Origin of the sequence: Alcaligenes sp. SORT26 (genome assembly GCF_017377875.1) — a bacterium.
Taxonomy (GTDB): Bacteria; Pseudomonadota; Gammaproteobacteria; order Burkholderiales; family Burkholderiaceae_B; genus Alcaligenes; species Alcaligenes parafaecalis.
The window spans coordinates 3783907-3899249 of record NZ_CP070975.1; the positions used below are offsets into that span (position 1 = coordinate 3783907).

Annotated in this window: 96 protein-coding genes, 1 tRNA gene and 1 other RNA gene (1 of these 98 running past the window's edge); 60 read left to right on the forward strand and 38 right to left on the reverse strand. The window is 57.1% G+C overall.

Annotated features, from left to right (window positions below):
- Nucleotides 1-1000, forward strand: the 3' portion of a protein-coding gene (locus JYG33_RS17295) for an L-threonylcarbamoyladenylate synthase (protein WP_207873373.1). 26 nt of this gene lie to the left of the window's left edge; the window shows 1000 of its 1026 coding nt (coding positions 27-1026); its start codon lies off the left edge, out of view; the stop codon is at nucleotides 998-1000.
- A gap of 63 nt (nucleotides 1001-1063) precedes the next feature.
- On the opposite strand, the gene JYG33_RS17300 is transcribed toward JYG33_RS17295, so the two are convergent.
- Nucleotides 1064-1879 carry an alpha/beta hydrolase gene (locus JYG33_RS17300; RefSeq protein ID WP_207873374.1) on the reverse strand — a complete coding sequence of 272 codons (816 nt, stop codon included), beginning with the start codon at nucleotides 1877-1879 and terminating at the stop codon, nucleotides 1064-1066.
- 308 nt (nucleotides 1880-2187) lie between these two features.
- Here JYG33_RS17300 and JYG33_RS17305 point away from each other — a divergent pair, with 308 nt between their 5' ends.
- Nucleotides 2188-2634, forward strand: a complete 447-nt coding sequence (locus JYG33_RS17305) for a MaoC family dehydratase (protein WP_207873375.1) — start codon at nucleotides 2188-2190, stop codon at nucleotides 2632-2634.
- Nucleotides 2635-2797: 163 nt separating this feature from the next.
- On the opposite strand, the gene JYG33_RS17310 is transcribed toward JYG33_RS17305, so the two are convergent.
- Nucleotides 2798-3991, reverse strand: coding sequence for an acyl-CoA dehydrogenase (locus JYG33_RS17310; RefSeq protein ID WP_207873376.1), 1194 nt, complete (start codon nucleotides 3989-3991; stop codon nucleotides 2798-2800).
- 291 nt (nucleotides 3992-4282) lie between these two features.
- On the opposite strand from JYG33_RS17310, the gene JYG33_RS17315 reads away from it, so the two are divergent.
- Together JYG33_RS17315 and ggt are read left to right on the forward strand one after the other, a co-directional pair.
- Nucleotides 4283-5164 carry a LysR substrate-binding domain-containing protein gene (locus JYG33_RS17315; RefSeq protein WP_207873377.1) on the forward strand — a complete coding sequence of 294 codons (882 nt, stop codon included), beginning with the start codon at nucleotides 4283-4285 and terminating at the stop codon, nucleotides 5162-5164.
- Entirely contained in the window at nucleotides 5161-6906 is a 1746-nt protein-coding gene (gene ggt, locus JYG33_RS17320; protein WP_207873378.1) for a gamma-glutamyltransferase, read from the forward strand. The genes JYG33_RS17315 and ggt overlap by 4 nt, the downstream gene beginning before the upstream one ends.
- 103 nt (nucleotides 6907-7009) lie before the next feature.
- Here ggt and purU read toward each other — a convergent pair whose 3' ends face one another.
- From purU to JYG33_RS17345, 5 genes are all read right to left on the reverse strand, one after another.
- Nucleotides 7010-7864 carry a formyltetrahydrofolate deformylase gene (purU, locus tag JYG33_RS17325; RefSeq protein ID WP_207875924.1) on the reverse strand — a complete coding sequence of 285 codons (855 nt, stop codon included), beginning with the start codon at nucleotides 7862-7864 and terminating at the stop codon, nucleotides 7010-7012.
- Nucleotides 7865-7889: 25 nt separating this feature from the next.
- Nucleotides 7890-9005: an NAD(P)/FAD-dependent oxidoreductase gene (locus JYG33_RS17330; protein WP_243430218.1), complete on the reverse strand. Its 1116-nt coding sequence runs from the start codon at nucleotides 9003-9005 to the stop codon at nucleotides 7890-7892.
- A gap of 87 nt (nucleotides 9006-9092) precedes the next feature.
- The gene (locus tag JYG33_RS17335) at nucleotides 9093-9605 is read right to left on the reverse strand and encodes a flavin reductase family protein (RefSeq protein ID WP_207873379.1); all 513 of its coding nucleotides are present in this window, start codon (nucleotides 9603-9605) and stop codon (nucleotides 9093-9095) included.
- A 39-nt stretch (nucleotides 9606-9644) separates the two neighbouring features.
- Complete coding sequence (gene pdxH, locus JYG33_RS17340; protein ID WP_207873380.1) at nucleotides 9645-10277, reverse strand: pyridoxamine 5'-phosphate oxidase; 633 nt, start codon at nucleotides 10275-10277, stop codon at nucleotides 9645-9647.
- A gap of 9 nt (nucleotides 10278-10286) precedes the next feature.
- Nucleotides 10287-10958 carry a gamma-glutamylcyclotransferase gene (locus JYG33_RS17345; protein WP_207873381.1) on the reverse strand — a complete coding sequence of 224 codons (672 nt, stop codon included), beginning with the start codon at nucleotides 10956-10958 and terminating at the stop codon, nucleotides 10287-10289.
- Nucleotides 10959-11209: 251 nt separating this feature from the next.
- On the opposite strand from JYG33_RS17345, the gene JYG33_RS17350 reads away from it, so the two are divergent.
- The gene (locus tag JYG33_RS17350; protein ID WP_207873382.1) at nucleotides 11210-12010 is read left to right on the forward strand and encodes a tRNA threonylcarbamoyladenosine dehydratase; all 801 of its coding nucleotides are present in this window, start codon (nucleotides 11210-11212) and stop codon (nucleotides 12008-12010) included.
- On the opposite strand, the gene JYG33_RS17355 is transcribed toward JYG33_RS17350, so the two are convergent.
- The 3 genes from JYG33_RS17355 to uvrA are packed head-to-tail and all read right to left on the reverse strand — an operon-like array spanning nucleotide 11987 to nucleotide 19447.
- Nucleotides 11987-12637, reverse strand: a complete 651-nt coding sequence (locus JYG33_RS17355; RefSeq protein ID WP_207873383.1) for an aminotransferase class IV — start codon at nucleotides 12635-12637, stop codon at nucleotides 11987-11989. The two genes, JYG33_RS17350 and JYG33_RS17355, sit on opposite strands and share 24 nt — an antisense overlap.
- A 10-nt stretch (nucleotides 12638-12647) precedes the next feature.
- Nucleotides 12648-13760, reverse strand: coding sequence for an aminodeoxychorismate synthase component I (gene pabB, locus JYG33_RS17360; protein ID WP_207873384.1), 1113 nt, complete (start codon nucleotides 13758-13760; stop codon nucleotides 12648-12650).
- Nucleotides 13733-19447, reverse strand: a complete 5715-nt coding sequence (gene uvrA / locus JYG33_RS17365; protein WP_207873385.1) for an excinuclease ABC subunit UvrA — start codon at nucleotides 19445-19447, stop codon at nucleotides 13733-13735. Before uvrA ends, pabB begins: the two co-directional genes overlap by 28 nt.
- A gap of 225 nt (nucleotides 19448-19672) precedes the next feature.
- Between uvrA and JYG33_RS18740 the strand changes: the two genes are divergently transcribed.
- Entirely contained in the window at nucleotides 19673-19801 is a 129-nt protein-coding gene (locus tag JYG33_RS18740) for a hypothetical protein (protein ID WP_003803595.1), read from the forward strand.
- A 250-nt stretch (nucleotides 19802-20051) separates the two neighbouring features.
- Entirely contained in the window at nucleotides 20052-20975 is a 924-nt protein-coding gene (locus JYG33_RS17370; RefSeq protein ID WP_207873386.1) for a glycosyltransferase family A protein, read from the forward strand.
- A 29-nt stretch (nucleotides 20976-21004) separates the two neighbouring features.
- Here JYG33_RS17370 and JYG33_RS17375 read toward each other — a convergent pair whose 3' ends face one another.
- Entirely contained in the window at nucleotides 21005-21505 is a 501-nt protein-coding gene (locus tag JYG33_RS17375) for a hypothetical protein (protein WP_207873387.1), read from the reverse strand.
- A gap of 163 nt (nucleotides 21506-21668) precedes the next feature.
- Between JYG33_RS17375 and ettA the strand changes: the two genes are divergently transcribed.
- From ettA to JYG33_RS17390, 3 genes are all read left to right on the forward strand, one after another.
- Complete coding sequence (gene ettA, locus JYG33_RS17380; protein ID WP_207873388.1) at nucleotides 21669-23342, forward strand: energy-dependent translational throttle protein EttA; 1674 nt, start codon at nucleotides 21669-21671, stop codon at nucleotides 23340-23342.
- A gap of 10 nt (nucleotides 23343-23352) precedes the next feature.
- Entirely contained in the window at nucleotides 23353-23889 is a 537-nt protein-coding gene (locus JYG33_RS17385; RefSeq protein WP_207873389.1) for an isochorismatase family protein, read from the forward strand.
- Between the two features lie 125 nt (nucleotides 23890-24014).
- Nucleotides 24015-24242, forward strand: a complete 228-nt coding sequence (locus JYG33_RS17390; RefSeq protein ID WP_153229215.1) for a glycine zipper 2TM domain-containing protein — start codon at nucleotides 24015-24017, stop codon at nucleotides 24240-24242.
- A 266-nt stretch (nucleotides 24243-24508) separates the two neighbouring features.
- On the opposite strand, the gene minE is transcribed toward JYG33_RS17390, so the two are convergent.
- The 4 genes from minE to JYG33_RS17410 all read right to left on the reverse strand — a co-directional run bounded on the left by minE (nucleotide 24509) and on the right by JYG33_RS17410 (nucleotide 28367).
- The gene (gene minE / locus JYG33_RS17395) at nucleotides 24509-24787 is read right to left on the reverse strand and encodes a cell division topological specificity factor MinE (RefSeq protein WP_042483380.1); all 279 of its coding nucleotides are present in this window, start codon (nucleotides 24785-24787) and stop codon (nucleotides 24509-24511) included.
- Between the two features lies 1 nt (nucleotide 24788).
- On the reverse strand, nucleotides 24789-25604 hold the full coding sequence (gene minD / locus JYG33_RS17400; RefSeq protein ID WP_207873390.1) for a septum site-determining protein MinD: 816 nt from the start codon (nucleotides 25602-25604) through the stop codon (nucleotides 24789-24791).
- A gap of 224 nt (nucleotides 25605-25828) precedes the next feature.
- Nucleotides 25829-26599 (reverse strand): septum site-determining protein MinC, encoded by a 771-nt coding sequence (gene minC, locus JYG33_RS17405; RefSeq protein ID WP_207873391.1) that lies wholly within the window; start codon nucleotides 26597-26599, stop codon nucleotides 25829-25831.
- A gap of 10 nt (nucleotides 26600-26609) precedes the next feature.
- Nucleotides 26610-28367 carry a glutamine--tRNA ligase/YqeY domain fusion protein gene (locus tag JYG33_RS17410; protein ID WP_207873392.1) on the reverse strand — a complete coding sequence of 586 codons (1758 nt, stop codon included), beginning with the start codon at nucleotides 28365-28367 and terminating at the stop codon, nucleotides 26610-26612.
- 160 nt (nucleotides 28368-28527) lie between these two features.
- Between JYG33_RS17410 and JYG33_RS17415 the strand changes: the two genes are divergently transcribed.
- From JYG33_RS17415 to yfaE, 8 genes are all read left to right on the forward strand, one after another.
- Entirely contained in the window at nucleotides 28528-29868 is a 1341-nt protein-coding gene (locus JYG33_RS17415) for a cytochrome ubiquinol oxidase subunit I (RefSeq protein ID WP_207873393.1), read from the forward strand.
- Entirely contained in the window at nucleotides 29865-30914 is a 1050-nt protein-coding gene (locus tag JYG33_RS17420; RefSeq protein ID WP_207873394.1) for a cytochrome d ubiquinol oxidase subunit II, read from the forward strand. Before JYG33_RS17415 ends, JYG33_RS17420 begins: the two co-directional genes overlap by 4 nt.
- Nucleotides 30915-30922: 8 nt before the next feature.
- Entirely contained in the window at nucleotides 30923-32695 is a 1773-nt protein-coding gene (locus tag JYG33_RS17425; protein WP_207873395.1) for a ClcB-like voltage-gated chloride channel protein, read from the forward strand.
- Nucleotides 32696-32716: 21 nt separating this feature from the next.
- Nucleotides 32717-33853, forward strand: coding sequence for a hypothetical protein (locus tag JYG33_RS17430; RefSeq protein ID WP_207873396.1), 1137 nt, complete (start codon nucleotides 32717-32719; stop codon nucleotides 33851-33853).
- 9 nt (nucleotides 33854-33862) lie between these two features.
- Nucleotides 33863-35689 carry a DNA helicase RecQ gene (recQ, locus tag JYG33_RS17435; protein ID WP_207873397.1) on the forward strand — a complete coding sequence of 609 codons (1827 nt, stop codon included), beginning with the start codon at nucleotides 33863-33865 and terminating at the stop codon, nucleotides 35687-35689.
- A 161-nt stretch (nucleotides 35690-35850) separates the two neighbouring features.
- Nucleotides 35851-38130, forward strand: coding sequence for a class 1a ribonucleoside-diphosphate reductase subunit alpha (nrdA, locus tag JYG33_RS17440; protein ID WP_207873398.1), 2280 nt, complete (start codon nucleotides 35851-35853; stop codon nucleotides 38128-38130).
- 18 nt (nucleotides 38131-38148) lie between these two features.
- A complete protein-coding gene (gene nrdB, locus JYG33_RS17445; protein ID WP_207873399.1) occupies nucleotides 38149-39285 on the forward strand; it encodes a class Ia ribonucleoside-diphosphate reductase subunit beta in 1137 nt (378 codons plus the stop codon).
- Nucleotides 39282-39590, forward strand: a complete 309-nt coding sequence (gene yfaE / locus JYG33_RS17450) for a class I ribonucleotide reductase maintenance protein YfaE (RefSeq protein ID WP_207873400.1) — start codon at nucleotides 39282-39284, stop codon at nucleotides 39588-39590. The genes nrdB and yfaE overlap by 4 nt, the downstream gene beginning before the upstream one ends.
- 15 nt (nucleotides 39591-39605) lie before the next feature.
- Here yfaE and JYG33_RS17455 read toward each other — a convergent pair whose 3' ends face one another.
- Nucleotides 39606-41429 (reverse strand): ATP-binding cassette domain-containing protein, encoded by a 1824-nt coding sequence (locus tag JYG33_RS17455; protein WP_207873401.1) that lies wholly within the window; start codon nucleotides 41427-41429, stop codon nucleotides 39606-39608.
- A gap of 65 nt (nucleotides 41430-41494) precedes the next feature.
- On the opposite strand from JYG33_RS17455, the gene rnpB reads away from it, so the two are divergent.
- From rnpB to lpxC, 16 genes are all read left to right on the forward strand, one after another.
- Nucleotides 41495-41901, forward strand: an RNA gene (rnpB, locus tag JYG33_RS17460) — RNase P RNA component class A.
- Nucleotides 41902-42190: 289 nt separating this feature from the next.
- Nucleotides 42191-42619, forward strand: coding sequence for a division/cell wall cluster transcriptional repressor MraZ (gene mraZ / locus JYG33_RS17465; RefSeq protein WP_207873402.1), 429 nt, complete (start codon nucleotides 42191-42193; stop codon nucleotides 42617-42619).
- A gap of 7 nt (nucleotides 42620-42626) precedes the next feature.
- On the forward strand, nucleotides 42627-43697 hold the full coding sequence (gene rsmH / locus JYG33_RS17470; protein ID WP_207873403.1) for a 16S rRNA (cytosine(1402)-N(4))-methyltransferase RsmH: 1071 nt from the start codon (nucleotides 42627-42629) through the stop codon (nucleotides 43695-43697).
- The gene (ftsL, locus tag JYG33_RS17475; protein ID WP_207873404.1) at nucleotides 43694-43996 is read left to right on the forward strand and encodes a cell division protein FtsL; all 303 of its coding nucleotides are present in this window, start codon (nucleotides 43694-43696) and stop codon (nucleotides 43994-43996) included. Before rsmH ends, ftsL begins: the two co-directional genes overlap by 4 nt.
- Complete coding sequence (locus tag JYG33_RS17480) at nucleotides 43993-45732, forward strand: penicillin-binding protein 2 (protein ID WP_207873405.1); 1740 nt, start codon at nucleotides 43993-43995, stop codon at nucleotides 45730-45732. Before ftsL ends, JYG33_RS17480 begins: the two co-directional genes overlap by 4 nt.
- Nucleotides 45729-48509 carry a bifunctional UDP-N-acetylmuramoyl-L-alanyl-D-glutamate--2,6-diaminopimelate ligase MurE/UDP-N-acetylmuramoyl-tripeptide--D-alanyl-D-alanine ligase MurF gene (murF, locus tag JYG33_RS17485; protein ID WP_207873406.1) on the forward strand — a complete coding sequence of 927 codons (2781 nt, stop codon included), beginning with the start codon at nucleotides 45729-45731 and terminating at the stop codon, nucleotides 48507-48509. Before JYG33_RS17480 ends, murF begins: the two co-directional genes overlap by 4 nt.
- On the forward strand, nucleotides 48499-49671 hold the full coding sequence (mraY, locus tag JYG33_RS17490) for a phospho-N-acetylmuramoyl-pentapeptide-transferase (RefSeq protein WP_207873407.1): 1173 nt from the start codon (nucleotides 48499-48501) through the stop codon (nucleotides 49669-49671). Before murF ends, mraY begins: the two co-directional genes overlap by 11 nt.
- Complete coding sequence (gene murD, locus JYG33_RS17495; protein WP_207873408.1) at nucleotides 49668-51197, forward strand: UDP-N-acetylmuramoyl-L-alanine--D-glutamate ligase; 1530 nt, start codon at nucleotides 49668-49670, stop codon at nucleotides 51195-51197. The genes mraY and murD overlap by 4 nt, the downstream gene beginning before the upstream one ends.
- On the forward strand, nucleotides 51194-52387 hold the full coding sequence (gene ftsW, locus JYG33_RS17500; RefSeq protein WP_207873409.1) for a putative lipid II flippase FtsW: 1194 nt from the start codon (nucleotides 51194-51196) through the stop codon (nucleotides 52385-52387). The genes murD and ftsW overlap by 4 nt, the downstream gene beginning before the upstream one ends.
- Nucleotides 52384-53457: an undecaprenyldiphospho-muramoylpentapeptide beta-N-acetylglucosaminyltransferase gene (murG, locus tag JYG33_RS17505; RefSeq protein ID WP_207873410.1), complete on the forward strand. Its 1074-nt coding sequence runs from the start codon at nucleotides 52384-52386 to the stop codon at nucleotides 53455-53457. Before ftsW ends, murG begins: the two co-directional genes overlap by 4 nt.
- Nucleotides 53454-54860: a UDP-N-acetylmuramate--L-alanine ligase gene (murC, locus tag JYG33_RS17510; RefSeq protein ID WP_207873411.1), complete on the forward strand. Its 1407-nt coding sequence runs from the start codon at nucleotides 53454-53456 to the stop codon at nucleotides 54858-54860. The genes murG and murC overlap by 4 nt, the downstream gene beginning before the upstream one ends.
- The gene (locus JYG33_RS17515) at nucleotides 54857-55807 is read left to right on the forward strand and encodes a D-alanine--D-alanine ligase (protein WP_207873412.1); all 951 of its coding nucleotides are present in this window, start codon (nucleotides 54857-54859) and stop codon (nucleotides 55805-55807) included. Before murC ends, JYG33_RS17515 begins: the two co-directional genes overlap by 4 nt.
- 17 nt (nucleotides 55808-55824) lie before the next feature.
- Nucleotides 55825-56616 (forward strand): cell division protein FtsQ/DivIB, encoded by a 792-nt coding sequence (locus JYG33_RS17520; protein WP_207873413.1) that lies wholly within the window; start codon nucleotides 55825-55827, stop codon nucleotides 56614-56616.
- 7 nt (nucleotides 56617-56623) lie between these two features.
- The gene (ftsA, locus tag JYG33_RS17525; RefSeq protein ID WP_189391907.1) at nucleotides 56624-57850 is read left to right on the forward strand and encodes a cell division protein FtsA; all 1227 of its coding nucleotides are present in this window, start codon (nucleotides 56624-56626) and stop codon (nucleotides 57848-57850) included.
- A gap of 171 nt (nucleotides 57851-58021) precedes the next feature.
- Complete coding sequence (gene ftsZ / locus JYG33_RS17530) at nucleotides 58022-59188, forward strand: cell division protein FtsZ (RefSeq protein ID WP_207873414.1); 1167 nt, start codon at nucleotides 58022-58024, stop codon at nucleotides 59186-59188.
- Nucleotides 59189-59398: 210 nt separating this feature from the next.
- The gene (lpxC, locus tag JYG33_RS17535) at nucleotides 59399-60322 is read left to right on the forward strand and encodes a UDP-3-O-acyl-N-acetylglucosamine deacetylase (RefSeq protein ID WP_207873415.1); all 924 of its coding nucleotides are present in this window, start codon (nucleotides 59399-59401) and stop codon (nucleotides 60320-60322) included.
- Nucleotides 60323-60355: 33 nt separating this feature from the next.
- Here the strand turns inward: lpxC and JYG33_RS17540 are convergent, their stop codons facing one another.
- Complete coding sequence (locus tag JYG33_RS17540; protein ID WP_243430219.1) at nucleotides 60356-60838, reverse strand: DciA family protein; 483 nt, start codon at nucleotides 60836-60838, stop codon at nucleotides 60356-60358.
- Between the two features lie 18 nt (nucleotides 60839-60856).
- On the opposite strand from JYG33_RS17540, the gene JYG33_RS17545 reads away from it, so the two are divergent.
- From JYG33_RS17545 to JYG33_RS17555, 3 genes are all read left to right on the forward strand, one after another.
- On the forward strand, nucleotides 60857-61789 hold the full coding sequence (locus JYG33_RS17545; protein WP_207873417.1) for a M23 family metallopeptidase: 933 nt from the start codon (nucleotides 60857-60859) through the stop codon (nucleotides 61787-61789).
- Between the two features lie 119 nt (nucleotides 61790-61908).
- A complete protein-coding gene (secA, locus tag JYG33_RS17550) occupies nucleotides 61909-64635 on the forward strand; it encodes a preprotein translocase subunit SecA (RefSeq protein ID WP_207873418.1) in 2727 nt (908 codons plus the stop codon).
- A 354-nt stretch (nucleotides 64636-64989) separates the two neighbouring features.
- The gene (locus JYG33_RS17555) at nucleotides 64990-65883 is read left to right on the forward strand and encodes a DUF1932 domain-containing protein (RefSeq protein WP_207873419.1); all 894 of its coding nucleotides are present in this window, start codon (nucleotides 64990-64992) and stop codon (nucleotides 65881-65883) included.
- 285 nt (nucleotides 65884-66168) lie between these two features.
- On the opposite strand, the gene mgtE is transcribed toward JYG33_RS17555, so the two are convergent.
- The 3 genes from mgtE to JYG33_RS17570 all read right to left on the reverse strand — a co-directional run bounded on the left by mgtE (nucleotide 66169) and on the right by JYG33_RS17570 (nucleotide 69401).
- The gene (gene mgtE, locus JYG33_RS17560) at nucleotides 66169-67650 is read right to left on the reverse strand and encodes a magnesium transporter (RefSeq protein ID WP_207873420.1); all 1482 of its coding nucleotides are present in this window, start codon (nucleotides 67648-67650) and stop codon (nucleotides 66169-66171) included.
- 21 nt (nucleotides 67651-67671) lie between these two features.
- Nucleotides 67672-68016 carry an acyl-CoA thioesterase gene (locus JYG33_RS17565; protein ID WP_222667978.1) on the reverse strand — a complete coding sequence of 115 codons (345 nt, stop codon included), beginning with the start codon at nucleotides 68014-68016 and terminating at the stop codon, nucleotides 67672-67674.
- Nucleotides 68017-68201: 185 nt separating this feature from the next.
- On the reverse strand, nucleotides 68202-69401 hold the full coding sequence (locus tag JYG33_RS17570; RefSeq protein WP_207873422.1) for a M20 aminoacylase family protein: 1200 nt from the start codon (nucleotides 69399-69401) through the stop codon (nucleotides 68202-68204).
- 80 nt (nucleotides 69402-69481) lie between these two features.
- Here JYG33_RS17570 and JYG33_RS17575 point away from each other — a divergent pair, with 80 nt between their 5' ends.
- Complete coding sequence (locus JYG33_RS17575) at nucleotides 69482-71179, forward strand: AMP-binding protein (RefSeq protein ID WP_207873423.1); 1698 nt, start codon at nucleotides 69482-69484, stop codon at nucleotides 71177-71179.
- Nucleotides 71180-71340: 161 nt separating this feature from the next.
- Here the strand turns inward: JYG33_RS17575 and JYG33_RS17580 are convergent, their stop codons facing one another.
- Nucleotides 71341-72204 carry an inositol monophosphatase family protein gene (locus JYG33_RS17580; protein ID WP_207873424.1) on the reverse strand — a complete coding sequence of 288 codons (864 nt, stop codon included), beginning with the start codon at nucleotides 72202-72204 and terminating at the stop codon, nucleotides 71341-71343.
- Nucleotides 72205-72337: 133 nt separating this feature from the next.
- Between JYG33_RS17580 and mnmC the strand changes: the two genes are divergently transcribed.
- The 9 genes from mnmC to glnQ all read left to right on the forward strand — a co-directional run bounded on the left by mnmC (nucleotide 72338) and on the right by glnQ (nucleotide 82252).
- On the forward strand, nucleotides 72338-74200 hold the full coding sequence (gene mnmC / locus JYG33_RS17585; RefSeq protein ID WP_207873425.1) for an FAD-dependent 5-carboxymethylaminomethyl-2-thiouridine(34) oxidoreductase MnmC: 1863 nt from the start codon (nucleotides 72338-72340) through the stop codon (nucleotides 74198-74200).
- Between the two features lie 151 nt (nucleotides 74201-74351).
- Complete coding sequence (locus tag JYG33_RS17590; RefSeq protein ID WP_207873426.1) at nucleotides 74352-76520, forward strand: glycoside hydrolase family 31 protein; 2169 nt, start codon at nucleotides 74352-74354, stop codon at nucleotides 76518-76520.
- A 265-nt stretch (nucleotides 76521-76785) separates the two neighbouring features.
- Nucleotides 76786-76861, forward strand: a tRNA-Lys gene (locus tag JYG33_RS17600).
- Between the two features lie 247 nt (nucleotides 76862-77108).
- On the forward strand, nucleotides 77109-78119 hold the full coding sequence (locus JYG33_RS17605; RefSeq protein ID WP_207873428.1) for a methionine ABC transporter ATP-binding protein: 1011 nt from the start codon (nucleotides 77109-77111) through the stop codon (nucleotides 78117-78119).
- Nucleotides 78116-78775, forward strand: coding sequence for a methionine ABC transporter permease (locus JYG33_RS17610; protein ID WP_207873429.1), 660 nt, complete (start codon nucleotides 78116-78118; stop codon nucleotides 78773-78775). The genes JYG33_RS17605 and JYG33_RS17610 overlap by 4 nt, the downstream gene beginning before the upstream one ends.
- A 50-nt stretch (nucleotides 78776-78825) precedes the next feature.
- A complete protein-coding gene (locus JYG33_RS17615; RefSeq protein WP_009455007.1) occupies nucleotides 78826-79617 on the forward strand; it encodes a MetQ/NlpA family ABC transporter substrate-binding protein in 792 nt (263 codons plus the stop codon).
- Nucleotides 79618-79816: 199 nt separating this feature from the next.
- Nucleotides 79817-80575, forward strand: a complete 759-nt coding sequence (gene glnH, locus JYG33_RS17620; RefSeq protein WP_207873430.1) for a glutamine ABC transporter substrate-binding protein GlnH — start codon at nucleotides 79817-79819, stop codon at nucleotides 80573-80575.
- Nucleotides 80576-80915: 340 nt separating this feature from the next.
- Nucleotides 80916-81527 carry an ABC transporter permease subunit gene (locus JYG33_RS17625; RefSeq protein WP_243430357.1) on the forward strand — a complete coding sequence of 204 codons (612 nt, stop codon included), beginning with the start codon at nucleotides 80916-80918 and terminating at the stop codon, nucleotides 81525-81527.
- A complete protein-coding gene (gene glnQ / locus JYG33_RS17630; protein ID WP_207873432.1) occupies nucleotides 81524-82252 on the forward strand; it encodes a glutamine ABC transporter ATP-binding protein GlnQ in 729 nt (242 codons plus the stop codon). The genes JYG33_RS17625 and glnQ overlap by 4 nt, the downstream gene beginning before the upstream one ends.
- 134 nt (nucleotides 82253-82386) lie before the next feature.
- On the opposite strand, the gene JYG33_RS17635 is transcribed toward glnQ, so the two are convergent.
- The 3 genes from JYG33_RS17635 to JYG33_RS17645 all read right to left on the reverse strand — a co-directional run bounded on the left by JYG33_RS17635 (nucleotide 82387) and on the right by JYG33_RS17645 (nucleotide 85013).
- Entirely contained in the window at nucleotides 82387-83094 is a 708-nt protein-coding gene (locus JYG33_RS17635; protein ID WP_207873433.1) for a hypothetical protein, read from the reverse strand.
- 162 nt (nucleotides 83095-83256) lie between these two features.
- Nucleotides 83257-83967 (reverse strand): N-acetylmuramate alpha-1-phosphate uridylyltransferase MurU, encoded by a 711-nt coding sequence (gene murU / locus JYG33_RS17640; protein WP_207873434.1) that lies wholly within the window; start codon nucleotides 83965-83967, stop codon nucleotides 83257-83259.
- Entirely contained in the window at nucleotides 83967-85013 is a 1047-nt protein-coding gene (locus JYG33_RS17645; protein ID WP_207873435.1) for a phosphotransferase, read from the reverse strand. The genes murU and JYG33_RS17645 overlap by 1 nt, the downstream gene beginning before the upstream one ends.
- Nucleotides 85014-85152: 139 nt before the next feature.
- On the opposite strand from JYG33_RS17645, the gene JYG33_RS17650 reads away from it, so the two are divergent.
- Genes JYG33_RS17650 through rsmA form a run of 3 tightly spaced genes read left to right on the forward strand, consistent with a single transcriptional unit; the run spans nucleotide 85153 to nucleotide 89775 of the window.
- Nucleotides 85153-87510 (forward strand): LPS-assembly protein LptD, encoded by a 2358-nt coding sequence (locus JYG33_RS17650; RefSeq protein WP_243430220.1) that lies wholly within the window; start codon nucleotides 85153-85155, stop codon nucleotides 87508-87510.
- A complete protein-coding gene (locus tag JYG33_RS17655; RefSeq protein WP_207875928.1) occupies nucleotides 87503-88975 on the forward strand; it encodes a peptidylprolyl isomerase in 1473 nt (490 codons plus the stop codon). Before JYG33_RS17650 ends, JYG33_RS17655 begins: the two co-directional genes overlap by 8 nt.
- 8 nt (nucleotides 88976-88983) lie before the next feature.
- Nucleotides 88984-89775 (forward strand): 16S rRNA (adenine(1518)-N(6)/adenine(1519)-N(6))-dimethyltransferase RsmA, encoded by a 792-nt coding sequence (rsmA, locus tag JYG33_RS17660; protein WP_207873436.1) that lies wholly within the window; start codon nucleotides 88984-88986, stop codon nucleotides 89773-89775.
- A gap of 168 nt (nucleotides 89776-89943) precedes the next feature.
- Here the strand turns inward: rsmA and JYG33_RS17665 are convergent, their stop codons facing one another.
- The 7 genes from JYG33_RS17665 to glyQ form a co-directional block, all read right to left on the reverse strand.
- Nucleotides 89944-91173 carry a spore maturation protein gene (locus tag JYG33_RS17665; protein WP_207873437.1) on the reverse strand — a complete coding sequence of 410 codons (1230 nt, stop codon included), beginning with the start codon at nucleotides 91171-91173 and terminating at the stop codon, nucleotides 89944-89946.
- 184 nt (nucleotides 91174-91357) lie between these two features.
- The gene (gene gloA, locus JYG33_RS17670; protein WP_207873438.1) at nucleotides 91358-91753 is read right to left on the reverse strand and encodes a lactoylglutathione lyase; all 396 of its coding nucleotides are present in this window, start codon (nucleotides 91751-91753) and stop codon (nucleotides 91358-91360) included.
- A 29-nt stretch (nucleotides 91754-91782) separates the two neighbouring features.
- Nucleotides 91783-92664 (reverse strand): SprT family zinc-dependent metalloprotease, encoded by an 882-nt coding sequence (locus tag JYG33_RS17675; protein ID WP_207873439.1) that lies wholly within the window; start codon nucleotides 92662-92664, stop codon nucleotides 91783-91785.
- Entirely contained in the window at nucleotides 92630-93379 is a 750-nt protein-coding gene (locus JYG33_RS17680) for a lysophospholipid acyltransferase family protein (RefSeq protein ID WP_207873440.1), read from the reverse strand. Before JYG33_RS17680 ends, JYG33_RS17675 begins: the two co-directional genes overlap by 35 nt.
- A 1-nt stretch (nucleotide 93380) precedes the next feature.
- The gene (gene gmhB / locus JYG33_RS17685; protein WP_207873441.1) at nucleotides 93381-93920 is read right to left on the reverse strand and encodes a D-glycero-beta-D-manno-heptose 1,7-bisphosphate 7-phosphatase; all 540 of its coding nucleotides are present in this window, start codon (nucleotides 93918-93920) and stop codon (nucleotides 93381-93383) included.
- Nucleotides 93920-96052, reverse strand: a complete 2133-nt coding sequence (glyS, locus tag JYG33_RS17690; RefSeq protein ID WP_207873442.1) for a glycine--tRNA ligase subunit beta — start codon at nucleotides 96050-96052, stop codon at nucleotides 93920-93922. The genes gmhB and glyS overlap by 1 nt, the downstream gene beginning before the upstream one ends.
- On the reverse strand, nucleotides 96052-96957 hold the full coding sequence (gene glyQ, locus JYG33_RS17695) for a glycine--tRNA ligase subunit alpha (protein WP_207873443.1): 906 nt from the start codon (nucleotides 96955-96957) through the stop codon (nucleotides 96052-96054). The genes glyS and glyQ overlap by 1 nt, the downstream gene beginning before the upstream one ends.
- Here glyQ and JYG33_RS17700 point away from each other — a divergent pair.
- The 3 genes from JYG33_RS17700 to JYG33_RS17710 are packed head-to-tail and all read left to right on the forward strand — an operon-like array spanning nucleotide 96904 to nucleotide 99527.
- A complete protein-coding gene (locus JYG33_RS17700; protein WP_207875949.1) occupies nucleotides 96904-97149 on the forward strand; it encodes a hypothetical protein in 246 nt (81 codons plus the stop codon). The genes glyQ and JYG33_RS17700 overlap by 54 nt on opposite strands.
- Before the next feature lie 50 nt (nucleotides 97150-97199).
- Nucleotides 97200-97967, forward strand: a complete 768-nt coding sequence (locus JYG33_RS17705; protein ID WP_207873444.1) for a crotonase/enoyl-CoA hydratase family protein — start codon at nucleotides 97200-97202, stop codon at nucleotides 97965-97967.
- 39 nt (nucleotides 97968-98006) lie between these two features.
- A complete protein-coding gene (locus tag JYG33_RS17710; RefSeq protein WP_207873445.1) occupies nucleotides 98007-99527 on the forward strand; it encodes a fumarate hydratase in 1521 nt (506 codons plus the stop codon).
- Nucleotides 99528-99657: 130 nt separating this feature from the next.
- On the opposite strand, the gene JYG33_RS17715 is transcribed toward JYG33_RS17710, so the two are convergent.
- A complete protein-coding gene (locus JYG33_RS17715; RefSeq protein WP_207873446.1) occupies nucleotides 99658-100245 on the reverse strand; it encodes a TetR/AcrR family transcriptional regulator in 588 nt (195 codons plus the stop codon).
- Nucleotides 100246-100377: 132 nt separating this feature from the next.
- Between JYG33_RS17715 and JYG33_RS17720 the strand changes: the two genes are divergently transcribed.
- The 5 genes from JYG33_RS17720 (at nucleotide 100378) to JYG33_RS17740 (ending at nucleotide 106173) form a co-directional block, all read left to right on the forward strand.
- Nucleotides 100378-101580 (forward strand): MFS transporter, encoded by a 1203-nt coding sequence (locus tag JYG33_RS17720; protein WP_207873447.1) that lies wholly within the window; start codon nucleotides 100378-100380, stop codon nucleotides 101578-101580.
- A 24-nt stretch (nucleotides 101581-101604) separates the two neighbouring features.
- On the forward strand, nucleotides 101605-102792 hold the full coding sequence (locus JYG33_RS17725) for an MFS transporter (RefSeq protein ID WP_243430221.1): 1188 nt from the start codon (nucleotides 101605-101607) through the stop codon (nucleotides 102790-102792).
- 289 nt (nucleotides 102793-103081) lie between these two features.
- Nucleotides 103082-103291: a hypothetical protein gene (locus JYG33_RS17730; protein WP_009461274.1), complete on the forward strand. Its 210-nt coding sequence runs from the start codon at nucleotides 103082-103084 to the stop codon at nucleotides 103289-103291.
- Between the two features lie 139 nt (nucleotides 103292-103430).
- Complete coding sequence (locus tag JYG33_RS17735; protein ID WP_207873448.1) at nucleotides 103431-104636, forward strand: putative DNA modification/repair radical SAM protein; 1206 nt, start codon at nucleotides 103431-103433, stop codon at nucleotides 104634-104636.
- 49 nt (nucleotides 104637-104685) lie between these two features.
- Entirely contained in the window at nucleotides 104686-106173 is a 1488-nt protein-coding gene (locus JYG33_RS17740) for a UdgX family uracil-DNA binding protein (RefSeq protein ID WP_207873449.1), read from the forward strand.
- Nucleotides 106174-106182: 9 nt separating this feature from the next.
- Here JYG33_RS17740 and folK read toward each other — a convergent pair whose 3' ends face one another.
- Genes folK through hda form a run of 4 tightly spaced genes read right to left on the reverse strand, consistent with a single transcriptional unit; the run spans nucleotide 106183 to nucleotide 109458 of the window.
- Nucleotides 106183-106635 carry a 2-amino-4-hydroxy-6-hydroxymethyldihydropteridine diphosphokinase gene (gene folK / locus JYG33_RS17745; RefSeq protein ID WP_207875934.1) on the reverse strand — a complete coding sequence of 151 codons (453 nt, stop codon included), beginning with the start codon at nucleotides 106633-106635 and terminating at the stop codon, nucleotides 106183-106185.
- 29 nt (nucleotides 106636-106664) lie between these two features.
- Nucleotides 106665-108044 (reverse strand): polynucleotide adenylyltransferase PcnB, encoded by a 1380-nt coding sequence (gene pcnB, locus JYG33_RS17750; protein WP_207873450.1) that lies wholly within the window; start codon nucleotides 108042-108044, stop codon nucleotides 106665-106667.
- 10 nt (nucleotides 108045-108054) lie between these two features.
- Nucleotides 108055-108756: an HAD family hydrolase gene (locus tag JYG33_RS17755; RefSeq protein ID WP_207873451.1), complete on the reverse strand. Its 702-nt coding sequence runs from the start codon at nucleotides 108754-108756 to the stop codon at nucleotides 108055-108057.
- Between the two features lie 3 nt (nucleotides 108757-108759).
- Nucleotides 108760-109458 (reverse strand): DnaA regulatory inactivator Hda, encoded by a 699-nt coding sequence (gene hda, locus JYG33_RS17760; RefSeq protein WP_022983475.1) that lies wholly within the window; start codon nucleotides 109456-109458, stop codon nucleotides 108760-108762.
- Between the two features lie 54 nt (nucleotides 109459-109512).
- Here hda and purM point away from each other — a divergent pair, with 54 nt between their 5' ends.
- Nucleotides 109513-110562: a phosphoribosylformylglycinamidine cyclo-ligase gene (gene purM, locus JYG33_RS17765; protein ID WP_207873452.1), complete on the forward strand. Its 1050-nt coding sequence runs from the start codon at nucleotides 109513-109515 to the stop codon at nucleotides 110560-110562.
- Nucleotides 110563-110846: 284 nt separating this feature from the next.
- Entirely contained in the window at nucleotides 110847-112307 is a 1461-nt protein-coding gene (locus JYG33_RS17775) for an NCS1 family nucleobase:cation symporter-1 (RefSeq protein ID WP_207873454.1), read from the forward strand.
- 107 nt (nucleotides 112308-112414) lie between these two features.
- Here the strand turns inward: JYG33_RS17775 and miaA are convergent, their stop codons facing one another.
- Both miaA and mutL read right to left on the reverse strand, forming a co-directional pair.
- On the reverse strand, nucleotides 112415-113353 hold the full coding sequence (miaA, locus tag JYG33_RS17780; protein WP_207873455.1) for a tRNA (adenosine(37)-N6)-dimethylallyltransferase MiaA: 939 nt from the start codon (nucleotides 113351-113353) through the stop codon (nucleotides 112415-112417).
- Complete coding sequence (gene mutL, locus JYG33_RS17785; RefSeq protein WP_207873456.1) at nucleotides 113350-115218, reverse strand: DNA mismatch repair endonuclease MutL; 1869 nt, start codon at nucleotides 115216-115218, stop codon at nucleotides 113350-113352. Before mutL ends, miaA begins: the two co-directional genes overlap by 4 nt.
- Between the last annotated feature and the right edge of the window lie 125 nt (nucleotides 115219-115343).

The following is a 115343-nucleotide window of genomic DNA, read 5'->3' on the forward strand; positions in this document are numbered from 1 at the left end:
TGAACAGCAAATAGAGCAGGCTGCCCGTGTGCTGGCACAAGGGGGGCTGGTGGCCTTTCCGACCGAGACGGTTTACGGCTTGGGTGCGGATGCAGAAAACCCGGCTGCTGTGCAGTTGATTTACAAGGCCAAGGGACGCCCAGCCAATCATCCTTTGATTGTGCATGTGGCTCCTGGAGCGGATCTGCGCTATTGGGTGACGGAGATCCCAGCGGTTGCACAGCAATTGATTGACGCTTTCTGGCCCGGTCCGTTGACCCTGATTCTGCCGCGTAACCCCGCTATCCCTGATACGGTTAGCGGTGGGCAAAACAGTATTGGTATTCGGTGCCCGTCTCATCCGGTCGCGCAGGCTTTGCTCAAACGCATGGCGGAACTCAAGCCCAGCGGACAGGCCGGAGTGGCTGCTCCATCGGCGAATAAGTTTGGTCAGGTATCGCCCACGGCGGCCAGCCATGTGCGTGACGAATTTGCCGATATGAGCGCGGACGAGCTGCTGATTGTGGAAGCGGGTTCTTCAGAAGTGGGTATCGAGTCCACCATCGTGGACGTGTCGCGTACCCATCAAGGCCTCGGTGCTGTGCTGTTGCGGCCCGGTCATATCACGGCAGCCATGATCGCCGAGGTTATTGGCTATGAGCCCGCCAGCCCGGATCAGCAAGCCCCACAAGTATCGGGTAGCTTGAAAGCGCATTACGCGCCCCGTACCCCTTTGTCTTTATTTGATGAAGGCAGTGCGCCTGCGGTGCAGGCCGCCTTGGCTGAAGGGGGCAAGCAGGCTGTGGTGGCCTTTGCAACCTTGCCACCGTTCTCGGCGGATGTGCACGATTGGTATGTATGCAGTCCTGATACGCAAGTCTATGCCCAGGATTTGTACGCCATGCTGCGTCGCCTGGATCAAGGCCAGTACGAGCATATCTGGGTGCAGCGTTGCCCGACTACGCCAGACTGGCAGGCGGTCAATGACCGCCTGGGCCGAGCAGCAGCAGCCTTTGAGTAAGGCTGCTGTTTAGTGGTGTGTGTGCTTTAAGGACTGACCTTGGGGACGGAGTAAGTTTGCTGCTTAGCGAGCTGTTCGCTTCAGAAAGTCCACAATCGCCTGGTTCACCTGTGCTTCCTTATCCCGGTAGGGCAGGTGTCCGCACTGCTCCAGTTCCAGCAGCTCGGTGTGTGGCACCAACTCCTTGATGCGGCGGATTTGTTCCAGTGTGCCGTATTCATCATCCACGCCTTGGATAGCCAGAATTGGGCAGGTGATGCGGGTAACGTCTTCTTCAATATTCCAGTCGCGGAACCGGGGATCTGTCCAGGTAGCGTTCCAGCCCCAGAACGCCGATTCCACATTGTCGTGATAACGACCCAGACGTTCGCGCAGAAAGCCTTGTTCGTAGGCTTCGCGGGCCACCAGAATACCGCGCAGGGAAATATCTTCCACAAACAGGTGCGGGGCCATCACCACAATGCCTTGCAGCTTGTCGCTAAAGCCGCTGGCAGCCAGCAGAGCAATCGATCCGCCATCGCTGTGACCGACCAGCACAATCGGGCGTTTCTTCCCATCTTCCCCCAACTGTTCCAGTAATTGCGGCAGTACTTCCAGCGACTGCTCGTGCAGATAGTCCGGCTCTTTCGGGCTATTGTCCGGGCGCGGGGTGCTACGGCCATAGCCATAACGCGAGTACATCAAGCCACTACAGCCGGTTTGTTCACACAACTGCGCAGGCCAGTCTTTCCACATCGTGATCGAGCCCAAACCTTCGTGCAGAAACACCAGCAAAGGGGCGGTTTCACGCTCGGGGGCGATACGTTGATATTCCAGATTAATAGCTTGGGTGCCTTGAGTCAGGCTCGCAAATTGCACAGAGGAATCGAGTGTTGTCATAGCCGTCTTGTGTACAGAAGCCCTGGACAGAGGGGGCGCTGAAGTAATTAGGAAACTCTCTTTATGCCATAGATTGATCAGAGACGCATACGCTGGCCCATCCTGATCCCTGATGTGGACATTTTGCTGCTGTTTTGTCTGCATTCTGGCGGGGTGCTGCAAATTTTTGCAGAGATGGTAGAGTGGCGATCTTGATCTTTTTTTGCCGCCGGGCTGTCCCAAGGCTCGGCGCCCCCAGCAAAAAGCTCCCCCCTTGGGAGCAACAAGCCGAAGGCGTAGCGTGGGGGCTTTTTTGGTTGCACAACAACATGAAATTTGCTGAATTTGAAGTGGGTATGGTCATCAATCACCCACTTGTACCTGTGACTCGCGAAGAGATGCTGGATTTTGCTCAGAAATACGATCCGCAGTCCTTTCATATTGATGACAAGCAAGCCGAAGAAGGCCATTGGGGCGGTTTGATTGCCAGTGGCTGGCTCACTTGTGGCAAGACCATGCGCATGGCCGTGGACTCTGCCTTGCATGACTCCGAGTCTTTTGGTTCGCCCGGTCTGGAACGTCTGCGCTGGGTCTTGCCTGTGCGGGCTGGCGATTCCATCCGTCTGGAAGCTACGGTCGCTTCCAAACGTGTGTCCAGCAGCCGTTCGGACCTGGGCATCATTCGCTGGAACTGGAATGTGTTTAACCAGCGCGATGAACTGGTGCTGGAGCTGGAAGCCACCAGCATGTTTGAGTTGAAGCCCGAACAAGAATAAAAAGACCACCAAACATTATCTCTAGCTTGCCGATTTTTTCCGGGGTCCTTTTGATCTTGAAAATGTCCTTGCGGCTGGAAAGAAACCCCACGCTACGTTTTTTGTCTGCTGCTTCTGAAGGGGCCAGGGCAAAGTCTCTTGCTTTGCCCCGGCCCGACCTGAATTAGAAGAAAGCCTGAATCCCGGTTTGTGCACGACCCAGAATCAGGGCGTGTACATCGTGGGTGCCTTCGTAGGTGTTCACCACTTCCAGATTGACCAGGTGGCGGGCAATGCCGAACTCGTCAGAGATCCCATTGCCGCCCAGCATGTCGCGTGCCAGTCGAGCAATATCCAGTGCCTTGCCGCAGGAGTTGCGCTTCATGATGGAGGTGATTTCGACGGCAGCCGTGCCTTCGTCTTTCATGCGTCCCAGACGCAGGCAGCCTTGCAGCGCCAGCGTAATCTCGGTTTGCATATCGGCCAGTTTTTTCTGGATCAACTGATTGGCGGCCAAGGGGCGGCCAAACTGCTTGCGGTCCAGGGTGTACTGACGAGCGGTATGCCAGCAGGATTCGGCTGCGCCCAAAGCACCCCAGGCAATACCAAAGCGGGCAGAGTTCAGGCAGGTGAAGGGACCACGCAGGCCCGAGACATGGGGCAGCATCTGGCTGTCTGCAATGTCCACATCGGCCATGACAATTTCGCCGGTTAGCGAAGCGCGCAGGCCTACCTTGCCGTGAATGGCGGGTGTGGACAGGCCCTTCATGCCTTTTTCCAGAATGAAACCGCGAATCTTGCCGTCATCCTCGCCACCGACCACCTTGGCCCAGACCACAAAGACATCGGCAATGGGGGAGTTGGTAATCCAGGTCTTGTTCCCGCTCAGGCGATAGCCACCGCCTACTTTGACAGCGCGGCTTTCCATGGCACCGGGGTCCGAACCGTGATTGGGTTCGGTCAGGCCAAAGCAGCCAATCCACTGTCCGCTGGCCAGCTTGGGCAGGTATTTCTGTTTCTGCTCTTCGCTGCCAAATTCAAAAATCGGCACCATGACCAGGGAAGACTGCACGCTCATCATGGAGCGGTAGCCCGAATCCACACGCTCTACTTCACGAGCGATCAAACCATAGCTGACGTAGTTCAGGCCGGCGCCACCGTAGGCTTCAGGAATAGTGGCTCCCAACAAACCCAGCGAGCCCATCTCGGCAAAGATGGCCGGGTCGGTCTGTTCGTGGCGGAAGGCTTCCAGCACGCGCGGCAGTAGCTTTTCCTGCGCATAAACATGGGCCGCATCGCGCACCATACGTTCTTCATCGCTCAATTGCTGATTCAGCAGCAGAGGGTCGTCCCAATGGAAAGAGGGATTGTCAGACATAGAGGTACTCCGGGAAGATCAAAGACGGTCAATCAGGTGGAGCCAGCAAGGGCACCATCGGTCTGGAAACAGGGAAAGAGCAGCTCAAGTATCGCTGAGCGCGGTGGCCGTCGGCAGTTGTGTGAGGCCTTGTGCATCATCGGGCAGGCGATATCAGGCTAAAGTCCCAGCATAGTGTGCATAAAGCGCACAAGGCAATTGATAAAATTGCACAATGTCGTGTGCTGACGTAACGATCTGGCCCTGTGCTGAATGGACTGGGCTGGGGCGGCAGGATTAAGAGGGAGACCTATGAGACAAGGCGTGCCCAGTTTGGGCGCATTACAGGCTTTTGAGGCCACGGCCCGCTTGGGGACTTTTTCCCGTGCGGCTGAGGAGCTTTCTTTGACGCATAGCGCGGTGTATCGGCAGGTTAGTGGCCTGGAACAGCGGCTGGGCGTGACCTTGTTGACGCGGGTGCGGCGGCGTCTGGTCCTGACCCCGGCGGGTCGTGATTATGCGGCTCGTATCCGCCATCATCTGGAGCAGATCGGCAAAGACACCTTCAGCCTGATTGCGCGTGCCGGAGTGGGCCGCAGCATCCATCTGGCCGTGCTGCCTACTTTGTCGACCGTGTGGCTGATGCCGCGTCTGGCCAGTTTCTCCCAGCGCTATCCCGATATCACCGTCAGCCTGTCCGTACGTACTACTCCGTTTCAGTTTGGTGACCATCCCTTTGATGCAGCCATTTATCATGGGCGGCAGTTATGGCCGCAAACCGAAGGCATCAAGCTGTTTGATGAGGGCGAGCTGGTGCCCGTGTGCTCCCCCAGGCTGGCGGCCAGTGGTGACTGGCAAAAACTGGTTCACCTGCATATGTCCACACGCCCTGATAGCTGGTCGGACTGGTATCGATCCGCCGGTCTGGAGCCTGATCTGCGTGTCAGTTCCGGCCCTCGCTATGAGTTGTTCAGCCTGGTAATGGCGGCCTTGCATGCGGATATGGGCCTGGCCCTGATGCCGCGCTTTCTGGTTAGCAAAGCGCTGGAGCGGGGCGAATTGATCATGCCGCAAGACCATGCCATGCCTGTTAGCGAAGCGTATTTTTTTAGTTATCCCACGGCCAATGAGCCCAGTGAGGCGGTACTTCTACTGGAGCAATGGCTGCTTGAGCATGAAAAGGAGAACACATGAGATTGCCCTGGAAACCGGCGCTGCTATCGACTGCATTGGCCCTGGCTTTGGCGCTGCCTGCGCAAGCCCGGGAAGTGGCGACACAGCATTTGAATCCGGAAGCCGCCAGCAGTGTCATGCAGCGCGACAAACACGTCACCCAGAAAAGCATGGTGGTGACGGCACATCCTTTAGCCACACAGGCAGGTTTACGCATTCTGGATCAGGGTGGCAGTGCGGTTGATGCGGCTATTGCGGCTCAGTTGGTGCTGGGTCTGGTGGAACCCCAATCCTCCGGGATTGGCGGGGGCGGTTTCTTGCTGATGTTCCAGCCCAGGACTAGCCTGATGAGCTACGACGGACGTGAAACGGTACCTGCAGCTAGCAGCCTGGATCGTTTTGAACTGGACGGTAAAACCATGTCCTTCAAACAAGCGGTCAATAGTGGTCGCTCTGTGGGGGTGCCGGGCTTGCTGCGTGCACTGGAGCTCATGCACAAGGATGGCGGCGTACTGCCGTGGGCCAATCTGTTTGAGCCGGCAATTGAGTTGGCGGAGGCAGGGTTTGAGGTCAGCCCCCGTTTGCACGCCTTGATTTCGGATAATCCCGAACTGGCTGACAAGACCGCCACACGTACTTATTTTCTTGACGAGCAGGGCAAGCCCTGGCCGGTAGGTCATCGCTTGCAGAACAAGGCCTATGCGCAGGTGCTGCGTCTGTTAGCCAGACAGGGCGCACAGGCTTTTTATCAAGGTGAGCTTGCTCGGGACATGGTGGCTGCCGTCACAGGTGATCCTGTTGCGGGTGATCTGACGGAATCAGACTTGCAGCAGTACCGTGCGCTGCGTCGTGAGCCTCTCTGTATGGACTGGCAGCAAGTGGCGCTGTGCGGCATGGCGCCGCCCAGTTCGGGGGCCATCAGCGTGATGCAGATGCTGGGTATCTTGCAGCACACGCCAATTGCTTCTGCAAAACCTCAATCAGCCGAAGCGATTCATTATTTCTCCGAGGCAGGGCGGCTGGCCTTTGCCGATCGGGACGCCTGGGTTGCTGACCCCGCGTTTGTGTCGGTGCCACAACAGGCTTTGCTGGCACCGGAATATCTTAAATCGCGTGCCGCCTTGATTCAGCCAGATCGATCCATGGGGCACGCTCAACCGGGCAAACCTTTGGTCGACTCACAAGCTGCCAGCGATAACACGCCAGAGCTGCCATCGACTACTCATCTGTCCGTGGCCGATGCCAAAGGGCAGGTGGTGTCCATGACTACATCGGTGGAATCGGCCTTTGGCAGCAAGATCATGGTTCAGGGTTTCTTGTTGAACAATCAGTTGACGGACTTTGCCTTGAGCCCCAAAGACGAGATGGGACGTCTGTCCGTGAATCGAGTGGAGCCAGGTAAACGTCCGCGTAGTTCCATGGCGCCGATGATAGTGATGCAGGAGGGGCGCCCTGTGATTGCCGTAGGCTCACCTGGAGGCAGTGCCATCATTCCTTACGTGGCTCAGGCCCTGACCGGCATGTTGATGTGGGATATGGATGCACAAGAAGCCGTCAGCCTGCCGCATTACGGTAGCCGTAATTGGGCCACTGAGCTGGAAGCAGGAACCGCTGTGACAGAGCAGGCCCAAGCCTTGAGGGCGATGGGACACGAGGTTCGAGAGCAGCCTTTTCCCAGCGGTACGCATGTGATTCGCTGGACCCAGGAAGGACTGGAGGCCGGGGTAGATCCTCGGCGGGAAGGGTTGGCCTTGGGACAGTAGATAGGCGTATTGGGTAGCCAATAAAAAGCCCTCAATGCGTGGATTTATATCCACCGCATTGAGGGCTTTGTTTTCAGGCTTAAGGTAGCCCTGATCTTGCTACTTAGCGGAACACCACGGTGCGCTGATCGTTCAGCAAAATACGGTGCTCAACGTGGGCGCGTACCGCACGGGCCAGAACCAGCGACTCCACATCACTACCGATCTGTGTCAGCTCTGTTGGGCTGACAGCATGGGTAACGTGCTCAACGTCTTGCTCGATGATTGGGCCTTCGTCCAGATCAGCCGTCACGTAGTGAGCGGTTGCGCCAATAATCTTCACGCCGCGAGCATGTGCCTGGTGGTAGGGGCGGGCGCCCTTGAAGCTGGGCAGGAAGCTGTGGTGAATATTGATGGCACGGCCGGACAGGGACTGGCACAGATTGGTCGACAGAATCTGCATGTAGCGGGCCAGCACAACCAGATCAATCTTCAGCTCGCTAGCCAGGTCGATGATTTGTTGTTCTTGCTCGGGGCGGGTTTCCGGTGTCACGGGCAGGTGATGGAAAGGAATGCCATAAGAGGAAGCCAGACCGGCGTGGTCGGTGTGGTTGGAGGCCACAGCGGCAATTTCAACAGGCAGTTGGCCGCTATGGGCACGGAACAGCAGATCGTTCAGGCAGTGGCCTTGGCGGCTGACCAGAATCAGCAAGCGGGCTTTGCGCTGGGCGTCATAAATATTGGCCGCCATGCCAAATTTTTCTGCAATTGGGGCGAAGCTGGCTTGCAGTGCGTTGACGTCCTGCTTTTCAGGCAGGGAAAACTGGATGCGCAGGAAAAAGCGGTTGGTGGCGGCGTCGCCAAACTGCTGTGCTTCAAGAATGTTGCCGTTCTGCTCAAGCAGCCAGCCCGATACGCTGTGGACAATGCCGGTGCGATCCGGGCAGGATAGGGTCAAGATGTAATCGTTCATCGACAGTATTGTAAAGATTTCAGAAAAGTTTTTAAGCTGCCTGGGCCAGAGTTTCCTGGCTGTGTTGTGCAATCGCTAAACACGCGGTCAGGCCGGGGGATTCGATGCCGAACAGATTCAGTAGTCCGGGGATGCCGTGGTCGGCAGGCCCGGAAAAAACGAAGTCGGCGGCCGCATGGCCTGCGGGCACAATTTTAGGCCGGATACCGCTGTAGGCCGGGTTCAGACTGTGATCGGGCAGGGCAGGCCAGTACTCGCGTACGGCGGCGTAAAAGGATTGGCCCCGTTGAGGGTCCATATCGTAGTTTTCGTCCTGCACCCACTCTGTGTCCGGGCCAAAGCGGGCCTGGCCAGCCAGGTCCAGCGTCAGATGTACACCCAGACCGGCTTTATTGGGCATGGGGTAGATCAGATGCTTGAAAGGCGAGCGGCCTGCCAAAGAGAAATAGCTGCCCTTGCACAGATAGGCGTTCGGGATATGGCTGGCATCCAGCCCCTGGATGTGACGTGCGGCGTCCACCGCACCTAGGCCAGCGGCATTGATCAGGTGTGTGGTGGTCAGGCTGAAGGGTTCTGCGCCACCCACGTGCACCTCAAAACCTTGCTCGGGCAGGACACGCGCACTGACAAAGGGTGTATTGAAGACCAGTTGCGCGCCATGGTTTTCAGCATCGCCTTGCAGAGCCAGCATCAGGGCATGCGTGTCCACGATGCCGGTAGAGGGCGACAGTAAAGCTGCGCTGCAATTCAATGCCGGTTCCAGTGCTTTGGCCTGAGCGGCGTCCAGCCACTGCAAATCGTCGACTCCACAGGCAAGCGCTTGGGCTTGCAGTTGTTGCAGTCCCGCTTCCTGCTCGGGCCCTGTCGCCACAATCAGCTTGCCGCAACGCTTGTGGTCGATATGGTGCTCTTGGCAGTAGTCATACAGCATGGCTTTGCCTGCTACACACAGACGGGCCTTCAGGCTGCCGGGTGTGTAGTAAATACCGGCGTGTATGACTTCCGAGTTACGCGAGCTGACGCCATTGCCGATGCTGGCGGTTTGCTCAATCAGCAGAACCTCCATGCCTTGCTGGGCCATTTGTCGGGCGCAGGCCAAACCTACGACCCCGGCTCCCAGCACTATGCAATCGACATCGTTTGCCATGATCAGAACCTTATGGGCGCGTTGGAGCAAAAGGCGTAGTGTACTCCCGCCATGCAGCCCTCGTCAGGGGCGTATTGAAACACCCTTTCACACCAGGGAAGGCGTCAGATCAAAGTCGCCCGCATGGTAGATCAGGGGCTGATGGGCGCTGCGTTCGCAGTGGGTGACTTCACCGATAAAAATCAGGTGGTCGCCTGCCTCATGCACGGCATAAGGCTTGCACTCGAACCAGGCACTGCAACGCTCGTCATCCAGCATGGGCAAGCCGTGCGGGGAGCGTTTCAGAGGGTGATCGCGAAAACGCTCGGCCTGCTCACCCCAGGCAAAGCGCTTGGCCAGCGATAGCTGACTGGCGCCCAATACGTGAATCACATAACCTTCACCGTCCACAAAATGCGGCAGGGACTGGGAACGCTTGGCCAGCGACCACAGCACCAGAGGTGGGTCCAGAGACACAGAGTTAAAGGAGCTGACGGTCAAGCCAATAGCCTGATCGGGGTGGTCTTTGTTGGCACCGGTCACGACCGTCACGCCGGTGGCGAAACGGCCCAGTGCCGAACGAAAGAAGTCGCTATCGAAGGTAGAAGAAAAAACAGTCATTGCATCGAGTCTGAGGGCAGGCGTCCCCCAAGGAACGTCTTAAGGAGCCAGTCGGCTCACCTGCCAATCAGATTGGTCCTTGCGGTCGAACACCAGCCTGTCGTGTAGGCGCGAGGCACGGCCTTGCCAGAATTCGACGTGGTCTGGAGTCAGTCGGAAGCCACCCCAGTGTTCAGGGCGGGCGGGATGTTCACCTAAGCTGTCAGTGTACTGCTTGGCACGGGCATCCAGCTCTGCGCGGCTGATGGGTTGGCTTTGCGGCGAGGCCCAGGCACCAATACGCGAGCCCAGAGGGCGGCTGTGAAAGTATTCGTCGGATTCGGCTGCGCTAATGCGGCTGATGCGGCCCTCAAAGCGCACCTGGCGCTGCATGGAAGACCAGAAAAAGGACAGGCTGGCCCACGGGTTGTGATCCAGGTCCGTGCCTTTGCGTGACTGGTAGTTCGTAAAGAACACCAGGCCTTGTTCGTCGTAACCCTTGAGCAGGACAACGCGCGCCGATGGGCGGCCGTCCGGGTTCACGGTGGCCAGCGTCATCGCCGTGGGCTCGACTTCCTTCAGTTCAATGGCCTGATCCATCCAGCGTTGAAATTGCTCGCGAGGGTCGGCGCAAAGTTCGTTTTCGCTCAGGGAAAAACGTTCGTATTCATTACGAAAATCAGCAAGGGACATGGGGCGCTCTTAGGCTTGTTGAGGATTAAGCAGTGCAGTCTGGCTCTGTAGTAATTGAACCACTGATTGCAGGCGTTTATCCAGAATTTTAGAGCGTTGCAGCGCCGAGGCGGTTTCCATGACGTATTCAATGCAAGGACCGTTGGTTCCCTGGGCCGAGTACACCACTTGCCGCAACTGCTCATCGGGCATACGCGGTACGTAGGCGTCGGTTTTGCGGTTCATGGTAAAGACCAGTGCGCGAATATCGCCCTGGCTGGTGCGGCAGCGCAACCAGCGGGGAATATAGGCACCGCTGGGCATCTCGCGCAGCCACAGGGCATCGAAGACCTTGGGCACACTGTCAGCAGGGATACGGAAAGCCATGCCGCGGCAGGAGCCACCCACATCCAGCCCAAAGACCAAGCCGGGCTGCTCGGGCGTGCCGCGGTTGATACGTGACCATAAGCACAGCGCCCGGTGATAACCGCGCAGCAAGGCTTGGCGCTGCTCGGCAAATTCAAAATCGGGACGCCAGATCAGGGAGCCGTAGCCATAGACCCACAGGTCCTGTTTTTCACACCATTGCGCCTCTTCCAGGGATTGACGCAAAGAGGCATTGCGCTCTTCGTCAGTCAGGACACGAAAGCTGCACGGTGTGGGTACGGCGGAAGGCGAGGCGGAAATAGAATCGATGTTCACGGCAAAAAGGGGTGGTAAGCCAAAATCACAGATGCTTGAAACCTATGACAATTGTAGAGCAATGACAGTCCACTGTAGCGGGCTTTGATGCTGATAACTAAGGAAAAATACTAATTTGCTTATATGAGTGTTGCTATTTGGCCGAGCAGAGTCAAGCCGCCAGGGCATAAGCACCGTTTCGCGGGCTGGAGAGGCGAAATTAGACGTAGAATTGACGGGTTTGGCCGCATGGGCCGGTGATGGACAGATTGATGACAGAGCAGCACAACATGGATGCCGAACGCCGTTTCGGTGGTTTGGACCGTTTGTATGGAGCCGGAGCGCGCGAGCGTCTGGCTGCCGCCCATGTGATGGTGGCCGGTATTGGTGGTGTTGGCACCTGGGCTGTGGAGGCCCTGGCCCGTTCCGCTGTGGGCCGGATCACCCTGATTGATCTGGACAATATTGCGGAATCAAATATCAACCGCCAATTGCCCGCGCTGGACAGTACCTTGGGTATGGCCAAGATTGAAGCGATGGCCCAGCGCATTGCGCAAATCAATCCTCAATGTCAATTGCAATTGATTGAGGATTTCGTCACCGAGGACAATGCAGCCAGTCTGCTGGAGCAGCGTCCCGACGTATTTCTGGATTGCACCGATCAGGCCAGTGCCAAGATCGCCCTGATCTTGCAGGCCAGGCGTCTGAACGTCCCCTTATTGAGTTGTGGCGGTGCAGGCGGAAAAACCGACCCGTTGAGCTTGCGTCGGGGGGATCTGTCGGTGGCACGGCATGATGCCTTGTTAGGCAAGCTGCGTCAGATTCTGCGCAAACAACATGGTTTTGCGCGTGGCAGTGATGCTCAGGGCCGTGCCTTGAAGCGCGTGCCTCGCATGGGTGTGGATTGCTTGTGGTTTGAGCAGGAAACCCGCCTGCCGCAAAACTGGACCCAGTCCGAAGATGGTGCTTTGCAAGGCTTGGCCTGTGCAGGCTATGGCTCTGGGGTCACGATAACGGCCAGCATGGGAATGCAGGCCGCTGATTACGCCTTAAACCGGATCCTGAACCAGTAAGGCGTTTTGCCAGCCACGCAGGGCATTCGACACACGAATCGCCCGTGCATGCTGCAAGTCTTCCAGAAAAAGCTCTGTTTCACGGGCCAGACCGCTATTCAGGAGTGCCTGTCGTTGTACGCCAGGCAGGAGCCAGCCTTGTGCGGGTGGCGTCCACCAATGGCCCTGCTCATCCTGGATATAGATATTGCTGCGGCTGCCTTCGCAAACCCGGTTTTGCGTATCCAGAAAAATCACATCAAAGAGTTGGGGATGCTTTTCCAGCAGGGCAGCGGCTTCCTGATACCAGGGGCGATGCGTGGTCTTGTGCGAGAGCAGGCGGTCCTGGGCAGACAGAGGTATCTTGGACAGGCACAGTTGTAAAGGCCCTTCCAGAGCGGGCAGGGCCTGCGCCTCGGCTTTTGCACTGGCTTTTGCATTCCACAGAATACGCAGCCGCAAAGGCGTGTTGACGGGGGCTTGGCCCAGCGCGGTATGCATGGCCTGTAACCAGGTCTGGGCATCCCAGTCGTAGCCCAGTTCCGCGCAGCTACGCGCTACGCGTTCCAGATGCAGCTCCAGCAAGGGAATCTGGCCATCGGCGTCTACCCGCAAGGTTTCTATCAATTCAGGTTTGCTTTGGCTCATGATGCGGCCTTTAAGTCAGTGTTACAGGGGCTTGCAGCACGCGGGCTTTCCACAGGCACTCCAGCCATTCCTGGTCCGGGTCGGAATCCAGCACAATGCCTCCGCCCACACCAAAGGTGCCTTGGCCGTGATTATCCAGCTCCAGACTGCGGATGCTGACGTTCAGGGACAAGTCGCCTTGGGGGCTAAGGTAGCCGACCGAGCCACAGTAAATGCCACGTCGCTGTTTTTCCAGCTTGCGTATGCACTGCATGGCGGCCAGCTTGGGGGCGCCGGTAATGGAGCCACAGGGAAACAGCGCGCGCAGCAGGGTCTCCAGACCGCAATTCGGGTCTACTTCGGCCTGAATGCTGGAAGTCATGGTCCAGACAGAGGCATATTGCTCGACATCGAACAGGCTGGTGGTGTGCACGCTGCCGGTGCGGGCGACCTGACCCAGATCGTTGCGCAGCAAGTCCACAATCATCAGGTTCTCGGCCCGGTCTTTCAGGCTGCTTTGCAGTTCCTGAGCGTTTTTCTGATCTTGAACAGGGTCGGTGTCACGTGGGCGCGTGCCTTTCATGGGGCGGGTCCGCACACAATTGCCACGCTTTTCCAGGAAGAGCTCGGGTGAAAGCGACAGAATATGGCGATCACCCAAATCCAGATAGGCACCGTAGGCCACGGGATGGCGGCTGGCCAAGGCGGTATAGAGATCATGCGGTGCCATGCCCGATTGAATACGCAGGGGCATGGTGTAGTTGATCTGGTAGAAATCTCCGGCTTGCAGTCCAGCTTGAACCTGTGCCAGGGCCTCTTTGTATTCTTGCTGACTGATCTGTTGGCTGACCTTCAGCTCCGGAGCCGCCTGGCTGTCCCATAAGGCGACTTCTTGCGCATCTTCAAACACCAAGGCGTTCAGGGGCGCGTGCAGGGCCGCTTCGCGGGCGGGCAGACGGGGTTCAAACAGCTCGGCCAGTTCATAGTCCAGCGCCAGAGCCACCCAGTGGCCTGCCTGACTGGCCTGTTCGATCTTTTCAAAAGCAGTACTTAAGTCTTCAGGGCTACGGGCCTGGATATGGCCCAGGTAGCCCTGCATTTCCAGCGCATAGCCTTTTAGTCTGTCTTCAAATCGGCCATACATGCGCCGTGTTCCTTTAAAAATTCCGCCAAAGCCATGCCGGTATGCGAGGCTCGGTTGGCTTGTACCTGATCCGGGGTGCCCTGCACCACCAGTCTGCCGCCGCCCGAGCCGCCTTCAGGGCCCAGATCCACGATCCAATCTGCTTCGGCAATCAAATCCAGATTATGTTCAATCACCAGCACGGTATGGCCCGCGTCGACCAAACGGTGCAAGACCACAATCAGCTTTTCCACATCCGCCATGGACAGGCCCACGCTAGGTTCGTCCAGCACGTACAGGGTATGCGGAGCCTTGTAGGCACGGCCCGTACGGGTCAGACCTTCATCCAGACGGGCCTTGACCAGCTCGCTGACCAACTTGACGCGCTGCGCCTCGCCACCGGACAGGGTGGGGGAGGGTTGGCCCAAGGTCAGATAACCCAGGCCCACGCTTTGCATGAGCTGCAGGGGGCGCAATATTTTAGGATGTGCGGCAAAGTATTCAACCGCCTCGTCCACATCCATTTGCAAAAGCTGACCGGCGGATACGTCTCGCCAGGTGACGGCCAGGGTTTCCGGGTTGAAACGCTTGCCGTGGCAGGCATCGCAAGGCACCTTCACATCCGGCAGGAAGCTCATTTCCAGCGTGCGCATGCCTTGGCCTTCGCACAAGGGGCAGCGACCATCGCCGGTATTGAAGGAAAAGCGTGACGCGCTCCAGCCGCGCAGGCGGGCATCGTTGGTGTTGGCAAACAGTTTGCGCACCTCGTCCCAGAAGCCGATGTAGGTGGCAGGGCAGGAGCGCGGTGTTTTACCAATGGGGGTCTGGTCTACTTCCAGCACGCGGTCCAGACTTTCCCAGCCGCTGATGCTGGAGCAACCTTGCCACACAGGGGTTTCTTTGCTGCCGACCACTCGCTGCAAGTTATCCAGCAATACGTCTCGGGCAAAGGTGGATTTGCCGGAACCCGACACGCCCGTCACCAGACTGAGTTTGCCCAGTGGGATACCCGCCTGGACCTTGTTCAGGTTGTGCAGGCTGGCATCGTGTACCGTCAGCATGGGCGCGTCGGCCTGTACGGGACGGCGTGCCTGCATGGGGTGTTTGAGTGGTTCGCGCAGATAGCGACCAGTCAGCGAATTGGGGTTGGCCTCGATTTCTGCCAGCGTGCCCTGGGCGATGACTTCGCCACCGCGCTTCCCGGCACCGGGGCCCATATCAATAATGTGCTGAGCACGGCGTATGGTGTCTTCGTCGTGCTCAACGACCACGAGCGTGTTGCCATTGCCTTCCAGACGCGCCATGGCTTTGAGCAGAATCTGGTTGTCGCGGGGGTGCAAGCCAATGGTGGGTTCGTCCAGCACATAGCAGACGCCCTGCAGGTTCGAGCCCAACTGAGCTGCCAGACGGATACGCTGTGCCTCGCCACCCGATAGGGTGGGGGCGGCACGATCCAGTGCCAGATAGCCCAGACCCACTTCGTGCATGAAGTCCAGACGGCTGCGAATTTCATTCAGAATGTCGCGCGCAATGTCGGCCTCGCGGCCACTCATGTTCAGGCTGCCAAAAAAGGTTTGTGCTTCATCCACGGGCAGACCAGCCAGCTTGGCAATGGATTGGTCGCGCCATTCAAAGGCCAGAGACACGGGATTCAAGCGTTGTCCGTGGCAGCTTGGGCATTCCACTGCTTCGCCTTCATAGCCGTTGTTCCAGCTATTTTCCTCGCCAGTCTGCTCCTGGTCGAAGCCGGTCAGCTTCAAGCCCGTACCAAAGCAGTCCTTGCACCAGCCGTGCTTGGAGTTGTAGGAGAACATGCGTGGGTCCGGCTCGGGGAAGCTGGTGCCGCAGCAAGGGCAGGCGCGTTTGACCGAGAAGTGCTGCTGGCTGGCGTTGGACAGCGGTTTACCTTGTCGACGCTCGTCCAGAGACATGGCACCCGACGGCGTCAAGGGAGCCAGCACGCTAAAGGAGCCGTGGCCCAGTTCCAGCGCCTCGCGGATGGCCTGACGCAATTGCAGTTCATTGCGTGGGTCAATAATCAGATCGGCCACCGGCAGTTCCAGCGTGTGTTCGCTATAGCGATCCAGACGCGGCCAAGGGTTGACGGGAATGAACTCGCCATCCACACGCAAATGGGTATAGCCCTTGCCTTGAGCCCATTTGGCCAGATCGGTGTAATAGCCTTTGCGGGCCGTAACCAGGGGAGCCAGCAAACCTATATGCTCGCCTTTATGATCGCGCAGTAGTTGAGCGGCAATCTGCTCGGCGGTCTGCGGTGCGACAGGCACATGGCAATCCGGGCAGTATTGCGTAGCCAGCTTCACGTACAGCAGACGCAGGAAGTGATGGATCTCCGTCATGGTCGCCACGGTGGATTTACGTCCGCCGCGGCTGGTGCGCTGCTCAATGGCAACGGTAGGCGGAATGCCGTAAATCGCGTCCACATCGGGCTGACCGGCAGGCTGCACAATGGCGCGTGCATAGGCGTTCAGGGATTCCAGATAGCGGCGCTGACCTTCGTTAAACAGAATATCGAAGGCCAGAGTGGATTTGCCTGAGCCTGATACCCCTGTCACCACTGTGAAGGTGTTGTGCGGGATATGGACCGAGATGTTTTTCAGGTTGTGCTCGCGCGCATTCAGAATGGCGATCTGGCCATCGTTGCTGCCGCCGGAGCTGGCCTTGTAGTCCACCGCAGGTTCCTGGAACAGGGCCGAGCCTTTGCCGATCGTGGCTTGTTCGTACTCTTTCAGGGCATGGCCGGTGTGGGACTGTTCCAGGGCCATGATATCTGCCGGTGTTCCAGCACCCAACAATTGACCACCATGTTCGCCGCCCTCGGGGCCCAGATCAATAATCCAGTCTGCCGCGCGGATCAGGTCCAGATTGTGCTCAATAATCAGCAGGCTGTGACCGGCGGCCAGCAGTTTGCGGAAGGCGCGCATCAGGCGGGCAATATCGTCAAAGTGCAGGCCGGTGGTGGGCTCGTCGAACAGGAACAGATTGCCTTTCTTGGCAACCTTCACCTGGCTCAGACGGGTGCGTGAAGCCTGGGCCAGATAAGCCGCCAGCTTCAGACGTTGCGCCTCACCGCCCGAGAGCGTGGGCACAGGCTGACCCAGTTTCAGGTAGTCCAGACCCACATCGGCCAGCGGAGCCAGACCGGTTTGCACATCGCGCAGGCCCTCGAAAAACTCCATGGCCTGATGCACGGTCATGTCCAGCACCTCGTCAATCGAGGCGCTGCGACCAAAGTGTTCGATACGCACTTCCAGCACTTCGGGGCGGAATCGCTTGCCATCGCAATCGGGGCAGCGCAGGTACACATCGGACAGGAACTGCATTTCGATATGTTCAAAACCCGTGCCGCCGCAAGTTGGGCAGCGTCCATCGCCACTATTGAAGCTGAAGGTGCCGGGCGTGTAGCTGCGTTCTTTGGACAGTGGGGCCTGGGCAAACAGCTTGCGGATAGGGTCAAAGGCGCCGACATAGCTGGCCGGGTTGGAGCGGGCCGTCTTGCCGATAGGGGTCTGGTCCACCATGACCACTTCGGCAATTTGCTCGGCACCCAGCAGGGCACCGTAAGGGCCTGGGGCTTCGGTCGGTTTGCCTTGCTGTTTCAGGATGGCCGGGTAGAGCACGTCCTGAATCAGGGTGGACTTACCCGAACCGGAGACGCCCGTTACGCAAACCAGACGGCCTAGCGGAATGGACACGGAGATATGGCGCAGATTGTGCGCGCTGACGTCTTCAAGCAGCAGGCGGGGCGTGTTTTCGGCCACCGGCATAGGGCGGGGCGATTCAATGCTCAGCTCGCCACTCAGGTAGCGGCCTGTCAGTGTTTCCGCACCGCGCAAGGCTTGGGGGGAGCCATCAAACAGAATCTGGCCACCGCGCTCGCCCGGGCCGGGGCCCATGTCCAGAATACGGTCGGCTGCCACCATCACTTGTGGGTCATGCTCGACTACGACCAGCGTGTTGCCATTGCCGCGTAGACGGTGCATCACTTCAATAATGCGGTGCATGTCGCGCGGGTGCAGACCAATCGAGGGCTCGTCCAGCACGAACAAGGTGTTTACCAGCGAGGTGCCCAGCGCCGTAGTCAGGTTGATACGCTGCACTTCACCGCCAGACAGGGTGCGGCTTTGGCGGTCCAGGGACAAATAGGACAGGCCCACATCACACAGATAATCCAGGCGGGAGAGCGTTTCTTTCAGGAGCAGATCGATAGCCGCATCGCGTGCGTCACCAAAGTGCAGGCCACGGAAGAAGGTACGTACATGCTCAATAGGCAGACGCATCAGGTCCGGGACGCTCAGGCCGGGCATGGCATCCAGTTGTTCGCGCAGCCATTGCGAATGCACAGGCATGAAGCGTGGATAGCGGGAATCGGCAGGTGCAGCCTGATCGCCGACGCGCCACAAACTGGCTTCGGGTTTCAGACGCGAACCAGCACAAGAGGGGCAGGTGTTGTAGCTGCGGTACTTGGACAGCAGCACACGCACGTGCATCTTGTAGGCGCGCGATTCCAGCCAATCGAAAAAGCGCTGGGCGCCGTACCACTGGGTTTTCCAGGCCTGATTGCCGCCTTTCCAGTCCGGGGTGCCATTAATCACCCAGTCGCGCTCTTCCTGGCTCAAGTCTTTCCAGGGCACTGCCAAGCGCACACCGGCCGCCGGGGCGTAGCGCTCCATCTCGACCTGACATTCTTTGTAGCTGGCCGTCTGCCAAGGGCGAATTGCGCCTTCCAGCAGGCTTTTGCTGGGGTCGGGAACGACCAGACCGTAATCAATCCCCATCACCCGGCCAAAGCCGCGGCAGGACTCACATGCGCCCAAAGGCGAGTTGAAGGAGAAGGTGCTGGCAACGGGCGTGCTGTATTCAATGTCGCACTGGGCACAGTGCAGGCCCTGGCTGAAACGCCAGGCGGTTTCCGGGCCGTCGGCACTGGCCGAGGCATAGACCGTCAGTTTGCCCTGGCCGTGGCGCAAAGCCGCTTCGATGGCTTCCATGAAACGTTCCGGCTCTACCGTGCTGGCGCGGAAGCGGTCCTGAATCACATAAAGCAGTTTTTGTTCTGTTGGAGCTGCTTTGGCGGTCTTGCTGCTTTTGCTTTTTTTACTGCTGATGCTGCTGGCCGTAATCGTATGGGTTTCTTCGTGGTGCAGGCGGGTGTAGCCCTGCTGATGCAGCAAGGTTTCAATTTCTTGCTGCGTGAAGTTGGCCGGAACTTTGACGGCAAAGGTCAGGACCAGACGGGGATCGTCGTGGTCCTGCGCCAGTTTGCGAATCTGTTTGGCAATGCTGTCGGCATTGTCGCGGCGCACCGGCTGGGCGCACTGGCGGCAATACAGCTCACCCAGACGGGCGTACAGCAGCTTGATGTAATCGTTCAGCTCCGTCATGGTGCCCACGGTACTGCGAGAGTTGCGCACCGGGTTCACCTGGTCAATGGCAATGGCAGGCAGGATGCCTTCGATGCGATCAACCTGGGGCTTGTCCATGCGGTCCAGGAACTGGCGCGCATAGGGGGAGAATGTTTCTACATAGCGCCGCTGGCCTTCTGCATACAGGGTGTCAAAGGCCAGCGAACTTTTGCCTGAGCCGGAAACGCCGGTAATAACCAGTAACTCGCCCGTTTTGATACGTACATTCAGGTTTTTCAGAGTGTTCTGGCGGGCGCCAAAAATGCGAATTTCTGAGCTCATGGCAAGGTCGGCTTTCTGGAGAGGGCAGGATGGGGAGGCGGCAGCGAAAAGGCCTGTCAAACAGGCCCCATGCGCCAGTGAGAGCGGTACATGCCAGCAAGGTGTTGCCAGGGATGCACACTCTAGCCTTTGTATCTTAACGCGGATTACGGTAGAATTTCTGGTTAGCTATTGCGCTTTTGTCGGGATCATCCGGCAGGGCTTACATTAAGATCGGAGATCACCATGGCGGAAATCAAACGCACTCGCCGCAACACGCTGGAGCGTCGTTGCCTGGGTAAAGCATTCAAACGTCTGTTTGTGCGCGCACCCAAGGGCGTTTTCAAAATGCTGGAAAAAGTTAAGCGCGTCTAAGTGCTTGGCTTGAGCGGTGCACAAGCAGGAATCTGATTTTCCAGCTTGAGACCACCCCTAGCAGCAAAAAAACCACAGGCTTGCCTGTGGTTTTTTTGTGCGCGTTTGATTTTGCTTCGGGTTTGCCAGGAGCCCTGCAGATAGTGCGCTGCACAGTGCTGTGCTTGCCTTATGATGGTGTCATCCTGATGCAGATGTAAGTTGCTGCCCGTAACAATAATCAAAACAGTGGTTTATGGGGACACCGTGTATGGAATGGCGCCATTTGTTCACCGTCCTGACACCGAGCTATAACCGCGCTCATACCTTGGAGCGCGTTTACCGTTCCTTGTGTGAGCAGACCTGCCAGGATTTTGAGTGGGTGGTGGTTGACGATGGCTCCACCGACGGCACACGAGAACTGGTGCGGGGCTGGCAACAGCAAGCCTCTTTTCCGATTCATTACGCCTGGCAGGAAAACCGGCACAAGAAAGCCGCTTTTAATCACGGCGTGGCCCTGGCGCAAGGTGAACTGGTGGTGGCGTTGGACAGCGACGATACCTTGCTGGTCAACGCCCTCTACGACATGGCGCAGATCTGGGCTGATATTCCCTTATCCGAGCGAGCAGGCTACGCGGGGATTACGGGCCTGTGTGTACGCCCCGATGGCAAGGTGGTGGGCGATATGTTCCCCAAGGATGTTTTTGACGCCAGCTCGCTGGATATGAGCTTTCGCTACCATGTGCGCGGGGAGAAGTTTGGCTGTCTGAGTACAGCGGTACTGCGCAAATTTCCCTTTCCCGATCAGGTCGAGGGCTTTGTACCTGAAAGCCTGGTGTGGCGTGCCATTGCCCGTGCGGGTTACAAAAACCGTTTTGTGAATACCGTGTTTCGGGTCTATCACGACAGTCCCGATTCCTTGTCCGTACAGGGTAAAACCAGTCAGCAGCATGCTTTAGGTTTGTGGCTGCTGGCTGAAGATACGGTAGTGAAGTGTCTGCCCTGGTTTCGCTATGAGCCCAAGGCTTTTTTGATGGCGGCGGCGCGTTATACGCGTTTTGGTCTGCATTTACGTGCTAGCGGGCGTAAGCCACCGGCGGGTTATGGGCTCAAGGGCCTGGCTTCGTACGGTTTGGTGGGGCTGATGTGGCCCGTGGGTATGGCTCTGTATCTGCGAGACCGGATGCGGGCCTAGCCTGCCCGCATCCTCATACGGCAGGGTGATCAGTGCAGAGTATGACCCTGCAGGCCCGGTTCCGGGCTGTCATCATCCTCGTCGTCGTCCTCGTCATCTGTATCATCTTCAGGCGCAAAGGCATCTTCGCTCAAGGCAAAGGGCAGCAGCTCTTCCAGCGTCTCGGTCCAGGCCACTTCCTCGCCTTCCTCGTCCACCTTGATGAAGCGTACTGGCTCTGCATCGCTGAGCTGGATCGCCCACAAATAGCGGCAGGCGTAGACAGCGTTATCTTTGGGGTCCAGACCGCCGCGGTTACCCACGATACGCGCCTGGTCGCCACCAACCTGAACAACGGTAAATTCGCTTTCGTCCTCGTTTTTGTCCAGGGGCATGGCAAAGATGACCCATTCAAACCCGGTTTCTTCTGCGCCCACGATCTCAGCCAGTACGGCACGGCCCAAATAGGCGCTCAACGCATCAGCGGTGCGACCCAGGGTTTCAAGCTCTTCGGTGGTAAATACAAGTTCAGGGGCATCAGGTGTGGACATGGTGTTTTTGGTTTGTCAGCATAAAGTGAGTATATTACCTGAGACAGGCCTGCACTCAGGCCGGGCGTCGCTCGCTTTACGGGACGGAAGCGCGCCTTTTGGGCGTCAAACGCCTACAATCCCAGTTTTCCGAACACGACCTGTTTTTCCTTTTTAGGTTTATATGGCTCAATACGTTTATTCGATGAACCGCGTGGGCAAAATTGTGCCGCCCAAGCGGCAGATTCTGCGCAATATCTCTTTGTCTTTCTTTCCGGGTGCCAAGATTGGTGTGCTGGGCCTGAACGGCTCCGGTAAATCCACCTTGCTCAAGATCATGGCCGGGGTAGATACCGAGATCGAGGGCGAAGCCATCCCCATGGCGGGGCTCAAAATTGGTTATCTGCCTCAAGAGCCCCAACTGAACCCTGAACATACGGTGCGCGAAGCCGTTCAGGCAGGCCTGGGGGCTGTGTTTGAGGCCCGCCAGCGTCTGGAACAGGTCTATGCCGAGTACGCCGAGCCTGATGCGGACTTTGACGCTCTGGCTGCCGAGCAGGCTGAGCTGGAATCCATTATTGCGGCCGCTGCGACCAGCGGTGCCGACGATATCGAAACCCAGATGGAAATCGCGGCCGATGCGCTGCGTCTGCCACCTTGGGATGCGTCTATTGCCAATCTGTCCGGTGGTGAAAAACGCCGTGTGGCCTTGTGTCAGTTGCTGTTGTCCAAGCCCGATATGTTGCTGCTGGACGAGCCGACTAACCACCTGGATGCTGAAAGTGTGGACTGGCTGGAAGTGTTCCTGCGCCAATTCCCCGGCACTGTGGTGGCGGTTACTCACGATCGTTACTTCCTGGATAACGCCGCCGAGTGGATTCTGGAACTGGATCGTGGCCACGGTATCCCTTGGAAGGGCAATTACAGCTCCTGGCTGGAACAGAAAGACGACCGTCTGAAGCAGGAAGAGGCTTCGGAAAGCGCACGTCAACGTACCATCAAGAAAGAGCTGGAGTGGGTGCGTCAGAACCCCAAGGGTCGTCAGGCCAAGGCTAAAGCCCGTCTGGCTCGCTTTGAGGAACTGTCCTCGCACGAGTACCAGAAGCGCAACGAAACTCAGGAAATCTTTATTCCTGTGGCCGAGCGTCTGGGTAATGAAGTCATCGAATTCGAGAACGTCAGCAAAGGCTATGGCGATCGCCTCCTGATCGATAACCTGAGCTTCAAGGTGCCCCCAGGGGCCATCGTCGGGATTATTGGCCCTAACGGTGCCGGTAAGTCCACCTTGTTCCGCATGCTGGCCGGTAAAGAGCAGCCGGATTCGGGCACAGTCAAACTGGGTCAGACCGTCAAGCTGGCGTATGTCGACCAGTCGCGTGATGCCCTGGCCAACGAAAAAACCGTGTTTGACGCCATTGCTGATGGCGCGGACCTGCTGACCGTAGGCCGTTTTGAAATGCCTTCGCGTGCGTACCTGGGCCGCTTCAACTTCAAGGGTGCGGATCAGAACAAGATCGTGGGCAACTTGTCCGGTGGTGAACGTGGTCGTTTGCACCTGGCCAAGACCCTGATTGCGGGTGGCAACGTCTTGCTGCTGGACGAGCCGTCCAACGATCTGGACGTGGAAACCCTGCGTGCGCTGGAAGATGCCTTGCTGGAGTTTGCGGGCTCGGTGCTGGTGATCAGTCACGATCGGTGGTTCCTGGACCGTATCGCTACCCACATCCTGGCTTTCGAGGGTGATTCGCAAGCCGTATTCTTTGATGGCAACTATCAGGAATACGAAGCAGACAAGAAGCAACGTCTGGGTGAAGATGCTGCCAAACCTCGTCGTATCCGCTACAAATCCCTGAAATAAGGAACGTGTCATGCCTGTGCTCAATGCCCATCAGTCTTTCGTCTTGATTGTTGATATGCAAACGGGGCTATTGCCCGCTATTGCAGACCACCAAGCTTTGGTCGAACGAGCCGGGAAGTTGGCACAGGCGGCGCGCCTGTTAGGGGTGCCGGTTCTGGCGACCGAGCACTGGGCCGAAAAAATCGGCCCAACGGATTCCGCCTTGCTGCCGCACGTCGATAAAGTGCTGCATAAAACGCATTTTGATGCCACGCGCGAGTCCGACTTTTTCCCTGCTTTGCCTGTTGGCCGCACACGGGTGTTGTTACTGGGTACAGAGTCTCACGTGTGCGTGTTACAAACTGGCCTGGGTTTGAAAGAGCATGGCTATGATCCGGTGCTGGTAGGAGACTGTGTTGGCTCACGCCAGCCCGAGTCCCGTCAGGCGGCCTGGGATCGCTGGGCAATGCATGGCCTGGAGCGCGTTAGCGCCGAAATGGCCATGTTCGAGTGGTTGGAAACCCCGGCCAACCCTGCATTCAAGCAGGTTCTGGCCTTGATTAAATAAACTGAACAAAAGCTGAATTACATCTGTTGCGTTGCCTAACAATAGGGTCTGGACTAATTGGCTCCAGAGGGTGAAGATAGACTTTAATGCCGTGTTAAGCACGGATACTTCACGGAGGTTTACGGATGAAAATGACGACTATCACTAAAGTGGGTATGGCCACGGTTCTGGCCGTCGTGATGGCGGGCTGCTCTTCCTGGGATGGCATGAGCAAACGTCAAAAGGGTGCCGTAACTGGCGCGGGTCTGGGTGGTGTTGCCGGTGCAGTGATTACTGATGGCGGCATTCTGGGTACGGTCGGTGGCGCTGCGATTGGTGGCGTAATCGGCGATCAGGTCGGCAAGAACCGCTAAATTCAAATTTTCTGCGTGAGCTGAAACGCTCATCGGAATAAAGCCTCAAAGCTTGGGACAGGAGTCCCGGCTTTGAGGCTTTTTCATGCCCGCTCCTCTCCATCGGATGGCAGGTCCTGGCCTTGCTATCTGCTTGCACCACACAAGCTGTGGCCAAGGCCCAGGGCACTACTGTTGATGTTTGGCATCATCCGATGCCGCAAAGAAAATGGCCATCCGTAAAGGATGGCCATTTCAACAAAACCCGGCGTGCCGGTCAGTGCGCTTTACTTGTTTTCCAGAGCACTGGCATCGATTTGCGGCATTTCGATTTTGACTTCCAGCACTTCCAGCGAGTCCTGGCGATCAAGGTTCACCTTGATGTCATCGGGATTAATCTTCACGTAGCGCGAGATCACTTCGACCAGCTCTTTTTGCAAGCGGGGCAAGTAGTCCGGGGCGACGCCGCCCTGGCCACGTTCGTTAATGAGGATCAGTTGCAGACGGTCTTTGGCGACCGTTGCCGACGTTTTCTTGTGACCGAGCAGGAAGGACAGGAAAGACATATTACTTTCCTCCGAACAGGCGCTTGAACAGGCCTGGCTTTTCGTAATCCACAAAACGCAACGGTTTTTCGCCACCCAGGTAACGATCTACGATGTCCTGATAGGCCTGGGACACATCACTTTCCTTGATATGGATAACGGGTACTCCTTGGTTGGATGCCTGCAGCACGGTTTCCGACTCGGGGGTGACCCCAATCAGTTTGATGCGCAAGATATCTTCAACGTCCTGCAAGGACAGCATCTCACCGTCCGACACACGTTTGGGGCTGTAACGAGTCAGCAGCAAATATTCTTTGATGGGCTCTTTGCCCTGTTCACCGCGTCGCGATTTGGCGGCCAGAATGCCCAGGATGCGGTCCGAGTCACGAACCGAAGACACCTCGGGGTTGGTCACAACCAGCGCATCGTCCGCAAAATAAGACGCCATCAAGGCGCCGGTTTCAATACCGGCGGGCGAATCGCACACAATGTATTCAAAGCCCATGCCTTTGAGTTCTTCCAGAACTTTTTCCACCCCTTCACGGGTCAGCGCGTCTTTATCACGTGTTTGGGAAGCGGGCAGGATGAACAGGTTTTCGATCTGCTTGTCACGGATCAGGGCCTGGTTCAGGGTGGCTTCGCCTTGGATTACATTGACGAAGTCATACACCACACGGCGTTCGCAACCCATGATCAGATCCAGGTTGCGCAAACCGACGTCAAAGTCGATGACCACGGTCTTGTGACCGCGCATCGCAAGGCCAGATGCAAAACTGGCACTGGTGGTGGTTTTGCCCACGCCACCCTTGCCGGAGGTCACTACAACTATACGCGCCATGACAATCGGATTCCTTTGTTTTTCAAGTCACATAATCGTAAAGCATAACGGGCCTAATTTTGACATCCGTTCTGCCACTTAGCCTACTGCTTAGAAACAAAACATATCAATTGCTTTGTTCGGTGTCAGCTTACACGGTTGCGCTTGCACTTGCTTGCCTGCATGGCAGGTGTTTGGTGCAAGCCACTATAAAAAGCGCCGGCAAAAGCCGGCGCCTTGTATTGCTAGGAGCTCAGGGGATCAAATCTGAGCGTATCGTCTTCCAGCGTGACGACGGCCGGTTTATTGCGCAGTTGCGCATCCAGTCGCGTTTCAATAATGCGGTACACGCCCGCAATGGCGATCAGTTCCGGGTCCAGCTCGGTGGTGAAGATGCGTGCCTTGGTATCACCGCGGGCACCGGCCATCGCTTTGCCGCGTAGTGGACCATAAACGTGGATATTGCCATCGGCGACCACTTCGGCTCCCTGGCTGACCGCACCCACCACAATCAGGTCGGTGTGACGGGCGTAGATACGCTGGCCCGAACGCAGTTGACGGTTGATGATGAGCGCTGCCGGAGCAATAGCAGGCGGTGGCGGAGCGGCCGCCGCAGGGGCTTCTGGCTGGGCCGACTGCGACAGGACCGGCACTTCCTTGTCCGGTGCTGCCTGAGCTTGGGGGCGGGCAGGCGGGTTGGACAGCTCAACGTGCGGCAAGCCGCTGTCGATAGCGTTATCGGCATGATCCGGGTGGGCGATGATGCCCACAGGATGCAGCTTGTGCTGGCGCAGGGCGGCGACCAGCGCCGTCCAGTCCACGGAAGCATCGATGGCGCTGGCGTCGATGACAACAGGCTCGTCCTCAAAGAAGGAGCCTGCGTCTTTCATGCGTTGCGCCAGTGCGGCTAACTGCTCGGCCGTGTCGGCCGAGCGCAGCACCACGCGTACGGCGTACAGCGTGGCGCTTTTGAAATCCAGGGCCTGGGGCCCTTTGGCATGAGTCTGATCGTTCACGTTAATAGCCTTAGACCCAAGTGTCTTTCAGAGTCGTTGTGCGGTTAAGAACGGGTTTCTCGGGAGTGGAGTCCACACGGTCCGCCACAAAGTAGCCCAGGCGCTCAAACTGCCAGCGGGCATCGGGCGTGGCCTTGGTGCCGGGTTCCAGCCAACCTTGAATCACGCGCAGCGAGTTCGGGTTGATGTGCTCCAGGAAATCCTGGTCGGCCGCATCGGGCTGAGGATGGGCAAAGAGACGGTCGTACAGACGAATCTCGGCTGCAATCGCGTGCTCGGCGCTGATCCAGGTGATATTGCCTTTGACCTTGACCGAGTCCGCACCGGGTGTGCCGCTCTTGGTGTCGGGCAGGTATTCAGCCAGAACCTGAGTGACATTGCCTTGCTCGTCTTTCACGCAGCCGGTGCAGCGCACGACATAGCCATATTTCAGACGTACGGTATTGCCGGGGAACAGACGGAAGTACTTTTTAGGTGGCTCTTCCTTGAAGTCCTCGCGCTCAATGTACAGGCGACCGGAGAAGGGGAACTCGCGTTGACCGGCTTCCGGATTGTGCGGATTGCGCGGTGCGTGGCACAGCTCGCTTTTGCCTTCGGGATAGTTGGTGATGATCAGTTCGATCGGGTCCAGAATGGCGACGCTGCGGTCAGCCACTGGGTCCAGATCATCGCGCAGGGCTTGTTCCAGCAGGCTGTAGTCCACGTGCTGGGCCGCTTTGGAGACACCCAGACGGTCCGTGAACAGACGGATGGCACCGGCGCTGTAACCACGGCGGCGCAAACCGGCCAGGGTAGGCATGCGCGGATCGTCCCAACCGGAGACATGGTTTTCTTGAACCAACTGACGCAGCTTGCGCTTGCTGGTGACCACGTAGGACAGGTTCAGACGGGAGAACTCGTACTGTTTAGGCAGCGGGTCGGCCAATTGGCCCAGCTCAACCAGGCGCTCCAGAATCCAGTTATAGAAAGGACGCTGGTCTTCAAATTCCAGGGTGCACAGGCTGTGGGTAATGCGCTCCAGCGCGTCTTCCACAGGGTGAGCCCAGCTATACATGGGGTAGATGCACCATTTGTTGCCGGTGCGATGGTGTTCAGCATGGCGGATGCGGTACATGACCGGGTCGCGCATATTGATATTGGGCGAACCCATATCAATTTTGGCGCGCAGGGCCATGCTGCCATCAGGATGATGGCCGTCGCGCATTTCGCGCAGCAGCTTGATCGATTCTTCGGCAGGGCGGTCGCGCCAGGGCGAGTTCACGCCTTTTTCAGTCAGCGTGCCACGGTTGGTGCGCATCTCTTCGGCGCTTTGTTCATCGACATAGGCATGGCCTGCATTTACCAGCGCTTCTGCGAACTGGTACATATGGTCGAAATAGTCGCTGGCAAAGTACAGGTTGTCTTCGTTCTTGAAGGTCCAGTCAAAGCCCAGCCATTTGACCATGTCGATAATGGCGTCCACGTACTCCTGTTCTTCTTTCTCAGGATTGGTGTCGTCAAAACGCAGGTGGCAGGCGCCTTGGTAGTCGCTGGCCAGTCCGAAGTTCAAACAGATACTTTTAGCGTGCCCAATATGCAGGTAACCATTGGGTTCGGGGGGGAAGCGCGTACGGATACGCGCGGCATCAACAGCCGCCCCTTGCTGGGTACTGGCCGGGCCTGGCTGACCGGCCCAGGATTTTTGTGCGTAACGGCCAGCGCTCAGATCCTGGTCGATGATCGTGCGCAGAAAATTAGATACGGGAGCAGGAGTGGTGTCAGAGGTCATACAGTTTGAAATAAAGAAGCCGACAGACTAATCGGCCATTTTGCCACGTTCTTGTTTTAGAGGGGTATTTACCCCATGAACGGGTTCTAAAAAATCGGGGAAGAACTTGGGGTAGTATGGTGGCGTTTGCAGGCCAATTCACCCTACACTAGCGCTCATTATGACGCACTCCGCCCTTTCTCTGTCCCATGCCCAGTTTTTCCTTAGCCTGGGCTTCATGCTGCTGTTTCTGGCTCTGGAGCTGGGACTGGCCTGGGTGCTGCTGTATTTCAAGACCAGAACCTTTGGCAACAATGCCGCCGCCTGGATGGGGGCGTACCGCTTCTGGGTGCGTTTGTTTGCGCTGGCCTTTATTTTAAGCTTTGCCGCTTCCATGCCCGTGCTGATCCAGTTCGGCAGTGTCTGGCCGGGCCTGATGGAACAGGTAGGCGATGTCATCGGCCCCATGCTGGCCGCCTCCATGCTGTCCCTGTTCATCTTCAAATCCTGCTTTTTGGGCGTGATGCTGTTTGCCCAGCGCATGCTCTCCAATCTGGTTCATACCCTGGTGGTGCTGATGGTGGCCTTGGGCGTGACCGTCACCGCTTTCTGGTTGGTCGCGATTGTGGCCTGGATGCAAGTGCCGACCGGTGTGGATGTTATTGAAGGTCATTACGTCGTCATGGACTGGCTGGATGTGTTGAGTACGCCTGCCTTGCCCTGGTACGCGGGTCTCTTGCTGGTGGGCAGTTTGCTGACGGTGGCCTTTTTCATGTTGGGTGTGACTTGCGCCCAGACGATGCAAAGACCGGTCACGGATCAGGAACGTCTGGCGTTTCGCAGCGCCTTGTTTTTAGGTGTGGTGGCCTGGGTTGCCCTGGTGTTTGTGGTGGTGGGCAATGGCTTCATGACTGCCGAGCATCAGCCTGCCAAGGCGGCGGCCGCTGCTGCCTATTGGGAAAGTGGTTCACAACCGGACTTGATTCTGGTGGCCGCCCCATCGGCCATGCAAGACAGTGTCCTGGGTGTGCTGCGCTGGTCGCATGCAGGTGGGCGCTGGTTGGGTCGTAATGACAGCGGCATACTGATGGGCCTGGATCAGTTCTCCGAGGCCATGCCACCTGTAACTCTGACGTTCTGGTCCTTCCGCGTGGCTGTGCTGGCGGGTGCTGTGATGCTGTTTCTGCTGCTCTGGGTGCTGTTGCGTACGCGCCGTTATGGCTTGGATCCGCACTCTCTCTCTTATAGAGAGCGTCAGTTAATGGTGGCCGCATCGGTGCTGGGCTGGATTATGTTGCTGGCCGGGGCCGCCTACGTATTGCTGGGTTTTCTGCCCTATCTAGTGGGTAACGATATTCAGGCCGTGCAGGTACAGAGCAAGGAAAGCGTCTTTACTGTCGGGCTGGGTGTGCTTTCTTATGGCCTGGTGTACGTCTTGTGCATGATTGGCTTTTTCCAGAAGCTGCGGCATGCAGTACGTTTCGGTGTGGTGCCGATCGCGCGTCATCGGGGGCGGGCATGATTGATTCTTTTGCGAATGCGCTGGGACTGGGTGCCCATGATCCGGCGTTCTGGATGCCGCTGGCGTTTCTGGCTCTGTTCTTTTTGATCATTGTGGCTGGCACCGTTCTGGACGGTTTTGATATTGGCGTGGGCTGCTTGTCCTTGTTGGCGCCGGACTCTCTGCGTCCCCGCATGCTGTCTTTGTTGAGTCCCTGGCGGGATGCCAACGAGTTCTGGCTGTTTCTCGGTCTGGGCCTGTTTGTCTGCGCCTTCCCCAAAGCCTGGGGGGCGGTGATGGGCGGCTTGTATGGGCCTTTATGTGCTCTGGGTGTGGGCGTTTTCGCCCGCTCCGTGTCTTTTGAGTTCCGCCTGCGTGCGCCTGTAGAGCGTCAGTCCCGCTGGCAGATGGGCTTTGCCCTGGGCTCCTGGTTGACGGCTTTTTCCCATGGCGTCTTGTTGGCTCAAGTCGTGGTGGGCTTTCAAAGCGATTCGGGCTATATCTGGTTTTCTATCTTCATGGGCTTTTGCGCCATCGCGGCCTACTGCTTGCTGGGGGCTAGTTGGCTGATCATGCGCGAGGCGGGTGAGCTGCGTGCCCGTGCGGTGAACTGGGGACGCCGTTCGGTGCGCTGGTTTGCGGCAGGGGCCGTCGGTGTTTCGGTGGTGTTGGCCTTTGTGAATGCGGGTGTGTTGCTCAAGTGGAGTGATGGCCCGTATTGGGGGCTGGTACTGTTCCTGTGGGCGCTGATACTAAGCTGCTTTGTGTCGATTGAAATGAGCCTGCAGCGCATGATCAACAGCAGCTATCGCACCACCACCTTGCCCTTTTTGCTGACCTTGTTTGTGATGGTGTCCGTCATGGCAGGGCTGGCGTTCAGTTTCTTCCCCTATCTGATTCTGGACGAGATGACGATCTGGGACGCCGCCGCTGGAGTGCCTGCGTTAAGTCTGATCCTGTCGGCCATTGTGATTGCCTTGCCCATCGTATTGATTTTCAACGTGTGGGTGTATTGGCGCATGTTTGGTTTGTCCCGCCCACCTTTGCCGCCCAGCTTTAAAGGCTGACCTTTTCTATGATTGCCCATTCCGTACTGTCGATGCGCAAGCGTCTTCAGGGTTTCAAGTGGTTGTCTGATATGCCCGCCATGCTGGCCTGGGCGGTCTTGGCCGGTATCCTGGGGGCTTTGGCGACCCTGGCCTTTCATCAGGGCATGCGCCTGGTGCAGCAAGTGGTCACGGGACAGCACGGCGGTATTGTCGCGGTAACGGAAGGCCTGTCCTGGTACATGCGCCTCTTGTTTCCCACCTTGGGCGGTTTGTGCGCCGGTATCTTGTTGTGGCTGGCGGGGCGTCTGCCTTCAGGAAGTAATTCAGACTATATGGAAGCTGTGGCCATTGGTGATGGTCGTCTGTCCATCCGCCAGGGCTTGTTGCGATCCTTGTCCTCCCTGATGACGGTGGCCTCGGGCGGCTCGATTGGTCGGGAAGGGGCGATGGTGCATCTGGCCTCTTTGTCCGCTTCCGCAATTGGCCGTTTCACTCTGTTTGGTGAAGCTCGCCTGCGCTTGCTGGTGGCCTGTGGCGCAGCAGCCGGGGTGGCGGCTGCGTATGGCGCCCCGATTGCCGGTGCCGTGTTTGTGGCCGAGATCGTGCTGGGCACCATGACCATGAGCAGCTTCGGCCCCTTGTTGATGGCGGCTGTCAGTGCTCACCTGACCATGCGCATGCTGGGTGGCTATCATGCTCCCTATGAAATGACGAATGTTCAGGCCGTTGCTGGCTGGGACATCTTGCCCTTTCTGGTGTTAGGTGTGCTGATCGGCTTGGCCGCTCCCGCTTTCCTGAAATTGCTGAATCTGTTTCGCACGCTCTTCAAGCGCACGGGGCTAGGCTTGCCCCTGCGTCTGGCGCTGGGGGGATTGTTGCTGGGATGCCTGCTGATTGTCATGCCGCGCGTGGCGGGTAATGGCTTCAGTGTGGTGTCGTCCATGTTGCACAGCGATTGGGCCTGGTATAGCGTCCTGCTTATCCTGGTATTCAAGGTGCTGGCGACCGGGCTGACCGTAGGTTCGGGCGCTGTCGGTGGTGTGTTTACTCCCGCCATCTTTGTGGGCGCGGCCTTTGGCACCCTGTTTGGTCAGTTGACCTTGCTGATCCTGCCTGGTCTGGACTTGCCCTTGTATTTGTTCACTCTGGTGGGCATGGGGGCGTTTCTGGGGGCGGCGACCAGTGCGCCGTTCATGGCTATTTTGATGCTGTTTGAAATGACGCTCAGCTATCAGTTAGTGCTGCCTTTGATTGTTGCCTGTGTCATGGCCTATTTCGTGTCGCGCGGTGTGGCTGAAGTGGCCATGTATGAAGTCACCCTGGTGCGCGAGCGCGACGCCTTGCTGCGCCACAAGTTGCGTCACACGACCCTGGCCGAACTGGTGCGCCCGGCGGATACCGTGGTCAGCACGACCACCCAAATGCGCGAAGCCCTGCAAATGTTCCTGGATTATCCCGTGCGCTATTTGTACGTGGTGAACGAGGAGCAGGTTTATCAAGGGGTGATTGCTCAACCTGATCTGACGCGTATGTTGCTGGACGACAACGCGGCCCAGGAGCGCGTGGTGGGGGATATTCTGCGTATGGATTTCGTCAAGACGCTCTACCCGAACATGAGTCTGGACGAGGCCCAGGAGCACTTTGTAAACTTCGCCGGAGAGCGCCTGCCCGTATTGAATGGTGACGGCTCGGGTCGCTTGATTGGTGTAGTCTATAAGTCTGCTGTGCTGGAAAAATACTCCGCCATCAAACGCTCCCTGGATGCGAGCGGCGAAGTGATGCTGGATGCCCGGCGCTAAACTCTTTTTGTGACATAAATCATGCGTACAAAAGCTTGCCAGCGAGGCTTGGCAGGCGGGCTGATTGTCGGTCTTGCCATGCTGTCCGCTGTTCCATTGGCTACGGCCCAAAATCGTATTGGCTTGGAAAACCTGTCTGCGACCCGTGTGTACGGCGTCGATGAGGCTCAGGCGATTCCTGCCCAGGAGCTCCCGCCTGTGGAGCCGTTTTTTGATGCCTCACAATGGCATCGCCAGGGTGATCAGGATTTGCCCAGCCCTGCTGCGTCCATGGATTTCTCTTTTTCTGATTTCAGTCTGAATGGTTCCAGTACCGCCAGCCTGGCTCGCTCTATTCAATATAGTCAGCAGTCTTCGCCTATCTGGAGTGCACGCTGGTTAAGCAGTGCACCTGATCAGGTTTGGCAGTTCGGTGAGCGCAATTGGCGCTACGTTAATGGCGATGGCCTTGAGCTAACCCTGGGGAATGACACTGTGACCGCACCGGATTGGGCGCGTCCTGTGGCGCTCGGCGGTATTAATCTTACCCAGCAGTTCGAGCAGGGTCCGACCGGACCGTGGCGTTATGCCTTGGCGGTGGGGGCGTTGGATATGACGGGCAAGCAAGATAATGGGGATCTGGTGTATGGGTCTTCTGCCAGCAGTCTGATGCTCAGTACGGATGTCACTAGCCGGACCAGTATTGATACCCAAGTGGAAAGCGCGCGCGATTTTGGGCTGACGGGTTTGGGGGCCACTTATCGTTCGCCAGACTTTGGAGTCTGGCAAGCCAGCGTGGCCCGAGCCTCCCACGCGGTGGGGCAGGGCTGGCGCTATCAGGCGGCCTATGGTCTGGACGTGCTGGATGATTTGCACCTGCAATGGCAGGGCGAACGCTACGAGGACAATTTCCTGGACTTAAGCCGTTATCAGGGCATGAAGGTAGACGCGGCCAGCAGCCGACAGGTAGTGGGCCTGTCCGTTCCTTTGCGCCGCTGGGGGGAAGTGCAGACCCAGTACGAGGTGCAGCAGGTAGTTGCCGGTGGGGAGAACCGCTACCTTGGGGTCACGCAGCAGTTCTGGTACAGTCCCCACCTTAGGGTGGGTTTACAGGCTCGCCGTCATCTGGAAAGTCGTCAGTCGAACATCGCGCTGCGTTTTTCTATTCCGATTTTTTAAGCAGGCGGCATGGCCCAGTCAGCACTTGAGGTTCTTCAGGAAGTTTTTGGTTATGACAGTTTTCGTGGTTCTCAGCACGAGATTATCGAGACCCTGATCCAAGGCGGTGACGCCCTGGTCTTGATGCCTACGGGCGGCGGCAAGTCGCTCTGTTACCAGATTCCTGCATTGGTGCGCCCCGGCACCGGCGTCGTTGTCTCTCCCCTGATTGCCCTGATGCAAGATCAGGTGGATGCGCTCAATGAACTGGGCGTTAACGCCGCTTATCTGAATTCCACCCAGGATTGGCAAACGGCCCGCGAGGTCGAGCGTGAATTCCTGACAGGGCAGTTGGATCTGTTGTATGTCGCTCCCGAGCGCTTGCTGACGGACCGCTGCCTGGATTTGTTGGCCCGCGGCCAGATTTCCCTGTTCGCCATTGACGAAGCTCACTGCGTATCGCAATGGGGGCACGACTTCCGCCCGGAATATCTGGGCCTGGATTTGTTGGCAGAGCGTTGGCCGGGTGTGCCACGGGTTGCCCTGACGGCTACCGCCACTCAGTTGACGCGGGTAGAAATTGCGCAGCGCCTGAAGCTGGAAGAAGCCCGTCATTTTGTGGCCAGTTTTGACCGCCCCAATATTTGCTACCGCATTATTGAAAAGAATGAAGTACGCAAACAGTTGCTGAGCTTCATTCAGGAAGAGCATGCCGGGCATGCCGGGATTGTGTATTGCCTGTCCCGCTCTCGGGTAGAAGACACTGCCGAGTTTCTGTGCAAGAACGGAATTCACGCTTTGCCCTACCATGCCGGTCTGGAGGCGCAGCAACGTGCCATCAATCAGGCTCGCTTTCTGCGCGAAGAAGGTGTGGTGATGGTGGCGACCATTGCCTTTGGCATGGGCGTCAATAAACCGGATGTGCGCTTTGTCGCCCATATTGACCTGCCCAAATCCGTAGAAGGGTATTACCAGGAAACGGGGCGTGCTGGCCGCGATGGCGAGGTTGCCACGGCCTGGCTGGCTTATGGTTTGCAGGACGTGGTGCAGTTGTACCGCATGATTAACCAGTCGCAAGGCGATGCGGCGCACCGGCGTCAGCAAGGTCAGGCGCTGGATGCCATGTTGGGCCTGTGCGAAACCATTTCCTGCCGCCGACAGCGCTTGCTGGCCTATTTTGATCAGCAGATTGAGCCCTGCGGTAACTGCGATACCTGCCTGGAAGCCCCGGAGGCCTGGGATGGCACGGTGGCCGCCCAGAAAATGCTGTCCACGATCTATAGATTGTGGCGCGAGCGTGGCCAACGGTTTGGGGCAGGGCATCTGATCGATATCCTGCTGGGCAAAACCACCGAGCGGGTCAAAGAGCACGAACACGACAAGCTGACGGTCTTTGGTGTGGGCAAGGAATTGTCCGACCAGGCCTGGCGTGGTGTATTGCGCCAATTGCTGGCACATAGTTTGGTGACTGTTGACCCGGAAGGTTATGGCACCTTGTTACTGACCGACGCCAGTCGCGAAGTTTTAAAAGGGGAGCGCACCTTGATGTTGCGCCGCGAAACCGTAACACGTGGACCGGCTGCGCATCGTGTCAAAGGTCAGGCCCCGGTAGGCCCCGCGCTGGAGCCCGATCAGCAAAGACGCTTCGAGGCTTTGCGTGCCTGGCGGGCGGCTACCGCACGCGAACATGGCGTCCCTGCCTATGTCATTTTCCATGACGCGACTTTGCGCGAAGTGGCCATCCGCTGCCCCAGCTCAGAGGCTGATCTGGAGCCGATTACAGGCATTGGGGTGCGTAAACGGGAGGCCTACGGCGAGGCTTTGCTGCGCTGCGTTCAAGAGTTCCAAACACAATAAAAATTGTTAACAGCGCAAAGATTGGTTGCATTTTAAAATGCCGAATCCGCTATATGTAGTAGAATGATGCCTATTCCACACTACATATGGTGTGCACCAAATGACGTCGGCGGCTGCGAAAGCCGCTTCTTCCGTCAATCTTTATCGATTCCGAGACTGAAATGCAATCAACCGAACAGTTAATGGTCACTAAACGAGATGGCCGTACAGAACCTATTAACCTCGACAAGATTCACCGAGTGGTTGATTGGGCCGCTGAAGGTCTGAGTAATGTGTCTGTCTCTCAAGTAGAGCTGCGCTCTCACATTCAGTTCTATAACGGTATTCGCACCAGCGACATACACGAAACCATCATCAAGTCGGCAGCGGATCTGATCTCCGAAGATACGCCCGACTACCAATATCTGGCGGCTCGCCTGGCGATTTTCCATCTGCGCAAAATCGCTTTTGGTCAGTTTGAGCCACCGACCCTGTTTGATCACGTGACGCTTCAAACCAAAGAAGGTCGCTACGATCCCCATCTGCTGCAGGATTACACACGCGCCGAGTTCGATGAGCTGGATGCTCACCTGGATCACTGGCGTGACATGAACTTCTCGTACGGTGCGGTCAAGCAGTTGGAAGGCAAGTACCTGATCCAAAACCGCGTGACCAAGCGCATCTACGAAAGCCCCCAGTTCTTGTACATGCTGGTGGCCATGTGCCTGTTCGCTCGTTATCCTGCTGAAACCCGTCTGAGCTTTATCAAGCGCTTCTATGACGCGGTATCGCAATTCAAGATTTCCCTGCCCACGCCCATCATGGCTGGCGTGCGCACACCTACCCGTCAGTTCAGCTCTTGCGTGCTGATCGAATGTGACGACAGTCTGGACAGCATCAATGCCACGACCAGCGCCATCGTTCGCTACGTGTCCCAGCGAGCCGGTATCGGCATTAACGGTGGTCGTATTCGCGCCGTAGGCAGCGAAATTCGTGGTGGTGAAGCCCAGCACACCGGTTGCCTGCCTTTCTTCAAGATGTTCCAGGCCGCTGTGAAGTCTTGCTCGCAGGGCGGCGTGCGTGGTGGTGCAGCGACCCTGTTCTACCCCATGTGGCACCTGGAAGTGGAAACACTGCTGGTTCTGAAGAACAACCGTGGTGTGGAAGAAAACCGTATCCGTCACCTGGACTACGGCGTTCAGATCAACCGCCTGCTGTACCAACGTCTGATCAAGGGCAGCCATATCACGCTGTTCTCGCCGCATGACGTACCCGGCCTGTACGACGCTTTCTTCGCAGACCAGGACGAGTTCGAGCGTCTGTACGAAAAGTACGAACAAGATCCCGCCATTCGCAAGCGCAGCCTGCCTGCCGTGGAATTGTTCTCCCTGCTGATGCAAGAGCGCGCCAGCACGGGCCGTATCTACATTCAGAACGTGGACCACTGCAATACGCATAGCCCCTTCCAGGCCGACCGCGCCCCTGTGCGTCAGTCCAACCTGTGCATGGAAATTGCGCTGCCCACCAAGCCCCTGAACGATCTGAACGATGCCGAAGGCGAAATCGCCCTGTGCACGCTATCGGCTTTCAACCTGGGTGCTTTGGAGTCCCTGGACGAGCTGGACAGCCTGTCCGAACTGATTGTGCGTGCTTTGGATGCGCTGCTGGACTACCAGGATTACCCGGTCAAGGCCGCCTTGAACGCCACCAACAAGCGTCGCTCCCTGGGCGTTGGCGTTATTAACTACGCCTACTATCTGGCCAAGAACGGCACCCGTTACTCCGACCCTGCTGCCCTGGGCCTGACCCACCGCACGTTTGAAGCCATTCAGTACTACCTGTTGAAGGCATCGGTGCAGTTGTCGCGTGAGTACGGTCCTTGCGAGGCTTTCGACGAAACCACGTACGCTAAGGGCCTGCTGCCTACCGACACTTACAAGAAAGATGTGGATGGTATCTGCAACGAGCCCCTGCACCTGGATTGGGAAGCCTTGCGTGCTGATATCGTCAAGCACGGCCTGCGCAACTCCACCCTGACCGCCTTGATGCCTTCGGAAACGTCCAGCCAGATCGCCAATGCCACCAACGGTATTGAGCCTCCGCGTGGTCTGGTGTCCGTCAAGCAATCCAAGGACGGTATCTTGCGTCAGGTGGTGCCTGAATTTGAAAAATATAAGGATCAGTACGAATTGCTGTGGCAAATGCCCGGTAACGACGACTACCTGAAGTTGGTTGGCGTGATGCAGAAGTTTGTCGACCAGTCGATCTCTGCGAACACCAACTATGACCCACAGCGGTTCGAGGGTGGACGCGTTCCGATGAAGCAACTGCTCAAGGACCTGCTGCTGGCCTACAAATATGGCGTGAAGACCTTGTACTACCACAACACCCGCGACGGTGCCGACGACTCGCATGGCGAAGTCGAAGACGACGGTTGCGCAGGTGGCGCGTGCAAGATCTAAGCAAGGGTAAAGAGCATCATGACTACCTATAGTACTTTTTCTAAAACGGATAACGACCAGCTCAAAGAACCCATGTTCTTTGGGCAGCCGGTTAACGTGGCTCGCTACGACCAGCAAAAGTATCCGATTTTTGAAAAGCTGATTGAAAAGCAGTTGTCCTTCTTCTGGCGTCCGGAAGAAGTGGACATCACCCAGGACCGGATCGACTACCAGAACCTGCCTGACCACGAAAAGCATATTTTCATCAGCAACCTGAAGTATCAGACCTTGCTGGATTCCATTCAGGGTCGCAGCCCCAACGTGGCCTTCCTGCCTCTGGTTTCCATTCCAGAGCTGGAAACCTGGATTGAAACCTGGGCTTTTTCCGAGACGATTCACTCGCGCTCGTACACGCACATCATTCGCAATATTGCCAATGACCCGTCCGTTATTTTTGACGACATCGTGCGCAACGAGAACATCCAGTTGCGTGCTGCTGACATTTCCTCGTACTACGACGAACTGATCACCGACACCATGCTGTACGCCCAGTTGGGCGAGGGCGAGCACGAGATCAACGGTGAAACCCGTACGCTCAGCGTCTACGAGCTGAAGAAAAAGCTGTATCTCTGCATGATGAGCGTCAATATTCTTGAGGCCATCCGCTTTTACGTCAGCTTTGCCTGCTCCTTCGCCTTTGCCGAGCGCAAGCTGATGGAAGGTAACGCCAAGATCATTCGTCTGATTGCGCGTGATGAAGCGCTGCACCTGACTGGCACACAGCACATCATCAATATCATGCGTTCGGGCAGTGATGATCCCGAGTTCGCCCAGATTGCCCGCGAGCTGGAACCCGTCTGCTTTGAAATGTTCAAACATGCCGCCGAGCAAGAGAAGCAGTGGGCGGATTACCTGTTCCGTGACGGTTCCATGATTGGTCTGAATAAAGACATTCTGGGTCAGTACGTGGAATACATCACCAATATCCGTATGGGTGCAGTGGGCCTGAAGCCTGCGTTTGAGTCCGTCAAACACAACCCCATTCCATGGATCAACACCTGGCTGTCCTCGGACACCGTGCAGGTGGCACCCCAAGAGGTGGAACTGAGCTCTTACCTGGTCGGCCAGATCGATTCGGCCGTGTCGGCCGGCGACTTCGACGGTATTGAACTATGAGTCTAGTCCGGACAACTGATGATCACTTTCAGTTGCGGGACGGCGAAACCTTGTTGGAAGGTTTGGAGAGAACCGGCCATCAGGTTGAGTATCAATGCAGGAGCGGCTATTGCGGCTCCTGCCGTATTCCTCTAGTTTATGGAAAGGTTGCTTATAAAGAGCAGCCCTTGGCGTATGTCGGCCCAGGCGAGGTTCTACCGTGTTGTTGCACGGTAATCGAGCCGATCATGGTCGATTGTCAGCGCGTTGCCCGGATTCAGGAGGAACCAGAGGATCAGTTCGGCTTTACCGGGCTGAACCCCTGATTCCTTTGTCTTTCTTTAGCTGGCCAAGCGTTTTTCTTCCAACTTTTCCCAACGCTCAAATAACTGCTCCAGGTCACTGTTGAGCTGATCCAGTTGTTGGTTGATCTCGTCAGCTCGAGTGGAACCGTCTTTGTACAGATCCGGTGCGCTCAGTTGTTCTGCCAATTCGGCCTGCTGACTTTCTATGGCTGCAATTTTCTCGGGCAGCGCGTCCAGTTCCTTTTCTTCCCATGATGCCAGACGGCTTACCTTGGCTGCTTTGCCACCGCGCTCGGCTGCCGGTTTGGTGGCGGCGGCAGGAGTGGGTGCTGCATTGCTGGCTGATGCCTGTGTCGCTGCGTTGGCCTGGGGGCGTTGCGCCAGCCATTCGTCGTAGCCACCCACATATTCGCCCCAAAGGCCTTGGCCTTCAGCGGCAATGACCTGAGTGACCACATTGTCCAGGAAGGTTCGGTCGTGGCTGACCAGCAGTACGGTGCCGGTGTAGTCCTGAATCAGGTCTTCCAGCAGTTCCAGGGTTTCAATGTCCAGGTCGTTGGTCGGCTCGTCCAGTACTAATACATTAGTGGGTTGAGCAAACATGCGTGCCAGCGCCAGTCGGGCTCGCTCGCCACCGGACAGGCTGCGTACGGGAGAGTGGGCGCGGGCGGCTGGAAACAGGAAGTCTTCCAGGTAGCTCATGATGTGCTTGCGCTGATTGCCGATTTCTACCCATTCGCTACCGGGGCTGATGGTGTCGGCCAGCGTGGCGTTTTCATCCAGACGGCTGCGCATCTGGTCAAAGTAGCCAATATTGAGTTTGGTGCCGTGGCGCACAACGCCGGAATTGGGCTCTTGCAAGCCCAGCATGATGCGCAGCAAGGTGGTTTTGCCTGCGCCGTTGTGCCCAATCAGGCCAATACGGTCGCCACGCATCAGCACGGTCGAGAAATCCTTGATCAGTACGCGGCCATCGTAGCCGTGGCTGACATCCTGCAATTCGGCGACCAGCTTGCCGGAGCGCTGGCCTTCGGAAATGGCGAATTTGACGTCGCCCGAACGCTCACGACGCTCGGCACGGTCACGGCGCAATTGCTCCAGGCGGCGCACGCGGCCCTCGTCGCGAGTGCGACGCGCCTGTACGCCTTTGCGAATCCAGACTTCTTCCTGGGCCAGAAATTTATCAAACTTGGCGTTTTGTTGCTTTTCAGCCTCCAGGAACTCGGCTTTGCGTTCCTGCCATTGGCTGAAGTTGCCGGGAAAGCTGAAGAGTTTCCCGCGATCCAGTTCGATGATGCGGGTGGTCACTACATCCAGAAATCGGCGGTCGTGGGTAATGATGACGGCACTGCCGCGAAAATCCAGCAGCAGTTGTTCCAGCCAAAGAATGCCATCAAAGTCCAGGTGGTTGGTGGGCTCGTCCAGCAAGAGCAGATCGGGTTCTTCCACCAGCGCATTGGCCAGGGCCACGCGTTTGCGCTGGCCGCCAGACAGGCTGCCGGTCAGAGCGTCGGGGTCCAGCCCCAGCTTGTCCATCAAGGCATTGACGCGGGCAGGGCGCTGCCAATCTTCGGTTTCAGTGAAATCGCCACACAGAAAATCGTAAATGCTGACTTCGGGATCCAGCTCGGGTTCTTGCTCGACGGTGGCAATTTTCAGCCCGCCCAGTCGTTTGACCTGGCCGTCGTCGGGAGCCTGGCGTTGATCCAAAATTTTCAAAAGTGATGATTTACCAGCACCATTGCGCCCGATCAGACCGATGCGTTCGTTTCTTTGTATGACCAGATCGGCATGGTCCAGCAAGGGATGGTGGCCGAATGCCAATTGGACATCGGTCAGGGAAATCAGATTATTGGACATAAGACTCCAGATAAAACAGCGCGTCCTGCGAATTTCTCTATTGTCGCAGGTTACAATGCATCTGTGAGGCAGGCTGGGCAGTCGCGGTACGCAAGTATCGAGGAAGGTCCGGACTCCATAGAGCAGGGTAGCGGCTAACAGCCGTCCGGCAAGGCTGGCATCACGTCAGATAAGCCGAGGACTAGGGCCACAGAGACGAGACCACAGCAAGGGCTTGCGCAAGCAGGCACAGATACGGCCACTTCCGTGTTTTCTTGCACTTCGGTGCAAAGTGCTGTGGGGTGAAACGCGGTAACCTCTACCCGGAGCAATACCAAATAGGCATACGCAGGCTTTTTAGCCGATAGGCGGCTCGTCTTAGTATGCGGGTAGGTAGCTAGAACCGGCCAGTAATGGTCGGTCCAGAGGAATGATTGCCGGTCAGCGGGTTCCCGCTGGCATACAGAATCCGGCCTATAGGCCTGTCTCACACTTCTCCTGGCATTCGCCACCAATTGCACCGATTTCGTACATTTGAAAGCAATTGTTAAGGATGTTGAATCCTTGGCAAGAGTCGCTTGTGCGCGTTTTTATAACAATTCACTTTTAATGCGCCCTGCAATTTCTTGATTTCACACGGTATTTTTTTTTAGTCACTTCTAGGATAGTGCGCTAAGTGCTTGTTGTGATTGAAAAAATTGCAACCACTGCCTTGACCGCAAAGGCTTTCCCCCGTAGAGTGGGGAAAAGTAGGAAATAGTGTAAAAAAGTGGGGGAAAAAAGTGTTCCAAGGCAGCAGCGCACTCACACTGGATGCTAAGGGTCGGATGTCCATTCCGACTCGGCACCGTGACGCGCTTTTGCAGCAGGAACAAGGCCGCTTGACCCTCACTCGCCATCCCGACGGCTGTTTGCTGGTGTATCCGCGCAGTGTGTGGGAAGAAAAGCGCGAACAAATTGCCCGCTTTCCCATGAGTGCCCGTTTCTTGCAACGCCTCCTGCTGGGCAGTGCTCAGGACGTTGATCTGGACTCCGCTGGTCGGATATTGATCGCTCCCGAACTGCGCGCCGCAGTTGGCCTGGAGCGCGACGCCATGCTGCTGGGTATGGCCACCCATTTTGAGTTGTGGAATGCGCAGGAACTGGAACGCCGTCAGGCCCAGGATCTGGCAGAAAGCTCCACAGACGTATTCGACACTTTTTCTTTCTGAGTAAGTCATGACGCTGGTACATCGATCCGTGCTGCTGGAGCCTACGGTGGCGGCCCTCGTGGATCCGTCCTTTGAGGCCCGGCGTTGGGCTCAAAATCCTGAAATCAAGGGTTTGGCCGACGGCGTGTACGTCGATTGCACCTTCGGTCGTGGCGGCCACAGCCGCTTGCTCTTGTCGCACTTGAGCCCCCAGGGGCGCCTGATTGTGATCGACAAGGACCCGCAGGCCATTGCCGTGGCTCAGGAACTGGCTGCACAAGATAGCCGCGTCACGGTTGTACACAGTGGCTTTGGTGATCTGGCCCAGGCTCTGGACGAGCTGGATGTCGGGCCATTGCAAGGCGTCATGATGGATTTGGGCATTTCCTCGCCACAAATCGACGACGCAGAACGAGGTTTCTCTTTTATGCGCGAAGGTCCTCTGGACATGCGCATGGATACCAGCGGTGGCTTGACCGCTGAACAGTGGCTGGCCGAGGTCAGCGTAGATGTTTTAAAGGAGGTCATTGCAGAATATGGCGAAGAACGGTTTGCTTTCCAGATTGCAAAGGCGATTGTTGATCGCCGCCAATCCCGCCCGCTACATACAACGCGTGATCTCGCCGAGCTCGTCGCCGGTGTCGTCCGCACGCGCGAAAAGGGTCAACATCCGGCAACCAGGACCTTCCAGGCTATACGGATTTACCTCAATCGTGAGCTCGAAGAGCTCGCGCACGCGCTTCCGTCAATTCTGAGTCGTTTGGCGACTCAGGGCAGGCTTGCGGTGATTGCATTTCATTCGCTGGAGGACCGTATGGTCAAACAGTTCATGAACGCGGCTGCGCGTCCCGCGCAGGAACAGTCACGTCTACCTATTCTTGAAAAAGACTTGCCCCAGCCTCTGGTGCAGTCTTTGGGCAGAATCTTGCCTACTGACGAGGAGTCCAGCGACAACCCCCGAGCCCGCTCGGCGGTATTACGTGTGGTGCAACGCACCGAAACCCCCATCCCTCAGGACTGGATGCGCAGCGCCAGCGAGCGTCTGCTGCAACAGGCCGCCTATAGCCGCCAGCCTGCTGGCAAGCGAGGCCGCCGATGATGCGCCTGGTCATCACCCTCTCTTTGGTGTTGATGCTTTCGGCCATCTCTTTGGTGACGGCGCGCTATCAGGCGCGCGAGCTGTTTGTGCAAACCGATCGTCTGGTCACCAAAGCCGGTGAACTGGATACGGACTGGCGTCGTCTGCAACTGGAACGGGCCGAACTGGCTCGTAATGCCCGGGTGGACGATATTGGCCGCAACGAATTGGGCCTGGTGCTCAGCTCTCCAGATCGCACTCTTTATGTGCAAGGCGGTGAGTTGAGCTCGAACCAGGCTCAGCCCGGAGGGCGGCCATGAGACGATTCGGCTATCACGATAATCCTGTTTTAAGCGTCCAGATTCCATTCTGGCGTTCGCGTTTGGTCCTGGTGCTTTTGTTCCTGGGCTTTGGCGCCTTGATCGTCAAGGCTTTGTATCTGCAAGGCCTGTCTACCGAATTCTTGCAGCAGCAGGGCGAGCGCCGTTATGAGCGCACCCAGGTGCTGCCGCCCATGCGTGGCAAGGTTTTTGATCGCAGTGGTTCTGTGGTGCTGGCTTCCAGCGTGCCCGTCAAGGCTATCTGGGCTATTCCTGATGACGCCCGTAATGCCAAGCCCGAGCAAATTAGCCAACTGGCCAAGCTCCTGGGCATGGGTGCGGCTGATATTGATCGCCGCCTGTCCGTCGAGGACCGCAACTTCGTCTACATCAAGCGCCAGGTGGATGTGGATGTCGCCGCGCAGATCGCTGAACTGAAAATTCCCGGTATTCACCAGCAAGAAGAAATGCGCCGTTTCTATCCCGAAGGGGATGTGATGGCGCACATTGTGGGTTTTACTAATATTGAAGACCAGGGGATCGAGGGGATCGAGCTGGCTTTTAACTCGGCCCTGTCTGGTACACCCGGATCGCGTCGCGTCATTCGCGACCGCCTGGGCCGTGTAGTGGAAGATGTACGCGCTATTGTTCCGCCCACCCACGGCCAGGACTTGCACTTGTCCATTGACGCAGGCTTGCAGTTTGACGCCTATACCGCCTTGAAGAAAGGCATGGAAGACGTCAAGGCCAATGCCGCTGCGGCTGTGGTGATGGACGTAAAAACCGGGGAGATTCTGGCTCTGGTCAACTTGCCTACCTACAACCCCAACGACAGGGACGACCGCAAGGGCCCGGCCCTGCGTAACCGTGCCTTGACCGACACCTTTGAACCCGGCTCTATCATGAAGCCTTTTACGGTCGGTTTGGCGCTGGATATCAACCGCATTACCACCGCGACTCAGTTCAATACGGGTAATGGCCAGTATCGCTACCAAGGTAGTGTGATCACCGACGTGAGCCGTAATAACGGTTTTCTGGATGCCGCCGGTATTTTGCGTCGCTCCAGCAATATTGGCATGACCATGATTTCCGAGCGTCTGACCTCGCAGGAAATGTGGAACAAATTTACCGAGCTGGGTTTTGGGCGTTCCCCCCAGGCGGACTTCCCCGGTATTGCCAGTGGGCGACTGCGTCCCTGGGAGCGGTGGCGTCCTATCGAGCGCGCCACCATGTCCTATGGCTACGGTCTGTCGGTTTCCCTGCTGCAAATTGCTCACGCCTATACGGCGTTTGCGCGTAATGGCGATATGGTCTCCATGACCTTGCTCAAGCGCGAAGGCAAGCCTGCCAGCGTTCAGGTTTACACCCCCAAAGTGGCCGCAGAAGTGCGTGCCATGCTGGAAGCGGCTGCCGGTCCTGCCGGTGCCCGTCTGGCTCAGGTGCAAGGTTATCGCGTCGCGGGCAAGAGCGGTACGGCCCGCAAGATTGTGGATGGCCGTTACAGCAAATCCCTGTATCGCGGCTCTTTTGTCGGCTTTGCCCCCGTCTCCGATCCTCGCATTGTGGTGGCCGTCACGATTGACGAACCACATAGCTCCAATTATTACGGTGGGCGTATTGCCGCGCCGATTTTTTCAGAAATTGTGGCCCGGAGCTTGCGACGCCTAGGCGTCCAGCCTGATGCGCCCATAGATTCGCTGGTGGCCGTTGGCCCCGGTGCGGAGAGAGTACGATGAACGCCGCAGCAATATTGGAGTGGCTGGCGCAGCATGTCGCGCCCACGGCTAATCTGTGTTTGGATTCCCGCCAGATCAAGGCGGGTGACGCGTTTTTTGCCTGCCGCGGCCATCAGGGTGATGGTCGTGAGTACGAAGTTCAGGCGGTGCAGCAAGGTGCAGTTGCGATTGTGCGCGAGCAGGGCGATCAGGCGGTTGATCCTGGTGTGCCCGTTTTGCAGGTCGCTAACCTGAGTGCCTTGCTGGGTGAAGTTGCCCATCAGTGGTGGGGTCGTCCTTCCGAGGAAATGACCGTTGTGGCCGTCACCGGCACCAATGGCAAAACGTCGACTGTGCAGTGGGTGGCTTCGGCATTGAATCACTCCCAAGTGCCTTGCGGCACCATTGGAACCCTGGGCGTCACCTTGCCCGACGGCTCCAATCTGGGCGGTGTTTTGACGACGCCTGACGTGCTGACCGTACACCGCAGTCTGGCCGCGATTCGTGCCCAAGGCGGTAACGCGGTGGCGCTGGAAGCCTCTTCGATTGGTCTGGAGCAAGGTCGTCTGGACGGCGTCCGCATTGATATTGCGGGCTTCACCAACCTGACGCATGACCATCTGGACTACCACCACAGCATGGAACAATACAAACAGGCCAAGCTGCGCCTGTTTAGCTGGCCTGGTTTGCGTAGCGTCGTGCTCAATGCTGACGATGCCACTGGCCGCGAGTTGATGCAGGCCGGTTTGGCCGCACGCGTGATCTCCTATTCCATGAGTCAGCCCGAGGTGGACTTGCTGGCTCAGGACGTACATACGGGTGCTGACGGTCAGGTGTTCAACCTGGTCACTGCGCACGGTACGGCTCAAATTCTGACTCACCTGCTGGGTGAGCATAACGTGGCCAATCTCTTGTTGGTGGCCGGTGTTCTGCAAGAAGTAGGTTGGCCCGTTTCCAAGATTGCCCGCATTATGGACAAGCTGGAATCCGTGCCTGGCCGCCTGCAAATCGTCACCCCCAACAGCACCGCTGGTCGTCAGCAGCCTCTGCCTTTGGTGGTTGTGGACTACGCACACACCGCTGATGCGCTGGAGCGTGCTTTGCAGGCCTTGCGTGAAGTCGCTACGGTGCGTGGCGGCAAACTGATTTGTGTATTCGGTTGCGGTGGCAACCGCGATACCGCCAAGCGTCCCGTCATGGGCGAAGTGGCAGCCCGTCTGGCCGACAGTGTGTTGGTCACGACGGACAACCCCCGTTTTGAAGATCCTGCCGATATCATTCGTCAAATTGTGGCTGGCATGCCCGAAGCGCCAGCCGTGCAAATGGATCGCGCTCGCGCCATTCTGTCTTCTGTCTGGGCCGCAAACCCTGAAGATATTGTGTTGCTGGCCGGTAAAGGTCACGAAACTTATCAGGAAGTGCAGGGCGAGCGCTCTGTGTTTGATGATTCGGACTGGGCGAAAGCCGCCTTGTTGTGGTTGCGTGGCGTGCGTTTGAGCACTGATTCCCGCAGCCTGACAAAAGGTGATTTGTTCCTGGCCTTGAGCGGCGAGCAGTTTGACGGCCATCGCTACCTGGAAAAAGCGAAAGAGCAGGGCGCGCATGCCGCGATTGTTGCGCAGCGTGATCCTCAAGTGGACCTGCCGCAAATTGTGCTGGGCGATACCCGTCGCGCATTGATGACCTTGGCCACTGAATGGCGCTCGCGCTTTGACATCCCCGTCATTGGTGTGACTGGCAGCAATGGCAAGACCACAACCAAAGAAATGATTGCCGCTATCTTGCGCGCCTGGTTGGGCGAAGCAGAAAGCCTGGCAACACGCGGTAATCTGAATAACGATCTGGGCGTACCGCTGTCCATCCTGCGCTTGAGCTCCGAGCACAAAGCGGCCGTGCTGGAAATGGGCATGAATCACCCCGGTGAAATTGCGGTGCTGGCGGCCATGGCTCGCCCCACCATTGCCCTGATCAATAACGCCCAACGCGAACATCAGGAATTCATGCACAGCGTGGAAGCCGTGGCGCGTGAAAACGGCGCGGTGATTGATGCCTTGCCTCAGGACGGCGCACTGGTCATTCCTGATGATGATGCGTTCAGCGCCATGTGGGCCGAACAGGCAGGCCAGCGTTCCGTACTGCGTTTTGGTCTGAGTGGTCAGGAAACGGTGTTTGCGGCTGATATGTTTGTTGAGCCCGCACAGACTCGCTTTGTCTTGCACGTGGCCGGACAGTCTGCCGCGCTGACCTTGAGCAGCCCTGGTATTCATAACCTGCGCAATGCCCTGGCCGCTGCTGCTTGTGCCCATGCTGCGGGTGCTCCCTTGAGCACCATTGTGCAAGGTCTGGAAAGTTTCCGCCCTGTGACGGGCCGTATGCAGCCCAAACAATTGTCTTCCGGTTACCAACTGATTGACGATACCTACAACGCCAACCCGGATTCGGTCCGTGCCGCCATTGATGTGCTGGCACAGCTGAAGGGCCGCAAGGTTCTGGTGCTGGGCAATATGGCCGAGATCGGTGACAACAGCTCCGAATTGCACGCCGAAGTCGGTGCTTACGCCAAAGAGCGTGGCATGGATGAATTGCTGACCTTGGGTGGTGATGCCAGCCATGCTGCTCAGGCTTTTGGTGCGCGTGCGCATCAGTTCGAGACCCTGGAAGACATGGTTTCCTACCTGCTGGCTCTGGAGCCGTCCCATGTGCTGATCAAAGGTTCGCGCAGCGCCCGTATGGAACGCGTTGTCGCTGCCCTGGAAAACCACTTCTCCCATAACGAAGGGGCCACTCATGCTTCTTGAACTGGCGCGCTGGTTATCGGACGATCATATTCGCGCCTTTGGGGTGTTTGAGTACATCACCCTGCGTGCTATTTTGGCCAGCGCCACCGCGCTGGCGATTGGCTTGTTGGCAGGTCCCTGGGTTATTCGCAAGTTGACCGAACTGAAGATTGGTCAGGCTGTACGCGCTTACGGCCCAGAATCGCATTTGCAGAAAAATGGTACGCCCACCATGGGCGGTGTGCTGATCCTGATCTCCATCGGTATCAGCACCTTGTTGTGGGCAGACTGGACTAACCGCTTTGTGTGGGTCGTTCTGCTGGTGACTTTCGGTTTTGGCTGGATTGGTTGGGCAGACGATTACAAGAAAGTCGTCAATCGTGATCCCGAAGGCATGTCCTCGCGTCAGAAATTCTTCTGGCAAGCCTTGATCGGTATGGTTGCCGCGGTTTATCTGAGCTTTGCCGTGTCGGTGCCTGCCAATACCGAACTGTGGCCTTTGTTCAAAGAATGGGTCTTGAGCGGCTTCACCATGCCCCTGCCTACCCAGGCTGACCTGATCGTGCCTTTCTTCAAGTCCGTCAGCTACCCGCTGGGCGTGTTGGGCTTTGTAGTCCTGACCTGGGCGGTCATTGTGGGTTCCAGTAACGCTGTCAATCTGACAGACGGTCTGGACGGTCTGGCCATCATGCCTACCGTGCTGGTAGGTGCTGCCCTGGGCATTTTTGCCTATGTGGTTGGCCGCGTCGACTACTCCAAATACCTCTTGTTCCCTTATATCCCCGGCGCGGGCGAGCTGATGGTGATCTGTGCTGCCATTGCCGGTGCGGGTCTGGCCTTCTTGTGGTTCAACGCTTACCCCGCCCAAGTGTTCATGGGTGATGTGGGTGCTTTGGCTCTGGGCGGCGCACTGGGCACAATCGCCGTGATCGTTCGCCAGGAAATTGTGTTGTTCATTATGGGCGGCGTGTTTGTAGTGGAAACCTTGTCGGTGATGTTGCAGGTGACCTGGTTCAAATACACCAAGAAACGCTACGGCCAGGGAAGACGAATATTTCGCATGGCGCCGCTGCACCATCACTTTGAAGTCAGCGGCTGGAAAGAAACACAGGTGGTGGTTCGCTTCTGGATCATCACCATGATGCTGGTCATGGTTGGCTTGTCTACATTGAAACTGCGATGAATGCCTTGAGTTTTCCTTCGATCCGTAAAGACGGTCTTATGCTTATCCTAGGGTTAGGCGAGACAGGCTTTGCTGCGGCTCGCTGGTCTTTGGCCCAGGGGGCCAGCATTCGTTTGGCCGATACGCGCGAGAGCGTGCAGGGTCTGGACAAGATTCAGGCCTTGAGCAGCACCCCTTTGGACGTACGACTGGGCCAGAACGCTTTGCAAGCGGACAGTCTGCTTGATGTGCACACCCTGGTGATCAGCCCCGGCCTGTCACCCCTGGATCCCGAACTTAGTGCCTTTTTGGCCTTGGCTCGCGAACGCAGTATTGAAGTCATCGGCGAGATCGAACTCTTTGCCCGTGCCTTGAAGGATTTGGCTAATCAAGGCCGGGAAAGCCGTGTGCTCGCTATTACAGGCACCAATGGCAAGACTACGGTTACAGCCCTGACTCGCCACTTGCTGGAGCAAGCCGGTGTGTCCGCCTTGGCTGTAGGCAATATCAGTCCTGCTGCGCTGACCGCTTTGTGCGATGCGCTCGAAAGCAATGCCTTGCCCCAGGTCTGGGTGCTGGAGCTGTCCAGCTTCCAATTGGACAGCACCTTTACCTTGCAGGCTGACGCTGGTGTTGTACTGAATATTTCTCAGGATCATCTGGACTGGCACGGCGGCATGGACGCCTATGTCGAGTCCAAGCAACGTATGTACGGCATGTGCGATGTGGCTCTGGTCAATCGCGATGATCCTGCGGTGATGGCGATGGTTCCCGATGCCAGCCAGGAGTCGGTGCGCAGCTTTGGTCTGGACAAGCCCGCTTTACTGGGCGATATGGGCTTGCTGACGGATGGTGGCATGCAGTGGCTGGTAGCGAACGAGCCTACTGATTTTGAAATGCCTGCCACTGGTCTGAAAAAACGTAATGTGCCCGCTGCACCTGCAGTACGTGCTGCAGGTGGTTTGAAACGCCTGATGCCGGTTGAAGCCTTGCAGATCAAAGGTCGTCACAACGCCTTGAATGCACAGGCAGCCCTGATGCTGGCTCGTTGCCTGGGTCTGGGTTGGGCCGAGCTGTTGAATGGTCTGCGTACCTACCAGGGCGAACCGCATCGTGTCGAGTTGATTCGTGTGCTGGATGGCGTTCAGTATCTGGACGATAGCAAAGGCACCAATGTGGGCGCGACAGTAGCGGCCTTGCGTGGCTTTGACCAGCGCGTGTGGCTGATTGCCGGTGGGTTGGGCAAGGGCCAGGATTTTGAGCCTTTGGCGGCTGCCGCTGCCCAGAACGTGGCCGAAGTTTTTCTGATTGGTCAGGACGCCCAGCAGATTGCTGCCGTCCTGGAAGCACACGATGTCCGCCACCGTTTTTGCGACGGTCTGGAAGCCGCTGTGCAAGCCGCTGCCGAGCAGGCGCGTTCGGGCGATGTGGTCTTGCTGTCCCCGGCCTGCGCCAGCATGGATATGTTCAAAAGCTATCACCACCGCGGCATGTGCTTTGTGGCTGCGGTGACTGAAATGGCCCTGGATAGAGGAGAGCTGGCATGAGTCTGTTTGCTGAGCTGACCTCGGGTGTCAATGCTGTGCGTCCTGGACGTACGGCATTGCCAGCGTTTGATCGCCCCTTGTTGGCCGCCACGCTGATGCTGACCTTGTTTGGTCTGCTGATGGTGTATTCGGCCTCGATCGCTTTGGCAGACGGACCGCGCTATGAAAGCTACGGTCGCTATTACTTTGTGATTCGCCACGCCCTGTTCATCGTGGTGGGTGTGGTCATGGCCATGTTTACCGCAACCGTGCCCTTGCGCGTGTGGCAGAAACTGGCCGTGCCTTTGTTTGTGCTGGCTATTTTCTTGCTGCTTGTCGTGCTGGTCCCCGGTATAGGCCGGGAAGTGAACGGCGCCCGTCGCTGGCTGCCTTTGGGCATCATCAACTTCCAGCCTTCGGAGCTGATGAAGCTGGCCATGGTGCTGTATGCGGCCGACTACACCGTGCGCAAGCAACAGCATCTGCATACGTTTATACGCGGCTTTTTGCCGATGGCCGTGGCTTTGGGCCTGGTCGGTGTCTTGCTTTTGATGGAGCCTGACCTGGGCGCCTTCATGGTGATCGTGGCGATTGCTGTCGGCATTCTGTTTATTGGCGGGATCAACGGCAAGTTGTTCTCTGCTTTGCTGGGCATTATGGTCAGCAGCTTTCTTTTGCTGATCTGGCTCTCGCCTTGGCGTCGGGAGCGTTTGTTCGTTTATCTGGACCCCTGGAACCCTGACAACGCTTATGGCAGTGCGTATCAGCTCTCACACTCACTGATTGCTCTGGGTCGTGGCGAGTGGTTTGGCGTGGGCCTGGGTTCCAGCGTAGAAAAACTGCACTACCTGCCTGAAGCCCATACCGACTTTATTGTGGCGGTGATTGGCGAGGAGCTGGGTTTTGTAGGCGTATCTGCCCTGATCCTGACTTTCGGCTTTGTGGTGTGGCGCAGCTTCAATATTGGTCGTCAGGCCAGCGCGATGGATCGCTTGTTCAGCGGCATCGTGGCTCAAGGCGTGGCGCTGTGGTTTGGTGTGCAGGCCTTTATCAATATCGGTGTGGTGCTGGGTCTCTTGCCTACCAAAGGTCTGACCTTGCCCTTGGTCAGTTACGGTGGTTCGGGCATTGTGATGAATCTGGTGGCGTTTGCCTTGTTACTGCGGGTTGATTTCGAGAACCGGCAAATGATGCGAGGTAAACGCACATGAGCACTCCAACCATCCTGATCATGGCTGGCGGTACAGGCGGGCACATCATGCCCGGGCTGGCCGTGGCCGAAGCCATGCAACAGCGCGGCTGGAACGTGTTGTGGTTAGGTCATCCCGAGCGCATGGAAGGTAGCTTGGTCCCTCAGCATGGGATTAAAATGCTGCCTCTGCGATTTTCCGGATTACGAGGCAAAGGCGTGAAGGCCTTGCTCTCCTTACCCTTTACCTTGATCAGTGCCTGCTGGCAGGCGCATCGCTGCTTGCAAGAAGCCAAGCCGGATGTGGTTCTGGGGATGGGCGGCTATGTGGCTTTCCCCGGTGGCCTGATGTCTTTTGTGTCGCGCCGTCCTTTGGTCGTGCACGAACAAAATGCGGTGGCCGGAACAGCCAACCGCTACTTGGCCAAAATGGCGACCAGCGTGCTGACTGGTTTCCCCGGTGCCTTGCCCGGTGCTGTGACGGTTGGCAATCCTGTGCGCGATGCTTTCGTAGGCCAAGGTTCTGCTGCGGAACGCTATGCCAAACGCACTGGGCCACTGCGCATTCTGGTGGTGGGTGGCAGCTTGGGTGCGGCCGCACTGAATAAAGTGGTGCCTGAAGCCATGGCGCTGATCCCTGCTGAACAGCGTCCGCATGTGACGCACCAGTCTGGTCAGCAGCATCTGGAAAGTTTGCAGCAAAGCTATGCAGACAATCAGGTACAGGCTGACTGCAAGGCCTTTATTGGCGATATGGCACAGGCCATGAAAGAGGCTGATGTGCTGATTTGCCGCGCCGGTGCCATGACGGTAGCCGAAGTTGCAGCGATTGGCGTAGCGGCCCTGTTTGTGCCCCTGCCACATGCCATAGACGATCACCAGACAGCGAATGCCCGCTACCTGAGCGAATGCTCGGGCGCGTGGCTCAAGAAACAATCGGAGTTGACGGCTCAGTGGCTTGCGCAGTGGTTGCAAGACCTGGACCGTGAAGAATTAAGTCGTGTGGCCAGCCACGCGCAAGAACATGCACAGTTGAATGCCACGCAGCAGATTGCCGAAGCATGTCAGCAGGCGGCAAGGAGGGTGGGATGAAACACCGCATTCAACGTATTCATTTTGTAGGGATAGGCGGCTCGGGCATGAGCGGCATTGCCGAAGTCATGCTGAACCTGGGCTTTGCCATCAGTGGCTCCGATATTCAGGAAACGGCGGTGACCCGTCGTCTGGAACAATTGGGTGCCCGCATTGTTATCGGTCATCACGCTGAAAACGTGGCCGGAATGGGCGCGATTGTCACCTCGACCGCTATTGCGGGCGATAACCCTGAAGTCTTGGCCGCTCGTGCAGCCCGCATTCCAGTGGTGCCTCGTGCTCTGATGCTGGCCGAGCTGATGCGCCTGAAGCGCGGTATCGCTGTGGCCGGTACGCATGGCAAGACCACTACCACCAGCTTGGTAGCCAGCCTGTTGGGCGCGGCCGATCTGGACCCGACCTTTGTGATCGGTGGTCGACTGAATTCGGCCGGTGCCAATGCCCGTCTGGGGCAGGGCGATTACATCGTCGTGGAAGCGGACGAGTCTGATGCGTCCTTCCTGAATCTGTTGCCGGTGATGGCCATCATCACCAACATCGACGTAGACCATATGGACACCTATGGTCATGACGTTGCCCGACTGAAAAGCGCCTTTATCGACTTCACTCATCGCCTGCCGTTTTATGGCAGCGCCATCGTGTGTAACGACGATGCGAATGTGCGCGAAATCATTCCTTTTGTATCGCGTCCTGTCACGACTTACGGCATTGATACCGATGCGCAAGTCCGTGCCATCAACATCGAAAGCCGTGGCACCACCATGTGTTTTGATGTGCAGCGCAAAGGGGCAACAGGTGACCTTCCTCTGCTGTCCGTGTGCCTGAATCTGCCCGGAAAACACAATGTACTCAATGCCTTGGCCGCTATTGCTGTTGCCACGGAGCTGGGTGTCAGTAACGAGGTGATTGCCCGCGGCCTGAGCGAGTTCACCGGTGTTGGTCGCCGCTTCTCCATGGTGGGTGACTTCCCGGTTTCCCAGGAGCATGGTGGCGGCACGTTTACCGTTGTTGACGATTACGGTCACCATCCTGTCGAAATGGCTGCTACCTTGGCGGCCGCACGTGGTGCTTGGCCTGAGCGTCGCATCGTGTTGGCGTTCCAGCCACACCGCTACACACGCACCCGTGATTGCTTTGAAGATTTCGTGCAGGTACTTAGCCAGGCCGATGCGGTCCTCCTTGGAGAGGTTTACCCCGCTGGCGAGGCTCCTCTTGTGGCCGCCGATGGCCGTGCCTTGAGTCGCGCAGTGCGTGTGCTCGGCAAGGTCGAACCCATTTTTGTGGCCGAAATCAGCGATATGGCACAAGCCGTCCTGGACTTTGTCCGTGATGGCGATGTGGTGTTGGTAATGGGTGCAGGGTCCATCAGCCGGATCCCTGCTCAATTGGGAGAAATGGCATGACAGCGGATTTTGGTCGAGTCGGCGTGTTGTACGGTGGCAAGTCCGCCGAACGTGAAGTGTCCTTGATGTCTGGCGCAGGCGTGCATGAAGCCCTGTGCAGCATGGGTGTGGACGCGCATTTGTTCGATATGGGCGAGAAGGGACTGACCGAACTGGCTCAGGCCGGTTTTGACCGCGTGTTTATTGCTTTGCATGGTCGTTACGGCGAAGACGGCACCTTGCAGGGTGCGCTGGAATGGATGGGCATCCCCTACACCGGCAGCGGTGTGATGGCCTCCGGCCTGGCCATGGACAAGATCATGACCAAGCACGTCTGGCAGCACCTGGGCCTGCCAACGCCTGGCTTTGCGCAACTGGATCATGTCAGCCAGGTTGCCGCCGCGGTGGAACGGCTGGGTGTACCCCTGATCATGAAGCCGCCCCACGAAGGTTCGACTGTGGGTGTGGTTCGTGTGGATCGCGCCGAAGAAGCCGTTGCCGCCTTTGAAACCGCCATGCACTACGACACGGTCGTGCTGGCCGAGCAATTCATTCGTGGTCGCGAATTGACCGTGCCCGTTATTGGTGTGGGTGCCCAGGCGCGTGCCTTGCCGGTGATCGACATTGTTGCGCCACAGGGCAATTACGACTTCGAGCACAAGTACTACTCGAACGAGACCCAATACTTCTGTCCAGCCGATTTGTCGCCCGAGCTGACCGCCCACATCCAGGACTTGTCCGTGCGTGCATTTAACGCTCTGGGTTGTGAGGGCTGGGGTCGCGCCGACTTCATGCTGGATGAACAAAATCGCCCCTGGTTGCTGGAGATGAACACCTCTCCGGGCATGACCAGCCATTCTTTGGTGCCGATGGCAGCCAAAGCGGAAGGCACAAGCTACGCCCAGTTGTGCGTGAATATTTTGGCAACGGCCCGCTGCAAAGTGCAGGCCATTGCTCGCAGCCTATAGAACGTGGAGCCTGGTTCATGTTTTCCGATGCCCGTCTGACCAACCTGATCGCCAATACGCTGGCTTTGCTAGCGGTATCGGCATTGGTGATCGGTGTTGTGGTTTGGGCAGTGCGTCGTCCCTATTTCAATATTGAGCGCATCCAGATCGAATCTTCGCAGGGTGAGCCTCTTGCTTATGTGACTCCGGAAGGGGTGAAGGCCACGATTGCAGGCCGTCTGGAAGGCAACTTCTTCACGGTGGATCTGGACAAGTCGCGCGCCTTGATTGAAACGGCTCCCTGGGTACGACGCGCACAAATCCGACGCGTTTGGCCCAACAGCCTGTCGGTACGCATTGAAGAGCAGCAACCGCTGGCTTACTGGAACGAAGACGAAATGATCAACACCTGGGGTGAGTCATTTTCGGCCAATAAAGCCGTGGTTCCTGATGAAGTGGATTTGCCCCAGTTAAGCGGCCCTCCCAATTCGGAGCGTCTGGTGGTGCAACGGTATGCCGAGCTGGCACGCTGGTTTGGTCCCCTGGAGGTGCAGGTCAGTGAAGTGACCTTGAGCCCGCGCTACGCCTGGGATGTGGTTTTGTCGAACGGGATGCAGTTGAGCCTGGGCCGTGACCCGGCGGCTGACATTGCAGACCCGCACGGCCGTAAAGGGGCTTTGCCCTTTGCGGTGCGGATTGAACGATTTGTGCAGGCATGGCCTGCCATGATGCAGCGGCTTGGCGACCGTGCTTTGCAAAGTGCCGATTTACGTTACCCGAATGGCTTTGCGATAACGCTGGCTCCGGTTTCATCTACCCCTGTGAAGTAAAGAACATATGACTCGTGACATCAAAGACCTGATCGTTGCATTGGACATCGGCACCAGCAAAGTGGTTGCGGTGGTGGCCGAAGTGCTGCCGGAAGGCCGGTTTGAAGTGCTTGGTCTGGGCCAGCATGAATCCCAGGGCATGCGCAAAGGGGTAGTCGTCAATATCGAGACGACGGTCAATTCCATCCAGCGCGCTCTGGAAGAGGCGGAGCTGATGGCCGATTGCAAGATCCGTGAGGTTTACACCGGAATTGCAGGCAGCCACATCACCAGCTTCAACTCCAGCGGCATGGTGGCGGTGAAAGACAAGGAAGTGACGGCAACTGATGTGGCGCGGGTGATTGAAACGGCCAAGGCCGTGAATATCCCGACGGACCAGCAAGTGCTGCACGTGCTGACGCAGGAATTCATTGTGGATTCGCAAGAAGACATCCGCGAGCCTATCGGCATGAGCGGTTTGCGTCTGGAAGTGCGGGTTCACATTGTGACCGGTGCCGTCAGTGCAGCGCAGAACATCGTCAAGTGCGTGCGTCGTTGCGGTCTGGAAGTGCAGGACCTGATTTTGCAGCCTCTGGCTTCCAGCTTGTCCTGCCTGACCGCCGACGAAAAAGAATTGGGTGTGGTGCTGGTAGACATTGGTGGCGGTACAACCGACATCGCCATCTACACCGGTGGCGCGATCCGTCATACCGACGTGATTCCTATCGCGGGCGACCAGATCACCAGCGATATCGCTGCCATGCTGCGCACGCCGACGCCGGATGCGGAAGAAATCAAGCTGCGTTTTGGGGTGGCCAAGCAGTCGCTGGCCCATCCGGAAGAAATGATCGAAGTGCCCGGTCTGGGTGATCGTCCCAACCGCCAGGTCAAGCGCCAGGCTTTGGGTGCAGTGATCGAGCCGCGTGTGGAAGAGCTGTTTACCTTTGTGCAGCAAAGTCTGCGCGAATCGGGCTACGAAGACTTGCTGTCCTCGGGCATCGTGCTGACCGGTGGTACGGCCATGTTGCCGGGCATCGTGGAGTTGGCCGAGGACGTCTTTCTGAAACCCGTGCGTATTGCCGTGCCTAGCTACGAAGGCAGCCTGGCTGATGTCATGCGCAACCCACGTTTTTCGACTGTTATGGGCCTGTTGACCGAAGCACGTCTGCAAAGCGCTCGTGGCCGCAAAGTGGCCCAGCAAAAAGGCAGCGTCAAAGGTTTGATGGCGCGCATGAAGGAATGGTTCATGAATTAAGGGCGTTGCAAGACGCTCAGGTCGGGCAGTCCGCAAGGGCGGTCCAGGAGGCAGTTCAAACCGGTTGCGAGCCCCCAGGTTGGCAGATGTTTTGAGCTGATTCCAAATTTCAGTTGTATCGGGGAAGTACGTAGAAACTTGACTAATTAAGTGTTTGAGTGGGAGTCAATCATGATGAACTTTGAAATGTTAGATACCAGCGGTAGCGGCACGGTCATTAAGGTCGTGGGCGTGGGTGGCGCAGGCGGCAATGCTGTGACGCATATGATTCACTCGGGTGTTCAGGGTGTTGATTTCATTTGCGCCAATACCGATTCGCAGGCCCTGGCCAGCAGCGACGCACCGATTCAGATCCGTCTGGGTCGCAGCGGCCTGGGTGCCGGTGCCAAGCCTGACCAAGGTCGTGCAGCAGCAGAAACTGCTCGCGAAGAAATCCGCGCTGCCTTGAACGGTGCCAATATGGTGTTTATCACGGCCGGTATGGGCGGTGGCACCGGTACAGGCGCCAGCCCCGTCGTGGCTGAAGTAGCCAAGGAACTGGGCATCTTGACCGTGGGTGTTGTCACCAAACCTTTCTCTTTTGAAGGCAACCGCCGTTTGCGCATGGCCGAAGAAGGGATCGAGGAGCTGAGCAAGCACGTTCACTCCCTGATCGTTGTATTGAACGAAAACCTGTACGACTTGATGGACGAGGACGCAACTCAGTCCGACTGCTTCAAGGCGGCTGACGATGTCTTGCACAATGCCTGCGCCGGTATTGCCGAGATCATCAATGTTGAAGGTAACGTGAACGTCGACTTTGAAGACGTGAAAACCATCATGGGCGAGCAAGGCCAAGCCATGATGGGTACGGCTGTGGCTTCTGGCTCGAACCGTGCTCGTGAAGCGGCCGAGCGTGCCATTGCCTGCCCATTGCTGGAAGGTGTGGACCTGCACGGTGCCCGCGGTATGCTGGTGAACATCACTTCTTCGGCATCCCTGAAAATGCGCGAAACCCGCGAAATCATGGACACCATCCGTGGTTACGCTGCTGAAGACGCCACGGTTATTTTCGGTACGGCTTACGACGAATCCATGGGCGACAGCCTGCGTGTTACCGTTGTGGCTACCGGTCTGGGTCGCAAGCAAGCGCGTCCACAGTTGGTACAAAACAACGAAGAAGTGTTACGTACAGGTACGGACAACATGCCTGTCATCGGTGTGGATTACGCCAACGCCGACGTGCCAGCGGTCATCCGTAACCCACGTAGCCAAGCCTCGGCCCAGGTGCGTGCTTTGGAGACAGCCGGTATGGATCACTTCGATATTCCGGCGTTCTTGCGCAAGCAGGCTGATTAAAAATCAAGTTCGGCGATTACCCGAGTCGCCAATTTGATTTCTCCCACGACTCCCCCTGAGCGTCCGCGTTCAGGGGGTGTAAGTGCTTTGTTATGTCGGGGTGTTTGACGTTTGACAATCGCGCAGGTCTATAAAAAGCGTATAGTGGATAACCCGCATTACGGTTACAATAGTCTTTGCGAACAATACTTTACAAATACAAGAACAGCCATGCTTCGTCAGCGCACCATCAAAAATGTCATCAGTACCAAAGGGGTCGGCCTGCACTCCGGTCGTCGTGTCGAGCTGACACTGCGTCCCGCTGCGCCTGACACGGGTATTGTGTTTCACCGTATTGACTTGCCGGAAATCGTGGATTTGCCTGCGCAAGCCGATAAGGTCGGTGGCACGCGTATGGCGTCGGTGCTGATCAAGGACAATGTCCGGGTTTCAACTGTAGAGCATCTGATGTCCGCCATTGCTGGCCTGGGCATTGATAACCTGCATGTGGACCTGACGGCTGAAGAAGTGCCCATCATGGATGGCAGCGCAGGCACGTTTGTGTATTTGTTGCGTTCGGCAGGCTTGCAAGAGCAGGAAGCTGCCAAGAAATTTTTGCGTGTCCTCAAACCCATTGAAGTCTCCGAAGGCGAGGGTCAGGACATTAAGTGGGCTCGTCTGGAGCCCTATGAAGGCTTTGCCCTTCAGTTTTCTATTGATTTTCACCACCCGGCTATTGATGCAACCGCCAATTTTGCCGAGGTGGATTTTGCGCATGACTCGTATGTGAAGACTATTTCGCGTGCGCGTACCTTCGGGTTCGCCAGTGAAGTGGAAGCTTTGCGTGCGGCTGGTCTGGCCCGTGGCGGCAGTTTGGACAATGCCATCGTCATGGACGAGTACCGCGTCCTGAATAGCGACGGTCTGCGTTACGAGGACGAGTTCGTCAAGCACAAGATTCTGGATGCGATTGGCGACTTGTACCTGATTGGCAAGCCCCTGATTGCGCGCTATGTGGCGTGCAAATCCGGGCATGGTTTGAACAACCAGTTGGCGCGCGCCTTGCTCGCCGCCCAGGATAGTTGGGAACTGGTGACTTTCGAGTCCGCCGCCAGTGCGCCCCATGCTTTTTCCAGCGAGTGGAAATTCGCTTGATACGCGCTTAGGGTCCCGATCTTGGTGTTTTGTTTAGCCGCGATGATGACGCAACAAGCGTTCGATGGCTTCAGCCAAGGGACCTTGCGGCAATGAGTCATGCAGCTTTTCAAATGATTCCAAGGCCCGCTCGTCCAGGACTTGTACCTGGCGTGCGGGCTTTTCTGTCACGCTTGCAAACAAATGGGCTTGCACGTGGACCAGCGCCTCGCTAATGTTCCAGCCAGCGGCATTCATATGTCGCGTCACAGTAGGCAAAAGCTGACGCAGCTTGGCCGCATGCGCCGCGCTGGGAACTGCCAGCGTCAATTGCTGTCTGTCTATACGAGCAACTTTACAAGCCTTGCCCAAAGCAGGTGGCAAGGCTTTATTGACATGGGTCTGTGCCGCCATTAGCTGCCGGGCCATTTCCAGTACCTGGGAACCTTGCTGGTCGTTGGCCAGCCAACCCAAAGCGTGGCTTTGCCCGCTACTGCGTTTTTTCGCGGCTGAGGTAAAAGGGGGCTTCCAGGTCATGTTCGAGGTTATACGAGAGTGGATCAACATAAAGACTATACGTCCTTAGATGCTAAAGCCAAAGGGGTGCGCCGTACGGTGATCGCCCTGGTGGCTCTGGTATCGCTGGGCGTTTCCGCTGGCGCAGGCGCTTTGGTGCAGTCGCACTGGGGTGATCGCGGTGGCGTCTTGCTGGATGCGGGTATGGCTCAAAGCCAGGCCGCCGCCATGCAGGATAACGTGACCCGTCTGGCTGAAAAAGTGGGCGGTTTGCAGGCCAAACTGATTGAGATGGACGGCGTTACCAAGCGCGTGGCCAAAGCAGCCGGAATCGAATACACCGATCCGGAGCTGGCTGGTGCCATGCCAGTCCAGGATCTGGAAGTCATGGACAGCATGGACGGCGCTGATCTGGTCTGGAACGCGGATCGCCTGGGTGAGCAGTTGGATAATCTGGCCAAACAGATGTCCGAGCAGCAGGACTGGTTCCAGATGCTGGACACCGTGCTGACCGAGCGCTCCGGCAACGAAGCGCGTCTGCCCAATTACCGTCCCGTCGATTATGACGAGGTTGCTTCCTCCTTCGGCTGGCGTCGCCACCCGATTTCGGGTCGCCATGCCTTGCACGAAGGTCTGGACTTCCCGGCTCCCAAGGGAACGCCGATTTATGCGGCTTCCGGCGGCGTAGTGTCTGAAGCCCGTTACATGACGGGTTACGGCAAGCTGGTGGAAATCAATCATGGCAATGGCATGAGCACCCGATATGCCCATGCGTCCTCAATCGTTGTTAAATTAGGCGACGTAGTAGAGAAAGGGCAGTTGATCGCCCGAGTCGGGTCTACGGGACAGTCTACCGGCTCGCACCTGCATTTTGAGGTGCGCATGGCGGGACAGGCCCTGGACCCCAAGCTTTTTCTGCCTGCGCGTGAGTACGTAGAACAGCAGATCGCGCAATTGGATTCGGACAAGTAGTTCCGTCTCGCAGCATGTGCGTTAAACTGATTGTTTGCTTGCGCATCCCTTTTAACCAGAGATAGGCTCGAGGCACAGATTCAAGCCCTTGCGGCCTCGCCTACATTGACGACACAAGAATGGTTTCATTGCTGAAAAAGCTTATTGGCAGTCGTAACGACCGACTGCTCAAACAGTACCGTAAGCAGGTCGCCCAGATTAATGCTCTTGAGCCTTCTATTCAGGGCCTGAGCGACGAGGCCTTGGCTGCCAAGACGCAGGAGCTGCGCCAACGTGTTCAGGATGGCGCCTCGCTTAACTCGCTCTTGCCCGAGGCCTTTGCCATCGTGCGTGAGGCGGGTATCCGTGTATTTGGCATGCGCCACTTTGACGTGCAGATGCTGGGCGCGATTGCCTTGCACAACGGCAAGATTTCCGAAATGCGTACGGGTGAGGGTAAAACCCTGACCGCTACCCTGGCCGTGTACCTGAATGCACTGTCCGGCAAGGGCGTGCACGTGGTGACAGTTAACGATTACCTGGCACGACGCGACGCCGCCTGGATGGGCCGTTTGTACAACTTCCTGGGTCTGAGCGTGGGTGTCGTGGTTCCCCAGCAAGACAATGCCGAGAAGATTGCCGCCTACCAGGCCGACATTACCTACGGCACCAATAACGAATTTGGTTTCGACTACCTGCGCGACAATATGGAATACCGCGCCGAGGATCGCCGTCAGCGCGGTTTGTCCTACGCGATTGTCGACGAAGTTGACTCCATCCTGATCGACGAAGCCCGTACTCCGCTGATTATCTCCGGCCAGGCCGAAGACAATACCGAGCTGTACGTGCGCATGAACGTGGTTCCGCCCATGCTGACCCGCATGACGCAAGAGCCTCGTCCCCACGAGCCCGAGCCCGAAGGCGACTTCTGGGTCGATGAAAAGGGCCAGCAGGTTCATATTTCCGAAGCCGGTCACGAGCGTGCCGAGCAGATCCTGACCGAAATCGGTCTGCTGCCAGAAGGCGAATCGCTGTACGAGCCACGCCACATTTCCCTGATGCACCACCTGATGGTCGCCCTGCGCGCCCACAACCTGTTCTTCCGCGACCAGCAATACGTGGTCCAGGACGGTGAAGTGGTGATCGTGGACGAATTCACGGGCCGCTTGATGGCGGGTCGCCGTTGGTCCGATGGCTTGCACCAAGCCGTGGAAGCCAAGGAAGGCGTTCGCATTCAGAACGAAAACCAGACTCTGGCGTCGATTACCTTCCAGAACTACTTCCGTATGTACGACAAGCTGTCGGGCATGACGGGTACGGCCGATACCGAAGCCTACGAGTTCCAGGAAATCTACAGCCTTGAAACCGTCATCATTCCACCGAATCGTCCGCTGGCCCGTAAGGACCAGAACGACCAGGTTTTCAAAACAGATGACGAAAAATTCAATGCCATTCTGAAAGACATTCAGGACTGCCACGAACGTGGTCAGCCTGTTCTGGTGGGTACCACCAGCATTGAAAACTCCGAGCTGATCTCCACACGCTTGAACGCCGCTGGCGTCAAGCACGAGGTGCTGAACGCCAAGCAACACGCCCGTGAAGCCGATATTGTGGCTGAAGCCGGTATGCCCGGCCACGTCACTATCGCGACCAATATGGCCGGTCGTGGTACCGACATTGTGTTGGGTGGCAGCATCGAGCGTCCGATTGCACTGGTTCGTGAAAACGAGTCCCTGAGCGCCGAGCAGAAAGAAGCCCAGATTCAGGCTATTCGTGCTGCTTGGGAGCCGCTGAACCAGCAGGTCAAACAAGCCGGTGGTTTGCGTATTATCGGTACCGAACGTCACGAATCCCGCCGTATCGACAACCAGTTGCGTGGTCGTGCCGGCCGTCAGGGTGACCCAGGTTCCTCGCGCTTCTACCTGTCGCTGGAAGATTCGCTGATGCGCATCTTTGCCGGTGACCGCGTGCGCGCCATTATGGAGCGCCTGCGCTTGCCAGAAGGCGAGCCTATTGAAGCCCGCATGGTGACTCGTTCCATCGAGTCTGCCCAGCGCAAGGTTGAGGCCCGCAACTTCGATATTCGTAAACAACTGCTGCAGTATGACGACGTGGCTAACGATCAGCGCAAGGTGATCTATGCCCAGCGTAACGAAGTGCTGGAGTCGGGTGACATTACCGAGACTATCAGCAGCCTGCGCGAAGCCGCTGTCAGCCGTCTGTTCCGTGAATACGTGCCGCAAGACACGATGGAAGAGCAATGGGACGTTCCTGGCCTGACCACCGCTTTGCAAAGCACCTTCCAGATTGATCTGCCCCTGGCTGAAATGCTGGAGAAAGAATCCAATCTGACCGACGACGATTTGCATGATCGCGTTATTGAAGAATCCCAGCGCTTGTTGCAAGCCAAGGTTGATCAAGTGGGTCAGCCTAACTGGGGCAACTTCGAGCGCTCCGTGCTCTTGCAATCCATTGATACGCAGTGGCGTGGTCATTTGCAGGCTCTGGATCACCTGCGTCAGGGTATTCATCTGCGCGGTTACGCCCAGAAAGACCCCAAGCAGGAATACAAGCGTGAAGCTTTCGAGCTGTTCTCCGACATGCTGGACCGTGTGCGTGACGAAGTGGTCAAAGTATTGATGACCGTGCGCATCCAGACACCGGAGCAGGTCGAAGAAGCCGCTGTTGAAGTTCCTGCCAACTCCAATGTCCGTTTCCATCACTCGGATTACGATGCTGCTCTGAGCGGCGAAGATCCTGGTCTGGATGAAATGGCCAGCGGTGATGTGCCACGCGTGGGTCGTAACGACCCTTGCCCATGCGGTAGCGGCAAGAAGTACAAACAGTGTCATGGACGTTTGGCCTGATCCTGATCGGGGTCATCCAGTCTGAAGGCAGCTAGTTAAAAACCTCATGAGTCTTGGCTCATGGGGTTTTTTCTTGGCGGTAGGGAGGCTAGTTCGTAAACATTGGGCTTGTTTCTCTCCCTTAAGCTTTTTTTGCCCTTGCTTCCTGATCCTGTGCTTCTGTTTGGGACTGCTTGGTTTTTGGTTCGGCCCTGCTCTGTTATCTTTCGGTTTCCGATCTTTTGCTCGTGGCTTATGACTTCCGCTACCAAGCTTTTTGCTGGTTTTTGTGAGCACCTTGTTTCAGATTTCTCCTGTTCAAACACGGCGGCACTATCAGGCGCAGATTTTTAGCTTTCCTTCTGTTTTTCTCTTATGACGACGTTTCCTTTATTGCAGCGCGTAGCCCTCGTTGGTGCCGGTGAGGTAGCCCGAGCTTACGGTGCCGCCCTGAAATCAGCCGGTGTACAGATTCCATTCCTGTTGGTGCGACGTGTTAGTCCTGCCGCCCAGGACTTGGCCGATCAGCTAGAGGCTCAGCTTTGCATGCAGGCGGATGCGCAGTGGCAAGAGCTGGATGGCGTCCTGTCTGCCGTGACGGGGACGCAGGCGGCTACGGTGGCGCGTGCCGTCATGCCGCATTTGACGGCGGGAACGCTGTATATGGATTTGTGCACAGCCGAGCCGCAAGACATGGAGGCGATGGATGTTTTGGCTCACCAGCACGGCGTGGAGCTGGCGGACCTGGCCATCATGGGCTCTGTGCCGTCTACAGGCGCTCAGACGGCTTTGCTGGCAGCCGGGCAGGGGGCAGGCAGGGCAGCCGCGTTCTGGCAGGCTCAGGGCGCTCCTGTGCGCATCCTGCCCGGACAGGCCGGGGATGCGATGCGTTTGAAGTTGTTGCGCAGCCTGATGACCAAGGGCTTGGAGGCATTAGGGATTGAAAACCTGATGCTGGCCGAACGTATGGGCTTGAGGGCAGAGCTGTATGAAGTGCTGGAGGATTTGAACCAGCGGGGCTTGCAGGACTTCATGGAGTCCTGCTTGCGCAGCCATCTGGTACATGGCGTGCGCCGTCGTGACGAGGTTCTGCAAGTGCGCCGTCAATTGGAATTGGCTGGGATTGAGCCAAGGGTGACCAATGGCGTGCTGGATTTCTTTGAGCACACGGCGCAGACCGAGTCACTCCAAAGAAGTCAGGCCGTTGGGACGCAGGAGAGTCTGGAGGTGTTTTTGGAAGAGGCCCGGCTGTCGTCCTCCCGGTCTTAATTGCTTGGAAGGACAGTTTGGCACTCCCGTCAGATGCTTCGCGTCTGAGCTTGAGCCAGCTTGTGGGATTGGCTATCAAGTTTTTCTCCCGGGAAGGGGAGAGAGCTTGTGCTTAATCAGATGAAGCAATCATGCTGAAAACCAACGAGCCCCCCGACACTTGGGTGTTCCAGTGTTCGGGCTTATCGGGACCAGAAAATTAAAAGACGTGATCTAGTCCCTTTGACGTAGATATAAAAAAAAACCGGCCAGGAGCCGGTTTTTTTAATCATGACTGCTGGCGATTTACAGCAAGAACACCGTCGCCAGTCCCAGGAACAGCAGGAAGCCCAGCGAGTCCGTCGCAAAAGTCAGCAGCACCGAGGAACCCACAGCCGGGTCATTGCCAAAGCGATCGCGCAGAATCGGGATCATCACGCCCAGCGCGGCGCCAATCAGCATATTGCCTATCATGGCAGCCATCATCACAGCAGCAATGGCAATCGAGCCGGAGATGAACCAGGCAAAGAATGCCGTCACGGCACTGCCACAGACGCCGACCAGAAAGGTCACCAGCAGTTCACGCTTGATCAGTGGGATGACGTTGGAGCCTGTGACACGACCCGTGGCAATGGCACGAATAATCATGGTCATGGTCTGGTTGCCGGAGTTACCACCAATACCGGCCACAATCGACATCAGGAAGGCCAGAATCACGATATGGCTGACGGTGTCCTCAAAGCGTGAGGCAATAAAGGAAGCCGTCGCGGCGGTACAGAGGTTGATCAGCAACCACGGTGCCCGGTTACGGATAGCCGTACGGATGGGCGAGAAAATGTCGTCCTCTTGCAGACCGGCGCGGGACAGGGCCTGTTCTTCCGAGTCCTCTTGCAGCACGTCCACGACTTCGTCAATGGTGACGCGGCCAATCAGGCGGCCTATATCGTCCACTACAGGGGCGGACACCAAGTCATATCGCTCAAACGCCCCAGCGGCGTCCGAGTCCGAATCCAGCGGGTTCAGCGCCAGATAGTCCGTGGACATAACCGTTGATACCAGGGTTTCAGGTTCGCTGACCAGCATGCGGGTCAGGGACAGGGTGCCTTGCAGTTTGTCGGCGCGGTCTACCACGAAGATCTGGTCCGTGTGGTCGGGCAGTTCCTGCAAGCGGCGCAGATAACGCAAGACCACTTCCAGGGTGACGTCCTCACGTACGCGCACCATGTCAAAGTCCATGATGGCGCCCACGGTGTCTTCGGGGTAGCCCATGGCTTCAATCAGTTGTGCACGCTCTTCGTCCGTCAAACCACGTTGCACGGCGGCCACCACATCGGGCGGCAAGTCCGGTACCAGATCGGCAATCTCGTCGGCATCCATATTGCCGGCGGCGGCGATCAGGTCTGCCGCGTCCATGGAGCGGATCAGGGATTCACGCGCCCAGTCGGCCACTTCCAGCAGCACGTCGGCATCGTGCTCGGCATCGACCAGTTGCCAGATAGCCTGGCGTTCCAGCTCGGGCAAGGACTCCAGAATGAAGGCAATGTCGGCTGGATGCAGATCGTTCAGGATGGTCTTGATTTCGCTTTCATGCTGGCGATGAATCAGACCTTCAAGCAGGTTGGAGCGGTCGTCGTCCTCGAACTGACGCTGGGCCAGCGACTCGACCACTTCCTGGCGTTTAAGGATGTTCTTCAGGCGATAGAGTGCCTGTTGCGCATCCTCGGGCTCCAGGCGGCGCGGCTTGGGAGTGTCGCTGGGCGAAGTAGGGGGTACCAGGTTTTCCTGCATAGGCCTGCCTGTCACGAATACTTAGAGAGGGGGCAGCGGGCGGCTGCGGCGCTCGTCATCGGTGGCCACATAGGTCAGTGTGGCTTCCGTTACCTTGACCGTTTCCAGTTGCAGGCGTTTGCGTTCTGCATACACTTCCACCGACACCGTAATGGAGGTGCGGCCGGTTTTGACGATTTCTGTGTAGAAGCTCAGCAAGTCACCGACAAAGACCGGCTGCTTGAACGTGAAGGCATTGACGGAAATGGTCGCCACACGGCCTTGGGCGCGTCGGGTTGCGGGAATGGCCCCGGCAATGTCCACCTGGGACATGATCCAGCCGCCGAACACGTCACCGTGAATATTGGCGTCTGTAGGCATGGGCATGACGCGCAGGGTGGGTGCTCCGTCCGGCAGCGAAGAAAGATTGCTTGAGGTAGTCACAAATACTCCCGTATTGGAAGAAGGGGCTGTGGGGCCGCTGTCTGCAGCGCACGACGCACGCCGTCAGAAATAGAACCTGCCATTGTAACGGCAAGCTTTGGGCCCGCTATGAAACATTTGTTAAAGCGTCAACGGTGTTGTGCCAGCCAATCCAGCGCCAGCTTGGCCCAGTAACTGGCACCAATGGGAATCAGGGTGTCGTTGAAGTCGTAGCTGCCGTTGTGCAGCATGCACGGGCCCATGCCGTGGCCCTGGCTGCGATGGTCGCCATCCCCATTGCCCAGCCAGACATAGCAGCCGGGCACTTCCTGCAACATGAAGGAGAAGTCTTCGGCGCCCATAGAGGGGCGGATATCCTGGCGCAGCTTGTCGGGGCCGACCAGCTCCTGAATGACCTGTGCGCAAAAGGCCGCTTGCTCAGGATGATTGATGGTGGGGGGGTAACGGCGGTCAAAGTCGAACTGGGCGGTACAGCCCAAGGCGGCACAGCTTTGTTCGCTGAGCTCGCGCATGCGGGTTTCGACCAGATCCAGCGCTTCGGTGGAGAAGGTGCGTACCGTGCCGCGCATGACGGCTTCGTTGGGGATGACGTTGTCAGCCGAACCGGCATGAATCTGGGTAATGCTCAGAACCACAGGTTCCAGCGGGTCCACATTGCGGCTGACAATGGTTTGCAGGCTTTGTGCCAGTTGCACGGCTGCCATGATGGGATCGGCACCCAGATGTGGCATGCCGCCATGTGCGCCTTTGCCTTCAATGCGGATTTCAAAGGTATTGCTGGAGGCCATCATGGCACCGGGCAGCACGCCAAAGGTGCCTGCTGGCATGCCGGGCCAGTTATGCAGACCAAAAACCGCCTGCATCGGGAACAGCGTGAACAAGCCGTCCTTGATCATTTCGCGTGCGCCGCCAAACCCTTCTTCGGCAGGCTGGAAAATCAGATAGATGGTGCCTGCAAAGTTGCGGTTTTCAGCCAGATAGCGTGCTGCGCCCAGCAGCATGGCCGTATGGCCATCATGCCCACAGGCATGCATCTTGCCGTCATGACGGCTTTTGTGTTCAAACTCGTTCAGTTCCTGCATGGGCAGGGCGTCCATATCGGCGCGCAGTCCTACTGATGGTCCTTCGCCGCCTGTACCCTTCAAAATGCCTACGACACCCGTGACGCCCAGGCCACGGTGTACAGGGATGTCCCATTTCTCCAGCCAGGACGCGACTTGATCGGCTGTCCGGGTTTCCTCGAAAGCCAGTTCGGGATAAGTGTGGAGATCACGCCGGATGGCCGCAATTTCATGGGACCAGGCGGAAATGGGTTCAAACAGCTTCATGATGCGGGCTTGTCCTTGGGCTTGAACAATAAAGTAGAGTAGAGTTAACCATAAATAAACACGTATTAGGTGACAAGCCCTTGGATACTCAGCAAAAACCTTGGCTCGAGCATTATCCCGCATCCGTGCCCCATGACATCCAGCTAGGAGCCGAGCAGACCTTGATTGACTGTCTGGATGCGGCGATCAAAAAGCATAAAGACAGGACCGCGCTGACCTTTATGGGGTATGACATTTCCTATGCTCATCTGGACCGCAGCGCCGATGCGTTTGCCGCCTGGTTGCAGGCACAGGGTCTGGAGCGTGGCAGCCGTGTCATGTTGATGCTGCCTAATGGTTTGCCGTTCCTGATTTGCCTGTTGGGCACGATGCGGGCAGGCATGGTGGGCGTCAACACCAACCCCCAATACACAGAACGCGAACTGGAGTTTCAACTGGCCGATAGCCAGGCGCAGGTCATCGTGATTCTGGAAACCTTTGCGCATGTGCTGGAACAAGTGCCAGCCGCCGTCAAACCGGCCCATGTGGTGTTGAGCACCGTGGGTGATCTGATGGGTTTCAAGGGCAGTGTCGTAAACTTTGCCGTGCGTTACTTGAAACGTATGGTGCCGTCTTACTCTTTGCCCGGTGCGCAGCGTTTGGAAACTGTGCTGGCCCAAGGCAGCAAATCAAGTGTGAAGCGTCAACAGGCCAAGCCTGATGATCTGGCGCTCTTGCAATATACCGGCGGGACAACGGGGCGCCCCAAGGGGGCGATGCTCAGTCAACGTAATCTGATGGCTAACGTCTTGCAGGTTGAGGCGGTTGGGTTCCCTGCATTGGGTGACTTCAAAGGCCCGGCCTACACCATGATGGTGGCTTTGCCGCTGTATCACATCTTTGCTTTGACCGTCTGCGGCTTGTTTGCCATGTATGCTGGTATGCATATGGTGCTGGTCATGAATCCGCGCGATCTGAATTCGGTTCATAAAGCCTGGAAGCGCAATCCGCCTGAAGTGGTGCCTGCGGTGAACACCTTGTTCAATGCCCTGGCCAACCATGAAAAATTCCGTACCTTGCCTTTTGCTCAGCTCAAATTGTGCTTGGCGGGTGGGGCGGCTTTGCAAAAAGCCGTGGCCGAGCGTTGGCTGGCTGTGACAGGCTGCCCCTTGATTGAGGGTTACGGCTTGTCGGAAACCTCGCCGGTTGTGGCGGTGAACTCCACGGACTCACGGGAGTACAGCGGCACGATTGGTTTCCCTTTGCCGTCTACCGATGTGCTCTTGCTGGATGAGCAAGGTCAGCCCGTTGCCATGGGTGAGCAGGGCGAGTTGGCCGTTAAAGGGCCACAGGTTATGTCGGCTTACTGGAATCAGCCAGAGGAAACGGCGAACGTCTTTACTCCTAATGGTTTCTTGAAGACGGGCGATATTGGTGTCATGGATCAGCAGGGGCGAATTCGTCTTGTGGATCGCAAGAAGGACATGATTCTGGTGTCGGGCTTCAACGTCTATCCGAACGAAATTGAAGATGTGGTCGCGGCTCACCCCGACGTGCTGGAAGTGGCGGCGGTCGGTGTGCCCAGCGAGCATAGCGGGGAAAGCATCAAACTGTTTGTGGTGAAGCGCAATCCATCCTTGACGGAAGCGGATATCAAACAGTGGTGCAAAGAGCGTCTGACGGCTTACAAGCGGCCACGCGTTATCGAGTTCCGGGATGAACTGCCCAAGAGCAACGTGGGCAAGATTTTGCGTCGAGTTCTGCGGGATGAGGCCGCCAAGCCCAAAGCGCAGGCGTGATTTGGCGGGTCGGGGAAGGGGGCGATTGCTCAGCTAATCGCCAAACTTGGCCTGCAACCCGACCTGCTTAAAAAAAGCGAGCCATTTAAAACGGCTCGCTTTTTTATCGGGTGATGGAGATCGGACCAGAAGGTCTGGTAACTAGCCCCGGATATATAGCGTTAAGGCTTGGGTTTGGTCGGACGCTGTGTCAGCGAAGGACGCACCATGCCCAGCAACTCATCGGCAATGTGGGCATTGCCTGCGTAGACGTGGCCACTGACGGGCCAAGACTCTTCCTGATACAAGTCCTGGCACACACCCTTGGCTTCACGCACCAGCAAGGTGCCAGCGGCAACGTCCCAGGGGGCCAGACCCATTTCCCAATAACCGTCGTAACGGCCGCAAGCTACCCAGGCCAGATCCAGTGCCGCCGCGCCCATGCGGCGTACGCCACGGCTGCCGGTAATGGCGGCGTTCAGGCTGGGCATGTACTGGTCGGAAAAGGAAAAGTCGCGGAATGGAAAGCCGGTGGCCAGGACCGAATCCGCCAGTTTTTTGGATGAGGAGGTTTGAATACGGCTGCCATTTAACCAGCTACCTACGCCGTACATGGCTGTAAACATTTCTTCGCGGCACGGGTCGTACACCACCGCAATGACGGGGGTGTCCTGGGCCAGCACGCCGTTATCCATCTGGGTGCCTGCCGGAGCGATCAGGGCGACCGAAACCGCGTAATGGGGGATGCCATGCAGGAAGTTGGTGGTGCCATCCAGCGGGTCTATATACCAGGTGGGACGGCCTGTATTCACGCCACCGCTTTCCTCGGCCACGATATCAATATCGGGGGTGCGTTCCATCAACACACTGATGCAGGCCTGCTCGGCTTCGTGATCGGCTTGCGACACCAGGTCGTTGTGCATTTTGTTGCTGATCACCAGAGAGCTACGGTCCGACGCATAGGCTTGTAAAATAGCGGCGGCGGCATGGGCTGCAGTAACAGCAGCGTCCAGGCAGGCGCTGAGCGGTAAACGTGACAATGGCATGGCAATCCGGTTTTGAAAAAAGAAAAGTCTGGAACAGGGACTTTTCATTGTACGTGTTTGTTGGTGTCAGTTTGATTAAGGCCAGTTTAAGGGGTTCAAGCGTGTGTGATGGTTGTTTTGGGCAAGAAAATTAATGGTCGCTGCTGCTTCTGAGCCCTTGGTGCCCGCCGTTCTGGAGTTCAACGATCACGGCGTGCCCGTCAGTGCGATCTATCAAGATAGCTACCATCCCGCCGATGGCCCCTTGGGCCAGGCCCAGCGGGTTTTTCTGCATGGTAATGGCTTGCCCGAGCGATGGCGGGGACGGCGTCAATTCACGATTTGTGAAACCGGCTTTGGTTTAGGGGCCAGTTTCCTGGCGACCTGGCAGGCCTGGCGTCAGGACCCGGAGCGTAGTGATCGTCTGCACTTTGTATCTGTAGAGGCCCATCCCTTCCGTCAGAGCGATTTGGCGATCTTGTACGCGCGCTTACCGGAGGAGTTGCAGGAGCAAGCCCAGGAATTATTGGCAGCCTGGCCTACGCTGGTGCCAGGTATACACAGGCTGGAGCTGAATGAGGGCCGCGTCACACTGACCTTGGCCTTTGGACAAGCCGAAACCATGATGCGTGAGCTGCAGTGCCATGCTGACGCGTTTTATCTGGATGGCTTTGCGCCCCGGGGGAATCCCTCGATGTGGTCGCGCTCTGTGTTGGGGCAGTTGGTGCGTTTGGCGGCGCCGGGGGCGACAGCGGCTTCCTGGTGTTGTGCCGGGCAGGTACGGCGTGATTTGACCTCGGTAGGCTTTGAAGTCGAGAAAGTGCCGGGAGCAGGTGGCAAATGGTGCACCATACGCGCCCGTTTGCGAGCACATCTTGGACGGCGTGGCAATTTGCCGGAGCAGCAGGGCCGGGTAGTCGTGATTGGGGCCGGTTTGGCCGGTGCGGCCTGCGCCTGGGAGTTGGCTCGCAAAGGTGTGCCCGTTCTTGTTTGTGATCCCGTCTTGAGTAAAGGCCTGGATGCGACTCATCAAGGCCATCGTCTGGCCGCGATCTCCCCCGTTTTTGCGCTGGATGACGCTCCCTTGGCTCGTCTAAGCCGAAATGCTGTGCTGCATGCCTGGCAGGGCTGGAAGAGCCTGCCGGAGGCGGCCCGTCCGCGTCGAGTAGGCACGCTGGTTTTTGGACAGGCAGGTAATAGCGATGCCGATATTCAGCAGGCGTTGGAGCATCTGGCCTTGGACACGGACTGGGTGCAGTGGCAGGATCGTGAACAAGGTTCCGCTCTGGCTGGCGTGCCCCTGCAAGGCGGAGGTCTGTTTTTCCCGCAAGGGATGGTGGTTGACCCCAGCGCCTTGGTCGCACATTTGCTGGATCATCCCTTGATTCAATGCCTGCCCGAACAGGTATTTCTGCAGACGACGCCAGAACCGGGGGTATGGGATGTTTGCAAACCCACCGGAGAAACGCTGGAGCGCAGCAATCGAATTGTGATTGCCGCCGCCGCTGACAGTGTGAGCGTGCTGCCCGAGGAGGTCGTGGCCGCATATCCTATGCCACGGCTGGCAGCGATGCAGCGTCTGGCCGGACAGATTACATATCTGCCTGCCGGGCAAGCATTGAGTAATGGTGAAGTGACTTTAAGCGGTCAGGGCTATATCCTGCCTGTTGGCCCTTACGGACAAGTTATCGGTAGCACCTATGAACGTTTTGGTGAATTTGCCCAGGTCAGCGCCCAGGGACATCAGCAAAATATTCAAAAAGTCTCAGCCATGCTGGCTGAGCCCGCCGATGTGGATATACCTGAACACGGCTGGGCCGGTTGGCGTTGTGCCTTGAGTGATCATTTGCCCGTGATGGGTTTTGTGCCGGGCCAGCCCGGATTGTTTATGGCTGCGGCTTACGGCTCACGAGGATTGAGTTGGAGCTTGCTGGCAGCCAGCTTGTTTGCCGCTTATTGTCTGGAGGAACCAGTTCCTTTGGAGCGGCGTCTGGAGCAAGCCTTAATACCCCGCTAAGGCCAGTTTTTCGATTTATTTCGGCGAAATTTGAAGCAACATTTTCCTTTGTAGCGCAAATACGTCAAAATAGTGGCCTTGTTAAGTAATCTTGAGCGTGACCCTGCGATCAGCATCGTGCCGTTCGCTCCACTCTGACGACGTGACACAATTGTTTAATCATCTGAGTTTGTTGACGACGAAACCGGCCCTGGCCGATTTCGCTTTTGTCGAAACCGATTTTGCGCTGCGCATCGAAGCCCATGCGCCGGGTGTTTTTCGTTTCCGCTGTATGCCGCTTGCCCGGCTGGATAATGAAAAAATCAGTCCCCGTGCTAAAGCTTTGAGCGACATGCTGCTGGCCCGCCATGAGGCGGTCAGCGAATTCCAACTGGAAGCGGCCGACTCTGGCTGGCGGATTGAGCAGGGCGAGCTTGCCTTGCACATCCAGGCCAATCCCTGGCGCTTCGAAATCCGCCGTGGCGAGCAACTGCTTTTGAGCAGTGCCGAGCAGCCTTTGACGCTTGTCCAGGAACCCGCTGCCTGCTGGCAACTGGATCTGGCTCTGGCCGAGGAAGACGCTCTGTATGGTTTGGGTGAAACCCTGGGCGAGCTGGACCGCCGCGAAGAAACCCTGGATAGCGACCGCCCGGACGACCGCAGCTTGCCTCTGCTCTGGAGTACGCAAGGGTGGGGCCTGTACATCAATACCTTTGAACGGGTCGAGCACGATCTGGGTCAGCAAGACCTGGATTGCTACCGCGCCAGTGTTCATGCGGCTGAGCTGGATTTCTTCCTGTTCCTGGGCGACCCCAGCGAGATCATCAACCAGTACTCCGCCTTGACGGGTCGTGCTGGGCAACCGGGTGTCTCGCCCATGGGCTTGTGGCTGGATGCGGCCCAAGCGCAGGACGTACAGTCCCTGCGTGATCTGGCCAACCAGTGTCGCGAACAGGGTATTGCTCTGGATGTGGCCGTATTGCCTGCGCCCGAGCCCTACGATTTCCAGCAAGACAAACCTGCTCTGGAGTGGAACCCGGCTCGCATGGCGGATCCGCGTGATGCTTTCTCCGCTTTGCAGAACGATCAGTTGCAACTGGCCGCCTGGACACGTCCTTGTGTGCTGGCGGGCACCAGTCTGTTTGAAGAATGGGAAGATCGCGGCTGGTTGCTCATCAATGATGATGACGGCTGCGCCTATGTCTTCCCCGGTGATGAGCTAAGCGGTGGCCGTGACTACGGCTTGCTGGATCTGACCCACAAAGACGTATTCCGCATGTGGACAGAGCGCCAACGCCAGATGGTCGACGACGGCCTGGGCGCGGTGCTGTGCAATGCCCGTTTTGATATTCCCGATGCCATTACCAGTCGTGGTGGTGAGTCTGGCGCTTTGTTGCGTGCGATTTACCCCGTGCTGGCGCGTCAGGCTTTGTTTGATGCCGTGGCCGGTCACAAGACGCCGCAAGAAGGCGTTGTGGCCAGTCGCGATTTGAGCCCCTCGTCTCAGCGCTTTGCCTGGCAGTTGGGTCCACAGGTTGAAAATACCTGGGCGGGTCTGACACAGTCCTTGAAGTCGGCTTTGGCAACGGGCAATAGCGGTGTGCCTATCCAAGTGCATGGCCTGGGCAATGCCGCCGCATCAACTAGTGAAATGACACCCGAGCTGTACCTGCGTTGGCTGGCGATGTCGGTGTTCTCGGCCAACTTCAGCTTGCAAGGTATTCCTGCTCTGCGTCCTGATGCCTTCGACGAAGAAACACAAGCGCATGTGAACCATTGGCTGGAATGGCGTTTCCGTCTGGTGCCTTATGTTTTGGGCATTATTGAAGACGCTGTCCGTACCGGTTTGCCGGTACAGCGCTCCATGGCACAGAGCTTTCCTGGTGATAGCCAGGCTCGCTTGTGGGATACCCAATATCTTTTGGGCCCGGCTTTGTTGGTGGCGCCAGTCTTGCAGCCCGGTCAAGAGATCGAAGTCTACTTGCCTGAGGGCGATGCCTGGTGGGATTTGAGCACGGGTTGGCGCTACGAAGGCGGCACCACCTTGACCATGACCGTGGGTCTGGATCGTTTGCCAGTCTTTGGCCGTGAAGGGCATATGTTGTGTCTGGGGCCTGTGGTCAAGCATACCTCCGAGTTCAACTCGGCCCGTTTGCTGGATGAAGTCTGGATGTTTGGCATGCCCGAGCACAGCCCGGTGGTGATGCGCAACAAGATTCGCGTCATGCAGATGCAGGGTTCCAGTTACATCAAGGGTCTGGAAGGCTTGAAGATTCTGCCGTCTGAAGGGCTAGAGGTTAAACGCCGCGGTGCCGAGGTTCGTATTTCTCGTGCCCGTTAAGCCGTAGACGAGTCTGATCGTCTTTGAATGCCTCCCGGCATTGGAGTCTGACTCCAGTATCGGGAGGCATTTTCTATTCATGGCTCGATAGACCAGGATGCAGATGTTCAGATTTTGTTTCTGAAACCGGAAAAAAGAGAGAGGCAAGGCCTGCCAATGCTGTTATTTCCAGGTTTTTCAAGAAAAAATGCGTTTTCTCCTATTATTTTGCATTTAGGGCTTGACGAGTCCTTGGAATCAGGCCATAATTTCATCTTTCAGTAGGGGGTCGTTAGCTCAGTCGGTAGAGCAGCGGACTTTTAATCCGTTGGTCGCGCGTTCGAGTCGCGCACGACCCACCACTAAACTGAAAACGTAGAAACAAGGCCGCGCTTAGCGGCCTTTTTCTTTGGGCGCTTGCCTTGCACAGCCAAGGTCACATCCGCGCATTGGCCGGTCGGAAATCTTGCTATACAGTGCAGCCCTCAGTATGGTTTCAATATTTCCTTGGGTTATATCTATCTGGTCATAGTCAAATTTGCTTTATGGTAAATTTCGCTTACAGCTCAGGCTTTTATAACTCGACTGACTAACTAGGCTGAGTTCATTTTGATTCGTCTTGAACACATCTCAAAAACCTACTCTTTGGCAGGCAAGACCGTTCATGCATTGAACGACGTTTCCTTGCAGATTCACCAAGGAGAGGTCTTCGGTATTATTGGTCGCTCGGGTGCTGGAAAAAGTACGCTGATCCGCATGCTCAATCTGCTTGAGCAACCCAGCTCGGGCCAGGTTTGGGTGCAGGACCAGGACATCACACGCTTTTCGGGTGCGCAGTTGCGCGCTTTTCGTCAGGGCGTAGGCATGGTGTTCCAGCATTTCAATCTGCTTCATTCCCGTACGGTTCTGGATAACGTCTGCTTTCCTTTGCGCTTGGCAGGGGTGGATCGTACCCAACGTCACGCTCGCGCTTTGGAAGTGCTGGAGCTGGTGGGCCTGAAGGACCATGCCAATAAATATCCCCGTCAGTTGTCCGGTGGGCAACAGCAGCGCGTCGGTATCGCCCGCGCCTTGGCAAATCGGCCACAGCTTTTATTGTGTGACGAAGCCACTTCCGCGCTAGACCCGGAAACCACGCAGTCCATTTTGCGTTTATTGCGCGAGATTAATCAGGAACTGGGCCTGACCATTGTGCTGATTACCCACGGCATGGACGTGATTCGTTCCGTCTGTGATCGCGTTGCCGTGATTGATGCGGGCAAGATTGTGGAATGTGGTGAAGTGCTGGATGTGTTCTTGCATCCCCATCACCCCACCACGCAGTCCTTGCTGAGCGAAAGCGGCGTGAATGCTGATGACTGGCATGCCTTGGCTGAAGGGGTCTCAGGCAGCGTGATGCGCTTGAGTGTGCGTGGTGTGGCGACGACCGAGCCTTTGATCAGCCGTATTACCAGCCAACTGGGTCTGAATGTCAGCATCCTGCAGGGCGCCATTGGCCGCATCAAAACCGAGCCTTACGGGCAACTGGTTGTAGCGGTGGAAGGCGATGCGCAGGCTAAAGCGGGGCTGGATGCCTTGCTGACTGAATTGAATGTCCAATTTGAGGTATTGCGGCCATGAACTTTAGCAATTTGGATTGGGCGCTAATTGGAGAGGCCACGGTTGATACCTTGTTGATGACAGGGATCTCGCTGGTTTTTACCGCCATTATTGGTTTGCCTTTGGGCGTGCTGCTGTTTCTGACCAGCCGCAAGCAGATGCTGGATAACGCCTGGATTTACCAGTCCTTATCCTTGGTCGTGAACATTTTGCGTTCCGTGCCATTTCTGATTTTATTGATTGTCATTATTCCGTTGACGCGAATCCTGGCCGGGACCTCCCTGGGAGTACAAGGTGCGATTCCGCCTTTGGTCTTGAGCGCTGCGCCGTTTTTTGCCCGTTTGGTGGAAAACGTGCTGCGCGAACTGGACCCCGGTGTGAATGAAGCCTGCCGTGCCATGGGGGCCAATTCCCGTCAGACCGTGTTGCTGGCTTTATTGCCCGAAGCGACCACAGGAATTGTGGCGGCCCTGATTGTCACGGCCATTGCTCTGGTGGGGTATTCGGCCATGTCCGGTGTGATCGGCGGTGGTGGCCTGGGTGACCTGGCCCTGCGCTTTGGCTATCAACGATATCAAACGGATGTCATGGTGGTTACCGTGACTATCCTGGTGGTGCTGGTGCAACTCCTGCAGGTGTTTGGAGACGCCATGGTGGCTCGTTTGAGCCGAAAATAAGTCCCGGCAGCGATCGTCATAGTCCTGCCTTTCTGAAACTGGAGTCGCTCATGTCTTTGAAGAAATTTGTTCCCGTTCTGGCCTTGTCCGTGTCGGCTCTGCTGGCCAGCGTGGCCCAAGCTGCCGAGACCCTGTCGGTTGCTGCTACCCCCGTGCCTCACGCCGAGCTGCTGGAGTTTGTGAAGCCTGCCTTGGCTAAAGAAGGCGTGAACCTGGATATCAAGGTGTTCACCGACTACGTGCAGCCTAACCAGCAAGTTGCTGACGGCCACATTGATGCCAACTTCTTCCAGCACAAGCCTTACCTGGATACCTTCAACAAAGAACACAAAACTGATCTGGTGTCGGTGGCCGTGGTTCACGTTGAGCCCTTTGGTGCTTACTCCACCAAGATCAAGAGCCTGGACGAGCTGAAAGAGGGTGCTCTGGTCGCTATTCCTAATGACCCATCCAATGGCGCACGTGCTTTGTTGCTTTTGCAAAAGGCCGGTGTTCTGACGCTGAAAGATCCTTCCAACATCCTGGCAACCTCGCGCGATGTGGACCAGAACCCCAAGAAGCTGAAGTTCAAGGAACTGGAAGCCGCCACCTTGCCACGCGTTCTGGCGGATGTGGATATCGCCCTGATCAACACCAACTACGCGCTGGAAGCCGGTCTGAACCCCACCAAAGACGCTTTGGCCATTGAAGGTGCAGACTCTCCTTACGCCAACTTGATCGCGGTAGCCGCCAAGTCCAAAGATGATCCACGCGTTGCCAAACTGATCCAGGCTTTGCATAGCGAAGACGTGAAGAAATTCATCGCTGACAAATACAAAGGCTCGATTGTTCCAGCGTTCTGAATCAAGTTTTGATACGCTTGCGTAGATGAGAAACCTCGGGATTTCCCGAGGTTTTTCTTTTTTTAAAACTATTAAATACAAAGAGTTGGCTTGCTTCGGGTAGGATAGATCAATGCTAGGGCAGGTCATGAGCCTGCGCTGACTTGGGAAAAACATCGAACTGGCTGGTTTCAGGCCAGTCCCTACAGAGGAGTGACGGATGTTCAATAAGAAAATGAAAACCCTGATGGCTGGCCTGACCTTGGCCTTGGCTTTGCCCGCTGGGCAGGCACTGGCACAACAAGGCAAAGAGCTGGTGGTCGCAACGGATACGGCGTTTGTGCCTTTTGAGTTCAAGCAAAATGGCAAGTACACCGGCTTTGATATCGACTTGTGGGATGCCGTCGCGAAAAAGGCCAATCTGAATTACCGTTTCCAGCCTATGGATTTCAACGGCATTATTCCAGGTCTGCAAACACGCAATCTGGATGCTGCGCTGGCAGGGATCACCATCCGGGACGATCGTAAACAAGTCATCGATTTCTCCGACCCCTACTATGAAAGCGGTCTGGCCATCCTGGTCAATACTGACAACTCTGCCATCAAGGCCGCTTCCGATCTGGAAGGCAAAACAGTGGCTGTGAAGATTGGAACAGCAACTGTGGACTTCATGCAGCGCTCGGTGCCGACCGCCAAGCTCAAGCTGTTCCCCAACATCGACAACGCTTTCCTGGAACTTGCGACGGGCCGTGTGGATGCTGTGGTGCACGACACACCTAACGTGCAGTACTACGCCCAGACGGGTGGCAAAGATCGTGTGAAGGTTACGGGCGCGGTCAAGAGCGGCGACTTCTACGGTATTGCTTTCCCCAAAGACAGCGAACTGGTTCCTGTCGTGAACCAGGCTTTGAAAGACATCCGTGCCGACGGTACTTACGACAAAATCTACCAGAAATGGTTTGGCAAGCAGCCTGATTAAACAGGTTTTGAGCTAAGCGCATGCCAAGCGGTGATCGCGTGTCGTAACGGATCACCGCTTTTATTTTTTGACGCTCTGTTGTGGGCGTTTATTCAAAGACAAAGGTAGCACTGTGACTTTTGAATGGGACGCTATCTGGGGGGCTATGCCTAGCCTTCTGGAAGGTACAAAAATGACGCTGCTCATTACCCTTTTGGGTTTGGTGGGTGGCGCTGCATTAGGTTTTCTGACTGGGGTGATTACCACCTATATCCGGGTGCCGGTCACCTGGCGCCGAGCTGCCCTGTTCGTGTTGGGCGTGTTCGCACTGGGCTTTTTGCTCAAGGGCTTGTCCTGGCTGATGGGCAACTGGCTGAGCTTTGTGCCAGCCTGGATCTGGAGCTCCATACAAGCGCTGATTGTTCTGTCTTTGCTGGGCTTTTTCAGGCGCTATCTGCTGTATGTGATCTCTTTCCTGTGTCAGCTCTATGTGCTGTTCATACGCGGAACGCCTATTGTGGTGCAGGTGATGTTCATCTACTTTGCGCTGCCCATGCTGGCTAATATCCGCATTGACGGACTGACGGCGGCGATCTTCACCTTGATGATCAACTCCGGGGCCTATATCTCCGAGATTGTGCGGGGTGCCTTGCAATCGGTGCCCAAGGGCCTGAAGGAAGCCGGGGAGGCCATGGGCCTGCCATTTCACAAGATTTTGCGGCACATCATCGGGCCGGTGGCGTTTCGCCGCATGATTCCGGCTATGGGTAACCAATGCATTATCAGCTTGAAGGATTCTTCGCTGTTTATTGTGATTGGTGTGGCTGAGCTGACCCGCCAGGGCCAGGAAATTATTGCCAATAACTTTCGTTCGGTGGAGATTTGGGGAGCGGTGGCAGTGATCTATCTGATCCTGACCGGCCTGATTGCCCTGACTCTGAAGTTGATTGAACACCGCATGAGGATTGTATGAGTATTGTCGAGTTCAAGAAGGTCAGCAAGCGCTTTGGGGACAATATCGTGCTCGACGATATCAGTCTGAATATTGATAAGGGCGAAGTGGTTGTGGTGGTAGGTCCATCCGGTTCGGGGAAATCTACTTTTTTACGCTGCATCAATAAGCTCGAAGACATTCAGGCTGGCGATATTGTGGTCAATGGCTTGAGCGTCAATGGCACGCCAGCCCAGGTGCGCGAGCTGCGCCGGGAAGCGGGCATGGTGTTTCAGCAGTTCAATCTGTTTCCGCAGATGAGTGCTCTGGAGAACGTCATGTTCGGTCCTGTCCATACGCGTGGCACAGGACGTGCTCAGGCCCGTGAGGAGGCCTTGGATCTGCTGGCCAAAGTCGGGCTGGCCGAGCGTGTGAATCATTACCCTAACGAGCTGTCCGGTGGGCAGCAGCAGCGGGTGGCAATTGCGCGAGCCTTGGCCATCAAGCCCAAGCTGATGTTGTTTGATGAGCCTACCTCGGCTCTGGACCCGGAGCTGCGTCAGGAGGTCCTGAAGGTCATGCAATTGCTGGCAGAGGAGGGCATGACGATGGTGGTGGTGACGCACGAAATGGATTTCGCGCGTCGTGTGGGCAGTCGCCTGATCTTTATTGATCAGGGTCGCATTGCGCATGATGGCCCGCCTGCCGAGCTGCTGAGCAATCCGCCCAGCCAGCGCCTGAAAGACTTTTTGCAGCATGTTGCCTAGGACGACGGTAAAGGTTTTGAGGCAGGCAGAGCAAGATAATAAAAAAGCCCTTCAGGGATTTGGCTGTTTGGCCAAGAACCTGAAGGGCTTTTTTTGAGCCTGCTCGCTGCAGTCTGACAGGCGGCGGGCTGGTTTTATCTAGCGGGTGTTACGTAGATAGTACGGGTAGCGACTACGCGGTTGGCGCCATCGGGTTTGATGCGAATGGTGACCTGGCGTGGTGTAAAGCCTGCAGGCAGCTCTGCGGAACCGTTGATATAGGCATAACGGCCCACGCTGACGGCCTGGCTGGGCAGATCCACATTACCGGAACGACCATTGGTGTAACGACCGGCCGCTACAAATTCCATGGTGCCGCTGAATTCAGCCTCTTTGCCCTTGTCCTGCATCAGCAGCACAAAATGGTTCAACTGACCGTCGCTAATGCTGAATTCGGCGGCACGAATACCGGGCGAGGTTCCGCGTGGGTCAGGAGGCATGGCATCGGCAAACAGCGCGATGTCTTTTTCCAGCTTGGTGACCATGGCTTGCAGATCGCCAGTCTGTTTGTCCAGCTTGCCTTCTTTCAGGCTGACTTCTTCCAGGTCGCGGCTGGTTTGGCTCAATTGGCCTTGCAGGCGCTGCTTGTCAGCATTGGCGCTGTTCAGGTCGTAGTGCAGTTGTTCCGACTGCTCGACGGTCAGACGGGTGGGGCCATAGCTTTGCTGCAAGAACAGCAAGCCGCCTGCTCCTAGTGCAATACCGGTTAACAGCAACACAAACCAGCGTGGAATGCGGCGTTTTCGGCGGCTGGAGCCGTAGGCGGTGGGTTTGAACACGGTGCGTTTGGAGGAACCAAGCATGAGAACAGACGTTCCTGTCAGACAAGGGACTCAGGCAAACCAAGTCCTGATTACAAAACCCATTAGCATAGACGTCATTGGGGCTACGGAGGCGGGATAGCTGGCTTTGTTGCCCTTTGTTGTGCTTGGAAACGTCTGCCAGCTAGCCGGGAAAATATCAGTTTACTGTGAGGGTGCTAACGATTCCAAGTGTTGGTTTAACTGGGCCAAACGCTCGGGGGTGCCAACATCCATCCAGAAGCCTTGATGCAAGGTGCCCAGCACCTGGTGACGATCAATCGCGGCGTAGAGCAAAGGAGCCGCTTTGGCAGGCTGGTCTTTGGCCAGATCTGCAAACAGCTCGGGTTTGTAGACACCGATACCGCTCAGGGTGGCACTGCGGGCACCGGCAGCGGTTTTTGCGCACAGATGCAATTGTCCATCCTGCATCCCGAAGTCGCCTTCAGGGTGGTGAGGCGGATTGGGGGTCAGGATGAGCCAGGCTTGCTCAGGGCCTTCCCGCAAGCGCTCAGCCATGGCAAAGGCCTGGGCGGGGTCCCAATCGGACCAGATATCGCCATTCATCAACAAGAAAGGCTGGTCCTGGAAAAAATCCAGTGCCTTGGCAATGCCACCAGCAGTTTCCAGTGCCGATGATTCTGGCGAGTAGCTCAGACGCAGCCCCCATTGGCTGCCGTCACCCAGCGTGGATTCGATCTGCTCACCCAACCAGGCGTGGTTGATGATGACGTCACGAAAGCCTGCCTTGGCCAGCGCACGCAAGTGCCAGACGATCAAGGGTTGACCACCCGCTGGAATCAGCGGTTTGGGGCAGGTGTCGGTCAAGGGGCGCATGCGCTCGCCTCGACCGGCCGCCAGAATCATGGCGCGCATCAGACCGTCATGCCCAAAACAGTTTGGCGACCTTCGAGGCGATTGAGCAGGCGCAGCAAGCCGTTGAAACACTCGTAGCGGCTGGCGACTTGATGCACATAGCCCAGCAGGCGCGGCATGTGGTCCAGATAGTGGTGCTTGCCGTCGCGTAGCGACAAGCGGGCAAACACACCCAGAATACGCAGGTTGCGCTGCAGGCCCATCCATTCGTACTGCTGATGGAACACCGCAAAGTCGGCGGGTACGTCCAGACCGGCTTCCATGGCGGCCTGCCAGTAGCGAATCGCCCAGTCCAGTTGCTGCTCTTCGGTCCAGGTGACGCGGGCGTCCATGACCAGGGAAGCGATGTCATACGTGATCGGGCCAGCCAGGGCGTCCTGATAGTCAATGACGCCGGGTTCGGTCTGGCCGGGCAGGGGCATCATCAAATTAGGGCTGTGGAAATCCCGATGCACGAGTACAGTAGCGCTTTGCACATTGGCCTGAACCAGCTCGGCAAAGGTTTTGCGCAGCATTTCCTGATCTTTCTCGCTCAGCTCAAACTGGCGATGCTTTTGTATGTACCACTCCGGGAACACTTGCAGCTCTTCCAGCAGGCGCTGTTCGTTGTAAGGAGGCAAACCGGTGGTGTCGGCCTGTTGCAATTTCACCAAGGTCAGCAAGGTGCTGCGGTACAGTTTGTCCAGTTCGCTTTGCGGCATGGGGTTTCGCAGCGCGTTCTGAAAATTGTCCTGGCCCAGGTCGCTGAGCAGTAAAAATCCTTGTTCGGTGTCGGCCGCCAGAATTTCGGGGACATGAATGCCAGTCGGTGCCAGTAGTTCGGTGACATGCACAAAGGGTTTGCAGTCTTCAGTTGCCGGGGGAGCATCCATCAACACGACGGTGCGATCCTGGGCCTGCAGACGAAAATAGCGGCGAAAACTGGCATCGCTGGACGCTGCGTGCAGGCTATCCAGATCCAGCCCGAATTGGGCTTTCAGGGTGTTTAGCCAGGTGATGGCTTGCTGCAAACGAGGGTCGGTAGCGGCAGAAATAGAAGCAGACATAAATAGAGGGAAGCAGAAGATCGTAACGGATTAGTGTTTAGCAGTGCCGCTAAACGGCAGGCTTAACTATAATACCGGGTCGCCAGGGTTTTTCACCTGGTACGAGCAAATGCAGGACACAACTGGAGGCGCAGTCTTAGTGCGAGTTGCGGCGTGGTACATCGTGTTGATGATGACAGGCATGGGGATTGCCCAGGCTCAGTCGTCCGTGCGTCCGTCTTTAAAGACGTCCCCCGGTTTGCAAGTGCGCAAGCTCCAGGAAGAGGATATGGCCGTCTACTTGATAGGCGACCAAATGAAAACGCTGGAAGACGGCACCTTGCGTCTGGAAGGCGGCGCCCAGGTACGGCGTATTGATTCTGTCGTCAAAGGCGACCGGATCGACTATCAGGAAAAAACCGGCCTGGTTGAAGTGCGTGGCAATGGTCTGATCATGCGCGATGGCGCTTTGGTGCGCAGCCCGGAGTTTGATTACAACCTGGATGCGGATACGGGGCGCATGTCGTCCCCGGAGTTCTGGCTGGGCGCCACCGGCGGCAGCGGAACCGCGACGCAGGCTGATATTCTCAGCTCCAACCATATGCGTCTGTCCGATGTGAATTATTCGGGTTGCCCGTGTCCCGAGCCTGCCTGGTACATCCAGTCACCCAAGGTGGATCTGTATTCCAAGGAAAACGAAGGGGTGGCGCGCAATGGCGTCTTGTACTTCAAGGGTGTGCCCCTGTTGTATTCCCCCTACTTGACCTTCCCGCTGCGTAAAGAGCGCAAGTCCGGTTTCTTGCTGCCTACCTATGGCATGACGACCCGCGGTGGTTTGGACCTGAGCGTACCGTACTACCTGAATCTGGCCCCCAATTACGATGCCACGCTGACGCCGCGCCTCATGAGCAAACGGGGTGCGATGCTGGGTGGCGAATTCCGTTACCTGGGTGATAGTTTCTCGGGCGAGTTGACGGGTAATTACCTGCCTGATGACAAGGAGCTGGGCTATAAGCGCTGGTTGTTCATGGGGCAGTATCGCCAAAACTTGCCCGCTAATTTCTATCTGAACGCAGACATTCGTCGTGTCTCGGATGATGACTATTTTCGTGACTTCAGCAGTTTCGGCCTGAACGACTCCACGATTCAGGATCTGGCCAGTACTGTCACTCTGGGCTGGGGCGGTTCCAAGTATTTCCGTTCTCACGTCAGTGCGACGCGCTATCAAACCTTGCAGGACTCCTCTACCTGGTATCGACAGCCACAGTACGACAAACTGCCCGAATGGTATTTGGGTGCAGCCCGTTATAACTGGGGTGGTTTCGATGTGGTCAGCGATAACTACGCGACCCGGTTCCGTATGCCGTTTTACAGCGGTAATCTGAGCGAGTTCGACAATATGCGCAGCACACGTCTGGCTCCAGACGGTACGCGTTTTTCGTCTTACACGACGGTGGCTTATCCTGTCGTTCGTCCAGGCTGGTACATCACCCCTAAAGCAGGCTTGCACATGAGCCAATACCAGACCGACTGGTATGTAGGTGATCCCAATATGGCCAGATTCGCTGATCGTGCCCGCACGCAAAGCCGTGTACTGCCGATTTTGTCCGTCGACTCGGGCATGACCTTCGAGCGCGAGACGACCTTGTTCGGCAACGACTCCATCCAGACTCTGGAGCCACGTGTTTACTATCTGTATGTACCTTACCGGGATCAGTCTACGCTGCCCTTGTACGACACCAGTCTGGCCAGTTTCAACTTCGCCCAGGCGTTCAGCGAAAACATCTTCTCCGGTGGTTGGGACCGTATTTCCAATGCCAACCAGGTAACGGTAGGTTTGACTTCGCGTTGGCTGGATGCCGATACGGGCTATGAGCGTCTGGTGCTGCAAGCGGCCCAGCGTTTGTATTTTGATAAGCAAACCGTTACTTTGAGCGATGAAAAAGCGCGCACCAGTACCCGTTCCGACTACCTGGTCGGTGCCAGTGCCGCCTTGACCAACACGTTCTCGGTGAACTTTGATGCTCAGTTCAACCCGGATGAAAGACGCCGTAACCGTTTGGCTTCCGGTATTCGTTGGCGTCCTAAACGCCTGGCAACACTGGGTGTGAACTATCGTTATGAGCGTGACCCGCGTCAGGTTGTCGATCCTACCTTCACGCCACTGGAAGAGGATCATCGCGGTAAAGAATACGTTTCCATGACGGGCCAATGGCCCTTGAGCAACAAGCTGTATGCCGTGGGACGTTACGATTACTCCATCCAGGAAAGCCGTGGTACGCAAACTGTGATGGGGCTGGAATACAAAGGGGACTGTTGCTGGGCAGCGCGTGTGGTCATGCAACGCTATGCTGTTTCGGCTCGGGAAACCAATAAAGCCATCTACTTCCAGTTGGAGCTTTCCGGTCTGGGCGGGATTGGTAACGACCCTATCAAAATGCTGCGTGATCGCGTGATTGGTTATGAACCCATCTCGGAACCCGTACAGGAAAAAATGATTCATGAGAGGTATGAATAATATGCGTTTCAGCTTGAAAAACCGTACCCTGTCATTGGCCTTGATGGCTGTAATGGGTCTGGGCACGGCCCAAATGGCTCAGGCGCAGTCCAAGCCCGCTAGCAGCAATAAAGCGGTCAAGGCCGCTGCTCCCGCCGCCGCTACCGCTCCACAGTTTGTGGATGGGATTGCTGCCGTGGTCAATGACGAGGTCATTACTTTGCGCCAGGTGGATCAGGAAGCGGCCCAGGTGCTGGAGCAGTTAAAACATCAGAAAATCCCTGCGCCTGATCAGGAAGTGTTGCGCAAGCAGGTCTTGCAGCGCCTGATCAACGAACGTCTGGAACAGCAAGAGGCGCGTGCCATGGGCATTTCGGTAGGCCCGCAGCAAGTGGACGAAGGCGTGCGCATGATCTCTTCGCGTAACGGCATGAGCGAAGCTCAATTGCGTGCCGAGATCGAGAAAAATGGCATTAGCTGGGCACAGTACCGTGACAATCTGAAGCAGGAAATCCTGCTGGATCAGTTGCGTATGCGTGCGGTCGACAGCAGCATCAATATTACCGATGCCGACATTGATATTTACTTGCGCTCGCAAGGCGGTGCAGGTCTGGGCAATCTGGGGCAGTCCGCGGCACAAAGCCAGGATGCACCTGTAAGCCTGGCGCAGATTCTGGTGCGTGTGCCTGAAGGTGCGAACTCCAGTGAAGAAGCCCGTTTGCGTACCAAAGCTGAAGGCCTGTTGGCCCAGGCTCGTTCGGGCGCGGACTTTGCCGGTTTGGCTGCTTCCAGCTCGGATGGTCAGGAAGCGCTGAGTGGCGGTGTGATGGGTACCCGTCCTTTGTCGGACTGGCCTGATCTGTTCGCCCAGGCCGTTCATCAATTGGCCCCCGGTCAAGTCTCCAACCTGATCCGTAGTGGTCAAGGTTTCCATATTCTGAAGGTGCTGGAGCGTGGTGGTGCCGCGCCAAGCAATACCTCGCCTGTAGCCAGTGCGGCATCGGCTCAATCGGGTCCCATGATGGTGACTCAGACTCATGCCCGCCATATTCTGGTCAAGCTCTCCAAAGTCATGACCTCCGAGCAGGCACGCCAGCGCATTGAGCAATTGCAAGTGCGTTTGCGTAATGGCGAGTCCTTCCAGGATCTGGCCAAGCGCTACTCGGAAGACAGCAATGCTCCACAAGGTGGCGATCTGGGTTGGCTCTCGCCTGGCGAGACCGTGCCTCCGTTCGAGCAAGCCATGGACAAGTTGCAGCCCGGTAACGATACCGCTGTGGTGGAATCCCAGTTTGGCTGGCACCTGATTCAAGTGATCGAGCGCCGCACTCGCAATATGGAAGGCGAGTACAAGCGCATGCAGGCTCGTCAGGCTTTGTTCCAGCAACGTGCTGAACCTGCCTTTGAAGACTGGCTGAATAGTCTGCGTGGTCGTGCGTATATCGATAACCGTTTGGACCCTGAGTCCAGCACCCGCCGTCGCTAAGGATAGGTATGGCCCAGCATCAGGCGCGCAAGCGCTTTGGACAGAACTTCCTGGAAGATGAGGCCATCATCGACCAGATTATCCGTGCGATTGGCCCTCGGCCTGTCGACAATATGGTGGAAATCGGTCCGGGCCTCTCGGCCCTGACCCGACCACTGACTCAGGCGCTGGAGCGCTTGCGTGTAGTTGAGATTGACCGTGATCTGGCCTCCCGGCTACGGAACAATTACTCACCCAGCAAGCTGGAAATCATTGAGGCAGATGCGCTCAAAGTAGACTTCGGGGCTTTGGGCCCGGACCTGCGTATTGTAGGGAACCTGCCCTACAACATTTCCAGCCCTTTGCTCTTTCATCTGTTGGATCACGCGGAAGCCGTTGTTGATCAGCATTTCATGTTGCAGCGTGAGGTTATCGACCGTATGGTCGCCAAACCCGGTTCCTCAGATTACAGCCGCTTGTCGGTGATGTTGCAGTCGCGCTATCGCATGGTTAAGTTGTTTGAAGTGCCTCCCGAGGCATTCAACCCACCACCGCGTGTGGTGTCTGCGGTCGTGCGCATGGTGCCCTTGGCGGCAGATCGTCCCCAGGCGCGTGATGCGCGTGTGTTCAGCCAGGTTGTGGCTCGGGCCTTCTCGCAAAAGCGCAAGATGTTGCGGGGTGGTCTGGGTGACTGGGCAGCTCATATTGACTGGGAGGCGCTGGACATTGCACCTACCAGCCGTCCGGTGGATTTGTCCTTGGAAAAGTACATTGCCCTGGCTGATCACCTGATGGATAAGGGCGTCATACAAGCCTCCTGATAGACAAAACTCGCTAATAAAAAACACCCCAAAATCGGATATTGATTCCGTTTTGGGGTGTTTTTCATGGTGGCCCATCTTCAGGCCATGCATCGCTGAAATGCTCAGTTACTCTTGACCTAGTCTGCTGGGGAAAAGCTCCGTGCGCTCATGCTGCGTTCAAGGCTCCTAGCCAAAGAACCAATAGCAGACCGCAATTGAGGCCAGTACGCCCGCCAGATCAGCAATCAAGGCGCAGGAAACTGCATGGCGGGCGCGTTGTATCCCTACTGCACCAAAATACACCGCCAGGACGTAGAAGGTCGTTTCTGTACTGCCTTGCACGGTGGCACCCAAGAGTGCCGGGAAGCTGTCTACACCATGGTGCTGCATGGTCTCAATCAGCAGAGCGCGAGCCGCACCCGCGGAAAAGGGTTTGACCAGGGCGGTGGGCAAGGCGTCAATAAAGCGTGTATCCAGGCCTGTCAGATTCACCAGCCAGCGGATCATGTCCAGTACGATATCCAGCGCGCCAGAGCTGCGTAGCACGCCTACCGCGCACAACATGGCAGCCAGGTAGGGCAGCAGATCCCGAGCGACAACAAAGCCTTCCTTGGCCCCTTCTACAAAGGTTTCGTACAGCGGGATCTTGCGTCGCCAGCCCATCAGCAGGAACAGCCAGATAATCGACAGTAACGTCAGATTGCCCATCAAGGAGGAGAGGGACTGGATAGCTGCCGCGCCCAGCGTAGCCAGCAAGGCCATGAAAGAGCCCAGAATCAGCGCAAACACCCCAAACCAGAGCATCAGCACGGGATCGAATAAGCGCAGACGCTGCACCAGGGCCACACTGAGCAGTCCAGCCAGCGAGGACGCGGTGGTGGCCAGCAGAATGGGCAGGAACACCATCGTGGGGTCCGGCGCACCTTGTTGGGCTCGGTACATGAAGATACTGATAGGGATCAGCGTCAGCGATGAGGCATTCAGCACCAGAAACAGAATCTGGGCGTTGGTGGCGGTGTCCGGATGCGGGTTCAGTGTCTGCAAGGACTTCATAGCCCGCAAACCGATAGGCGTGGCGGCATTGTCCAGGCCCAGGCCATTCGCGGCGAAGTTCAGCGTGATCAAGCCCAGGGCAGGGTGTCCTGCTGGGACACCAGGCATCAGACGGCTGAATAGCGGCCCCAGTAAACGGGCCAGGGTATCGATCAGCCCGGCTTTTTCGGCGATCTTCAGAAAACCCAGCCACAGGGTGAGCGTGCCGAAAAGCAGCAGCATCAGTTGCACGGACAGAGCAGCCATATCGAACAGGCTGCGCACCATCTGCGCAAAAATTTCGCTATTTCCCCCTACCAGCCACTGGTAAAAGCCGCTGACAGCGGCAATCAGGAAGAAAGACAGCCAAAGAGTATTGAGCATAGTGTTGGCAGTAAACAGGGCAGGGAAAAGCCAAGCTAGATTGTCGCAGAATACAGGCGGGTTTTAACGGCTACGGTATGTAAGGGTGGCGGCACAAATAGTCGCAAAGCAGGATTTGGGCAGGTTCGTGCTAAGTTGGGAAGCTATAAAAAAAACCGGCCTGCTAAGGCCGGTTCTGTCTGCTTTAATCCACGCGTCCTTTGGACTGGATCAGTTCAATCTTGTAGCCGTCCGGATCTTCCACAAACGCAATCACGGTGGTGCCGTGTTTCATGGGACCAGCTTCGCGTACGACCTTGCCGCCGCGAGCCTTGATGTCCTCACAGGCTTTGTAAGCATCAGGCACTTCCAGCGCGATGTGGCCGTAGGCATCACCCAAATCATAAGAGGGGGTGTCCCAGTTGTGGGTCAGCTCCAATGCGGCGGCTTCGGATTCGTCCTGATAACCCACAAAGGCCAGAGTGAAGCGGCCGTCCGGGTAATCGGACCGACGCAGCAGTTTCATGCCCAGCACTTCGGTGTAAAAGGCCAGAGAACGGTCCAGATTGCCGACACGCAGCATGGTGTGCAGGATACGCATAAGGTAGAGCTCCTAGAGTTCAACCTGCCTTAAAGCAGGGGCAGGGTGCCTGGATCATATTGTCGTAGCTGATTGCGCGCATTGACAAAATCAGGGTAGAGGGTCTCGACCAAAGCCCAGAACTGGGGGCCGTGATTCATCTCTTGCAGATGCGCGACTTCGTGAGCGACGACGTAATCAATAATGGATGGGTGAAAGTGTATCAGGCGCCAGTTCAGCATAATGGTGCCGTCACTATTGCAGGAACCCCAGCGTTTGGCCGGGGCAGCCAGACGCAGTTTGCGGGCACTTAGACCCGATAGATTCAGATAGTGATTCAGGCGCTGTTCAAACCAGAGTTTGGCCTGCTTCTGCAGCCAGGCCTGGGTCAGTTCCTGTACACGCTGCGGCTCGGCACCGAGAGGCAAGGGCAGGCTTAGACGTTGACCCTGCTCGGCTTGACCGGGCAGACCCTCAAAGTGAGTCTGCTGAATTTGCGGGTTCAGGCTCAGACGGATAGGCACGCCCATGAAGGGCAAGGTATCGCCGTCCACCCACTGCAGGCTTTGCAAGGCAAGCTGCTCGCGGCGTTGCTGATATTCATGCAGCTTGCGCAGTATCCAGGCGCTTTTGGTGTGCAGTACTTGCTCGGCCTGGCTCAGCTTCACCCAGGAGGGGAGAGCGACCGTCAGGCCACTGTCGTTGATGGTCAACCCCAGAGTCCGGCGGCGGGAGCGTTTGAGCTGATACCCAATGGTGTGACCATTCAGCTCAACGTGTTGCCACTGCACGCCCTCCGGCAAGGTCTCGGGCCGGACGGTCAAGGCGCTTTTGGGGGGCAGAGCAGAACCGGCGGGCGGCTTTTCTTGCCGCTGCGCCGGATGGGGAAAGGCCGTGTCAGGAAACAGAGCCAGTTGCGGGGGGACCGTCATAGCGTTCCGGATTCAAGACGCGCATTTCGGTTTCAATCCATGTCTGTACGCGTTGGTTGACTTCTTCAGGGGTCAGCCCGGTGGGATCAATGGGAGGACCAAAGGAGATAGTAACCAAGCCCGGCGTCTTGATAAAGGCATTGCGACGCCAGCATTCGCCCGCATTGTGCGCCACGGGAATAATCGGCGTGCCGGTACGACTAGCTAGTAAAGCACCCCCCATCTTGTAGCGGCCGGTAGAGCCAGGAGCGGTACGAGTACCTTCCGGGAACAGCAAGGGCCAGCGGCCTTCGTCAATGCGTTGCTGCCCAACTTTGATGACCTGCTCAAAGGCATCCCGGCCCTTGGCGCGATCAATAGGAATCATGCGCAGCAAGGCCAGACCCCAACCGAAGAAAGGGACTTTGTGCAGTTCGCGCTTGTACACAAAGCAGACCTGACGCGGCATGTAGGAGGGAAAGAACAGCGTTTCCCAGGCTGACTGGTGCTTGGAAAGGATAATGGCTTTACCATCGGGCAGGTTTTCCCAGCCCTTGGTCTGCCAGCGTATGCCCAGGATCGTGCGCGCACCCCAGACAGCCAGACGCGGCCAGCCGGTGGTGAAGCGATATCGCATATCCAATGGCAGCGGCGCAATCAGCACGCAGATAAAGGCGTAGGGGATAACGGTAATCAACAAAAAGAGTTGATAGAGTGAAGCGCGAATAATGCCCATATCAGTTTCCGTGTAGCCATTTGTCGACAACAGCAGCCAGATCGGCCTCGACGCGTGTGCCGTCGGGCAAACCGCCTTTTTCCAGTGTCCGCATGCCTTTGCCGGTTTGCACCAGCCAAGGCGCACAACCTGCTTCGGCGGCGGCCTGCAGATCGCGCAAGGAATCGCCTACCGAGGGTACGGTTTGCAGATTCACTTCATAGCGATGCCCAATGTCGCGAAACATGCCGGGGGCCGGTTTGCGACAGGTGCAGCCATCATCCGGGCCGTGCGGGCAAATAAAGATGGCGTCGATAAAGCCACCCAGCAAGGCCAGTTCACGACGCATCTTGGCGTGGATGGCGTTCAGCGTGGTCATGGAAAACAAACCACGCGCCAGACCGGACTGGTTGGTGGCAATCACCACCTTCCAGCCGTTTTCGGTCAGACGGGCCAAGGCCTCCAGACTGCCTGGAATGGCCTCCCACTCCTGTGGGCTTTTGATAAAGGCATCGCTGTCATGGTTGATGACACCGTCCCGATCAATAATGGCAAGTTTCACTAGTTAGCCAGCCTGGAAAGATCTGCAACCTGGTTCATCAGTGCATGCAGCTTGGCCAGCAAGGCCAGGCGGTTGGCACGGATGGCAGGATCTTCGGCCATGACCATGACGTCCTGGAAGAAGTTGTCCACGGCACCACGGGCCTGGGCCAAGGTGGCCAGGGAAGCGTCAAATTCACCGGCTTCAAACTGGGCCTGGGCTACGGGTTGCAATTCCTGAATCTTGGCGGCCAGTTCGCGTTCGGCAGGTTCGACCAGCAGCTTGTCGTCCAGCGTTGCCAGTTCGCCTTCGGCTTTCTTGAGCAGATTGCTGACACGCTTGTTGGCAGCAGCCAGGCTCTCGGCTTCAGGACGTTGGGCAAAGGAGGCGCAAGCCTGGATACGGGCGTGAACCTGTTCCAGCGGTGGACGCAGGGCCAGCACAGCATCTACCACGCTGCGCTCGTAATCGTTGCTCAATTGGTTGCGATAGCGCTCGTAGATAAAGGTTTGAACTGCATCTACGGTGTCTTCGGCCAATACGCCATCCTTGAAGAAGGATGCAGTGGTGTTCAGCAGGGTATCCAGACTCAGGCTATTGGCCTTCAACTGGGCACCGGCTTGCAACTGTTCGTAGGCGCTGATCAGGCCCAGAGCGGCACGGCGCAGGGCGTAGGGGTCGCGTTCGCCAGTAGGAGCCAGACCAATGCCCCAGATACCGACCAGAACCTCGGCGCGCTCGGCCAGGAACAGGATGGCTTGGGTCAGGCTGGCTTCTGTGACAGGCTGGTCCAGACGGTGACGGTATTGCTCGCGAATCGCCAGCACGATGTCCTCGGGTTCGCCATCACCTTGGGCGTAGTACGCACCCATCACGCCTTGCAGCTCGGGGAACTCGCCCACCATATTGGAGTTCAAGTCCGCCTTGGCCAGAAGCGCGGCACGACGGGCGTGCTCTTCATTGGCACCCAGTTGCTTGGCAATGTAGCCAGCCACGGATTGCAGGCGCTCGATACGGTCCAACTGCGAACCCAGCTTGTTGTGATACACGCTGCCAGCCAGCGTAGAAACACGCTCGGCCAGGGTTTGCTTGCGATCAGTCTCAAAGAAGAACTGGGCGTCCGCCAAACGGGGGCGAACCACGCGCTCGTTACCTTCGATGATATTGCTGGGATCGTCCACCTTCATATTGCTGACAATCAGGAAGCGATTGGTCAGCTTTTGTGTGGCGGGGTCAAACAGCGGGAAGTATTTTTGATTCAGACGCATGGTCAGAATCAGACATTCGGAAGGCACTTGCAGGAATTGCTCGTCGAACTGGCCCACGTACACGGTGGGGTATTCAACCAGAGCAGTAACTTCGTTCAGCAGCGCTTCCACTTCGGGATCGTCGCCCAAGGTGGAGTTCAGGCGTTTGGCTTCAGCTTCCAGATCGGTGCGAATCTGTTCGCGGCGAACCTCGAAGGAAGGAACCACCCAACCTTGCTCCTGGACTTGTGCGGCCCAGCTATCGGCATCACGGATGTCGAAGGGGGCATCACACATGAAGCGGTGGCCGTGTGTCTGACGACCGGCTTGCAGACCCAGGGCGCTGATCGGCACTATTTCCGAACCCCACAGGGCGATCAGGCCATGCGCAGGGCGCACAAAGCGCACGCTGCTGACGCCGTCAGCCAATTGGTAGCGCATCACTTTAGGGATGGGCAGGTGGGTAATCGACCATTCCAGGGCTTCTTGCAGGCCGTCTTTCAGAGCCGCACCGGTCGCAATACCGCTAGCGTACAGGTAATCCTGCTTGCCATCGGATTCGCGCAGCAGGTCGCTGGCTTTCAAATGCTCCAGACCTTTGGCGGCCAAACGCTTGGCCAGAGCCGGAGCGATCTCGCCGTTGGCATCCAGGCCAATATGGGCGGGCATCAGTTTTTCGGTGTAAGGCTGATCTTCGGCTTGCTGGTAGGCCGCGCTGAACCAGGCCGCCAGGCGGCGTGGCGTCGCGTAAGCGCGCACTTCGCAGTTCGGGGCCAGCAGGGCCTGTTCGCTCAATACTTTTTGCAGACCTTCGCTAAAGGCCTGCCCCAGTTGTTGCAGTGCTTTGGGGGGCAGTTCTTCAGTGAACAGTTCAATCAGCAAAGGCTGTGTGGTGGAGGCGTTCATTACTTGGCCTCCGAGGATGTGTTGCTCAGCATGGGGAAACCTAGGCGTTCGCGGGAGTCGTAGTAGGCCTGTGCGACCGCGCGGGACAGATTGCGGATACGGCCAATATAGGCAGCGCGCTCAGTCACACTGATGGCGCCGCGGGCATCCAGCATATTGAAGGTATGGGCAGCTTTCAGCGTCTGCTCGTAAGCGGGCAGGGCCAGCGGCACTTCAATGATGCGCTTGGCTTCGGCTTCGTAGTCGTTGAAATGCGCAAACAGCATTTCGGTGCTGGCGTGCTCGAAGTTGTAGGTGGATTGCTCCACTTCGTTCTGGTGGAACACGTCGCGGTAGTAAATGCGCTGGCCGTTGTGACCTTCGGTCCAGACCAGATCGTAGACGCTTTCCACGCCTTGCAAGTACATGGCCAGACGTTCCAGACCATAGGTGATTTCGCCCGTGGTCGGCGTGCAATCCAGGCCACCTACTTGCTGGAAGTAGGTGAACTGGGTGACTTCCATACCGTTAAGCCAGACTTCCCAGCCCAGACCCCAGGCACCCAGTGTCGGGTTTTCCCAGTCGTCTTCAACAAAACGGATGTCGTGCGCTTTGGGGTTGATGCCCAAGGCTTCCAGCGAGCCGATATACAAGTCCAGAATGTTTTCAGGTGCGGGCTTGAGCACGACCTGAAACTGGTAATAGTGTTGCAGGCGGTTGGGGTTGTCCCCGTAACGCCCGTCTTTGGGGCGGCGCGAAGGCTGCACATAGGCAGCGCGCCAGGGTTCGGGGCCGATGGCCCGCAAAAAGGTTGCCGTATGAGAGGTTCCGGCACCGACTTCCATATCGTAGGGCTGAAGCAGAGCGCATCCGTGCTTGTCCCAGTATTGCTGGAGCGTAAGTATGATTTGCTGAAAGGTGAGCATGAGCAATGGCCAGTAAAGCGAGAATCTGCAAAATTTTTCTATTTTAGCGTGAACTGCGCCCTTGCAGCAGAAAAGCACCCGCAATGGGCTATTTTGGCCGTCCGGGCCATGGGCAAGGCCGCTGTGTACCGGGCGGTCAAGTTGTTTTTAGACGTATCATATGCGTTTGTCCAAATACTGCTTATTTGCTGACCTGATCTTGAAACAGAATCTCGGGCAGCAGTCTAAAGGAGGCTAGGTCCATGAGTGAACTTGTCACGATTGAACGTATCGGCAAGGTAATGTTGATTACCTTGAACCGTCCTGAGGCACGCAATGCCATCAACCTGGAAACCGCGCAGGCGCTGGCCCAGGCTCTGGATGAGTTCGATGCTGACCCCAGCATTGCCGTGGGCGTGCTGACGGGTGCGAATAATACGTTCTGCGCCGGTATGGATCTGAAAGCCTTTGCCAAGACAGGCCAGCGCCCCTATGTAGGCGACCGCGGCTTTGCCGGTATTTGCGAGCGTCCACCTGCCAAACCTCTGATTGCCGCCGTGGAAGGCTACTGCCTGGCCGGTGGTTTTGAAATTGCCCTGTCCTGCGACCTGATTGTTGCCGCCAATAGCGCCAACTTTGGTTTGCCTGAAGTCAAACGCGGCATTGTCCCCGGATCGGGCGGCATGGTGCGTTTGCCCAGCCGTGTGCCTTATCACATGGCCATGGAAATGGTGCTGACCGGCGGTATGTACCCCGCAGCCCGCATGGCAGAACTGGGTCTGGTCAGTCGTCTGGCCGAGCCCGGCAAAGCGACCGAGCAGGCTCTGGCACTGGCCGAGCAGATCGCCGCCAACGGTCCTTTGGCCGTGCAAACCGCCAAGAGCATTATTTCCCAGTCGCGTGACTGGCGTCAGTCGGATTTGTTTGATCTGCAACGCCCTCGTATCGCTGGCATTTTCACCTCTGCAGACGCCAAGGAAGGCGCGACGGCCTTCGCTGAAAAGCGCGAGCCTGTCTGGCAGGGCAAATAGTTTCCCCTTGTTCATCCCGTTTTTTATATAGACGCCACCATGACCACGATCAAAGAAGACGATCTGATTCAGTCCATCGCTGATGCGGTGCAGTTCATCAGTTACTACCATCCCACCGACTATCTGGTGCATCTGGCTCGCGCCTACGAGCGCGAGCAGAACCCGGCGGCCAAAGATGCCATTGCCCAGATCCTGACCAACTCGCGCATGTGTGCCGAGGGGCACCGCCCCATCTGTCAGGACACCGGGGTGGTCAACGTATTCCTGAAAGTGGGCATGGGTGTGCGCTTTGATACCACGCGCTCCTTGCAGGAGCTCTGTGACGAGGGGGTACGTCGCGGTTATCTGAACCCGGATAACCCGCTGCGGGCCTCCATCCTGAACGACCCCTTGTTCACGCGCAAGAACACGCGCGATAACACGCCCTGTATTGTGAATGTCGAACTGATCGCTGGGGATCAGGTCGACATTCAAGTCGCAGCCAAGGGTGGTGGTTCGGAAAACAAGAGCAAGTTCGTGATGCTCAACCCCAGCGATTCTCTGGTTGATTGGGTACTCAAGACCGTTCCTACGATGGGCGCTGGCTGGTGTCCTCCGGGCATGCTGGGTATTGGTGTGGGCGGCACTGCCGAAAAAGCCATGCTGATGGCCAAAGAAGCCCTGATGGAAGACATCGATATGTACGAGCTGCTGCAACGCGGCCCGCAAAGCAAGCTGGAAGAGCTGCGTATCGAGTTGTACGAGAAGGTCAATGCCCTGGGTATTGGCGCTCAAGGTCTGGGCGGTTTGACGACTGTGCTGGACGTGAAGATCAACACCTTCCCAACCCATGCCGCTTCCAAGCCAGTGGCCATGATCCCCAACTGTGCAGCGACCCGTCACGTGCATTTCTCGCTGGACGGCAATGGCCCAGCCGAGCTGACACCTCCACCGCTGTCGGCCTGGCCTGATATTCACTGGGCACCGGATTACAACAAGTCCCGCCAGGTGAACCTGAATGAATTGACTCCTGAAGAAGTGGCTTCCTGGACGCCAGGTCAGACTTTGCTGCTGTCGGGCAAGATGTTGACTGGCCGTGACGCCGCTCACAAGCGTATTCAGGACATGCTGGAAAAGGGCGAGTCCCTGCCTGTGGACTTCGCCAACCGCGTGATTTACTACGTGGGCCCGGTTGATCCTGTGCGTGATGAAGCCGTTGGCCCAGCAGGCCCAACCACAGCCACTCGCATGGACAAGTTCACCGAGATGATGCTGGCTAAAACCGGCCTGATCTCCATGATCGGCAAGGCCGAGCGTGGTCCAACCGCGATTGAAGCCATCCGTGCTCACAAGTCGGCTTACCTGATGGCCGTGGGTGGTTCTGCATACCTGGTGTCCAAGGCCATTCGCAATGCGAAAGTGGTGGCCTTTGAAGACTTGGGTATGGAAGCCATTTACGAGTTTGATGTCCAGGATATGCCTGTGACGGTGGCTGTAGACTCGCAAGGCGTGTCGGTTCACAACACCGGCCCTGCTGAGTGGCGCAAACGTATTGCAGAGATCTCTTTGGTCGCTGTGTAAGACGTGAAGCGGGAGGCCCAGGCTTCCCGGCTTTGTCGATAAAAACCCGCATGAGTGTTTCTGGACTGCTTGTAAAAGCAGCGTCAGCACAACATTCAATGCGGGTTTTTTTGTGTCTGGTGTCGCCTGTTCAGGACTTGCTCAGCAAGCCGCGCAGCAGCAAATCCAGTGCTGCCAGCCCTTTCACCAGACGGGCATCGCCATCCTCCCCCTGGGCAATCCAGAAGGCGGCTTCGGCCAGACTGCCGTAAATCAGGGAAGCCAGGGCGTGGGGGTCTGCCTGTTCAATACGTCCTTGATCCATTAGCGTCTGAATCAGACCTTCCATGGAGCTCACGCAATACTGATGCGATTCGGGTGAGGCTCCCCCCAATACGGCCTTCGCATCACACAAGACAATGCGCTGCATTTCCGGCTCCAGTGCCATTTCCAGATAGGCATGGCAGCGGCGCACAAACCCTTCCCAGGCATCGTCGGCATTGTTTGAAATAGCCTGCAGACGTTCATCCATTTCCGCATCAATCTGATCGACTACCGCGGCCAGCAAACCTTTTTTGTCACCAAAGTGGTGGTAGAGCGCGCCGCGTGTCAGGCCCGCCTGAGCTGTCAATTCGTCCATGGATGTGTCGGCATAACCACGTTCTGCAAAGAAAGTGCGGGCGGTGGCGAGCAGGGTGGCGCGGGTTTCTTCCATCTCGGCGCGGGTACGGCGTGCCATAGTTTCTCCTTACATACGGATTGAATGTATATTTACATGCATGGCGTATGTATATATTATTTAAACATACGCCTTGTATGTATTGTCGATGCATCACCGTGTCGTGGCAAGCGGGCGTTCACGGAGAATGTAATGGCTCAGCCTTATCGAGAACTTTTTGCCGCGCCTGGCACATGGGGTTTTGCCCTGGCCGGGCTGCTGGCCCGGATTCCGCTGCCCATGATAGGGATAGGAATCATCACCATGCTGTCGCAACTGCGCGGCAGCTATGCCTTGGCGGGGGCGGTGTCCGCCTCTTTTGTATTGAGCTATGCGCTGGTGTCGCCGCAAGTGTCCCGTTGGGTGGACCTGCGTGGGCAAAGCCGTGTCCTGCCGCTGGCAACGGCCATTAGTGTGTTTGGTCTGTTGCTCTTGCTGGGGGCGAGCTGGTGGCACGCGCCTGACTGGACCTTGTTTGCGGGCGCGGTGCTGGCCGGCTTCATGCCCAGCATGTCGGCCATGGTACGTGCACGCTGGACGGCGATTTATCGTGGTCAGAGTCGTTTGCAAACAGCTTATTCGCTGGAAACCGTGCTGGATGAAGTCACCTTTATTGCCGGGCCGCCTTTGTCGGTAGGTTTGGCGGTTCTGGTGTTTCCGCAAGCGGGTGTGCTGGCTGCTGCGCTATTGCTGATTGCGGGTGTGTTGGCTCTGCTGCTCCAGAAGGGGACTGAGCCACCGATTCAAGTGCAGGAGCAGGGCAGTCGCCCTTCGGTCCTGCGTCTGAATAGTGTGCGCCTGTTGGCCTTGTTGATGCTTGCCATGGGTGTAATTGTAGGCACCGTGGATATTGTCAGCGTGGCCTTTGCCAAGCAGATGGGGCAGCCGGGGGCAGCCAGTCTGGTGCTATCGGCTTATGCCCTGGGTTCTTGCGTAGCGGGTCTGGTGTTTGGTGGTTTGAAGCTGAATATTCCTTCGCACCGCCTGTTGCTGTTGGGCGGTTTGGCCACCGCCGCCACGACTCTGCCTTTATGGCTGGTGACCAGCGTGACGCAGTTGGCAGGGGCGGTCTTGCTGGCCGGTCTGTTCTTTGCTCCCACCATGATTGTGGCCATGTCGCTGGTCGAGCGTGTGGTGCCCGAGCAGCAATTAACCGAGGGCATGACCTGGCTGCTGGCTGGTCTGAATATCGGTGTGGCCATGGGTGCCGCCGCTTCGGGACAGATGGTGGATCAGGGCGGAGCCAGTTCCGGCTTTATGGTCGCGCTTTATGCCGCTGCCCTGATCGTCTTGCTTGCCTTGTGCAGCCATCAAAGTTTGCGCAGGCCTGTAACGGCTCGTTCCTGTGCTGTTTAGCCTTCTTTCCTTGAATATTTAGCGATGAACACTTCTTCTCTACCCATGGCCGGGCAGCCCGGCAAACGGCAGTCCTGGTTGGCGGTTAGCGCTGTTGGCTTGGCCACCTTTTCAGTCGTCACCACGGAAATGCTGCCTGTAGGTTTGTTGACCTCCATTGCAGACAGCTTGCAGACCTCGACGGGGACGGCTGGTTTGCTGATTTCCTTGCCTGCCTTATTGGCCGCCTTGTTTGCGCCGTTGGTGGTGCTGGTTTCAGGCGGTGTGGACAGGCGCCGCATCCTGTGTGGCTTGCTGGCCTTGTTGGTGATGGCCAATATTGCGTCTGCCCTGGCTCCCAGCATCGCCTGGATGCTGGGAGCCCGTGTTCTGGTCGGCTTTTGCATGGGAGGGATCTGGGCCATTGCGGGCGGCTTGGCCTCTCGTCTGGTTCCGGCTCAGTCTGTGGGTTTGGCGACTTCGATCATCTTCGGTGGGGTAGCCGCGGCTTCTGTCCTGGGCGTGCCGCTAGGCGCCTTGATGGGCGAGCTGGCTGGATGGCGCTGGGCTTTTGGCGGCATGGCGGTGCTCAGCGCTTTGGTGTTGATCTTCCATCTGGCCGTGATTCCTCCTCTGTCCGTGACACGTTCGACCACATGGCGTCAGTTCACAGAGCAATTTGGCAATCGGCAGTTATGGTTCGGTTTACTGCTGACCTTGATTCTGGTCGCGGGGCATTTCAGCGCATTTACCTTTGTGCGTCCTCTTTTGCTGTCCGTTTCCGGCATAGGATCTGAATGGATAGGAGCCTTGTTGTTTGCTTATGGAGTGGCCGGGATTGCAGGCAATTTCTTGATCGGGATTTCGGCGGCGCAACGTACTGAAGCCAGCTTGATGGCGATTGCGTTGGGTCTAAGCATCACTGCTTTGCTTTTCTTGACAGTGGGGGCTTCACCGCTGGGTGGGGGTGCAATTTTGCTGCTTTGGGGGCTGGCTTATGGCGGGGTGTCGGTCGGGCTGATGAGCTGGATGATGAAGGCCGCTGCCAACGCGCTTGAAGTGGCCACCGCTTTGTACGTTGCTGTCTTCAATATCGGCATAGCGCTTGGCTCCTGGCTGGGCGGGCAGACGGTGGATGCTTATGGTTTAAGCGCGAATTTGGGGCTGGCTGGAGCGGGCTCGTTTGTTGTGTTTTTGCTGCTTTTCGGAACAATTTTGCAGCGAAAAAATTGAGCAGAAAAATCGAGCCCGGGCTGATTTTTCCGGATTAGCCAGGGCGCAAGCGCGGGTTATTGCTTATTGGAGTCTTGAAGGAGCGCTGCGACGATGTCTGTCAGAACTCCTTGAAATATTCTGTACATCGTTATGTTGTACGGTATAGGGATGCTTTCTGGCTGACCTCCCCTTATGGGCACACAACGTCGGTATGGGTGGTCTTAATTAAGGGCCTTGTATGACGCAACTTCAGCGCTCCATAACTATTCCGCAGCTCAACCCCACAATTTGGAACACTCTTGAGCTCGTGCGCTTACGCCAAACTCCCTGGCACAAGAAACAAGCCGTTTTTGAACAATTACAGTCGCTGGGATTAGTCCAAGCCATCCCGCAAACGACGCAAACTCCTTCTCCCTTTCCTGCTCCCCTGATCGCCATGTTGACTGAAGAAGGGCGGCAATTGCTGGAAGCCCGATCCAATCATCAAGAGGCCTTGATCAAGCTTCTGGATGCTTGATCCCTTAGTTTGAGCTGGCTTGGCTGGCTTGTCCCTCGCCGGGCAAGCCCGGCCGCTTGCCCTCTTTGAAAACGCGCCGGGTCCGTGACGCCTGGACTGAAAACTGTATAATGCTGTTTTTATATACAGTGTTTCGATCATGGAGCTATCGCGCAAACTCGAAATTCTGGCCGATGCGGCAAAGTACGATGCCTCTTGCGCCAGCAGTGCCGCGCCCAAACGGGATTCCCGTGGGCGTACGGGCTTGGGTGCCAGTACCGGTGCCGGTATTTGCCATAGTTTTACGCCGGACGGGCGCTGTGTGTCGCTGCTCAAAATACTGCTGACCAATTTTTGCCAGTATGACTGCCTGTATTGCGTGAACCGGCGCTCCAGCAACGTGCCACGCGCGCGTTTCCGGCCTGCGGAAGTGGTGGATCTGACGCTGGATTTTTATCGGCGCAACTATATAGATGGTCTGTTTCTGAGCTCGGGCATCATACGAAGCTCGGACTACACCATGGAGAGCCTGGTCGAGGTGGCGCGCTCCCTGCGCGAAGATCACCATTTTCGTGGCTACATCCACCTTAAAACCATTCCGGATGCCGATCCGCATCTGATCACGCTGGCTGGTCATTATGCAGACCGACTCAGCGTCAATATCGAACTTCCTACAGATGCGGGGCTGCATCGCCTGGCACCCGAGAAAAGTGGCCACACGATCAAGCGGGCGATGGGGGTGATCCGTCTTGCCCAGGAGCAAGCGCAGGAAGAAAAACTTCCCAAGGTACCCGCCGGGCAAAGCACGCAAATGATTGTGGGTGCGGATGCGGCGGATGACCGCAATATCTTGCAAACGGCGCAGAATCTGTACGGTGCCTACAAGCTCAAGCGGGTGTATTACTCTGCGTTCAGTCCTATTCCGGATAGTTCGTCGGCGCTTCCCGCACAGCCGCCACCGCTTCTGCGAGAGCATCGGCTGTATCAGGCCGATTTCTTGCTGCGTAGCTACGGTTTTCGGGCTGAGGAGCTGTTTCAGGACAAGGGCGATTTGCCCTTGGATATTGATCCCAAATTGTCATGGGCCTTGTCCAACCGGGCCGTATTTCCGGTGGATCTGAACCGGGCGCCGGAGCGCCTGATTGCTCGTGTGCCCGGCATTGGTGTCCGTAATGCCAAGCGTTTGGTCGAGTTGCGTCAGATGCGGGCTATCCGGTATCAGGATTTGATCCGTTTACGTTGCTCCATCAAAACATTGCAGCCCTTTGTCGTGGTACAGGATTACCGTCCTGGTCTTGCCGACGCGACGTCCGACAAATTGCGGCGCATGCTGTCGACCAATCCGCAGCAATTGAGCCTCTTATGAGCACGCTCTGTTCGCCGGCCGGGTTTTTTCCTGACGATGGGGGGCGAGCATGGTGAGCTTGCAGGTTGACGGCGGCTATAGCGCCTGGCGTGAGCAAGCCTTGCGCGCTCTGGCGGCAGGCTGGTCACCAGAGCAGCTTTGCTGGACTGAAAAAAGCCAGGAGGCGGGTGCGGCCAGCCAGCAAATGGGCTTGGATTACGAGCTGTCTCCTCCTGTGTCCTCTATGTCCTTGCGGGAGCCGCAGGTCTGTGAGCCGAGCGCCGGGTTTGCCGTTCGCATTTCGAAAGGGCTGAGCGCCTTGCTGCAGGATGCCGCCTTGTGCCGTACGCCGGAGCGCTGGGCCTTGCTCTATCGCGTGTTGTGGCGTTGGCATCATGGTGAGCGCAGTGTGGCGTCTGTGGCTGACGAGGATGGGGCCCGCTTATATGAAATGGCGAAAGCCGTGCGCAAGGAAAAGCACGACATGATGGCGTACGTACGGTTTCGCCATTGCGGGCAGGGCAAGCGGCCGGAGTATTGGGCCTGGTTCGAGCCCGAGCACGAGGTGCTGGAGTGGATTGCCGACTATTTCTCCAAACGTATGGGGAGCACCTCCTGGTGCATCGCGACGCCACAGCGTGTGGCGCTGTGGGATGGTGAAAACTTGCAGCTGCGTGATGCGCCTGACAATGTGGATGAATTACGCACCGGTCCGTCGGACGATCAGGTGGAAGCCTTGTGGTTACGTTATTACCGGAGCATTTTTAATCCTGCACGTCTGAATGAAACGGCCTTGCAGCAGAGCATGCCCGTGCGATTCTGGAAAGGTTTGCCTGAAGCAAGCCTGATTCCCGCCATGGTCAGTGAAGCGCGTAACGGGGCGCGGCGAGTCGGACAGTCTGGTCTTGTTGCTCGGATGGCGGGCAAGTCGGTAGCGGTGACGGCTGATTCTGCCCAGCCCGTCCGTGGTGAATTGTCTGTGCTGGAGCGTTGCCGGCGATGTGGTCTATGGGAAAACGCGACGCAGGCCGTGCCGGGAGAAGGCCCGAAAACAGCCCGCATGATGTTGCTGGGCGAGCAGCCGGGTGACCATGAGGATTTGGCTGGCCGTGTTTTTGTCGGGCCAGCCGGGCAGGTTCTGGATCAGGCCTTGCAGCGTGCAGGACTTGACCGCGACCAGCTGTATGTAAGTAACGCCGTTAAACACTTCAAATGGCAAGGGCGTGGCAGGCAGCGTTTGCATGTCAGTCCGTCCTCGGCTGAAGTGCAGGCATGCGGACATTGGTTGCGGGAAGAGCTGGCGCAGCTTGAGCCTGCCGTCATCGTCACCCTGGGAGCAACTGCCCTGACGGCCTTGCTGGGCCCGCAGGCGCGACTGGCTGATTTCCTGTCCAAACCCTTTTTGTGGGGCCAGACGTGGATTATGGCGACCTGGCATCCTTCCTATGCCTTGCGCGTAGAGAATGCCGCCCGGCAGGAAGAAATAGTCAGTGGCATTGCCCAGGCCTTGCAAATGGGGTGGCAGCTGGCGACTGAAGTTACGGCGGGTGGCGTTTGAAAGCGGACACTAGGGCAGCCGCCGGATCTCCTGGTCTTGCACTGTGCTCAGTAATTCCTTCAAGCTGCCTTGGGTCAGCTCAAGTTCAGGGGCCAGATCGGCCAGCGGAACCAGTACAAAGGCACGCTCGTGCATGCGAGGATGTGGCACGATCAGCCGTTCCGTATTGATCTGTTCTTGTCCGTACAGCAGCAAGTCCAGATCCAGGGTACGGGGTGCATTACGGTACAGGCGCGTGCGGCCGTGCTCTTGTTCGATGTGTTGCAGACGGTCCAGCAAATTTTCGGCAGCCAGAGTGCAGGTGAAGCGGACGACTGTATTGACGTAATCCGGACCACTGGAATCGACGGGAGCCGTGCTGTAGAAATGGGCCAGCGTCAGATCCTGGATGCCAGCAGTAGCGGCCAGTTCAGCCGCTGCTGTTTCCAGTGTCTGTCGTGCTTCGCCCAGATTTGCGCCCATCGCGACATAAACGGTGGTACTGCCTGGAATCACGATTCGCTTCCACCTGCTGCATTACTGCGCTTCGCATTAGAGCGACGGCGACGGGTACGACGCTGACCGCTGCGTGAGCCGGTGGCAGTGGTGCCAGCGGGTTTACGCACGGCAATCATAGTGCTGCGTTCTTCATCGCCTGCATCGGCCAGATCCATCCACCACTGTGCTTGCACGCTATCCACCTCTTTGGCTTCGGCGCGTAGTTGTAAAAAGTCCACAGCAGCGCGGAAACGAGGTTGTTCCGTCATGCGCCAGATGGCGCGGTTGGCGATGCGTTCAAAACGGGGCTGCATGAACCAGATTTCGCGCATATCCGACTGGAAGCGCTTTTGAATGGGCATGATGCGGCTTTGCTTTTCCAGGACCAGGTCTGCAGCTTCCAGCAAGGCTTGCTGGGGATGCATGTCCTGAGCACTGCGTCGTTCCCACTCTTGCTTGACCAGCTTCCAGAGCAGGCAGGCATAGATAAAACTGGGGCTGACCGACTTGCCGGAACGTACACGGCTATCGGTACGGGCCAGAGCCATATCCAGAAATTCAGATCCACCGGGCAGACGTTGAACTGGCTCCACCATAGGCAAGAGCTTGCTGTGCAGACCTAGCGCTTGCAGGCGCTGGATGCAGTCCATGGCGTGGCCGCAGTTCAGCAGCTTGAGTGTTTCGTCAGCCAGACGGGACTCGGGCACGTTCTCGATCAGGCGCGACAAGGAACGAATCGGCGCGTCGGTCGCAGGCTCGATGGTGGCATCCAGCTTGGAGGCAAAGCGCACGGCACGCAGCATGCGGACCGGGTCTTCTCGATAGCGGGTTTCTGCATCACCAATAATGCGTACCTGACGGTCTTTCAGGTCAGCAACACCGTTGTGGTAGTCGATGACGGTTTCGGTCAGGGGATCGTAGTAGAGCGCATTCAGCGTGAAGTCACGACGGGCAGCATCGTCTTCGATGGTGCCGTACTCGTTGTCGCGCAGGATGCGGCCATGTTCGTCGGTTTGCTTGCCGCTGTCGTCGGCCCGGAAAGTCGAGGTTTCGATGATTTCCTGGCCAAACACCACGTGAACCAGGCGGAAGCGGCGGCCAATGATGCGGGCACGACGGAACAGGGGGCGGATTTGCTCGGGCGTGGCGTTGGTCGCCACGTCAAAGTCCTTGGGCTCCAGGCCCACCAGCAAATCGCGCACTGCGCCGCCCACGACATAGGCTTGATAGCCTTCGTGGTTCAGGACCTCGCACACTTTGATGGCATGGCGCGAGACCAGACGTCGGTCTATGCCATGTTCTTCCCGTGTGTAGCGGCGTGGCCCTTTGGGACGCGCGCTTTTGGCTGGTTTGAGCAGCCGGTCGACAAATGTTTTTATTGTTCGCTTGAGCATGCGTCTGATTTTACGATTTGCTGTCCATCATGTCAGCGAACAAATCGATGACGACCCAATTACGCTCGGTAGCCACGGCACGCAGCTTGTCGCTGGGGTTGGTGGCTACGGGGTCCGTCACCACTTCCATCAGGGGCAGATCGTTGGGCGAATCGCTGTAGAACCAGCTACGTTCAAAGTCGGCCAGGGATTTGCCCATGGTTTGCAGCCATTGCTCTACACGGGTGATCTTGCCGGCCTGGAAGCTGGGCACACCGCTGATCTTGCCGGTGTAGCGGCCATCTTTCATTTCTGGGGTGGTGGCGATCAAGTGGTCCACGCCCAGCGCGGCGGCAATGGGGCGGGTCACAAATTCGTTGGTGGCGGTCACAATGGCGACCAGATGGCCTTGTTCCTGGTGCTTGGCCAGCAGTTCGCGGGCAGCCGGGCTGATCGAGGGCAGGATCACGGCCTGCATGAACTCGTCCTGCCAGGCCAGCAGCTCTTCCTGGCTGGCGTTGGTCAAGAGGCCCAACATGAATTCGGCCGATTCCTCGGCCGTCAACAATCCTTGGTTATAGCGATCCATCAGGTCTTCATTCAGACGGATGGCTTCAGCGGGGTCACCGACGCGGCCAGTACGGGCCAGAAAGTCAGCCCACTGGTAATCGCTATCCAAAGGAAGCAGGGTGTGGTCCAGATCAAACAGGGCAATAAAAGAAGAAGCAGTCATGACTCAACTAGAAGATTGGGTCTGGCTATTGGCCAGAAGTTCTTTGAGCAGGGGTAAAGTGATCGGGCGTTTCTTTACCAGTGAATAGTTGTCCAGAGCATCGATCAATGCGCTCAGGCGGTTCATATCGCGATCGTAGTGAGTCAGTATCCAGCTCAGCACTTCCGCTTGCAGTTGCAGGCCACGGGCCGCAGCCCGCTGTTGCATGGCTTCGGCCCGGTGGGCGTCCGACAGGTATTCCAGTCTGAACACCAGGTCCCAGCCCAGTCGTGTGCGCAAGTCCTCGCGTACTGACATGGTTTTGGGAGCCCGGTCGCCGGAGACCAGCAGCGTGAAGGCGTCGGGCCGGGTGGCCGACTCGCGCCAGCGATTGTACAGTGCAAATACGGCAGCCTGTCCGTGCTCGTCAAAACGCTCGATATCGTCGATGGCCAAGAGGCTGGGAGGAGCTTTGTCATCCGTGGCGATGTCAAAGATGGGCTGGGAGGGAGTATCTGAACTAAAATAGCGGCTGTCGTCTTGACTGGCCATCGCCCGCAGCAGATGTGTTCGACCTGCGCCGGGCGGTCCCCACAGGTAAACCGCGCGTCCTGGACTGCACTGACGCAGAGCCTGCAACGCAGCCTGATTCGCTCCGGCAACAAAGTTGTCCAAAGAGGCAGGCGGTGCTGGAGATATATCCAGAATCAGTTGCTCGGTCATGTGTCGTACAATTTCGTCCAACTCGCAATTTTCACATATCCCACGGCTTTTCCCATGAAAAACACTACTTCTGTTTCCTTGACCTACCGCGATGCAGGCGTGGATATCGACGCGGGCGATGCCCTGGTCGATCGTATTAAACCACTGGCTGCCAAAACCATGCGTGCAGGCGTCATGGCTGGAATCGGAGGCTTTGGCGCTTTGTTTGAAGTGCCTACCCACCTTAAAGAGCCCGTTCTGGTGTCCGGCACCGACGGTGTTGGTACCAAACTACGCCTGGCATTTGACTGGCAGCGCCACGACACTGTGGGTATAGACCTGGTGGCCATGAGTGTCAACGACATTCTAGTCCAGGGCGCAGAACCCTTGTACTTTCTGGATTACTTTGCCTGCGGCAAGTTGTCGGTCGACACCGCTGCTCAAGTGGTTGGCGGCATTGCCAAGGGCTGTGAGCTTTCCGCTTGCGCCCTGATCGGTGGTGAAACGGCAGAGATGCCCGGCATGTACCCCGAAGGCGAATACGACCTGGCCGGTTTTGCGGTGGGTGCGGTGGAAAAATCGCGCATTATCGACGGCAAGTCCATTGTTCCCAGTGACGTGGTTCTGGGCCTGGCTTCCAGCGGCGCTCACTCCAACGGCTACTCCCTGATTCGCAAGATTCTGAAGCACGCCAACGCCAAGCCTACCGACGAGCTGGATGGCCGTCCTTTGGCTGACGTGGTCATGGAACCCACCCGCATTTACGTGAAATCCGTGCTGGCTGCCTTGGCTGCCCACGGTGCGGACATCAAGGGCCTGGCTCACATCACCGGCGGCGGTTTGCTGGAAAACGTGCCACGCATTCTGCAAAAGCACCTGACTGCCCGCCTGAAGCGTGATTCCTGGACCATGCCTGCCTTGTTCCAGTGGTTGCAAACCAACGGTAACGTGGCTGACGAAGAAATGTACCGCGTGTTCAACTGCGGTATCGGCATGATCATTATTGTTCCTGCAGACAAGGCTGAAGCCATCAGCGCAACCTTGTCCGAGCAAGGCGAAACCGTCTACCAACTGGGCGAAATCGTTGAGCGTCAGGAAGGTCAGGCACAGACCGAAGTGGTTTAAAAACCCCGGATCTTTCCGTCAGTAAAAAAGCCAGCTCATTGAGCTGGCTTTTTTTATTCCTGTGACCTGCTTTGAATTGCCCTGTATTACCGCATCGAATCTGATGTATTTGATTTTCAAATAAATATTATATGGATTTGATTATGTCGTTTTTCGAGCTAATCCGAATTTAAGTATTACTCGTACATTCCATAATGTTCCCCGAGCAGCAAGGCTCCTACAGTAGCGACAAGAACGTAGAAATTTTAGCTGAAATGTTAGAAGCAATTTCTGAGGGGAAGAAAATGGAGCATGTCGATTTATCCTTGAAAGACCCGCATCCTGCCTTGCACAACGAGGATCTGGCGCCTTTACCGCGACAAAAGCGCTTGTGGGGCTGGTTCGAGATTTTCAACGTGTGGTCTAACGATATTCAAAGTCTGTTTGGCTATACCTTGGCCGCCACTTTGTTTATTTCTTATGGCCTGAATGGTTGGGCCGTGTTTGCCGGCATTTTGCTGGCCGGTTTTATTGTGATGGGGCTGGTGAACCTGAGTGGTAAACCCAGTGTGCTGTATGGCGTTCCCTATCCCGTGATTGCCCGTATCAGCATGGGTGTGAAGGGCGCCAAGTTTCCTGCCCTGGTGCGCGGGATTGTGGCCATCTTCTGGTACGGCGTGCAGACCTACTTTGCCTCCACGGCTCTGGCTCTGTTGTTCAATGCCTTGCTGGGACACCCCGGCGGTGCCTTGTTCCTGGGCCTGGATTGGGTGGGTTGGCTGTCTTATGTCGTGGTCTGCATTCTGCAGTTGGGCATTTTCCTGATGGGCATGAAGTGGATTACGCGCTTCCTGAACTGGGCAGGCCCTTTGGTGTATTTGGTGATGTTCGCCTTGCTGGCCGTGATTTGGTACAAGGCGGGCAGTGGTCTGCTCGATAAAGTGGGTGAGATCTTTGCCGGTAAAGGTTCTTACGAAGGAGGCCCCTTGATGGCTTTTGGCGCAGTTGTAGGCACCATGGTGGCGTACTTTGCCGCCGTCGTGATCAACTACGGCGACTTCTCGCGCTTTGTGAAAGATGAGCGCAGCATGCGTATCGGTAACTTCATGGGCTTGCCTGTCAGCTTGGCCGTGTTCTCTTTCCTGGCCTTGTTCATTACCGCAGGTACGGCTGTGCTGTTTGGTGAAACCCTGACCAACCCCACTGATATTGTTGATCGTGTCGATAGCCTGGCGTTGACGGTGATCGCGGCCTTGACCTTCTTTGCCGCAACCGTGGGGATCAATCTGGTGGCTAACTTCATTCCACCGGCATTTGACTTGGCTAACCTGAAGCCCGAGCTGATCTCTGCCAAGATGGGCGGCATTTTGACCGCCGTGATTGCCTTCTTTATTGGTGCCTTGTGGCTGCCTTTGATCAGTGCCATCGGGATTACCGGCTTTGTGGACACCTTGGGCGCCTTGCTGGCCCCCTTGTACGGCATCATGATTGTGGACTTCTACCTGATCCGTAAACAGCGTGTAGTTGTGGCAGATTTGTTCAGCTTGAAAGAAAGCGGTACTTACTACTTCCAGAACGGCTGGAACAAACGTGCGATGGCGGCTTTCTTCCTGGCTGCGGTGTTCTCGGTGGCGACCGTGTGGGTGCCCGCACTGGCGAAGTTGGCGGGTTATGGCTGGCTGATCGGCGCCTTGTTGGGCGGCGTATTCCAATACGTGGCCATGCGCAGCAAAGTCTTGCCAAAGCTGAGCAGCGCTTCGGTGTAAAAACCGTCGTTCGGTTCAAAAATGGTTTCTTTGAGCGGCCCCTTGGCAGTCGGATACGATCCGGCCGTCAAGGGGCCGTTTCCACAAGCGAGTCTTCTACGTGTGTATCAAGCTGGCCAGATCTGGCGTGCCGCTTTCACAATCTGCTCGGCGGCTTGCGGGTTCTGGCAGTTGAATTGCAGGCGCTCGGGTTCGGAGCGCAGCCAGGTCAATTGACGCTTGGCCAACTGACGAGTCGCGGCAATAGCTTGTTCGATAGCCAAGTCCAGGCTGACTTCGCCGTCCAGATACGACCACAGTTGCCGATAACCAACACAGCGAATAGAGGGCAGGCCGGGATGCAAATCAGGGCGCTGGTACAGCTTCTCCACTTCCTGCAGCAGCCCTTGCCCGATCATGTCGTGATAGCGAGCCGCAATACGCTTATGCAGCCAGGATCTGTCCTCCGGCTCCAGGCTCATGGTGATGTATTGATGGCTCTCTTCTTGCGGCTGGGCTTTGTCCTTGAGCCAATCGCTCATGGTCTTGCCGCTGATATGGAAAATCTCCAGTGCACGTTGGATGCGTTGGCTATCACGGGGTGCCAGGCGGGCCGCGGTCACAGGGTCAATGCGAGTCAGCTCTTCATGCATGCCCGGCCAGCCGATCTCCTGAGCCCGTTCATCCAGTTGCTGGCGAATGGCAGGGTCGGCCTGCGGCAAGTCGTTCAAGCCTTCACGCAAGGCTTTGTAATACAGCATGGTGCCGCCGCACAGCACGGGGTAATGCCCGCGTGCCTGAATCTCCTGAATCAGTCGGGTGGCGTCGGTGGCGAACTCCGCTGCCGAATAGCTTTCTACCGGGTCGCGAATATCCAGCAAGTGGTGGGGGATAGCGGCCTGTTCCTCGGCGCTGGGCTTGGCGGTGCCAATGTCCATGTCACGGTAAATCGTGGCCGAGTCCATCACAATCACTTCAATCGGCCAATGTTGGGCCAAGGTGTGCGTGGTCGCGCTTTTGCCGCTGGCGGTTGGTCCAGCCAGGCACAGAATGGGTAAATCGTTCATTGTCCACGCATAAAAAGTTTGTCCAGCTCGCTGAGCTTCCATTGGAACCAGGTGGGGCGGCCGTGATTGCACAGGTCGGCCCGGTCAGTCTGTTCCATCTTGCGAAGCAGAGCGTTCATCTCGGGGATGCTCAGGCGGCGGTTGGCGCGCACGGCACCGTGGCAGGCCATGGTGGAGAGCAGTTCATTGCGTTGTTCGTCCAGATGGCGTGATGAGCCTACCTGGGCCAGATCGCGCAGCACGGCACGGGCCAGGGATTCGATATCGCCTTGAGCCAGGAGGGCAGGGACGGCACGCACGGCCATTGTGGTGGGGCCTGCCGGGTTCAGGCTCAGGCCCAGGTCGGCCAGGGTTTCCTGATGTTCATCCAGCAGGGCGATATCGCTTTCCGAGCAGCTAAAGACTACGGGGACCAGCAAGTCCTGGCGAGGCAGCTCACGACCATCCAGCGCCTGTTTTAATTGCTCATAGACCACACGTTCGTGAGCGGCGTGCATGTCCACCAGAATCATGCCCTGGCGGGTTTCCGACAGAATGTAGATACCGTGCAATTGGCCCAGTGCCATGCCCAGGGGAAATTCGTCGGTCGCGCTATCCGTGTCGCTTTGATAGCTGGTGACGGGGGTGTTGCTAGAAACAGGCTCAATCGGCCGATACATGCTTTTCCAGTCTGCACCACCACCGGAGGGCTCACGCATGCTGAAGCTGGATTGCCAGCCTTGTCGAGCCGGGTGGCTATAAGGCATGGCAGGTTCACTGCTGGTGTACGGATTGTTGGCAGAGCCCGGAGTCTGCGAAGGATAGGGGGACCCAGGCATTAGTGGCTGAGCAGCACCTTCAGGCAAAGGCATGGCGGCAACAGGCGTCTCCCCGGCCATACTGCCTTGCGCCAAGGTTTGTCCCACGGATTGCAGCACAAAGCGGTACACGGCACCGCTGTCACGGAAGCGAACCTCGTGCTTGGCGGGGTGTACGTTCACATCCAGCGTGGATGGGGCAATGTCCAGAAACAGGGCATAGGCAGGCTGGCGATCCCCATGCAGCACATCGGCATAGGCACTGCGTATGGCGTGCGACACGGTGCGGTCACGCACAAACCGGCCATTCACAAACAGGAATTGCTTGTCTCCACTGGGGCGAGCGTGAGCGGGGTGAATCACCAGGCCTCGCAAGCTGATCAGACCTTGCTCCTGGGCGACGGGTAGGCTTTGCTCAATAAATTCTTTGCCCAAAATATCCAGCAGACGTTGTTCCAGCGTGCCGCTGCGCCAATGGCGTTGGGGCTTGTCGTTATGGAACAGACGAAAAGCGATCTGCGGCTGTGCCAGAGCAATGCGCTCCAGCGCAGTAACGCAATGACCGTACTCCGTGCCTTCAGTGCGCAGGAATTTGCGACGGGCGGGGATTTCATCAAAGAGCTGGCGTACATCAACATGCGTGCCGATCTGTCCGGAAGCAGGTTGCGGTTCGCCTTGGCCCAGCGAATATTCCCAGGCGTGGGAATCGTCTTGCGTGCGCGAGTTGATCGTCAAACGGGCGACGGAGGCAATCGAGGGCAGAGCCTCTCCCCGAAAGCCCATGGAGGCTACAGATTCCAGCTCTTCCAGCGAGCGAATCTTGCTGGTGGCATGTTGCAGCAGCGCCAGGGGCAATTCTTCCTGCGTGATGCCGTGGCCATCGTCGCTGACAGAGATACGGCGTATGCCGCCGCCGTCCAGACGAATCTCGATGGCACTGGCTCCGGCATCAATCGCGTTTTCCAGCAATTCCTTCAGGACAGAGGCCGGGCGCTCGATAACTTCTCCGGCTGCAATTTGGCTTACAAGCAGGTCTGGGAGTGGGATAATACGGCGTCTTGATGACATAGGGCGACTGGCCTTGTGTGTATTCAGGGTTGAACGCAGCAAGTTCAACGGGTTTCAAACGGTAGCGGCTTATTTTAACCGCTTGCTCTATGGTGTCGGTCTGGCCAGTACCGGACTGGCGGGTT

What these genes read in the sequence shown, in the direction of transcription:
- glyS (WP_207873442.1), bottom strand. Translation starts at nt 96,052, where the DNA reads ATGAACGCCTCCACCACACAGCCTTTGCTGATTGAACTGTTCACTGAA.
- JYG33_RS17755 (WP_207873451.1), bottom strand. Translation starts at nt 108,756, where the DNA reads ATGACTGCTTCTTCTTTTATTGCCCTGTTTGATCTGGACCACACCCTG.
- mutL (WP_207873456.1), bottom strand. Translation starts at nt 115,218, where the DNA reads ATGTCATCAAGACGCCGTATTATCCCACTCCCAGACCTGCTTGTAAGC.
- JYG33_RS17330 (WP_243430218.1), bottom strand. Translation starts at nt 9,005, where the DNA reads ATGGCAAACGATGTCGATTGCATAGTGCTGGGAGCCGGGGTCGTAGGT.
- JYG33_RS17415 (WP_207873393.1), top strand. Translation starts at nt 28,528, where the DNA reads ATGACGCACTCCGCCCTTTCTCTGTCCCATGCCCAGTTTTTCCTTAGC.
- JYG33_RS17565 (WP_222667978.1), bottom strand. Translation starts at nt 68,016, where the DNA reads ATGCCCATGCCTACAGACGCCAATATTCACGGTGACGTGTTCGGCGGC.
- JYG33_RS17355 (WP_207873383.1), bottom strand. Translation starts at nt 12,637, where the DNA reads ATGAGCCAAAGCAAACCTGAATTGATAGAAACCTTGCGGGTAGACGCC.
- secA (WP_207873418.1), top strand. Translation starts at nt 61,909, where the DNA reads ATGGTTTCATTGCTGAAAAAGCTTATTGGCAGTCGTAACGACCGACTG.
- ggt (WP_207873378.1), top strand. Translation starts at nt 5,161, where the DNA reads ATGAGATTGCCCTGGAAACCGGCGCTGCTATCGACTGCATTGGCCCTG.
- JYG33_RS17570 (WP_207873422.1), bottom strand. Translation starts at nt 69,401, where the DNA reads ATGAAGCTGTTTGAACCCATTTCCGCCTGGTCCCATGAAATTGCGGCC.
- murF (WP_207873406.1), top strand. Translation starts at nt 45,729, where the DNA reads ATGAACGCCGCAGCAATATTGGAGTGGCTGGCGCAGCATGTCGCGCCC.
- ettA (WP_207873388.1), top strand. Translation starts at nt 21,669, where the DNA reads ATGGCTCAATACGTTTATTCGATGAACCGCGTGGGCAAAATTGTGCCG.
- ftsA (WP_189391907.1), top strand. Translation starts at nt 56,624, where the DNA reads ATGACTCGTGACATCAAAGACCTGATCGTTGCATTGGACATCGGCACC.
- glyQ (WP_207873443.1), bottom strand. Translation starts at nt 96,957, where the DNA reads ATGCTCACCTTTCAGCAAATCATACTTACGCTCCAGCAATACTGGGAC.
- JYG33_RS17735 (WP_207873448.1), top strand. Translation starts at nt 103,431, where the DNA reads ATGGAGCTATCGCGCAAACTCGAAATTCTGGCCGATGCGGCAAAGTAC.
- glnH (WP_207873430.1), top strand. Translation starts at nt 79,817, where the DNA reads ATGTTCAATAAGAAAATGAAAACCCTGATGGCTGGCCTGACCTTGGCC.
- JYG33_RS17675 (WP_207873439.1), bottom strand. Translation starts at nt 92,664, where the DNA reads ATGACGGTCCCCCCGCAACTGGCTCTGTTTCCTGACACGGCCTTTCCC.
- yfaE (WP_207873400.1), top strand. Translation starts at nt 39,282, where the DNA reads ATGAGTCTAGTCCGGACAACTGATGATCACTTTCAGTTGCGGGACGGC.
- JYG33_RS17610 (WP_207873429.1), top strand. Translation starts at nt 78,116, where the DNA reads ATGAACTTTAGCAATTTGGATTGGGCGCTAATTGGAGAGGCCACGGTT.
- JYG33_RS17680 (WP_207873440.1), bottom strand. Translation starts at nt 93,379, where the DNA reads ATGGGCATTATTCGCGCTTCACTCTATCAACTCTTTTTGTTGATTACC.
- JYG33_RS17390 (WP_153229215.1), top strand. Translation starts at nt 24,015, where the DNA reads ATGAAAATGACGACTATCACTAAAGTGGGTATGGCCACGGTTCTGGCC.
- ftsL (WP_207873404.1), top strand. Translation starts at nt 43,694, where the DNA reads ATGATGCGCCTGGTCATCACCCTCTCTTTGGTGTTGATGCTTTCGGCC.
- minE (WP_042483380.1), bottom strand. Translation starts at nt 24,787, where the DNA reads ATGTCTTTCCTGTCCTTCCTGCTCGGTCACAAGAAAACGTCGGCAACG.
- lpxC (WP_207873415.1), top strand. Translation starts at nt 59,399, where the DNA reads ATGCTTCGTCAGCGCACCATCAAAAATGTCATCAGTACCAAAGGGGTC.
- pdxH (WP_207873380.1), bottom strand. Translation starts at nt 10,277, where the DNA reads ATGTCCCTTGCTGATTTTCGTAATGAATACGAACGTTTTTCCCTGAGC.
- rsmH (WP_207873403.1), top strand. Translation starts at nt 42,627, where the DNA reads ATGACGCTGGTACATCGATCCGTGCTGCTGGAGCCTACGGTGGCGGCC.
- JYG33_RS17725 (WP_243430221.1), top strand. Translation starts at nt 101,605, where the DNA reads ATGAACACTTCTTCTCTACCCATGGCCGGGCAGCCCGGCAAACGGCAG.
- murG (WP_207873410.1), top strand. Translation starts at nt 52,384, where the DNA reads ATGAGCACTCCAACCATCCTGATCATGGCTGGCGGTACAGGCGGGCAC.
- murU (WP_207873434.1), bottom strand. Translation starts at nt 83,967, where the DNA reads ATGCGCGCCATGATTCTGGCGGCCGGTCGAGGCGAGCGCATGCGCCCC.
- JYG33_RS17455 (WP_207873401.1), bottom strand. Translation starts at nt 41,429, where the DNA reads ATGTCCAATAATCTGATTTCCCTGACCGATGTCCAATTGGCATTCGGC.
- JYG33_RS17775 (WP_207873454.1), top strand. Translation starts at nt 110,847, where the DNA reads ATGGAGCATGTCGATTTATCCTTGAAAGACCCGCATCCTGCCTTGCAC.
- mraY (WP_207873407.1), top strand. Translation starts at nt 48,499, where the DNA reads ATGCTTCTTGAACTGGCGCGCTGGTTATCGGACGATCATATTCGCGCC.
- JYG33_RS17480 (WP_207873405.1), top strand. Translation starts at nt 43,993, where the DNA reads ATGAGACGATTCGGCTATCACGATAATCCTGTTTTAAGCGTCCAGATT.
- pabB (WP_207873384.1), bottom strand. Translation starts at nt 13,760, where the DNA reads ATGTATGGCCGATTTGAAGACAGACTAAAAGGCTATGCGCTGGAAATG.
- JYG33_RS17740 (WP_207873449.1), top strand. Translation starts at nt 104,686, where the DNA reads ATGGTGAGCTTGCAGGTTGACGGCGGCTATAGCGCCTGGCGTGAGCAA.
- JYG33_RS18740 (WP_003803595.1), top strand. Translation starts at nt 19,673, where the DNA reads ATGGCGGAAATCAAACGCACTCGCCGCAACACGCTGGAGCGTCGTTGC.
- murC (WP_207873411.1), top strand. Translation starts at nt 53,454, where the DNA reads ATGAAACACCGCATTCAACGTATTCATTTTGTAGGGATAGGCGGCTCG.
- JYG33_RS17375 (WP_207873387.1), bottom strand. Translation starts at nt 21,505, where the DNA reads ATGTCCACACCTGATGCCCCTGAACTTGTATTTACCACCGAAGAGCTT.
- JYG33_RS17580 (WP_207873424.1), bottom strand. Translation starts at nt 72,204, where the DNA reads ATGCCATTGTCACGTTTACCGCTCAGCGCCTGCCTGGACGCTGCTGTT.
- JYG33_RS17420 (WP_207873394.1), top strand. Translation starts at nt 29,865, where the DNA reads ATGATTGATTCTTTTGCGAATGCGCTGGGACTGGGTGCCCATGATCCG.
- ftsZ (WP_207873414.1), top strand. Translation starts at nt 58,022, where the DNA reads ATGATGAACTTTGAAATGTTAGATACCAGCGGTAGCGGCACGGTCATT.
- JYG33_RS17710 (WP_207873445.1), top strand. Translation starts at nt 98,007, where the DNA reads ATGACCACGATCAAAGAAGACGATCTGATTCAGTCCATCGCTGATGCG.
- minD (WP_207873390.1), bottom strand. Translation starts at nt 25,604, where the DNA reads ATGGCGCGTATAGTTGTAGTGACCTCCGGCAAGGGTGGCGTGGGCAAA.
- JYG33_RS17520 (WP_207873413.1), top strand. Translation starts at nt 55,825, where the DNA reads ATGTTTTCCGATGCCCGTCTGACCAACCTGATCGCCAATACGCTGGCT.
- JYG33_RS17515 (WP_207873412.1), top strand. Translation starts at nt 54,857, where the DNA reads ATGACAGCGGATTTTGGTCGAGTCGGCGTGTTGTACGGTGGCAAGTCC.
- JYG33_RS17715 (WP_207873446.1), bottom strand. Translation starts at nt 100,245, where the DNA reads ATGGCACGCCGTACCCGCGCCGAGATGGAAGAAACCCGCGCCACCCTG.
- JYG33_RS17720 (WP_207873447.1), top strand. Translation starts at nt 100,378, where the DNA reads ATGGCTCAGCCTTATCGAGAACTTTTTGCCGCGCCTGGCACATGGGGT.
- mnmC (WP_207873425.1), top strand. Translation starts at nt 72,338, where the DNA reads ATGGTCGCTGCTGCTTCTGAGCCCTTGGTGCCCGCCGTTCTGGAGTTC.
- nrdB (WP_207873399.1), top strand. Translation starts at nt 38,149, where the DNA reads ATGACTACCTATAGTACTTTTTCTAAAACGGATAACGACCAGCTCAAA.
- JYG33_RS17350 (WP_207873382.1), top strand. Translation starts at nt 11,210, where the DNA reads ATGACAGAGCAGCACAACATGGATGCCGAACGCCGTTTCGGTGGTTTG.
- JYG33_RS17305 (WP_207873375.1), top strand. Translation starts at nt 2,188, where the DNA reads ATGAAATTTGCTGAATTTGAAGTGGGTATGGTCATCAATCACCCACTT.
- murD (WP_207873408.1), top strand. Translation starts at nt 49,668, where the DNA reads ATGAATGCCTTGAGTTTTCCTTCGATCCGTAAAGACGGTCTTATGCTT.
- JYG33_RS17385 (WP_207873389.1), top strand. Translation starts at nt 23,353, where the DNA reads ATGCCTGTGCTCAATGCCCATCAGTCTTTCGTCTTGATTGTTGATATG.
- pcnB (WP_207873450.1), bottom strand. Translation starts at nt 108,044, where the DNA reads ATGCTCAAGCGAACAATAAAAACATTTGTCGACCGGCTGCTCAAACCA.
- miaA (WP_207873455.1), bottom strand. Translation starts at nt 113,353, where the DNA reads ATGAACGATTTACCCATTCTGTGCCTGGCTGGACCAACCGCCAGCGGC.
- JYG33_RS17370 (WP_207873386.1), top strand. Translation starts at nt 20,052, where the DNA reads ATGGAATGGCGCCATTTGTTCACCGTCCTGACACCGAGCTATAACCGC.
- JYG33_RS17665 (WP_207873437.1), bottom strand. Translation starts at nt 91,173, where the DNA reads ATGCTCAATACTCTTTGGCTGTCTTTCTTCCTGATTGCCGCTGTCAGC.
- recQ (WP_207873397.1), top strand. Translation starts at nt 33,863, where the DNA reads ATGGCCCAGTCAGCACTTGAGGTTCTTCAGGAAGTTTTTGGTTATGAC.
- JYG33_RS17310 (WP_207873376.1), bottom strand. Translation starts at nt 3,991, where the DNA reads ATGTCTGACAATCCCTCTTTCCATTGGGACGACCCTCTGCTGCTGAAT.
- uvrA (WP_207873385.1), bottom strand. Translation starts at nt 19,447, where the DNA reads ATGAGCTCAGAAATTCGCATTTTTGGCGCCCGCCAGAACACTCTGAAA.
- JYG33_RS17425 (WP_207873395.1), top strand. Translation starts at nt 30,923, where the DNA reads ATGATTGCCCATTCCGTACTGTCGATGCGCAAGCGTCTTCAGGGTTTC.
- JYG33_RS17540 (WP_243430219.1), bottom strand. Translation starts at nt 60,838, where the DNA reads ATGACCTGGAAGCCCCCTTTTACCTCAGCCGCGAAAAAACGCAGTAGC.
- hda (WP_022983475.1), bottom strand. Translation starts at nt 109,458, where the DNA reads ATGACCGAGCAACTGATTCTGGATATATCTCCAGCACCGCCTGCCTCT.
- ftsW (WP_207873409.1), top strand. Translation starts at nt 51,194, where the DNA reads ATGAGTCTGTTTGCTGAGCTGACCTCGGGTGTCAATGCTGTGCGTCCT.
- JYG33_RS17645 (WP_207873435.1), bottom strand. Translation starts at nt 85,013, where the DNA reads ATGTCTGCTTCTATTTCTGCCGCTACCGACCCTCGTTTGCAGCAAGCC.
- JYG33_RS17430 (WP_207873396.1), top strand. Translation starts at nt 32,717, where the DNA reads ATGCGTACAAAAGCTTGCCAGCGAGGCTTGGCAGGCGGGCTGATTGTC.
- JYG33_RS17655 (WP_207875928.1), top strand. Translation starts at nt 87,503, where the DNA reads ATGAATAATATGCGTTTCAGCTTGAAAAACCGTACCCTGTCATTGGCC.
- glnQ (WP_207873432.1), top strand. Translation starts at nt 81,524, where the DNA reads ATGAGTATTGTCGAGTTCAAGAAGGTCAGCAAGCGCTTTGGGGACAAT.
- JYG33_RS17705 (WP_207873444.1), top strand. Translation starts at nt 97,200, where the DNA reads ATGAGTGAACTTGTCACGATTGAACGTATCGGCAAGGTAATGTTGATT.
- rsmA (WP_207873436.1), top strand. Translation starts at nt 88,984, where the DNA reads ATGGCCCAGCATCAGGCGCGCAAGCGCTTTGGACAGAACTTCCTGGAA.
- JYG33_RS17410 (WP_207873392.1), bottom strand. Translation starts at nt 28,367, where the DNA reads ATGACCTCTGACACCACTCCTGCTCCCGTATCTAATTTTCTGCGCACG.
- gloA (WP_207873438.1), bottom strand. Translation starts at nt 91,753, where the DNA reads ATGCGTATCCTGCACACCATGCTGCGTGTCGGCAATCTGGACCGTTCT.
- JYG33_RS17555 (WP_207873419.1), top strand. Translation starts at nt 64,990, where the DNA reads ATGACGACGTTTCCTTTATTGCAGCGCGTAGCCCTCGTTGGTGCCGGT.
- JYG33_RS17315 (WP_207873377.1), top strand. Translation starts at nt 4,283, where the DNA reads ATGAGACAAGGCGTGCCCAGTTTGGGCGCATTACAGGCTTTTGAGGCC.
- JYG33_RS17615 (WP_009455007.1), top strand. Translation starts at nt 78,826, where the DNA reads ATGTCTTTGAAGAAATTTGTTCCCGTTCTGGCCTTGTCCGTGTCGGCT.
- JYG33_RS17300 (WP_207873374.1), bottom strand. Translation starts at nt 1,879, where the DNA reads ATGACAACACTCGATTCCTCTGTGCAATTTGCGAGCCTGACTCAAGGC.
- JYG33_RS17625 (WP_243430357.1), top strand. Translation starts at nt 80,916, where the DNA reads ATGGGCAACTGGCTGAGCTTTGTGCCAGCCTGGATCTGGAGCTCCATA.
- folK (WP_207875934.1), bottom strand. Translation starts at nt 106,635, where the DNA reads ATGGGCGCAAATCTGGGCGAAGCACGACAGACACTGGAAACAGCAGCG.
- nrdA (WP_207873398.1), top strand. Translation starts at nt 35,851, where the DNA reads ATGCAATCAACCGAACAGTTAATGGTCACTAAACGAGATGGCCGTACA.
- mgtE (WP_207873420.1), bottom strand. Translation starts at nt 67,650, where the DNA reads ATGCAGGAAAACCTGGTACCCCCTACTTCGCCCAGCGACACTCCCAAG.
- JYG33_RS17635 (WP_207873433.1), bottom strand. Translation starts at nt 83,094, where the DNA reads ATGCTTGGTTCCTCCAAACGCACCGTGTTCAAACCCACCGCCTACGGC.
- JYG33_RS17335 (WP_207873379.1), bottom strand. Translation starts at nt 9,605, where the DNA reads ATGACTGTTTTTTCTTCTACCTTCGATAGCGACTTCTTTCGTTCGGCA.
- purM (WP_207873452.1), top strand. Translation starts at nt 109,513, where the DNA reads ATGAAAAACACTACTTCTGTTTCCTTGACCTACCGCGATGCAGGCGTG.